The organism is Chitinophaga sp. YIM B06452 (genome assembly GCF_039655965.1).
Taxonomy (GTDB): domain Bacteria; phylum Bacteroidota; class Bacteroidia; order Chitinophagales; family Chitinophagaceae; genus Chitinophaga.
This window is the reverse complement of sequence record NZ_JAWLKY010000002.1, coordinates 460610-575952: the sequence shown is the minus strand read 5'-3', so window position 1 is coordinate 575952 and position 115343 is coordinate 460610. Positions and strand designations below refer to the sequence as shown.

The following is a 115343-nucleotide window of genomic DNA, read 5'->3' as shown; positions in this document are numbered from 1 at the left end:
ACAGCGGCAGGGTGTGGCCAACCGGCGTTCGCTGAATATCCGCGAGGCTGAGGACGAGCTGCGTATTTTCCAGCGACGACTTACCGCGGCGCAGGAGTGGGGCTTGTCCGAAGAAGACATCGATGCCCTCGAACGCAGGATCGCAGAATTGCAAACCCAGATCGCCCAGCTGAAGGGCGAAGCGGCACAGGCGGGAGCCACTGATACCAAAACCGCCAAGGACAAACAAAGCGAAAACATCCGTCAGCGCATCCAGTTGTTCGGCGAGCTGATGAACGCCGGCATCCAGGCTGCGCAGAGCATCGCAGCTGCAGAGGAACAGGCAGTGGCCCGGCAAATCGCTGCGCAGGAACGCAGGGTGGAGCGTGCGCAGGCTATCGCCGACCGCGGCAACGCTAAGATCTTGCAGGAAGAGGAAGAACGCCTGCAAAAACTCAACCAGGAGCGGGAGAAGTTTGCTCGCCAGCAAACAGCCCTAAATGCTATACAAACAGCTTCCGCATCATTGCTAGCAGTCGCGAATGCTGCTGCAGTTGGCGATGGATACTCAGCGGCAGCCCGCGTTATTGCCGTTATTGCTGCACTTGGCGCGGGCTTCGCTGTAGTTAAATCCCTTACCCAAGAATCCACTCCCGGCTTCCGGGATGGTGTAATTGACGTGCGGGGGCCAGGCGGTCCAAAAAGCGATTCTATCCCGGCGCGCCTTTCCCGTGGGGAATCCGTCATGACGGCAGAGGCCACTGCGAAGCACAAGGAAGAGCTGAAAGCCATGAATGAAGGGAAATATATCTCCCGTATCGACGCAGCCAGGATCACGGCGGAAACGCAGGCAATGCTGAATCGCCCTAAAGCCCTCATGCCGATGCCGATCACCACCCCGGTTGTGGTTATCAATCAGGGAAGCTCGGCGGATTACCGCGCGTTGCAAAAAGAGGTTCGTGAACTCAAAGAAGCGTTTCTTTCCCGTCCCACCAGCACATGGTCCATGGACAGGCGCGGTTTTATCGCATCCTATCAAGATGAAATTAAATTTCAAGACAATCTTAAACGGTTATAATGGCGCTGCGCATCTATCTCCGGCATTTCCAGATCTACGACGTTAACAACGCGCCTATCTTTTACGACGGCCCGGGACCGCTCCAGCTGAAAACATACCCCGGCACCGTGTCGCAGACCACCTGGAAGGACTTCACCGCCAACAGCGACCTGGACAAGATCCGGCTTTCCTGGGTAGAGAACAACACCGATGACGGAGGCACCAACGTGCAGGCAGGCATTTCCTCGCAGATACCATTTTACGGCGCCGCCGCCGATTTCATCAAAGAATGGCTGAATGATCACGTGGCCGCGCCGCTGAACGCGGTGGAAGCCATCCTTGAGGATCACGGTTGCGGCAAATTTTCCAGCTTCCTGATAAAAAACGATGGTCTGCGCTACTGTGAGGATGGCCACTGCGAGGTGGAGGTTACGCTGAAGCAGGCCGACAGCCCTTATACCTGCATTCAAAAGACCTTGATCACGGATAACTGGCAGGGCTGGTTCCCGGCAGGGGAGAACCCGCTAAATGCCGGGAAAAAACACCCTCGTTTCGCTTACTGTGACGAGTTTAGGCCTGCCTTCTTCCTTGGACTGCTGTTTTCCTGCATCAGCATGATCGCGCTGCCCATGTATATACTGAGCGTAACCTTGGTGCCGGTGGTTCTAGCCATCATTACAATCGTCTCGGTTGTAGTGCGCAAGCTGAAGAAGCTGCGAGACCAGCTGAAGGATATGACAGGGTGGGGGCCGGTGACCGAAGCCATACGCAAAATGTACCTCAACGCCTCAGGGTGCGGCCGGGAAATGCCCGCCCCGCTGATCCGCGATTATATCGCCAACGTTTGCGATCGCTGCAAGATTCAGTACAGCAAAGAAACGGTTCCTATATTTTTCGACCCTGCCAGCCCGTACTACAACCTTACCTGGTACCAGGCGGAGCTGGAAAAGGGCTTCCGCAAAGACAACGCCGACCAATACTGGATACCTTCTAACGATCCACTGCTGACGCTGGACCTGTTCCTGAACCAGCTGCGGCCCGTGTTCAATGCCAAATGGGAGATCAAGGGACAAACGCTCATCTTCAAACGAAAGGACCAGTTCGATCAGTCAGTAGTGTTCGATTTTACCGGCCCTGACCGCCATAAGCTGGTGGCGCCGATATGTTATGAATGGAACGGAGAAAAGAAACCCGCTTATGCGCGTGCGGGCTACAGCCCGGATGCCACCGACACCGTGGGCAACGACGCCATGGCGCGGTTCAACACGTTCGTTGAGTTCAACAACCCGCTGAACCCTATTCTCGAGGGGGAAATGTCGAAGATTATCAATTTCGCGCCGGCGCGCTTCCGCTTTGATGGTGTGGCCAGCGATTATATAGAGGATGCAGCCAAATCCATGATCGACCTCACCGGTAACCTGCTGGAGCTGATCACGCATAACTTCCGCGACACGTTCCGCGAGCTTAAGAATGGCGTGCTCCTGGTGAAAGATGACAAGGTGATGATGCCGAAGCTCCTGTTGTGGAATGGCGAAAGCTACCGCGATGCGCGGGTGGTTGGCCCCTACGGCTGGCCGAATAATTTCCCGCAAACCAACCGCATCTACAACCTTGAGAATAAAAGCTATCCGCAGGAACACCCGGATGCCATTGGTCGCAGTGACACCTGCGACCCCGTTTGTTTTAAGGAATATTCCACCCTCTGGAACTGGCCGCTGGTGTTTGATGAAATGTTCCTGGGTAACCTTTGGGACCAATTCCATCAGATCGACGATCCCCGGGTAAACCCGCCGATGAATAAGACTTTCACGGTCCAAATGGAGCTGTGTTGCAGTGACATTGAAAAACTCAGTTTGCTGAACGACTCCAGCCAGGTGAGGATTGGTTCCCGTGTGAAGCTGCTGGATAAAGGCTGGTACCCTTACGGTACTATTAAAAGCATCGAATTGAATTACGATCCGACGGTCCGGGAGGGCCGGTACATACAAATAAAAGGCATACAATGATTTTGCATAAAGACTGTCTTCCGATTTCTAAGAAATGGCTGGATAAGCCCTACTGTTCCCCGTTTGTATTCCCGTGGGAGGTGATGCTGACCGCTCATTTCGGTTGTGAACACTTGGCCAGTCAGGTGTTCGACCTGACGGTGGAGCTGGTGGATGATGCTGGCGAGCCCTCCGGCGTCATCACCAGTTATTTCGACATTGTTGTGGGCTTTGACAGCAACAACAAAAACGTATTCGTCGTTCGCCTGCGTGAGTTTCCGCCGACCATGCCGACTAACTTCCGCCTGATGGTCACCATCACCCATAGCGGCAACGTGATCTACAAGGAAGTGACAGAATCGTACGCGTTTGTAAATGATCAGTGTGTTACTGCATATGTGGTGAGCTCCCTGGATTGGGGCAGGATTGTTGCCGGACGGCTGGTGATCAATGGCCAGCATTACCAGGTAGGTGTGGACGGCACGGGCCTGCCAGTAGGCTACACGCTCGGCGTCAACAATGCCCGGCAGGAGACCAGCCTGGCCGCCGCCGCCGGCCTTACCAATGACATCTATGGCCTCGACGTCGCCGAAAACCGGATTGAATTCCAGAACGCAGGCACAATCTGCGCGAAGGGCTCGTGTAGTACGGATACCATCCTCGTTGAAGGTATTTTCGACTGCAAGGCGCCTGACGGCCGGTTTGTTGGCAGCGTATTTATCCAGGACGAAGCAGCTGAATACTCAGAGGTACGCTTCCGTTACTTTGCACGCCTTTATGCTGACCTGATCCCGCTGTCCGGGGAAATCACGCGCACTATCGCGTTGAACAATAAAGTGCAGCGCACGGAGCGGATCAAGCGTTACCAGCTGGCCGGATACGTGCCGATGCCCAGCTGGCAAAAAGAAGAGCTGGAAACAATCCTGATGGGGGCAAAAGTGTTTCTCAATGGCCGGGAGCTTGTATTCACTACCGGCCGCCCCTTTGAAAGCATCGCTGTGACAGGTATGAGCTTCTGGCTGCTTAAGGCAGAGCTGCAGGAAGTGCTGGAGCGAAAAGAATACAGCTGTGAAGTGGTTTGTTTAACCTGCCTGAAGCCGACAGGACTGTCTTTCGAAATTTTACCGGTGCCGTGCTCTCCGCTTACCGGGCTCCAGGCAACTGTAACCTTGCAAGACGACGATACCGTAACGCTGGAGATCACAGGCGCGAATACGGCGGGAGCCTCACACTTCCTGATCGGTTATCGCGTGCAGGGATCTGGATTGCCGTACACCGCCGTTACTCCCAATCCTGTGGCGCTTCCTGTCCTTGTTAGCGGGCTTGCGCCGGCAGTATATGAAGTGCAGGTAACCAAAGTTGCGGCTGCAAGCAGCTGCGCGCCCCAGGTTGTGGTGAGCAATGCTACCAGCCTGAGCGAATTCGATTACCTGGTAGTTCGGTACCTGTGGACGGATGCCGACGGCCGCGATCTGGACACGTTTACCGGCTTCATCAACACGGGAACTGCGTTTGATAATGACTGGGTAGGCTATGGCCAGGGAGATGGAAAGATACCTGCCGGCGCCTCTGATGCAGACGCATACCTGTTTTGGGCTTCAGACAATACCGCATCCGGTGTGGAAGCCGTCATGGCCAACTTTAAAAAGTTCGTTGAAGACAATGCCGGTACAGCTGACGAGATCAACGTGCGCATGAACGCGGTTTGGTGGTCGCAGCGGCTCACCGGGGACGTGCAGGTCCAACTTACCACGTACCTGGGCGGCACCATGGAGAAGGTCGGTTTCGATTTCGTGAATACAGGGGGCGTGCTGGTAGACCAGGTAACGCTGAACGCGAACGTGGCGGCTGTCAGCCAGACAAAAAACATCATCGATTCCACCGATGTCGCGATCATCCGGTATAATAAACTCACCAAAGAAGCCACAATTCAGCTTGTATGAGACTTGTTAGAGTAAAATGGGACCCGATGCCCCGCAGCACGGCTTATCAATACCAATACCGCGAGGTCGGTACGAATGTTTGGTCTGCTATGACCAGCGGGGGCATGCTGGGCATAGATGGTAAGGTTTATGTAGATCTTCTGCTGGAGGTCGGGAAATCCTATGAGTTCCGCGTTCGTAACGTTTGCCCGGGAGAAATTACGGGATGGTCGCTGCAGGGTATCAACGTATACAGCAACGACGGCGCTTGTTTGACACCTACTGGTGTTACCGTGGAGCAGTTGCCTGGTACTTATAACTTCCGCATTTCCTGGGATAATGCCAGCAATGCCACCAGCTGGAATTTCCGTTATCGCCGCCAGGGTGATCTTACCTGGATTTCCAGCGTACAGAATACGCCTGCGATCACGTTGTCGAACCTGATCATTGGGGCGACCTACGAGTACCAGGTACAAACCATCTGTTCCGGCGCTACAGTCAGCGATTGGGGCAATATCGGTACCCTTCAGGTGCGCAGCAGCACCGCCACGCAGGATTGCCCTATCGCCTACGAAGAGGATTGGACAGGAACTATTAATGGCGGGAAGGATAGCGCCAATACGGTCAAACTGAACGGGGAGCTGGAATTTACGGGGTCCGTATTTCCGGAAGAAGACAGCTACACAGAAGCAGGCAGCGTTGGGCAGTGCTGTGCGCCGCTTACGGACATTGTGATCCTCGTGGACAATGCTCAGTTTAAAGGCGAGATCACCATTACTTCCTCGGGCCAGATCATCGTTTATGTTGAGGACTACGTCGCAGCATCGGCGATCGAATATACATTTGCCAACTTTATGTATCAGGGTTCAGCCGGCACTTGCCCGCCACCGGTACCACCCAATCCCGGTGTCACCGGTATCGTTTCTTTCGGCCTTACGGGCTCAAATTTCGCCTCGCCTATCCAGATGGATGTAACCTTCAGTGGACCGACAACACAGGGGATATCCTTCAAATGGGGCGCCTGCGTGCGCAACACATCAGCGCCGCAGTTGCCGGATTATTGTACGGGCTATACAGGGGAGGAGGCGCAGAATGCCACGCAGGCAACTATAGGGATTGGCACCAGCCACTACCAGCAGTTCTCGACCATCCATTTTGCGGGATATTCATACGGGTTATTATTGAAAATTGTGATCTGGGATATTCATGGCATCTCGCCGGCAGAGCTGCAGAAAGCAGTCGGGGAAAATTACGAGTTGATTTTCCTGTAACATTCGTATTTTTGGGTATCAAACCTGTAGAGGGTACGACCCTCTTTCAATCCATCGTAGTAGGTGTCAACTCCGGCCTTGAAGCGGAAATATTTCAACTTCAAAACTTACTATGATGGGACTTTGCCCAACCGAATGCGCGGGTTTTACATTGCAGCCAATCCTCTCAGCAAACTGTAAACCCGGAGAAAGAAAACTCTGGTTAAAACGCCTGGGCTTCTATAAATGTAATATTACCATCCCTGATCCGGCAACCTGTGCCAATCTGCTGGCACTGATGAAGCCCGTGGCCCCTGACACACCGGGCCTTGTTTTCTCCAATGAGCTGCAAGGCGTGGAAATTCAGGATCCGGAGGTTATTCAACGGGAATTATCCGACTCCAAGCCGGAATACGAAGCTGTGGTAAGCCGGACGATTAACTTTAACGACCGCATTGCGGTGAACATCAACCCGGCCGGCGTTGATACACCGTACTACGATTACACCTGGTGGGAAGATATCAACAATCTTTCAAACAGCCTGAACGTGCTTTTCCTTATGACAGACGGCAGTTCGGACTTTATCCGTGTGCCGCGCAAACAGGGTTCCCTGGAAGGACTACCGGCTACCTTCCGCACCGGCCTGTCGTATGAAAAAGTACAGAACGGCTTCATCGTGGAATTCAAAAAGGGCGTGCTGAAATTCTATGGAGATCCGTTGTTCTTCAACAAGCCCAGTATCGCCCTGAACACCTGCCCGGACCTGGCCGGCCTGTATTAACCATAACGGGAGCCACGAGGCTCCCCTTTCCTTTTCATATGGAGCTGAACAAAACAACTGCGGGGGAACTGCTGAACGGAACCGGAACTAATCCGATGAAGGACACGCTGAAGAAGTGGAAAGATGTGTATTTGGAGGTCAGCCTGCACACGAAAGGTGCGCGGCCGCGTTTCAGAAACCCTGCAAAAGATAGTGGGGAATGGATCACGCCGCCACGGTGGTTGGGTGAAGAGTACCAGCGCCTTTTCGACGATTTTTTACTGGCCCGCCATCCGCGTGAGCCTGAGGTAACCCGCGACTGGCGGTATAGCCAGTATCGGTCGTTTACGAAGGCGCCTTTCGGAATGCTGAATGATATTTTGCGCGGGGCCATCTTCCAAGATAGCCAGTATTCGATCGTCCTTCCTGATAAAGAGGACAATGACTACATCTGGGGCAACAACTTCCAGGGAAAAGACCTCATCCAATTCTTTGATGAAGCGGTGGTGCCGGCAGTGAACGAAGATCCCAATGGCCTCGTTGTACGCATTCCTTCAAAACCATGGTACGAACAGGTAGCCAGCCGGCTGGAGGTTGACGTTTTCTTTGTCAACAGCAAAGACATCGTCTATTTTGATTCCAGCGGCCTGGTCTTTAAACGCGGCCAATATGGTTTTTACATCACTGAGGTGGCAATATTTCGGTATGTAAAGGGTAATAATAACCTGTATGAGCTGGAGACGCGCGGTTACTTTTCTCACCGGCTCGGCCATATCCCTGCAACAGTGGCAGGGGGCGTTTGGAACACTGACGGCTATTATGACTCATATTTCGATAAAGCCATCGCTGCAGCGAATGAGTTTATCGCGTCTTTCTCCGCAGAGCAGATGGTGGACAAGGAAGCCAGCCATCCGTTTATTACGCAGCTGGAGCCCGAAGAATGTCCGACATGCCACGGTTTAAAACAAATGCGGCTCACCGACCAGCATACTGGTGACCCTCGTGTGGTTACGTGTGAGAAATGTAAGGGGCGCGGCACGGTCTCCAGAAACCCGGCAGACAGGCTCATGGTAAGCATGGAGGACTGGTCGCAGCTCGGCGACGGTGGCACAAAAATCACCAACCCCGACGTCAGCATTAACAAGTATCATCGGGAGAAGAATGTTCAGGTCATGGATCTGATCCTGCGCGCGCTGAACCTGCTAAACATCGATGCCGCACAGTCGGGCGCTGCAAAGGCCATCGATCTGGAGAAGTTACTGCTCTTTATCGCAATGGTTTCGAACAACGTTTGGGGCCGGCTGATCTTTGAATCTCTCCGTGATATAATCGCGTACCGCAATATCCGCGTGCTTGATCCCACTATCGGGCCTGTGCCGTATATATACGATTTTACATTCATAAAGCCATCGCAATTTCAGGTGAAGACCGCCGCGGACCTGATGCAAGAGCTTACGGATGCGACGAAGGGAAACATCCCCGGGTATATCCGAAAACGACAGGTGACGGATTTTGTAGATAAGCGTTTTGCCGGCGACGATATTTTTCAGCGGAAAACGGCAGTGATCGCCGAACTGGATGATCTCTACGTCTTTACGCCTGATGAACGCCTCACCATGCGTACAACGGGGGAGGTTTCAACGCCTGACTTGGTTTTTTCTCGTAAATTGCCAGGCATTCTGGACGAGCTGGTCCGGGATAATGGAGCAAAATGGTTCTTTTCAGTTAAGATCGATGAACTGAAAAAGATCGTCGACGAAGCCATCAAACCCTTTATTCCAGCGCAACAGCCAGCGTTCCGAAATGAAAACGGCGAGAACGATGACGAAACCTGATAATTTCTTGGAACTGTATGCCTGGTGTGTGGATAACACAATGACCGGGCACACCGATGCGGTGCACGTGCTGCATCTGTACAGGGTAGACAGGTTTGTTCGCGACGATCCGCGGTTTTATCCATCCGGCGTGCGTCTTCTCGACTACCGCGGTAATGAACTCACCGAAACCTTCTACATGCAGCAGTTCCTCTTTTTTGAGATCTACCTGAACTGATCCGCATGGCCAAAAGCAACAAAAAGACGCCCCGTGAGCAGATCACGGAAGATATTATTGAGCACCTGGATTTTATTCAGTCCACGGTGGACGGGTTGGCAACCACATCTGCTTCCGTCCAACATCAGCTTCACGAAATATTGTGGGAGCAAGTGCAGCGATTTGAAATCAAAGACAAACGGTTTATTCCGCGGCAGGATCTGCGCCGCCGGATGATCATCATCGAAGAAAAGTTTGAAAAAATCCTTACTGGCAAGACGTATGCTGATGCTGTACAAAACTACCTCTCCAGCTTCTCCACTATAGAGAAAACGAATATTGCCCTTCAGAAAGATTACAACGAGCTGCAGGTCGATCTCCAGCTGACGACACCTGCTCGGCGCCAGGTGTACAAACAGGCGAAGGCCGCTCTGTACGGCTCAGGCATCGACGCCGGCTTTCGCGAGCCACTCAACCATATGCTTTTGATGCAGGTCACAACGGGCGGAAGCATCAGCGACATGGAAGAGATCCTGCAAAGATGGAACGCCGGAGACCTATCCGCAGGCAGCCGGTCGCCAACAGGCAGGCCTATGCCCAATCTGCAACAATACGCCACGCAGCTGGCGCGCGATACATCATACCAGTTCAATGGAACGGTGAATGAGATCATCGCCCAGGAATTCGGCCTGGACGGCATTATGTATGTCGGTGACATCATTCGCGACAGCCGGCCGCTTTGCGTGCACCTGGTTAACCTCCGGCGCGACGTTGGGAAAGACGAACTCGCAGAGCTGTTAGTTCGCAAAGACTTGCTGCCAGGACGGATTCCGGGCACAACCGTGCAGAATTTCTGTACAAACCGGGGCGGTTTCGCATGCCGCCATATGTCGTTCCCCGTAAGAATAAGGAAGGCGTCAAGCAAATAATATACAGAATGTATATTTTTATATACATTCTGTATATTTGCATAAACCTTCGAGCATGGAGAAGAAAATCAAATTCGCGCCAAGAGATGCAAAAATCATAAAAGAAAACCCGACGCTTTCGCCCTACCAGCTTCTGGAATTGGGTATTTCCAAGCCCGCATTCGAGAAGCTGATGGAACAGCCCACCACTGACATCAACCCGGAAGCAGACACTTCTCTGGAACTTGAAGAAATGCCTGCAACTTCAGCCGTGACTGAAATCCCGGCCGATAAGGAGCCCGTACAGAAAGAAACCTTGGAGGTCGGCTCAGGTGGCTTACCGGTCCTTACTCCGAAACTTACCGGGGAAATGATAGCTGGGCCGGTCCAAAAGGCCGTAAGCCGGCGTTCAAGGCTTGAGCCCGGCCAGGTGATGGTGCAGACGCCGAACGGCATACAAAATCCGATGGGCCGCGAATTCGCTCAAAAGCTCATTAAGCAGGACCCCCGGTATAAAATCATCTAATATGGCAAAACAGAAGAACCTGCCGGATGTTCCGGCAACACAGGTTGTAATTCAAGAGCCGCAACGCCTTTCGCCTGCAGCAGTTGTGCCTGCAGAAGACCCCGCCAAAAATGAATTGGCCTACATCAAGCTGAACTTCGGAGAGGTCCTGGTTTGCCCGCTGGATGCGAATGGAAATGAAGGTCTTCCTTTCAAGGTGAGCCATAGCACCTATGTTGCGTTTTACAGTAATCCGGAAAAATTCACTTTAAAAAAAACTTCTTAAAACATGGCACTTATCAAACTTTCTCCCACCCAGGCGTTAACGCTTATCAAACAGCTGGGGGTGGATGCAGAACTTGTGGCGGAAGAACAGGCTGAAAAAGACCTGAAGTTCGATGACGCGATCACGGCGGTGGATGAATCGCGCTCCCGCATTTTTAAGCCTGGTATCGAAACCGCCCTGAAGGCACAACTTACGACCCAGCTGGCGGGGCAGTTCGGCGGCGCTCTGCGGGCAACGCTTCGCCGCCTTTCAAATGGCCAGTTGAAAACGTCAGATCTGCAGGACCTAAAGGATGATGAAGCAATTCAGAAGTTCCTGGACATTATGGTTTCCTCCAAGGACAGCAGCCTCGACGATATCCGTGCGCAGATGAAGAAGAACGGCGAAGATTGGGAAAAAGAGAAAGCAGGACTTCTCGCCCAGGAAAAGCAAAAATACGACACGCTGGTGTCTTCTATTCGCGAACGCGATGCGGACGCGATATACGAGCGGATAGTAAGCGAAATTCCCCGTACAGGCGGCAATGCAAAAGTGCAGGCTCAGGCATTGAAGGCCTATGTTAGGTCGCTTTATAAAGATCACTACGACGACAACAAAAAAGACATTGAATTGCGTGATCTTAGCAACCCTGAGAAACCGGCATTGAAAGGCAATCTTGCTGTAGTGCTTAAAGACGTCGGTACTGAATGGGCGAAAGAAAGCGGCATCCTGAAAAATGATAATCGCACAGAAGACCCGAATAAAACCCAGGAGCAGCGTGATCAGGGTCAAAAGACCCATACTACGCAGTATGGTGGTGGTAGTTTCCAAAAAGATATGGCGGCGTTTGAAGATCAACTCAACAACGCTGAATAATTTTTTATCCTGAAAGGGTACAAAGCATTATCTTTGTTTTACAAAATGTAGAGGATACGAAACTCTTTAAAAAGTCGTTGTAGGTGATTCCTACGGAGCCTTTAAATCCGTGATCGAAACCAATTCTTTCACTTTTTAAAGGCTTTTTTATGTCTTTTAAACGCGCCCACCAAAGCATCCAGAAATCCCTCTGGATGTATTCCAAATCCGGATATGTCGGTGGCACCTTACAGGCTATTCTTGGTGCTGCTCGGCTCAATAATACGATAACGGCTCAGGATATCGGGAAAGAACCCGGTAAAAAAAGAACGCTCAAAGTCAATTACCTGCCTCCTGTATGTGAGGATGATGGAACCTGTAGCGATAACCCGTGTGACAGCGGCGAAAAGTCTGAACCACTCCAGACGTATTTCACATTGAAACAGTGTACCTCTTCAAAAGTTTTGCAGATCGATATCGACGATATGCGTGATCTTGACAACATCGGTGCAAACGAGTGGGTAATGGGAATGTTGAATCAGCGTTGGGACACAGTGCGCCGAAAGCTTGAGGTTCAGTTAACCGCCATACTGTTAGCGAATCGCGGCGTATTGCCTGACGGTAACGCGAGTAAGCTGATCAACCTCCTTGATATCAGTTCCAATCGTGTGCGTCCCGACGGTATATTCGACCTCGAAAGGGCTTATATTGACGCCCAGCTCAGTACTCCCTACGTTATCGGTAGTGCCCCAGTTTACAACATCAAACGTCTGTTGGCCATTGGCGCGCCAAATGATGATGGACAGGACATTAGCAAGGTCGCGGTTAACAACTGGTTCTATGATAAAAACCTGAACGGTGCCATCGGCAATTCCGCTGAAAACCTTGTAGCGTTTGATCCGCAGCTGATCAAATTCCTTGGGTGGAACTGGAACCTGGGTCGTTTCGCTACTGATAACAAGGACTTGAAGCCGGAAACGATGTTCCAGGAAGGGCCAAACTGGATGTTTTCGACTATTCTCGACCCCGCTACAGGGATTTTATGGGATCTGGACATGCATTTCCTTCCCTGCGGCAAGAAAATCACCTTCCAATTCAAGCTCAACTGGGATCTGTTCACCCTGCCGATGGATGTTTGCGCAATCCAGGGTCTCAACGGCATCATGCACTTCACAACCTGTGCACCGAAACCGGTGGATTGCACCGGCCAGGGTGCTCCCTCCGGCGGCACAATTGCTGCGAAGGATTACGAATACGATCCTGGCTTTGTGTACCCGCTGATCGTGAACGATTTCACCATCAACGGCAACACGTTCAGACCACTTACCACGTTGGCGAGCGACGCCGATATGGTGGCGATGTTCAACCAGTTCGGTGGTGGCGGCTTTACGTTGACTGCCGGGAAGATCACCTATTCTGGCTACTCTGCTATCGCCGGCAAAATTAACGTAACGGCCTACACCTTCACGGAGGTAGTGTAGCGGCCTATCCATAGTGAAAACTCCACACGGGGGAGGGTTCTTTACTCCCCCTTTTAACAAAAAGCCATGGTCAACTGCCTGAACAATATCGTTTCCGTTAAGCACCTGTGTCCCGACGCAATAAATCTACCATCCACATCAGGATACGACATCTGGATGGCGCCGGAGATCAAATACAGAGGCATAGCGGCTATGACGGACGAAAAGTATGTGAGAGGCTTCAACCTTTTGCTGGCGGCACGGGAAGCGGCTCTTTTGGAGGTCCAGGCTGATTTTTTGAAAGCCGTAGCTACCAGCGGATACAGCAGTGACACCGGCACCAGTTTTTATCAAGCCGCGGTACGGGACGCATCGATCATCAACCCTGCAGCAACTGCTGAGCGTGGCATTACCATACACGCTGCAAAGCCCTCACCACTCCGCAAGATCCGCATCCGCCAGGTGCACGTGTTTCCCGTTCAGTCTGTGCCGGCGGCACAGATTAAGATCTGGGATAACGGTGCTTTCACCTTATACAATGCTCAGTTAATCGGCGGCCAGATCAACACATTTGAGATAGACTATGTGGCCACCGGCGATTATGTACGCATTCTCATGGATAACGCTGCTTTCGATACATACGGAAGCGTCATTTCTTGCATGGTTGGTTGTAGCGGAACTATGCCTAACGAATGTGGTTATGTGACGGGCTGGAATGGCACCGGGCAGGTGAAGACAGAAGGTTTCGGTATATCCGCAACTTTTGGCTGTGAATGCGACTTCTCACAGTTGCTCTGCAGCTGGAGCAAAACGTATATCGGTGAAATTGTTTACTGGAAAATGCGTGCGTTGGTACAGGAGGAGCGTGTAAACAGCGACAGGATGAACAATTTTACGATTTACGGTAGGGAAGAGGCTGAGAAGAAGCGGATTGAGTATGAGAACACGTACCGCGAGAAATGGAACGATTTCTTCCAGGTCCTGCCGAAGCTGATGAAGAACGTGAAGGACTCATGTATTGCCTGTAGTCGAACCTCTGTAAAAACAAACGTATGACCCTGCAAGAGTATAACGATAACCTGCGTGACCTTGCGCAAAGAACGGAAACCCGCCTTTCGGAGCGGGTTATTGTCGTTGCTGCTACACGCATGCTCGGTACTATGCAGAACAGAATCTTCCGCGATGGTAAGGATAGCAACGGTGGAAAGATCGGGTCCTATTCAACGACGCCAATTTATGTAACCCGGGATAAGTTCATACAAAAATCCGCCTACAAGGCTGTGGGTAGGGGAGGGGTGGAGAAGAATATCAAAGCCCGGTCTACAAACCTGGTTACGAAGAAAACTTCTACCACGGTGATAAAATCCTCTGGACAGGACCGCAAAAGCATGTACCTGCCTGACGGTTACAAAGAATTCCGCGAGATACAAGGCAGGCCGACCAACGAAGTGAACCTCTTCATGAAAGGAGATCTTCGGCTGTCATTCACGCTACAGGCGAAAGAAACGGAGGTGCTGATCGGCTTCAACAGCGAGCTACAGTCCTTGAAACGCCGCGGGCTGGAGGAGCATTTTAAACTGGAGAGGGGCACGATTTTCCACGCCACCAAAGAGGAGAAAGAAGAATATTCCAGGGAGGTGGTAAACGAGCTTAAAACTGTTCATTCTGAAATCATGAAAGGATTATGACAACAGAGGATCTCACTAAGCTGAAGGACTTCCTGATGGATAAGCTCCGGTTTTTCAACCAGGGTTTTGCTAATGTTTACCTGGACGAGCTGACCGGACTTATCTACCAGGGAGACAGCTTTGAAAAATTCGCCGTCGGAATAAATGATAGCTTCGGCAACTACTTCTACATACGGACGGAGGCCAATATAGACTATTCTGAATCTCGTCCCCAGGTTACCGATTCTTCGGCTTCTGTTGATGAGGCGCTACGTTGCTACCTGGTCGCTGTGGTGGATAAAGCCCAGCCAAAAGAGCTGGTGCAGGCCATACTCAACGCGCTTTTGCAGTATGGCAGCGAAAAGATACGGCCTGTACGCGCTGTGCATCACCGCGAGACGGCTGTGGCCAAAGAACTTGCCAAGATAGGAAGGGAAGAAATCAAGGATGTACTGCAGCGGCTGGGCAGTTGGCAGGTTGTGATCCTTGAATTTTCGCTTTATACGCGGTTTACGGCCAAACCGTTCAATTGTATTCCTTCACCCTGTAATTCCGTATGCTGATGTGCGGCTGTACCCCGATATCTGATCTTGGTTGTTTCTCCAGCTGTGATCCAATCAATACGAAAATACTGGCGAGCGCAACCGGCACCTGGGTGGCGCGGGTTTGTTTCAACGGCGTCTGGCTCAGCCAGAAAATAGAAGCGACCGAAAACGAAAGTATTGTATTGCCGAACAGCTACCCTGAGGATCTGGTGCTTACGCTCATGCTGATAAAACCAGATGGTACACCCTTCGGAGGTGGCCCTTATTCCTTCAAGAACAAAATAGTTATTCCGATATGATCATTTTTCTCGTTCTAACGCTGGTTTTTTGGCTCGCTGTGGCGGGCTTTACACTTATGCTGTGGATAAGCATACAGCCCGGTAATTGGCTCGGCAGCTGGCAAAAACAGCTCAGGAAATGGGATCTCGCTGGAAAGGAACTCCTATACCGGGTGCTCGGCGGTTGTGGGATATGCACTGCTCACGCCATTGCTCAACTATCGTTTCCGGTTTACGTGGCTTTCTTGCTGTTTGCCGACGCTTGGCCGTTGGGTTGGCTGGCCAGTCTGCTGTGGTATGGCGTGTACGTTAGTGTGGCTACGAACCTCAATCTTTTTTTTATCACGAAACTGTTCAAATAGCATGGCGCTGATCGCGGATTGCCAAACCCTTGAGCCTGCGCTGCTGGCAGCCTGCCTTGTTAATCCAGGCAGCGGCGCCGAACCAGGTGGCGTTGCTGGGGGCCAGGCTGTAAGCGCCTGCTTGAGCTATGATCGTGACACCATGATCGAATGCCTCACCGGCGGTGCGGATCTGGAGTGTTGCTTCGTGGCCGGCATCGGAGGGTGTGTTTTGCTTTTTGACGGAGAACCTGTAACAATTTCATAATGGCAGAATGTGCAACAGAATTACGGGTAAAGCTGGGCGAACCAGTAGACAACTGCCCAGCTGCAGGTGAGACGGTGATGTTCATCACACCTACCGGCTATTTGCGTCGCACATGGACAAAGCTGATCCAGTGCATTGTATTGGCAGTTCAGGAGATTGCCGCGCCGAATGATGAGGATGTCATTATAAACAGCGACTGGGCCGGCAGAAACTACTACGATATGCCGGTGATCAAGGATAAACGCTTCCGTCTTTTTCGCAATGGCATTCTACTTAATTCTACCCAATGGCGCCCTTTGACCGGTGGGGGCTGGGAACTCTTAAAACCCGGCGACAAACTCGTTTTAAACCAGGTATTCACAATCGCAAGATACTAATATGAAGAAACTACTCACCTTGCTGCTTCTGGCAGTTTCATTCAACACCTTTGCCCAGGTTTACGACGATTACCCTGGCTTTTTAGGATATGATGGGCTGCGTGCGCTCACCGAGCTGGAGATCCCAGACGATACGACTGCTGCGCAGGCGGCCAATACCAACCAATGCCGGAAGCTGGCAAAGAAAAACGATGTGCTTTACCAGTTTTCTTGCACGCTGGGTAAATGGGTGGCTGTGGCCCCAGTAAGCGTTCTGGATAGTGTGCGCCGCTCCAACGACACGCTATATTTCCGCACGACCTCCGGCGAGCAGATAGCCGTGAAGTTGCAAGGCATTGAAATCGCTGGGGTAAACGGCCTGCAGGATAGTCTGGATGAGAAGTTAAATGCCCCACTATCGACGAACAACAGCCTCAACGCCCTGGTAGTGGTGGACGGACAGAACAAAACTTACATCCGCAGCACCGATAGTCTCCCTTTCATCAAGAACCAGTTCGCAGGCGAGCAGGGGGGGGCAGAAGTTTGGGTGAGCGGGAGAATCCGATCAAAGGGTTCTCTGCAGCGAATCGATGACGGAACGAACCAGGCGAGCTTGATCGATTGGTTAAAGTCGGATGCTTCTACTATACGAGGGCGTATTGGGTACTGGAACAGCGGCGTCTTCGGCTCAACGGACACCTGGGGCGCCCTTAACTTCCTCGGCCCTGCTTTTCTGGCTGGGAAAAAAGACAGTACGGTTGCGTTGGGGACAATTGACGGGGCAACAATTTCCACAAAGCTGGCCATCAGGGGGCAGAATATGTTCCTGCGACGGAGCGGCATGATCGTTGATTTGAACGGTGCGCTGCTCGATTCCCTCACCGGAGTGGCGGTTACTTCACCTTATTTCTTCAATGTTTCAGCTGGAGCTGATAACACCTCGGCTTCCTTTTCTGGAGGTGTTCGAATGCGGCGGCTGAATGCTGATACAATACGATCTCTTAATGGTGCGCCTGTAATTCTTACTGATAAGTTTCGATTAGTGGCCCCCACAAACTCATATCCTTTCGATATCAAACGCGATTTATCCAGCCAGGGATTAGCCCTGGATGCAGGGGGAGGGGTCGCCCGGTATAACTCTTACGATTCAACGAACGCGGTTTGGGGGCGGCACTATTTCGAAAGCACCAAAGGCAGTACGACAAAAGTTTTAGCGATTCTGGACGCAAACACGGACCGAGTTGGGATTGGACCAGGTACGACCCTGCACACTTTCTTCCAGGTACAAGGTGCGATGTCTCTACCTGTTACTACCGTTACCGGGAATACCACCCTTAATGAAACTCACTTTGAGTTGCGGGTCAATAATTCCGGATCGGTAACAATTACCCCACCATCAGCGGCAGGGATAACCGGTCGCATTTATTGTGTTAAAAAGTTATCAGCCGCGTCGAATGATGTGGTGATCACGGGTGTTAAAACGCTCACGCTTTTGGGATCGTCAGTCATTTTTATCAGCAACGGCACCAGCTGGGATATTATAGGTAGTCACGCAGAATCAACAGTTTTATGAGGTTATTTTTCTTTTTTATTTTATTCGCCTTCTCGGCCCAAGCGCAGTACACATCCAACGACATCGCTCTGATCATCGGCTACGGCCAAAGCAACGCTGTAGGGGTCGCGCCGCAAACTTACGGTGGCATTGATCTTGCCCCCTCACCATACAATGTTACCAAGATTGAGAGAGACAACCGTACAGGGGTGTTGTCTTTCTACCACTCACAGCAGTATCAAACCTCTGTCAATGAGCCCACTTATGAGATCAACCGGGTGTCGATTATGCCGATGCTTGGGGAACTGATGGCGCAATATCTCATTTCGGAAGGCGTAGCTGCTGAAGTACTCACGATCTCCGCCGCGGTGAACGGCGCCAGTATTACGGCGATATATAAAAATACCTCCTACTACAACTACATGCTCCGCGCTATCGACAGTGCTAAGGCTTATGCGGATCGCAAAGGGAAGAACCTCCGCTGCGCATATGTGGCGTTCCTTCACGGCGAAAGTGATGCGACCGCCAACTTTGGGTCGTACACCGCATACCTTTCCGGCCTGGCTGACTACCTCAACACGGACATTAAGGCCCGAACGGGACAAACTGAGGACGTACGGCTGATCTTGTCGCAACTCGGGTTCAGTTACTGGTCCGACCTGGCCGGCTCGTATCCGGCGCGCACAATGAATATATGCAACGCAATGATCGCCGGGCTCAGTAACTCAAAGATCCGCATCGCCACCCCGGGTTATATTGCGCCGCTGGATGGGCAAGAATTCTACAGCAAAAACTTCCAGGCCTCACACTACAGTGGACCCGGGCTTCGTCAGATGGCGCCATACTTTCAGGCATGCTGGGGGACGGCTATATGGTCATCCTTCACTTGTACCAGCGCTGTGCTGGCAGGAAATGAAATAACTGTAACCGTTACTCCTCCTAGCGGGGCTGTGTCATTGGATGCCACCCGCATCTGCAAGAATGGGCATTACGGATTCGAGTTTGCCAGCAGCGGGACGCCGGGAGTGTCGATCACGGGCGTTACCGTGCTAAATGGCACTCAGATCAAGGTAACTCTTTCAGGCACCCCGACAGGAACGAACACACTTTATTATGCCTACAGCATGAACTTCCAGGTAGGCGGCCTGCAATACTACAGGCAGAACGGCGCCGTGAAAGATGCTGGAGGAAATTATTTAAACGCTTTTTCTAAAACACTTTGACCTATGGCAACAAAATTCGGCGTAAGCCAAGTATCGAAAGACACGCCTGCATGGACGGTGAACATGACGGCAATTATCGCTGCTGTAGCTCTTTTTGCGCCCGACCTCATCGATTCCCTTCCGGGGCATGTATCGGCGGAAGCCAAGGAGTGGCTGGCATGGGGACTAAAGTTCCTCACCGCAGTGTCTGCTATTATCGCCGTTGTTTCCGGCCGGAAAGATCCTGCCTCTTTTCAATACCTGAATAAAAAGAAATAGCATGACCTGGAGCAACATAAAATTTACGGCCAACGAAGTGATCCGAATTTGCATTCAAGTGGTGCTCGGGGCCGTGTTCATCATCATGATGAAGGCTGACATTAAAATGATAGCCGACGGGCAGGCGGAAATGAAACAGGAGACCAAAGAAGACCGAGAGCGGGATCGTGCTTGGAAAGCCAAGATGGAAGCGGAATACAGCGAAATGAAGGTTCGTCTGGCTATTCTGGAACAAAAGGTCACCAATCTGGAAATTTATAAGCAATGAAAAATAGCTTAACGATATTGGCGGTCCTACTGGTCAGCGGCTGCATGACGCAGAAGAAGTGGGCAGAAGGTTGCGCTGAGCGCTTCCCGGTAAAAGAGAGCACCGTCTATGTTAAGGGTGAAATTCTCTACGATACCACCTACCTGGCACCGGACACGCTGGTATTTTGCGATACAGTAATCGTGAATTGTGATACCGTGAAAGGTAGGGTTACAAAGTACGTGTACAATGAACGGCTGTGCCCGCCACCTGCCATAGTTACCCGGCACCAGCTGGACACCTTAAAGATCACCAAGGTAGATAGTGCCGCGGTGCGGGTTGCTCAGATCGAAGCGAAGGAACAGCGCCAGCGTGCCGACCGGGTAACTGGGGGGCGGGACACCTGGCGCGGCATTGCGATTGTCTGCTTACTGATGATCGGTGCGGCCATTTTCTCAAAAATTAAAGGGTTCATATGACCAAGGAGTTGTTTTTCAAAATGTACTACCGCGATGCCTTGAAGGCTGAGCGTACGAGCGGCCGGCCGGCACTCGCTGTTCTGGCGCAGGCTGCGCTGGAAACAGGCTGGGGCGAACACGCACCTGGTAATATGTTCTTTGGCATCAAAGCCGGGAAAGGGTGGACCGGTAAGCGCCAGCTGATCACTACAACCGAAATTCACAGCACACGAACAGTTCGATACCCTGAAATCATCAGTATTACGCAGCGTCCCGATGGGAAGTTTAAATATCGGGTGAAGGACTGGTTTCGGGCCTACGATAACGCCGAAGAGAGCTTCACAGACCACGGCCTATTTCTCCGGAATAATCCTCGGTACGCTGCAGCTTTCAAAACTACTGATCCGCGCACGTTTGTTGAGGCACTGGGCGCTGCCGGCTACGCGACCGATCCCAACTATGCATCAACCTTGAAAAGTATCATTGGCAGCTTGGAGCAGTACATGCCGAAATAGTTTTTCATAACGTGGAATTTCTGGATTGGCCGGGGTTTTTACCCTGGCTTTTTTGTGGGAATACGGTTTCCCGTAATTTACTACCTGGTGATGGGCATACCTTTGATGTATGAAAAAAACAATCACAAGTTATAGGCTAGATGAGGGGTTACACGAGTTCTATATCGCGGGGCTCATACGGATCCGCACATTTGGCCGGGCATATCTGGCAGAAGCGAGCAGAGAAACGATAACCGAGCAACGACTCCCTGCAGGTCACCCGATAGATGTGAGTTCATTGATCGATATTGAGGAAGAGGTTAAGCGCATCATAAACAAGCATTTCACGCCAGAGCAGAAACACCATCTGATGGGCTGGCTTTCGAATCAATAAAGATATTATATAATGTGAATCATTTGTTTTATGGCCGGCTGTTTCTACAGCTGGCTTTTGTTTATATGGAACAGCCAGGCACGACTACCCGGCTTTCATTTCCTAACTAAAAAATCCACCCGCAAATTAGTTTGTATTCCTAAATAATTTAGTACTATTGCTAAAAATATTAGGATATGAGAGCGATTGATAAGCCTGCAGGGGAGCAGGTAAAGAACCGTATTGTCCGCACCCTTCCCTTCTTTGACACCACCGTAAATGCAGGCTTCCCTAGCCCTGCGCAAGACTATCACGAGAATGAAATTACCCCGGAAGAACTGATTGGTATGACTCCCACTACATTCCTTGTCCGCGTAAGTGGCCCATCTATGGAGGGGGCACATATACCCCATGGTTGTGTAGTAGCGGTTGACCGCAGTGCAAAGCCATCAGCTGGTAGTATCGTGGTAGCGCTTTTGAATGGCGAATTCACCATAAAGCGGCTGGTGAGATCCCATGCCGGGTGGATCTTACATGCAGAAAACCCGTCCTTCACTCCATATGTAGTGAAGGACGAAGATCAGTTCGACGTTTGGGGAGTAGTAAAAGCCATTGTGATTAAGCCATGATCGCGCTAGTGGATTGCAACAATTTCTACGTCAGCTGTGAACGGCTGTTCCAGCCGGACCTCCGCAGTCGGCCGGTAGTGGTGCTGAGCAATAACGACGGGTGCGTAATATCGCGTAGTGAGGAAGCTAAAGCGATAGGTATTGAGATGGGTGCGCCGGCGTTCCTGATGGAAGATTTCCTTACAGCGCACAATGTAGCAGTGCGCTCCAGCAACTACACGCTGTACGGAAGCCTTTCAGACCGGGTTATGAGTGTGCTGCAGGCGCATTGCGGGACGGTGGAGGTCTACAGTATCGACGAGGCCTTCCTTTACTTGGGCGACATGCCCCATCTCAACCAGGAACGTTATGCCGCGGATCTACGCCGGGCGGTTGCAGCAGTTGGCATTCCTGTATCCGTTGGGATAGCGGCAACAAAGACTTTGGCGAAGATGGCAAACCGGTTCGCCAAAAAAACGAAGAAGGAAACCGGTGTGCATGTTTTGGATACTCGGGAAAAGATCCACGAGGTGCTGGAGTATACACAGGTTGCTGATATCTGGGGAGTGGGTCCGCAATATGCGTCCCTGCTTCAACGCCGTGGCTTTAGGACTGCCGCGGCGCTGGCCAACGTGCCGGCGGAATGGGTGCGGAAAAACATGACCACGCAGGGCCTCCGGCTTTGGAATGAACTGCATGGGATGCCCTGTATCGAAATGGAGACCGAGGTGCCAGATAAGAAGAACATCTGCGTCGCGCGGTCGTTTGGCCAGCTGCTGAGCACCCGGGAGGATGTAAAGGAGGCGCTTGCGAATTACACTGCGATCGCCGCGAGAAAATTGCGCAAACAGGGCAGCTGCTGCCGGCGTGTCCAGGTTTTCATCCAGACGGCACAATACCGCCTGCAGGATCGCCAGCTTCGGCATTCCACTACAATGGAATTACCGGTAGCCACCGCCAGCACCGCGGAGTTGTTACACTATGCAGAGGTTGCCGTGCAGCGGATATGGCGCGACGGTTATAATTTCAAAAAGGTAGGCATCCTCCTTTTAGATCTGATCCCTGCCAGCCAGGTTCAAACAGGGCTCTTTGACCAAGTTGACCGCAGCCGCAACGATAAGTTGATGAAGGCCATGGACAGCATTAACCAGGCTGCCGGCGGCAAAGAGCTTGTAAAGTTCGCCGCACAGGGCTATGGCCGGAAATGGAGGCTACGTCAGGAAAGGCTTTCTCCCCGCTACACCACCCGCCTGGATGAGATTCTAACCATCAAAATTTGAGCTATGCACAATCCCCTTTCACTTCTGTTCCCGCAGCTATTGGACAGGCTTGTTGAGCATGGGTATAGGTATTTTGTCCGCCAATCTTTTCCCCGCGGCATAGATCTACCAGCAATAAAGGAAGCTTTCCTGATCACGCCATACTTGGATTTCGGCGAGGCAAACGCCCATTTCCAAGCCATCAGGTTTGATCATCGGAAATATATTTACCCGGTGGATCATCACGAAGAAAAAGCGAAACTTTATGCAGCAGCCGGACAGCCGGAGGGATACCGTGTGTTTGTGGCCTTATTGAAAGGAAAAACCTGGCGCCCGCCGCCGGATCTCGGTCCGCGAATCAAAGCATTCCTTAAAGCGCAGGGAAGGGGCAGCTCTGGCAAGATAGATGCTGTCCTGGGCATTCATTTTGGAGAATTGATCCTGGAAGTACGGGCAGGGGAGGACACATTCAAGGTGCCGTTAAGAGAAATTGACAATGCGTGAAACGGTGACAATAGGTATAACTGTTGTGGATTTACCTATAATGGTTTGCTTTGACCACTTAGGGCCCAGCTTAGGCTGGGGTGTGAATATAGATGGCTTCCGCTATATAAGATTCGCGCCAGATGGGGATGGATGGGTAGCAAGTTTTCACAAGGTGCCCGACTGGATTACAATGGCGGAATTGGCAATCCTAAAAGAAATGTTGATAGGAGCTTTAGAGACTTTGCGGAAATGAAATAACCAGGCAGGAATACCCGGTTAACTTGGTTACTATTTTAGTATTTCACGTCCGATTCCAGGGACTGGAATCATAGTGCAGAAACTTTATGTGTTTTAGTTATATCAAAGAGAACAGGTTCGGTTCCGCTTTCGATTTGGGCTTCATATCGCTGCAAAACTCCGTTTTGCATGAAGAATTCGCCATCACGAAAAACGGAAGCAGGGGCTTGGTATTTGTAAATTTCCCGCTCCGGTAAAAAATGGATTCGGTCGCAATGGACGCTGATATTGACATATTCAACGCCTTCACCTTGAAGGCTCTTAATAAATTGTTCAATTTTCTCCGCCAGCCGCTTTGCAGGATCAGGCTGCGTAGGAGGGGACGGGCCCTTCTTTTTTCCGAATATCATATGCCGGGTTTAGGGTAAAGGGAACCGGCCAAAAAAAAAATGGCGCGGAACTCAACTCATCCGCCGGGGACCCGCGAGAGCTCGGACACGGAATAAGAAGAGCCCACGCCATTAAGACATGGGCCTCGCCTCGTTCTCGTGTCCGGTTATTTCGCGGGTCCCCAGACGAAAACTATGCGATGCCTTTCAATATTTTGAGGCAGCGAAGAAACGAAAATAAATCAAATTCACATAAAACCTATTTAAATAGGGCCTATTAACATATGGCCTATTTAAATAGTATTTTTTTGGCTTTTATATATTTCATTAACAAAAAATAGGTTAATTAATTATCGGTTGTGTAAATTGCTGCCCGAACTATGATCTCAAATGAACAATACTTGGCCGCTTTAGGCTCCCGTCTCAAAAAACTGCGTGAAGACGCGGGGTATAAGAGCGCGGAGAGTTTTGCTGTGGATCATAAGATAAGCCGCACGCAGTATCTTGGTTACGAAAAAGGAAAGGACATGAGAATTACTTCTCTTCGCAAGATCGCTACAATACACAAGCTTACTCCAGAAGATCTTCTGAAAGGGTTGGAGTCTCGTCCTTCCTGAACCTAAAAACGAGCTTTTTCCCCTCCAGCTTCCTTTTTATTTCCTGCCGGCGCCGGCCGCTTTTAACATCGTATACAGACTTCACCATTGCCGTGCTGGTGTGGCTATTCTTTTGGGCGGCTTTCTGCTGGGCTTGAGAGATGGCTTGGTCTATGAACTTATCGACATCCTTGGTGGTCCGGCGGTGTTTTAGGCTGTAGATATCCGCAGTTATACCGAGTTTCTTTTTTACATGGGTGTTCCATCTGCGGGTAACCTGCTCCTCCCGGATTGGTTTTAATTGCCTTTGTGGAGACAAGCCCGTCCCAAAAATGAAAACTGGCTCATTGCCCACAAATGGTTCGCCTAAAGTAACAGCATAGTCAACCAGCTCTCTCCAGAGATGAAGTACCTCTCTGTCGATTTCTTTTTCCACCCAGGTAGGCGCATTCCTTTTGTTTACCAGAACTTTGAAGATTTTCTTTTTGATGTCAACATGATGCAGGCACACGGAAAGCAGTTCTGCAAGCCGGGCACCTGATTTCTCAAAAATGGAGACATATCGCCAGAAATTGTAATGGGTGCCATGAAGTGATTCCATCATACGTTTGTAGTCGTCGTCACTGATTAATTTACGCGGCGTCCGGGCTACTTTTTTCTTTTTGATGCCCTCTGTTGGAATTGAGTCGAAGAGCCGGTATTCGTCCAGGAATGCGAAAAGAATGGAAAGATTTTTTTTGTAATGGTTAAAGTTATTGTTTGACCAAATACCTTTTTTGCTGGTGCCGTTTTTGAATCGTATAACGGTGCCGGCCTTGATCTTTGCCACCCGGTCCAGGATAAGCCGTATCTGAAGACGGGTAACCTTTGAAATTTCCAGCGTGTCGATCTTAAGCGAAACGGCTGCTGCTTTGCAGTACTTCACAACGGATTTTATGTCATCCTTCGTGCTGGGAGAAACGTCGATATTGGCGGCTCCCCATTCCATGGCTTCGACCAAACCTGTATAAGGGGAAATCTCCAGGTCCTGGCTTTCAGGATTGATCATGAAAGTGCCCGCGATGGGGTTGTAGTTGTTTTGGTCCACCCGCCTGAGTTCCTCGGTGATCAATTCGCGGGTCAAATCCTGACGCAACTGAAGCACCTGCAGGTGGTTCATACCCTTGAGGATGACGAGCTTACCCTTTGGAAAGCGTTCGGAGAAGGCGGGATCGTGGAATCGGTACCAGATGTGCCATTGCTTACGTACTGAGGCTTTCTGCGTGTTCCAGTTTTGCGGCTTCACTTGAATTTCAGTGCGCCAGCAGCCATTAAGGAGAATTTTCATCGTAGCGGTTTGGTGTTAACGATCGTGTTAACGGTCAACGAATTTTGCTACGATAATTGAGAGAGTTTTTTGGCTGGAAACCCCGTCTGTAGGGGTCTCCAGCTTAGTGAACCGGATTGGATTCGAACCAATGACCTGCTGCTTAGAAGGCAGCTGCTCTATCCAGCTGAGCTACCGGTCCGGTAACGTATCACAATAAATTTTTCTTTATTGGGAGTGCAAATTTATATAATTTTCCAGCAATTAATCAAATTAATCGCTGACCCAAAGGTAATATAATGGACGTAAAGATTGAAAGCAGCTGGAAGGAAGCGTTGAAAGACGAGTTTCAAAAATCCTATTTCGAACAGATCGTCATGTTCCTCAAACATGAAAAGGCGTTGGGTAAAACCATCTATCCCCAGGGAAGCCAGATCTTTAATGCTTTTGACAAAACCCCCTTCGATAATGTGAGGGTGGTGATCCTTGGCCAGGACCCCTACCATGGCCCCGGGCAGGCCCATGGCCTTTGCTTTTCAGTTCAGAAAGGCGTAAAGCCGCCGCCTTCCCTCGTGAATATCTACAAAGAAATGAATACGGACCTGGGTATTCCCATTGCGCAAACCGGCGATCTTACGCCATGGGCCGAGAGCGGCGTGCTGCTGCTCAATGCCATCCTCACCGTGCGCGACGGGGAGCCGGCCTCGCATAGCAAGATCGGCTGGGAAACCTTCACTGACGCGGTGATACGCACCATTTCAAATAAGAAAGAAGGCGTGGTGTTCATGTTGTGGGGCAAGTTTGCGCAGGACAAGCAGGTGCTGATAGACGGCACTCAGCACCACATCCTGAAAGCGGCCCACCCATCGCCATTCAGTGCAGACAAAGGATTTTTCGGCTGCAAACACTTTTCAAAGGCAAACGAACTGCTGATCCGGCAGGGAAAAGAGCCGGTGAACTGGCAGTTGTGATTTTTTCTTAATATTACGTTTCATTCCCTTAGCGCATGAAATGGCTTAGAAACATTGCTGGTCGGGTTTTTGCAATTTACGGGCTGCTGCTCTTCGTTGCAACGCTGCTGATCGTGCTTATCCCTATCTGGATCATATCCTTCTTCCCTGATCCCCGCAAAACGCGTTATTTCCTGAACATCGGCAGGGTGTGGATGGGCATTTACATGCCACTCATCGGTTGCCCTGTTTTCCGCAAAGGCCTGGAACACTTCAAAAAAGGGCAGCAATACGTAGTGGTTTGCAATCATAATTCATTTATAGACGTGCCCGTTACCACGCCGGGTGTACCGGGCGTGAACAAGACCCTCGCCAAGGCTGAGATGGCTAAAATTCCCCTGTTCGGGATGCTGTACCGCATCGGCGGCATCATGGTGAACCGGAAAGACGATCACAGCCGCCGCCAGAGTTTCGAGCATATGCACAACGCGCTGAAAATGGGTATGCACATGGTGCTTTTCCCTGAAGGCACACGCAACCGCACCGGCATGCCCCTCAAAAAATTCTACGACGGCGCTTTTATTTTAGCGATAGAAGCGCAGACACCCATTATCCCTTCATTGCTCTTCAACACAAAAAAAATACAGGTGCCGGGCAAGTTCCTGTTCGCGCTGCCGCACCGCATCGACTTCCATTTCCTGCCGCCGGTAGACACCAAAGGCCTTACCCGCGCGGATATACCTGCGCTGAAAGAAAAAGTGTTCAACATCATGTGGGATTATTATACGGCCCGTGCAAAAGACGCCATCGTGAATACCACGCCGGACGTAGAACTGGCGTGATGCTTACAGCTGCGTGATCCACCACACATTCCCGAACGGATCCCTTACGCCGGCAGACCGGCCATAATCTTTATTATCCGGCGCACCCTCGGAAGTGGCGCCTGCAGCCATTGCTTTGTTGTACACATCATCAGTATCGGTCACGTACATGAATACACCGCCGGTTTGCGGGGGGAATTGTTCGGTGCTGTTGCCGAACATGACCACGCTGTCGTCTATCCGTAATTCCGCATGCAGGATGCGGCCGTTATCGTCCCGGTACACGGCTGATTCTTCGGCTTCGAAAACATTTTTGAGGAAGGAAATGAATTTGTCCCCGTCCGGCACCAGGAAGTAAGGGCAAAGCGTGGGAGAGCCCGCGGGTTTGTTGGGTGTTGCCATGATTTGTTTTTATTGCAATATTAGGATGGGGAAGGAGGGGGAAATTGGAGAAATGCGACATTTTATACGCGATAACGAATGCCGGTTGTCGAAAAAGTTGCTTTTAAGTGCTTATCGGGAAGAACGCACTTTGGAAGGACGATCTGATGGAGAATGATTTCTCTTTGCTTCCGCCCAGAATTGATTCAATGATGCATTATCAGACATCATCTGCCTCAATCTTTCCATCGGAGATTTGGAAAGCCAGATCTTTAGCTGGATTGCTTTAATATGTGCAGGTGTGTCTGTCATATGTTAAAGCAAGTTACTTTAACTCTCAGTTCAGGGCAAGAAATTTTCATCCTTCCCTATACTCAATCCCCTCCGGCCGGCCGGAGAAATATTGCCGTGGGTGGTACCCGGAGAACTCTTTGAAGTCGTGTATAAAATGGCTCTGGTCGTAGTACCCGCACTCATACGCCAGGCCTGTCAGGTTGTCTTCCACGCGGCCGTATTGTGATACAGCCCGCTGGAAGCGGATAATGCGCGACCAGGTTTTGGCGGTAAAACCCGCATACGTTTTGAAATTGCGTTCGAACTGGCGGGTGCTCAGGCATAGGTCTGCCGCCAGCTCCGTGATGTTTACCATGCCCTGCGCTTTCAGGATGGCCCTGATGGCCTGGTGTGCGGCGGTTTCAACCGGTTTGCGCCGGGCAAGCCGCGCCTGCAGGAAGGCGCTGAGTATCTCCACGCGTTGGTGGTGATACTTTGCCATCATGATCCGCTCTTCCAGCAGCCGTCCTTCTGCGCCGCAAACGGCGGCCAATTCAGGCATCCGGTTGCTGAATGCTTCTGAAGAGATGCCGAACAGCTGCGGCAGCGCGGAAGGATAAAGATAAGCCCCGAAGATGCCGAAGCTGCCATGCGTCAGGAAGCGGCTGTAGCGGCTGGTTTGCGCATGGAGCACCGCGGTCTGGTCGCAACTGCCGTCCAGCTGGGTAAAGCGGCCTTTGTAATGGAAGACCATTTCGGCGCAGCCGTCTGCCAGCGAGCGGTAAACGTACGGCTCCCCGTCCGGTACGTTGTACTCGAACACCCAGAACATGCGCACATACCGGGCAAGAGGGGCGGGAGGCGGAAAGGTGACGTACATGACGAGTGAAATATTCCCTTAAAGTTAGCGATATCACCCGAATTGCCATTTAGCCGCTGAAGCGTTGAAATGGACAAAAAAGCACAAAATGGCCCTCCATCTCATTTACTTAAATAAAAATTTTAGAAAAGTTTTTTACATTAAGTAAAAAATAAGAAAACTTTACGCTTTAGAGAAAATTGTCCGCATATTTGAAATGCATATATTATTTAAGGGGTTTTTTCAGGAAGGCAAAATACCTATCGTTTGGCTTCATCAACCATCAGCTTCAAAAAATCCAGTTTGTATTATTGCTAAAAATCACGTTTTACACTCAAAGAAAACCATGGGAAAGAAAGTAAATCAATCTTCCAGGAGGGCATTCGTCCGTAACTCCCTGGGAGCGCTAGCAGCTTTTACCATTGTACCCCGTCACGTCCTGGGCCGCGGCTACCTGGCCCCATCCGATACGCTGACGAAGGCCGTAGTGGGAACCGGCGGCATGGGCCGCGGTCACTTCGGTTACGCAGGCACCCGCGTTGTCGCCATTTGCGATGTGGACAAAGGTCACATTCAGAAAGGCCTGAATGCGCTCCCCAACGGCGGGAAAGGCGTTAAAACGTTTACCGATTACCGTGAGCTGATCCAGCTGCCGGAAGTGGACATCGTGCATGTGGCCACGCCGCCGCACTGGCACGGCATTATCGCGGCAGACGCTGCGCGCGCCGGGAAAGACATCTGGTGCGAAAAACCAATGACCGCCACGATCGGCGAAGGCAAGCGCCTCGTGGAAGCCGTTCAGCAGCATGGCAGGATCTTCAGGCTCAACACCTGGTTCCGCTTCTCAGACCGCTTTTACGGGATGGGCACCACCGTGGAGCCTATCAAGAAACTGGTAGACAGCGGCCTGCTCGGCTGGCCTCTTAAAGTGACCGTGAGCAAGCACACCGGCTTTGACTGGAAATTTTACTGGGTGGGCAAAACCAACCTCGAACCGCAGGCCGTTCCCAAAGAACTGGACTACGACATGTGGCTGGGCCCCGCACCCTACAAGCCATATAACGCACACCGCGTGCACGGCACGTTCCGCGGTTACTGGGACTACGATGGCGGCGGCCTGGGAGACATGGGCCAGCACTACCTGGACCCCATTCAATACTTCCTCGGGAAAGACAACACCAGTCCCGTGAAAGTAGAAGTGGACGCGCCCCAGCAGCACAGCGACGCCGTGGGCACCTGGCGCAAGATCACCTACACCTATGCAGACGGCTGCCAGATCGTGCTGGATGGTGCGGGCACCGAAACGAAAGCCGCTTATATCGAAGGGCCGAAAGGCAAGCTGTATCCCGGTTTCAAGTCAGACATACCAGACCTTGAAAAGAAACTCGCCGCCTTCCCTGATCCCGCGCCGCAGGTAACGGATTTCGTGGAAGCCGTGAAAAAACGCCAGAAGTTCGCGCTGAACGAAGAGAACGGCCACCGTTCCGCCACCATCGTGAACATGGGTAAAATAGCCCTGCAACTGGGCCGTAACCTCGAATTCGATCCCGTAAAACAGGAGTTCATCAACGACGAAGGCGCCAACAGGCTGATATTCCAGCCTATGCGCGGCCCCTGGACCATCTAGCTTGCATCACCCTGACAATTAAACATGATGAAAAAAATATTGATTGCTGCTGCTTGTTGTTTCCTTCAGCTGGGCGTTATGGCCCAACCGAAGCAGGATAACCGCGCCGCACATACGAAAATAGCAGACCTGCTGCAACAGCAGCCTGCAAAGAACCAGGCCGCACTCCAGGCCAATATGGCGGCTCTCGCGGAGCTGGGGGAAGAAGGCATCACCGGAATGGCGGCCATGCTTTCCGCACCCGGCAAAGGCGACAACTCAGCCATCCAGTACGCACTCTCCGGTTATGCTTTTTATGTAACCCAACCCGGTAAGGAAGACCTGCGCAAAGCCGCAGTGGCTGCCTATTCCAAAGCGCTGGGCCAGGTGCAGGATAAAGAGAACAAAGCTTTCCTGCTGTTGCAGCTCCAGCAGATCGGTACAGACCAGGCGGTGGCTTCCATCATACCTTACCTCACCGACGAGCGCCTGGCAGACCCTGCGGCCCGCACGCTTTCCAAGATCAATTCACCCGCGGCGCAGCAGGCCCTGCTGGCAGCTTTGCCAAAGCTGAGCGGCCGCAACAAACAGATCCTGGTAGAAGCCATCGGCGACGCCGGTGTTCCCGCTGCTACCAGCGCGTTGATACCGTTGGCTACAGGTGCGGATAAGATGCTGGCAAAGACCGCCCTCTACGCCCTCGCGCAGATCGCGGACCCCGCTGCCGGTAAAACGCTGGAGACCGCAGCCCGCGTTGCTGATTACAAATACGACATTACCAATGCCACCGGCTCCTACATCGCCTATGCGCAGAACCTGCTGGCAAAAGGAAATAAAAAAGAAGCGTCCCTCGCCGCGCAGAACATCTGGAACAAAGCGCAGGCGCCGGAACAGGTACATGTGCGCACTGCCGCATTATATATCCTGAACCAGGCAGAAGGGGAGAAAGCGCTGCCCATGCTGCTGGCTGCCGTAAACGATAAACAACCCGAATACCGCGACGCCGCCATGAAATTTGCAAGCGGCTCCCTCGGTACCGTTGCCACCGCGGCATGGATCAAATCCTTATCCAAAGCCACGCCCGACGGCAAAGCCGCGGTGATCACCATGCTGGGGAATAATAAAGTAGAAGCGGCCCTTCCTGCCATTATGCCTTTCCTGAAAAGCAAGGATGCGGCGGTGAAACTGGCCGCCATTACCGCGGCAGGACAGATCGGCGGCGAAAAGTCCGTACCTGCGCTGCTTGGCGTAATGAAAACCGGTAACACTGCTGAAATTACTGCCGTGAAAAGCACGCTGCAAACGATCAAAGGCGATGAGGTAACCGCTCAATCCGGTTCCCTGCTGGCTAATATGCCCGCAGCGGCACAGATAGCGCTCATAGATGTGCTCGCTTCCCGCAAGGCAGACGGCCGTGTGCAGGACGTACTGGCCCTCACCGGATCGTCAGACGCAGGCGTACGCAAAGCCGCCATGGGTGCATTAAAAGATATGGCAACTGCAGGCAACCTGCCCACACTGTACAAACTGCTTTCTTCCGCACAGAACGCTGAAGACATCAAAGCCCTGCAGGCCGCTGTGATAGCTGCCGCGCCGGGCCAGCAGAAAGCAGTGATCGCGCAGATGGAAACGGAAACCCCTGCAGGTCAGGAACGTTATTATGCGATCCTCGCAGGTTTGGGCGGCGCTGATGCGCTGAAAGTGGTGAACAATGCATTCGAAAAAGGCAACGCTTCCCAGAAAGCCGCGGCAGTGGCAGCGCTCAACGACTGGAAAGACGAAGGTGCAACGAATTCGTTGTTGCAGATTGCCCGTAAAGACGCTGCTTACCGCAACACCGCTTTACAGGGATATGTTCGTTTAGCCAAAGCCGTTAGTCAGCCCGAACAACGCCTGCTGATGCTGGGTAATGCCATGGAACTGAATCCTGACGCAGCTTTGAAGAAAAGGATACTCACGCAGGCGGAACAATGTAATACCTTCCCCGCGCTCATATTCGCAGGCAGTTTCCTGGACGATGCAGCCGTGCAGCAGGAGGCAGCGCAGGCAGTGATGAATGTTGCCCTCGCAGATAAGAGCTACAGCGGTGCCACCGTGCGCAGCCTGCTGGAAAAAACATCTTCCGTGCTGAAAGGCCGCGATGCAGACTACCAGCGCGAGGCCATCCGCAAATACCTCGCTGAAATGCCCGCAGGCGAAGGTTTTGTGAGCATGTTCAACGGTAAGGACCTCAGCGGCTGGAAAGGCCTGGTGGCCAATCCTGTTAAACGTGCGCAGATGGACGCCGCCACCCTTGCAAAAGAGCAGGAGAAAGCGGATGCGAAAATGCGCGAAGGATGGAGCATAACCAATGGCGTGCTGACATTCAACGGTCATGGCGACAACCTTTGCACCACCAAAAAATATGGTGATTTTGAAATGTTCGTTGACTGGAAAATAGAGCCCAACGGCGATGCCGGCATTTATCTCCGCGGCACCCCGCAGGTGCAGATCTGGGATACTGCCCGCAGGGATGTTGGTGCCGATGTGGGTTCCGGCGGCCTTTACAACAACAAGACTAACCCAAGCAAGCCCGCCAAGCTGGCGGATAATGCACCGGGCGAATGGAATACTTTCCGCATCATCATGAAAGGCGACCGCGTAACCGTATATCTCAACGGCGAGCAGGTGGTGGATAATGTGGTGCTGGAAAACTACTGGGACCGCAAGTTGCCCATCTTCCCCGAAGAGCAGCTGGAACTGCAGGCCCATGGCACCAAAGTGTACTACCGCAACCTGTACGTACGTGAGTTTCAACGTCCCAAACCTTACGTTCTCAGCGATGAAGAAAAGAAAGAAGGTTACCGCATCCTGTTCGACGGCACCAATATGCACGAATGGACAGGCAACACCAGCGGCTACGTGATCGAAGACGGCGCGATGGTTTGCGAACCCAAAAGCGGCAGTGGCGGAAACATCTACACCAAAGACGAATTTGCTGATTTTATTTACCGTTTTGAATTCCAGCTCACTCCCGGTGCGAACAACGGCCTGGGTATCCGCGCCCCGCTCGGCGGCGACGCGGCTTACAAGGGCATGGAATTGCAGATCCTGGACAACGATGCGGACATCTACAAAAATCTCCAGGTATACCAGTACCATGGTTCGGTGTATGGCGTGATCCCCGCCAAACGCGGCTTCCTGAAGCCCACCGGCGAATGGAACTACGAGCAGGTAACCGTAAAAGGCACTCACATCACCGTAGAGCTGAACGGCACCGTGATCCTCGACGGCGACATCGCGGATGCGCGCGACAATGGTACCCTCGACCACAAGGACCATCCCGGTCTGAAAAACACGACGGGGCATATCGGCTATCTCGGCCATGGTTCCGTAGTGCGTTTTAAGAACATCAGGATCAAAGATTTGTCGAAGAAATAGTATTTCAACAACTTAAGGTAAAAGGCAGGCCATTGCGGTCTGCCTTTTTTATTGCGGACAACGATAGGGGAGATGCGCCTTTTCATACGTCTAATAACCGGAGGATGTGGATTTATATAAACAGGGTTAACCAACAACCAGGTAAATTTATCCACAACATGGAATGTGGAAATATTCTTTGAGCGCTCCTGTAAACCTTTTACAGGTTGGCACGTTATAGGATGTAACCGAATATTGTAACCTAAAGTTTGACCCAAAATATGCCCTCTATGAAGACGGTAACCTTGATTGGTGGTATCACCGGAATTTTAATGGCAGTGATCGCCTACTTTGCCGAATTGAACAGCTGGATGAGCACAGAAGTTGTGCTGACTGTCGGATTTGCCGGATATGTGCTCATTATCACAGCCATTGCGTATTTCCTGCTGGCCTGGCTGTACAAAGGCAGTAAAAAGCTGGACGTGTTGTAAAACAGCGGGATACGCCGTAAAATAATTGCTTTAGACTGACCCGGGATACCTCCGGTAATAAAAAAAGACGCCCCCGGAGGCGTCTTTTTCAGTTTTGTCAGAAATGCAATACTATTTCTTTAGCTTCTCCGCGAAAGCCTTCTTGAATTTCTCCAGCTTCGGCTTCACCACGTAATAACAATATGGTGCTGAACCATTTTGATTATAGTAATTCTGGTGATAGTTCTCCGCCTTGTAAAAAGCCTTGAAAGGGGCGATCTCCGTTACGATCGGCGCGCTGTAGGAGCCTGATTCCTGCAGTTTCTTTTTGTAGAACTCTGCTTCCTTCCGCTGCTCCTCATTGTGGTAGAAAATGACGCCCCGGTACTGGGTACCTACGTCGTTGCCCTGGCGGTTCAGCTGGGTAGGATCGTGGCTGAGCCAGAAAGCTTCCAGCAGGGTGGCAAAGGTGATCTTTGCTGGATCGTAGGTGATCTGCACCACCTCGGCATGGCCGGTATTGCCGGTGCTTACCTCTTCGTAAGTGGGGTTGGGCCGGTCGCCCCCGGAATAGCCGGATTCCACTGTCAATACCCCTTCCAGCTGCTGGAACTGTGCTTCCGTGCACCAGAAGCAGCCGGTGCCGAAGGTTGCCGTTTCGGTCTTTGTGTCTTTTGGAATGCTCATATCCCCTGGTTCTTTACTTGTTTCGTTTTTGGACTGTGCGCAACTGACCAGGCCGGAGCCTGCGAAAAGCGTTGCGAGCAGGTATTTTTTCAGGTTCATCATATGTTTGTTCTGTCTATCAAATTACGATATCCCTGGTGCTTTGGATCAACAAGTTAAGTAACTTTAACATTCTTTTGAGAAAAGGCGGATGATGAACCGCATTTGTCATTCGTACCGGTTTATTGATCAATCGCTTTTGAGCATTTCCGGGAGATGGTCCAACTTTGCGGAACGAAAAAAGGAAAAAAGGTTGCACCGGGCCGGCAGCCGCAAAATTTAAATTGACAAAAGGTGAAATATTTTCCAGAGTCGGCGCTGGTACAGTTGGAGTTTGACAAAGTAAAAACATTACTGCAGGAGCATTGCAAAACGGAGCTGGGCAAGCAAATGGCCGAAGAGCTGCGCCTGCATACACACATCGATTACGTGAGAACCGCGCTGCAACAGGCGCATGAATACAAGCAGCTGGTGCTGATCCAGGTGCATTTTCCGAATGACTACGTGCTGAACCTGAAGCAGGAACTCCGCCTGCTGGACATCCAGGGGGCCGTGCTCACGGGTGAACAGTTCATGCAGATCCGCAAGCTGGCGGAAAGCATGAACAGCATTGTACGATTTTTTGATGCCGACAGGAGAGTGACCTATGCAGCCTTGCATAGCGTCATTGCCAACACATACTACGAAAAGAAGATCGTGGCGCTGATAGACGAAGTGCTGGACGAGGCCGGGCAGGTGAGGGACAACGCCACGCCTGAGCTGGCCAGGCTGCGCATGCAGCTGTTCCGCAAGCGCACCGAACTTAGAAGGGTGTTTGACCGCATCCTTTCCAAATTACAGAAGCAGGGCTACCTGGCGGATATTGAGGAGAGTTTCCTCAATGGCCGCCGGGTAGTGGCCATTTTCGCCGAACAGAAGCGCATGGTGAAGGGCATCCTTCACGGCGAGTCAGATACCCGGCGGACGGCCTTCCTGGAGCCGGAAGAGACCATCCAGCTCAATAACGAAGTATATTCCCTGGAGCGGGACGAGCAGCGCGAGGTATACAGGATACTGCGCGGCCTTACCGCCGACCTGGCGAAACATCACAGCCTGCTGAGCGGTTATCACGACATCCTGGGCATTTATGATTTTATACGGGCAAAAGCCCGCCTGGCCCTGGATATCAACGGCAACTTCCCCATGCTGGTGCCGCATGCGCAGGTGCACCTGGTAGAGGCTTACCATCCCTTGCTGCTGCTGTATAACCGCAAGCAGGGTAAGCCCACCATCCCCATCAGCATGACGCTGGACAAGGAGCAGCACATCCTCGTCATCAGCGGGCCCAATGCCGGGGGGAAAACCGTGACGCTGAAGACCGTAGGGCTCATCCAGCTGATGCTGCAGGCGGGCCTGCTGGTACCCGTGCACCCCACCAGCCAGCTCGGCATCTTCCGGCAGCTGATGATCCACATCGGCGACACGCAGAGCCTTGAATTTGAACTGAGTACCTACAGCTCGCATCTGAAGAACATGAAACACTTCATGGAGAATGCGAACGGCAGGACGCTCTTTTTTATAGACGAGCTGGGCAGCGGCTCAGACCCCAACCTGGGCGGGGCCTTTGCCGAGGTGATCATGGAAGAGCTGGCGCGCAAGCATGCCTTCGGCATCGTGACCACCCACTACCTGAACCTGAAGATCATGGCCGGGAAAGTGAAAGGCATCGTGAACGCTGCCATGGGCTTCGATGAGCAGAACCTGCAGCCTATGTATAAGCTGCTGATCGGCAAGCCGGGCAGTTCCTATACGTTCAGCATCGCGCAGCGCATCGGGCTGGACCAGGGGCTGATCAACCGGGCCAGGAAGCTGGTGGATGAAGGGCATTTCAGGCTGGACAAGCTGCTCAACAAGGCCGAGCAGGACCTTCAGAAGGTGGAAAGCAGGGAAAAAGAGCTGCAGAAACTGCTGAAAGAGAACGAGAAGCTGAAGAAAGAGTACGAAATATTGTCTGATAAAGAACGCGTACAGCAGCAATATACCCTTCAGAAGCTGCAGAACAAGATCAAGGAAGATGACCTGGCGTACCTGAAGGATATGGAGCGCAAGCTGAAGCAGATCGTGATAGAATGGAAACGGACAGAAGACAAGCAGAAGGTGATCAAACAGGCGGAAGCCCTGCTGTTTAACCGCAAAAGCCAGGCAATTAATGAAAAGATAAAGAAGAAGGTGCAGGACAGGTTCGAGGAGGTGAGGGGCGAAGTGAAACCGGGCGACCAGGTGAAGATCCGGACCAATAACCAGGTGGGCAGGGTGAACGAGCTGCGCGGCAAAGTGGCCGTGGTGCAGATCGGCAACATCCCCATCCAGGTGAAGCTGGCGGACCTGGTGCTGGTGCAGGAGCGGCAAAAGGCAGAATAACGTATCTTTACAGCCCTTTTATTGAAAACAGCCCGGGCACAGGGATCATTAACCGTAAAAACACATCCCATGCAACTGACGAAGTTCAATCATATTCCCCTGATAAGCGTGCAGGATTCCGCCTATGCGGAAGAAGGCTCGCAATTCCTCATCCACCTGGCCAATCTCCGTGAGATAGACTGGGAGGGGTTCGACGTTCCGCACCGGCACGATGGTTATACCATAGATATCCTGCTGAAAGGGAGCGTGACCCAGTATATTGACTTCGAGAAGCATACCATTCACGCCCCGGCCATCATCATGCTGGAGCCGGAGCAGATCCACCAGCACGACCGCAGCGCCGATGCTGAAGTGCTGGCCATGTACTTCACGCGTGACTTCCTGGTGACAGAAACCCTCGGGGTGCTCAGCTGCTGGCAGTGCGTATTTAAGGACAATATCCTGCACCTGGAAGAAAACCAGCTCCAGGAAGTGCTTTCCTTCGCGCGCATCCTACTGCACGAGTTCCGCAGCGACAAGCCGCGCAAAGAAGCCGTCCTGCGCCATATCCTGAGCGCGTTCATCATCGCCTGCGGACGGATAGCCCGGCCGGAGACCGGCAGCACGGAGATATACCGTTCCGAAGCCCCCTTCAACGGGCTGGGCATCCAGTTCAAAATACTGGTGGACGAACATTTCAGGGAGAAGGTACAGGTGGCGGAATATGCCGAAATGTTGCACGTTACCCCCGGGCATTTGAACGATACGGTAAAAAACACCATCGGCCGCAGCGCCAAACAGATCATAGACGCCAAGCGGATCATGGAAGCCAAACGCCTGCTGTTCTGGCAAAAGCACTCTGTGAAGCAGATTGCGGGGGAACTGAACTTCGACGACGACGCTTATTTCTCCCGTTTCTTTAAAAAACACACGGGGCAGACGCCGGCGCTGTTCCAAAAAACCATCCGCGAAAAGTACAATTAATACCGCGATTCGGAACGTACAACTTAAGAACAGACTTTATACATTTGCATTGTCAATTGCAACGCATCAATACAGCGAACGATGAAACTTATGTAAACCTAACTGTGACAGCTCTGTTTTGAAGATATAACAGCAATATCGGAAAACAGGAACTACTAGTTACAGCGACATACTGCAAGCCCAGGCAGTATTACAGTCTTCCTTTTTTCACACCATGTTTTGAATAGCCAGGTACAACTATGCCTGAATGTTCTGTAATGTCCATTGCTTTTTGCAAAAAAAAAGCGGTGATCATGCGGCGCGTATAAGGCCGGAAGATGATTGGAACAACTAATGACGAACTTAAAAACATTTGTAAGATATAGCATACCAGGCATCGGTCTGTTAACGGTAATATATTAACACCGGGCCTGCATGTGCCACATAAAACCGGACTCACGTTAAATTCTATAACACAATAACACATGGAACTATCACTCAAAAAAATGATCACACACAAGCCACTCGGTTACTTGTCAGGCGTCCTGATGTTGGCTGTATTCTTATATAGCTGCTCATCTCCCCAGGCAGGTCCTCCCCAACAGGGGCCCCCGCAGTTGCCGGTGATGGTGGTTACATCGGCCCCGGCTACTACTTACCTGGAATTCCCGGCTTCGCTTGAAGGAAAGGTGAATGTAGACGTGCGCCCGCAGGTAGCCGGCTGCCTGGAGAAAATATTTGTAGATGAAGGCGCTTATGTAAAAGCAGGGCAGCCTTTGTTTAAAATCGATCCGAAGGTATATGCCGAACAGCTGAACGGCGCCAGCTCGAACCAGCTTGCAGCACAGGCTAACGTAGAAAAGGCGCAGGTAGAAGTGGACCGCCTGGAGCCCCTGGTTGCCAGCAACGTGGTTTCTGACGTACAGTTAAAGACCGCGAAAGCAAACCTGGAGGTGGCGAAAGCTGCATTGGCCCAGGCTAAAGCAGCTGTAGGCAGCGCCAGGATCAATGTAGGCTATACCCTGGTGACCGCACCGGTAAGCGGCTACATCGGGAGGATCCCTTATAAAGTGGGTGCCCTTGTAAGCAACGTTGACGCCCAGCCTCTTACCGTGCTTTCTGAAGTACGTGAAATGTACGCTTACTTTTCAATGAGCGAAGCGGACTTTATCACCTTCAAGAACAACTTCCCGGGCAAGACGCTGGAAGAGAAGCTGAAGAATGCACCTCCGGTAGAACTGATACTGGCAGACAACAGCACGTTCGAACAGAAAGGGAAAATAGAAACGATAGAAGGGCAGTTCAATAAAACAACCGGCGCTATCAGCTTCCGCGCCACTTTCCCCAATGCCGACGGCGTACTGCGTACGGGCAACACAGGCAAAGTAAGGTTCGCGCAGGAAGTGGCTGCCGCCATTACGATACCGCAGGAAGCTACATTCGAGATACAGGATAAAGTGCTCGTATATACCGTAGCTGACAGCAATAAAGTGGCCAGCAGGCCTATCAGGATCGCCGGTAAAACAGCCAACTTCTATTATGTAGGTGAGGGACTGAAAGCAGGCGAGAAGATCGTTCTGTCCGGTACCGGCAGCTTAAAAGACGGGGCTGTTATTGCACCGCAGCAGGTATCGGCAGACAGTGTGCTTAAGTCAAAACCATTGTAAGTAACAGGCGATGCTTTCATGGTAAAGCATAGCATGCAAAATCGATTTTTACTTACGATCTAAAAGTGAATTCATCATGTTAAGAAGATTTATATTAAGGCCGGTGCTTTCAACGGTAGTGTCCATAATCCTGTTATTATTGGGCATTATCTCCTACTTCGCCCTGCCTGTTACGTTGTTCCCGGACATCGCGCCGCCCAGTGTGACGGTGACGGCCGTTTACCCCGGCGCCAACGCCGAAGTAGTGGCCCGTTCCGTGGCTAACCCGATCGAGGAATCGGTGAACGGGGTGGAGAACATGACCTACATGACCTCCAACTCCAATAACGACGGCAGTATGGTGCTGACGGTCTATTTCAAACAGGGGACCGATCCTGATATCGCTGCCGTGAACGTGCAGAACAGGGTATCCAAAGCCACCAGCCAGTTACCCGCAGAGGTAGTAACAGCCGGTATCAGCACGCAGAAAGTACAGAACGGTTTCATCATGTTCATGGGTTTATATAGTGAAAACCCTAAAGAGTACGATGAAAAGTTCCTGCAGAACTATATCAAGATCAACCTGATCCCCCAGATCCAGCGTGTGCCCGGTGTAGCCCAGGCGCAGATCTTCGGCGCCAAAGACTATTCCATGCGTATCTGGCTGAAGCCTGACCGCCTGGCAGCCAATAACCTCGCGCCGCAGGACGTACTGAACGCCATCAGGGATCAGAACATTGAATCGGCCCCGGGCCGTTTGGGTGAAAACAGCAAGGAAACCTTTGAATTTGTATTGAAATACAAAGGAAAGCTGAGCCTGAACGAAGACTATGAGAATATTGTCATAAAAGCCAACAGCGACGGATCTATGCTTCGCCTGAAAGACGTGGCCCGTATAGAATTCGGGTCGCTCAACTACGGCGCGAACAACCTGCTGGATGGCAAACCGGCAGCTGGTTTTGCCATCATCCAGACAGCCGGCTCCAACGCCAACGAGATCCTTGATAATATCGAGCATCTGCTGGTGGATTTCAGGGCTTCTCTTCCTACCGGCGTGAAGACGGAAGTAATGTACAACGCCAAGGACTTCCTGGACGCCTCCATACACCAGGTTCGTGAAACGCTCGTGATCGCATTTTTGCTGGTGTTCCTCGTGGTGTATATATTCCTGCAGGATTTCCGCTCTACGCTGATCCCGGCTATTGCAGTGCCGGTGGCCATCCTGGGCACTTTCTTCTTCCTGCAGCTGTTTGGTTTCAGTATCAACCTGCTCACCCTGTTCGCTCTCGTACTGGCAATCGGTATCGTGGTGGACGATGCGATAGTGGTGGTGGAAGCCGTGCACGCCAAAATGGAACATACGCGATGGCCGGCCAGGAAAGCTACGCTGAAGTCGATGGATGAAATCTCAGGCGCTGTTATTTCCATTACCCTGGTGATGATGGCGGTGTTTATACCCGTTGGTTTTATGCAGGGTCCCGCAGGCGTGTTCTACAGGCAGTTTGCATTTACGCTGGCTATTGCGATCATGATCTCCGCGGTGAACGCGTTGACCCTGAGCCCCGCGCTGTGCGCCCTGTTCCTGAAAGCGGAAGGAGGCGAGCATGGCGAGAAAACAGGGTTTGGAAGCCGCTTCTTTAATGCCTTTAACGCCAGTTTCCGCTCGATGACGAACCGGTACATCAAGAGCCTTAATTTCCTTATCAAACGTAAGGCAGTCGCCATCGGCCTCCTGGCAGTTGTAACGATCGGGGCCTTTATATTGGCCCAGAGAGCACCTACCGGGTTTATTCCCACAGAAGACCAGAGCTTCGTATTATACGCGCTAAACACGCCTCCGGGCAGTTCCCTGGACAGAACGCATAAGTCTACACAAAAAATAGACGAGGCGCTTCGCCAGATCCCGGCAGTAAAACATACATGGACCGTAGACGGTTTTAACTTCATCAGCAACGCTGCCGCATCTCCTTATGCTGCAGGGTTCGTACGCCTGAAAGACAGGGGTGAAAGAGGTCCCGTAGAGAATATCGACCAGATCACGGGGATGATGTACGGGCCGGCGAGCCAACTGAAAGATGCGAGCGCCTTCTTCTTTACCTTCCCGACAGTACAGGGTTTTGGTAACGTGAGCGGCTTTGAGTTCATGCTGCAGGATAAGCAGGGGCGCCCGCTGGATCAGCTGGGTAACAACGCCTGGGCCTTTATCGGCGCTTTGATGCAAAGGAAAGAGATCGGTGCGGCCTTTACCACCTTCTCCGCCGGCAACCCCCAGTACAGGGTGGAAGTGGATAACTTTAAGGCCAAGCAATTAGGCGTGTCTATTAACGACCTGATGCAGACCCTGCAGATATACTACGGCAGCAGTTACGTTTCGGACTTTAACCGTTTTGGTAAATACTACCGTGTGGTAGCGCAGGCTGACGTACCCTATCGTACCGATATCCATTCGCTCGACGGTATTTATGTGAAGAACAGCCAGAGTGAGATGGTACCGGTGAAATCGATGGTGTCGCTGAAACGCGTATATGGCCCGGAAACGGTGACCCGCAACAACATGTTCAATGCCGTGACCATCAACGGTACGCCCAAGCCGGGTTATAGTACAGGTGATGCCATCAGGGCCATTGAAGAGACAGCCAAAACGGCGTTGCCGGCTGGTTATGGGTATGAATGGACCGGTGCGACCCGCGAAGAGATCAGCGCAGGCGACCAGCAGATTTATATCTTCCTGCTCAGTATCATATTCGTATACTTCCTGCTGGCAGCACAATACGAAAGTTATGTATTGCCGCTCGCAGTTATCCTGACCATCCCGACAGGTATCCTGGGCGTATTCGCGTTCATCGGTTTTGCCGGCCTGGACAATAACATCTACGTACAGATCGGTATGATCATGCTGATAGGTTTGCTGGCAAAGAACGCCATCCTGATCGTGGAATTTGCCGTGCAGCGAAGACGTAACGGCATGGGCCTGGTAGAATCGGCGCTGGCCGGGGCAAGGGCCAGGCTTCGTCCTATCCTGATGACTTCATTCGCCTTTATCGTAGGTCTGATACCCCTGGTATTTGTGCAGAAAGGCTCCGCAGTGGGTAACCATTCCATTGGTTATAGCGCCATCGGCGGTATGTTGACCGGGGTAATATTGGGCATATTTATTATTCCTGTGCTGTATGTGATATTCCAGTTCTTACAGGAAAAAATAACCGGCCGTCCCGGCCTGAGGGTTTATGAAGAAGAGATGGAAATGGAAGAAGCAACTGTATAAGTAAAATCAAGGCATAATATTATGACGCAATATTCAAAATACTTAATAGCTATACTCACGGCAGCTTCGTTCGCCGCCTGCAAGGTCGGAAAAGACTTTCAGCGGCCCGAAGTGGCCGTACCGGCGCAGTTCGGCAATGCCGCGGCAACAGACAGCACCATCGCCAATGCGCAATGGAGGCAGTTTTTCCCCGACCAGGCATTGCAAAACCTGATCACGGAAGCATTGAAAAACAACTTCGACCTGCAGGTGGCCCTCAAGCGGATAGACGCCGCTTCCAGCTACCTCAAACAGGCCAAAGCTCAGCTGTTGCCTTCCGTAACGGCCAATGCCACTGCCAGTAGCACCAATCCTTCCGAGAACAGCCTGAACGGCCTGAGCCTGGGGAGTTTTCTCGGAAGCCACCACATAGAGGATTATAACCTCAGCGTGGGCCTGAGCTGGGAGATCGATATCTGGGGCAAGATCCGCCGGCAGAAAGAATCGGCCCTGGCCACCTACCTGCAAACCTTCGAAGCTGCGAAAGCAGTGCAGACTGGTATCATCGCCAATGTGGCCAACAGCTACTTCAACCTGCTGATGCTGGATGCACAGCTGGAAATAGCCCGCAAGAACGTATCGCTCAGCGACACCATCGTGCAGATGATCAAAATGCAGAAAACAGCCGGCGACGTTACTGAGCTGGCCGTGCAGCAAGCCGTGGCGCAGAAGCAGAACGCAGAGCTGCTGATCCCGCAGCTGGAGCAGGCCGCAGCCATCCAGGAAAACGCCATCCGCATCCTGATGGGACAAATGCCCGGCACCATCGCCCGCGGCGGTACGCTGGAAAATTATCCTATCTGGGACAGCCTGCAAACCGGCATCCCCACGCGCGTGATCGCCAACCGGCCGGACGTGAAAGCCTCCGAGCTGGGCCTCAAAGCCGCCAACGCCAACGTAGGCGCGGCCCAGGGCGCAATGTACCCTGCGCTGAGCCTTACCGCCAACGGTGGTTTGAACGCTTACGAGATCGGCAAATGGTTCTCCATGCCCAACTCCCTGTTCGGCACCGTAGCCGGCAATATCGCCCAGCCTATCTTCCAGCAGCGGCGCCTGAAAACCAACCTGGAAGTAGCCAAAGTTGAGCGCGACCAGGCCGTGATCGAGTTCCGCAGGAGCGTAACAGTGGCCGTACAGGAAGTGTCCAACGCGCTGATCCAGCTGGATAAGCTGCAGGGCCAGCAAAGCATTGCCGGCGCAAGGCTGCAAACCACGCAGCAGGCCGTGAGCAACGCCCGCCTGCTGTTCCGCAGCGGCCTGGCCAACTACCTGGAAGTGATCAACGCCCAGGGCAGCAGCCTCCAGGCAGAGCTTACGCAGGCAGACATCCGGCGCCAGCGCCTTACCGCAATGGTAGACCTCTACCGCTCACTGGGCGGCGGATTCCAATAAAAGGAGAGGAGATACCAGGGCCAGGTGATAGTTGTTAATTTCGGAATCAACAGACAGGTTATACGGAAGAATGCAAGGGCAACTGTCATCTGTCACTGGTTATCTTTCTTCATGAACATCAGGTTGTACCGGCAGACTTAGCGGTGAAACGCGGTCTGCCGGTTTTTTTATTCCTTTGTAACCCTTCACAGTATTGACTTTCAATAGTTTTTTCGCTCTCTGCCGAAAAATAATTTTTTTAAATTCAACCGGATTTATACTTTTGCGCCGGAGGAATGGCAGAGCGGTCGATTGCGGCAGTCTTGAAAACTGTTGACTGTAACAGGTCCGGGGGTTCGAATCCCTCTTCCTCCGCTCTAAATTGCCTGGCGATTGCCGGGCGTTTTTGTTTTTGGGATGTGGTAGTCTTTGCGAAATGATTTTGACTGTAACAGGTCCGGGGGTTCGAATCCCTCTTCCTCCGCTCTAAATTGCCTGGCGATTGCCGGGCGTTTTTGTTTTTGGGATGTGGTAGTCTTTGCGAAATGATTTTGACTGTAACAGGTCCGGGGGGGCGAATCCCTCTTCCTCCGCTCTAAATTGCCTGGCGACTGCCGGGCGTTTTTGTTTCAGGGATGTGGTAGTCTTTGCGAAAATGATTTTGACTGTAACAGGTCCGGGGGTTCGAATCCCTCTTCCTCCGCTCTAAATTGCCTGGCGATTGCCGGGCGTTTTTGTTTTTGGGATGTGGTAGTCTTTGCGAAATTATGTTGACTGTAACAGGTCCGGGGGGGCGAATCCCTCTTCCTCCGCTCTAAATTGCCTGGCGATTGCCGGGCGTTTTTGTTTTTGGGATGTGGTAGTCTTTGCGAAATGATTTTGACTGTAACAGGTCCGGGGGGTCGAATCCCTCTTCCTCCGCTCTAAATTGCCAGGCGACTGCCGGGCGTTTTTGTTTCAGGGATGTGGTAGTCTTTGCGAAAATGATTTTGACTGTAACAGGTCCGGGGGTTCGAATCCCTCTTCCTCCGCTCTAAATTTGCCTGGCGATTGCCGGGCGTTTTTGTTTTAGGGTGCCAAATAACAAATACTACCCAGATTGCCAGTAATACCGCGATCAATATCAGTTCTGTTTGATGTAGCCCGTTCCTGAAGAAGTTGTTCAGCGAATGAACGCCTGCAACAGCCAGCAGGGAAGCCGTTTTATCATACACTTTTCCGATCCCCCAGGTACCAAGGAAGATGATCCCGAAGAAAATAAGATTGCTTGCACTTAAATCAAAGTTCAGGTGCCAGCTAAACCAAAGGATCGCGATCGTGATGATGGAATAGATCTTCGGAAGCGGTTTTAGCTGCTGCTGCAAAAATCCGCGCCAGCCGATCTCTTCCAATAGCCCATATACCAGAACGGTAAATATTAACACAATTGGGAACTGGCTGGTCTGCCAATAATAAACCGAAGCGATCAATGCGGCCGGTAAGATCCAGTATACCGCAAAGGGCAGCATGAAATTTTTATAAATTCCTTTTAAGGAAAGGCCTGATGGAATTTTGAACAGGGCAAAAGCTGCAATAGCACCAATCGTTGGCCCCATGCCGCGTAAGAGGATCTTCAGGTACTCGTTATCTACCTGGTTCAATAAAGTGGTCTTAACCACCAGAAACCTGAAAACTACCGCAATGGCATAGAATAAAATAATTGCCGGGATATTGATCTTTCCTTTCATAATAGTTCTAAGCTAGAAGAAAGAAAGGAGAATAAAATTGACTTTGGGTAAGTTTTACCGTTCCGTAACCCTCTTCCTGATGCGGCTTAAACTCTCTGCCGTTAAGCCCAGGTAGGAAGCAATGACCTTAAGCGGGGTACGTTGAAATATTTCGGGCCGTTCTGTGATGAGCTGAAGATAACGTTCTTCGGGACTTTGTGTCAAAAGACTGATCTGCTCCCGCTGCTTTCTTACATATAAAATTTCAGCAATGGCCTTACCGATCCGCAGCCCGGTTTTGTTTGCAGCGTAGAGCGCGTTTAAATCGGTATAGTGGATCGACCATAGTACGGTATTCTCCAGCGCTTCGGCTTTAATGACAGTAGGTTGCTGGTTCAAAAACGAGAGATAGTCGCTCATAAAGCTGGATTCGTATAACAGGTTGATGCAGATATCCCTGTTGCCGTTCCATACGAATAAACCTGCCGAACCCTTCACAATGATGTTCAGGTATTTTTCAATAGCATTGTACTCCTTAATGACTGCGGATTTAGAAAATTCCCGAACCTGGATTTTTTCTGAAAACCTCTTCCATATCTTCACGTCAGCTTTATAATAAGGCGCAAATACTTTTTCAACATCTTCAGCAGATGGATGATGGTCGAGATACATATCAAATAGGCTATGGGTCGATTAATAATATGAAGGTATAACAATAATTTTACAGGCTTATGATGCCATAATAAGCTGATTCAAACCATTTTAAAGGTATTTCGTCACATTTTGTATGTATTATATGTCATTATACATACATTTACGTAATTAATTCCTCAGATGAAAGGAACAAACCTCGGAGAATTTGAAGAACTGGTAATGCTTACCATCGCTGCGCTGATGGAAGAGGCATACAGCGTAGCTATATGCGACGAACTCTCGGACCACACGGGCCGTTCGGTGAAACTCGGCGTGGTGCATGCGGTGCTCAACCGCCTGGAAGAGAAGGGGCTCGTGAAAAGCGAGCTGGGGGAAGCCACGAAGACCCGCGGCGGGAAACGAAAACGATTCTATCAACTCACGACAGCGGGAAAAGCGGCGCTGGTGCGCGCCAAGTCTATGCGCGACCAGCTGTGGAGCAGGATACCGGCGCTTGCCTGGAAAAAGATATAGCATGAAAGAGGAACGGCAACATCATCCGCCCGCCTGGGCGCAGCGTTTCGTGGAATGGTATTGTAAGTCAGGGCTTGTGGAGGACCTCACCGGCGACCTCCATGAATACTTCGAGCGGAACGTGCGGTCCCTCGGGCCGCGCCGCGCGAAACTGATCTATATTATTGACGCACTCAAGTTCTTCAGAAGTTATACGGTACGGAAACCCACATTCGCCCACCTTTTAATTAACCGGATCATGATCGGAAGCTACGTCAAAACATCGGGACGCAACTTAACGCGCAACAAGCTGTTCTCGTTCATCAATATCATTGGCCTCGCCATCAGCATGTCCGTCGGACTGCTGCTGATCGCGTTCGTGCTGGACCTGCGTTCCTACGACAGGTTCCATGAGCATGGGGAAAGGATCTACCGCATCACCAATGTATTGACTGAAAACCGCCAGCAAAGCGGCAAATTTGCCACTACATCCATAAAGACCGGGAAACTTATCCGGGAGAAAGTGACCGGCGTTGAAGAAGTGGCTATCGTACGCAACGACTTTTCGCAGGATGCGAAGGTGGGCGATAATATCCTCCCGGTCAGGGGGCTCTGGGCTGATCCGTCGCTGTTCAAGGTCTTTACCTTCCCGATGCTGGAAGGCAATCCCGCCACAGCGCTGAAAGACCCTTACTCGATCGTGCTCACGGAAACGGCGGCGAAAAAACTGTTCGGCCACCAGCCCGCGCTGGGCAAGGCTATCCGGTTCGATTCGCTCGATTACCAGGTGACCGGCATCATGAAGGACGTTCCCTTCTTTTCGCATATCAGCTTCGAGGCGCTGGTATCGCTTTCAACGGCTGAGCAGCTTAACAGGAACAATAAGAATTTCGGGGAATGGACCAACATGTCGTCCAGCTATGTGTACCTGCTGCTGCCGGAGAATGCAGACCGGGCTTCGGTCCAGTCGCAGCTTGATGCTATTGCAAGGGAGGAGAACCTTGCCGAAGAAAGTTCCAGGATACAGCTTGGGTTGCTTCCTTTGTATGAGATCGTGGTGGGGGAGAGTTTCCGCAGTTCCGAGGGAGGGCCCGGCTCCATGGGGCCGCATATGCCGCCGGTTGTGCTTTGGATACTCGGCGGGCTGGCGCTGGTTGTGATCCTGTCCGCATGTTTCAACTATACCAACCTTTCAATGGCACGGGCCATGCGGCGTTTTAAGGAAATAGGTCTCCGGAAAGCCATTGGCGCGGGGAAGAGCCAGGTATGGCAACAGTTCCTGGTGGAAGCGGTCATGATCTCCCTGGCGGCCCTTCTGCTTTCATTCTTCATCTTTCTCATATTGCGGCCGCAGCTGATAAACCTGGCGCCGGAAATGCAGCGCACAGTAAAGCTGGAGCTTACGCCGGTTATGGTCATAGCCTTTATCATTTTTTCAGTGACCGTAGGCGTTATTGCCGGTTTTATGCCTGCCATATTCTTTTCGAAGGTCAGCGCGATCAATGCGCTCAGGAATGCATCGCCGGTGAAATTATTCGAACGCATAACGCTCAGGCGCGCACTGGTGGTGGTTCAATACACGCTTACGCTCATCTTCATAACAACCACCTCCATTGGTTATGTGCAGTATAAAAATATTCTTGCATTCGACCTGGGATATAACACGGAAAACATCCTGAACATCAATATGCAGGGAAACAAACCTGATGCGCTGCTCAAGGAACTGGGCGAGATGCCGGAAGTAACCGCGCTATCGCGGTCGGTAATCATCACCAGCGTTGGGAATGCCTGGGGTGGATTTATGAAATACAAAGACTCGCGGGATTCTGCGCTGGTAATGACCAACAACGTAGACGAAAATTATATGCCCCTGCATGAATACCAGCTCATTGCCGGCGGCAATTTTATCGCACGGCCCGCCACAGCCGAAGCCGCTACTGAAGTGATCGTTAACCAGCAGTTCTTAAAAAGGTTTAACATTGGCGGCAACGACCCCGGGAAAGCAATCGGGGAGGAGGTCACATTCAGTAATTTCAGTGTACAGGGGCGCAGGATGACCATTGTCGGCGTAATGAAAGACTTTCACTACGGCAAGGTGGACAATCTCATTGAACCGGTAGCATTCATGCCCTGGACGCCCGGGGACAGGGCAGTCATTAATGTCAAAATAAAAAGCACAGATATGCCGGCGATCCTCGCCAGGATCGAATCCGCATGGAAAAAGCTCGATCGTGTTCATCCTTTCCAGGCTGAATTCTATAACGAATCGATAGAAGACGCATACAGCGAATTCTCCGCGATGATCAAGATCATTGGTTTCCTTTCATTCCTCGCCATTTCTATCGCGTCGATGGGATTGTTCGGGATGGTGGTATTCACTACGGAGACAAGGCTGAAAGAGATCAGTATCAGGAAGGTGATGGGCGCCAGCTCCGGCAACCTTATATACCTGTTGAGCCGCGGTTTCGTGGTGCTGCTGACAATATCCGCGTTCATTGCCCTGCCGGTAACTTATGTATTCTTTGAAAAAGTTGTGCTTGCGAATTTCCCCTATCATACGCCGGTACAGCTCACTGAGCTGTTCGCCGGCCTGCTGGCGATATTACTGATCGCATTCATTATGATCGGTTCGCAGACGCTGAAGGCAGCAAGAACTAACCCGGTGGAGGTGCTGAAGATCGAATAGGAGGACAGCTGTTTCCCTGGCGGACATAAAGTCTTAAAGAGCGCCTCTTTTCCCGGAGGCGCTCTTTGCATAAGTACCCGGCTTTGGCTTTTATTCCATAAATATTTGGATGTGTTTTCAAATAATATTACCTTAGTAACTAAGATATTTAGTCAATAAGATATAAAATGGATAACGAAACCATCAAAAGAATAAGAAAAATTACCCAGCATTATGCATATGCCTCCCTCCAGATGCATGAAGCCGTTGCCCGAAGGGCGGGGCTTTCAGGCACTGACCACAAGTACCTGGGCTTTTTGATAGAAAGGGGGCACATGACTGCAGGGGAACTTTCAAATTTGACCGGCCTTACAACAGGAGCGGTTACGGGTTTAATAGACAGGTTTGAAAAGAAAAAACTGGTAAAAAGGCGGTTTGCCGAAGACGACAGGAGGAAGGTCATCATTGAGCCCAATACCGCTGCAATAATGGCCCTTTTTAAGCCGCTTTACAAAGAATTCCGGAGCAGGTCGGAAAAATTGACCGCTTCATTTTCGGAAAAGGAAATCAAGGTCATTGAAACCTATTTCGTAAAGGCCGTTGAGATAATGGATGAAATGACCGTTAAACTCAATAGTAAATAACCTTAAAACTGAAAGATATGAGTCTCTACATACTTCGTTTCCAGGATATAGACAAAACAAAAGCCAAAGCTGTTGGCGGAAAGGGCGCGAACCTGGGGGAACTTGCCGGGATCGGGGGCATCCGCGTGCCGGATGGTTTTTGCGTTACCACCGAAGCGTACAAAACAATAACCGGGAATAACCAGGAGCTCAACCGCCTGCTGGATGAACTAACCCGGTTGAAGGCCGCGGAGCGGGAAACTATCCGGGAGGTCAGCGCAAAGATCCGAACGGTGATTGAAAACATACCCATTCCCGAAAGTATTGCAGAAGAGATTGCAGCGCATCTGGCAAAACCGGGTGAAAAGGAAGCCTTTGCCGTACGGTCCAGCGCTACGGCGGAAGACCTGCCCGCTGCCTCCTTCGCAGGGCAGCAGGATACTTATCTGAACGTTATCGGGAAGGAATCTATCCTGCAGCATATCAGCAGGTGCTGGGCGTCGCTGTTTACCGGGCGGGCAGTGACCTACCGCCTTCAGAATGGGTTCGATCACCGGAAAGTACAGCTGTCTGTGGTTGTGCAGAAGATGGTGTTCCCGCAGGCCGCAGGAATTTTGTTCACCGCCGATCCCGTCAACGGTAACAGGAAAGTATTGTCCATTGACGCCGGTTTTGGATTGGGAGAAGCCATGGTATCCGGCCTGGTGAGTGCTGATAATTACAAAGTGCGTAATGGCCAGATCATCGATAAGAAAATATCCGCCAAGAAGCTGGCCATTTATGCCCTGAAAGGCGGCGGTACGAGAGAACAGGAAATTGCGCCGGAACTGCAGAACAGACAGGTGTTGACAGACGAACAGATCATACAGCTGGAACAGCTGGGCAGGAAGATCGAAGGGCATTTCGGCCGGCCCCAGGATATTGAATGGTGCCTGGCGGATGATACATTTTATTTTGTCCAGAGCAGGCCCATTACCACTTTATACCCGGTTCCTGAAGCGGGGGACCAGGAGAATCACGTGTACGTATCTGTCGGCCACCAGCAAATGATGACCGATCCTATTAAACCACTGGGAATATCTGTCTGGATGTTGACCGGCGCCCGGCCCATGTTTAAAGTTGGCGGCGGAAGGCTGTTCGTGGACATCACAGCGGGCCTGGCTTCACCCGCCGGCCGGCAGAATTTGCTGGACGTCCTGGGGCACTCCGATCCGCTCATCAAAGACGCGCTTATTACCATCATAGAGCGGGGAGATTTTATAAAATCTGACCCAAATGACCAAAGCCAACCGGGGCCCATTAAAAGCCACAGGGGCATGTCCGCGGCAGATATCCTGGCGGAAGCGGGAGACGATCCGGCGATCGTTGCTGATCTGATCAAAAGCAGCGAGGCATCGTTATCAGCGTTTAAACATGAAATCCAGGCGAAATCAGGCCTGGATGTATTTGATTGTATCCTCGAAGACATGCAGCAACGGAGGCAGCGTTCGTCAGATATGAAAAATTTGAGCGTGATCATGGCCGCCATCCATGCTTCAGCCTGGATCAACGAAAACATGAATGACTGGTTAGGCGAAAAAAATGTGGCAGACACCATTTCGCTGTCTGTACCCAACAACGTTACTTCTGAAATGGGCATGGCGCTGCTGGATGTTGCAGATGTGATCCGTCCTTACCCGGAAATAATTGAATACCTGCAGCAGGTAAAGGATGAGAACTTTTTGGAAGAACTGGCTCAGTTCGAAGGTGGGCAGGAAGTGCGCAATGCTATTGAAGCTTTTCTTGCCAAATATGGAATGCGATGCGCCGGGGAGATCGATATCACCAGGACGCGGTGGAGTGAAAAGCCAGGCATACTGGCGCCTATGATCCTCACTAACATCAAAAACCTTGAACCTGGCGCCAGCAAACGAAAATTTGAACAGGGGCGGCAGGAAGCCCTGAAAAAAGAACAAGATCTATTATCGCGGTTGAAACAATTGCCGGATGGTGAACGAAAAGCCGGGGAGACAAAACAAATGATCGGCCTGGTCCGGAATTTCATCGGCTACCGGGAATACCCGAAATACGACATTGTCAGCCGCTACTTCGTGTATAAACAGGCTTTGCTGAAGGAAGCGGAACGGCTTGTACAAGCCAATGTTCTTCACGAAAAAGAAGATATTTACTATCTCTCTTTTGAAGAATTGCGGGAAGTTGTACGCACCAATAAACTGGATTACGAGTGGATCAGCAAACGAAAAGAGGACTATAAATTATACGAAAAACTAACCCCGCCTCGTGTAATCACCTCTGATGGCGAGAGCATTACAGGCCGGTACAAACGGGAAGATATCCCGGCCGGGGCCTTTGCGGGCCTCGCTGTTTCTTCAGGCATCGTAGAAGGGCGGGCACGGGTGATCCTGGATATAGAAGAGGCCGACCTGGAAGACGGCGATATATTGGTCACCGCCTTTACCGACCCAAGCTGGACGCCTTTGTTTGTATCCATTAAAGGCCTGGTCACTGAAGTGGGCGGACTGATGACCCACGGGGCGGTGATTGCACGGGAATACGGCCTGCCGGCGGTGGTGGGAGTGGAGAATGCCACCAAACTGATCAAAGACGGGCAGCGGATCCGGGTGAACGGAACGGACGGGTACGTGGAAATCCTGTAAATTGAAGTATTTTTTAACCATATGCCGGAATACAGTCCCATCATCAGCAACATCCTGCAGCTCGTCCGGCTGGACCAGCGTGAGATTGAATTGATCACCTCCCGTCTTGTTTCCACGAAGCTCCGGAAAAAGGAATTCCTGCTGCGGGAAGGAGAAGTGTGCAAGTACAAGAATTACGTCGTGAAAGGGTGTATCGTGATGTACTATATCGATGAAGAAGGCCGTGAGAGGGTGGTGCAACTTGCAGACCGGGATCATTGGGCAAACGACCTGTACAGCTATTTCACCGGCAATCCGGGAAACTTTTTCCTGCAGGCGCTGGAAGATGCCGAGGTCCTTCAATTATCGGGGCCGGACCTGGATGAGATATTTGCAGCGGTTCCCAAAATGGAACGGTTCTTCAGGATCAGGTACCAGAATTCCCTGGTAGTGCAGCAGCACAGGATCATCCAGAACCAGTTTGAAACAGCCGAACAGAAATACCTGGATTTCCGGGAAAAATACCCTGACCTTGAGCAGCGCATTCCCCTGAAATACATCGCGTCGTACCTTGGTATCACCCAGCAGTTCCTGAGTGTATTACGGGCAAATTTTGCCCGTCCCTGATTTTTTAATGTAGATTAAAAATCGCTGTCCGCAATGTTCTTTCCTTTGAAGTACAAAAATCAGAGACATGAAAAACGTACTCACGGGAACATTGCTTTTCCTGGCAGCCTGCAACAACCCGGCTAAGGAAAAATTATCCGCCAATGCGGAAAGGTTAAAAGCGGTGATGGAAGAAACAGACCGCACCTGGAGCTTCAAACCATTGATCGGTATGCTGGCGGAAGACGTCAGGTTTAAATCCACAATACCCGGTGGAACGCCCATCAGCGGGGAGTTCCGGGGCAAAGAAGCGGTTAGCCGCTACTTCAACGTGATATTGCAGGACGTTGCGGTATTTAAGCAGCAGGTGCCTATGGAGTTCATCGACGCGGGCAACCGCGTGATCATCCTGGGCGACGATGCCTATACTTTGAAGAAAACCGGGGAAACCTACAGGAGCCCTTATGCCTCGGTGTTTACATTTGAGGACGGGCTGATCAGCGATATCCTGATCATCCAGGATCTGTCAGGTATCTGGAATGCTTACAGGAAGGATCTTTAACGGTGAAACGTTTTATTTCGCAGCCTTTTCCTGGCGTTCCTGCTCATCTATCCTGAACGAAACTTTACAGATAAGGCCATACGTCGTTATCTTCCCGTCTTTCACATGCACTTTGATATCCTTCACAAACACGGAATCGATGTTGTGAATGGTTTTGGAAACTTCCGTTACTGCATTGTGCAGTGCATCTTCAATGCTTTTCTCGGAAGACGCGATGATCTCAATTACTTTAACTACCGCCATGATTCAGGTATTTTTGATGGGTGAAGAATAGGTTTCCTTCAATCCCGCCAAAAACAAGCCAAAACATGCTGCTGTTTTTAAGTTTTATATAAATGAGCGGCCTATATTTTAAGAAAAAATTGCATTGCGCGGGAATGTGGAGTTGCAACGACAGATTATTGCTTGGTGGCCGTGCTTTATATGCACACCGTTAGTGTTGTTGAAGCCGTCATTACCCTCTGAAAGCCCCGGGTGTGGTCTGCTCGTTTTTCCGGAAGAATTTAACGAAATGGGAAGGGTCTTCGAACCCCAGGCACCAGGCAATATCTGAAATGCTCCAGTCCGTATGTTTCAGCAGCGCCCGCGCTTCGAGGGTGATGCGTTCTGCCAGCAGGCGGGTGGTGGTTTTGCCGGTGGTCTCTTTCAGTATTTTGTTGAGGTGGTTGAAATGGATGTTCAGCTGGGCCGCAAATTCCCCGGGGGTGCGGAGTTTCACGCGCTGCATGGTGGATTCGATGGGAAACTGCCGTTCCAGCAGCTCCAGGAACAGCCCGGTGATCCTGGCCGCGGCATGGGTACCGGTGGATTCCAGCGGGGTAATGATGGCGGGGCGCAGCTTCAGCGCGGTATGGATCAGCTCCATTACGAGGTTGCGCAGCACGTCGTATTTAAAAACATAATCGGACGCGATCTCCTGCATCATTTTTTTATAGATATCCCGCACCTGGTTGAATTCATCGTCTGTGAGCGACAGCACCGGGATGCCGCCGGGCTGGAAAAGGGGATAGGCTTTGAAGTTGCCGTATCCTTTAAAAAAATCATCGGTAAATACACAGAACTCCCCGACCAGGTTTCGCGTAACGGGCGTCCAGTTGTAAGGCACCTGGGGATTGGCGAAGAGGAGCATGTTGTGCTCCACTTCAAGGGTTTTATCGGCATAATGCACGCTGTTGCTGCCTGAAATGAGGCTGATCTTGTAATAGTCCTTGCGGCTGTAAGGAACAGGGGCTTTGGGGTCGGTAATGAAATCCGACAATGAGAAAACATTGAACTGGCCTATTTTACCAATGATCTCGCTGGGCAAAATACCCAGCGAGGTCTTGTAGAATTCCGTCAGAGAAAGCGTCTTTTCCATCAGATATTTTTAAATGCCCTGGCCGCCGGATACTTCTATCCGCTGCGCATTGATCCAGCGGGCTTCTTCCGTGCAGAGGAAAGCCACTACGCCGCCGATATCGTCCGGCAGGCCTACACGGCCGAGGGCTGTGATGCCGGCGATCTGCCTGTTGACCTCCTCGTTGTCTCTCACCGTGCCGCCGCCGAAATCTGTTTCGATCGCGCCGGGCGCCACGGTGTTGGACCGGATGCCGCGCGCGCCCAGCTCTTTTGCCTGGTAGCGGGTCACCACTTCCATCGCGCCTTTCATAGCTGCGTAAGCGGCATAGCCGGGATAGGAGAACCTGGACAGCCCGGAGGAAATATTCACGATGCCGCCACCGTCAGCCAGCAACTGCAGGGCCTTTTGCGTAAAGAAATATACGCCTTTAAAATGGATGTTGACCAAAGTATCGAAATCTTCTTCCGCCGTGTTTTCAAAAGAGGCATATACACCAATGCCCGCATTATTCACGAGGAAGTCGATCTTTTGCGCACCAAAGGTTTTGGGCAGTTCTTTTTCAAGCTGCGCGAAAAATGCGCCGAAGCTTTTCACATCGCCTGTGTTCAGCTGGAGGGCCAGCGCTTTTTGGCCAAGCTGCTCAATTTCAGCTACGGTCTGCAAGGCTTCTTCTTTTTTGCTGTTGTACGTGAGCACTACGTTCAGCCCTTTGCGGGCAATGGCGATGGCCATGTTCTTCCCGAGGCCGCGGCTGCCGCCTGTTACCAGGGCAATTTTTGATGTTTGTGACATGATTCCTTTTTTTTGACAAAGGTAAAACCGCGCCAGGGGCGGAAGTTGGTCTGTTTACGGGTATTTATGGTAAAATTCAAATAATGGGGCGGGAAGGTCATATTCCCCAAAACTTTTAGGGCGGCTGCCTCAAAATGTCCGCTCTTTTTTATACGGAGGACTAACGGCGGCAAATTCAATCATTGCTTTATTATCTTTACGCCGCTTTGAACCATCACTTTTATTCATGTCTGCAACAGGCTCGCCGCGAGGCAAACTGATACTGGCGGGGATCACCTTCGCATTTTTATGGGCTTCTGCGTCAGCTGCCACCAAAGTGGGACTGAGCGCGGTGCAGCCGATGGTGCTTTTCGTACCGCGTTTTTTCCTGGCGGCGGTTATCATGCTGCTCATTTCGCATGCCGGGATGAAAAAGAGCCTCCCGCAAGGCAAAGAATGGGGGAGGCTGGCGGTATACGGGTTGTTTAATATCTCTCTTTACCTGGGCATTTATGTAGTCGGTATGACGGGCACTTCCGCCGGTCTTGGCTCGCTGGCTACCGCCACCAATCCCGTGTTCATCAGCCTGCTGAGCGCCGTTTGGCTCCGCAAGCCGTTGAAGCCGCTTACCATCCTGAGCCTCCTGCTTTGCATGGCTGGCATCGGCGTGGCGGCATGGCCGTTGCTGGCAGACAGTTATGCTACGCCCATCGGCCTGAGCCTGGTGCTGGTCAGCATGATCGCTTATTCCGTCGGGGCGATCTATTTTTCCGCCAGCAACCTCGGCAGCCTGCACATTTTCACGGTCAATGGCTGGCAAACCTTGTTCGGCGGGCTTTTCCTGCTGCCGGTGATGATCTGGCAATATGATCCCGCGCTGAATTCGTTCAACCTCACCTGGCTGCTTTCAACCCTCTGGCTTATAGGGCCGGTATCGATGGTGGCGGTTTTGTTGTGGCTGTTCCTGCTGAAAGACAATCCCGTGAAAGCATCTTTCTGGCTTTTCCTTTGCCCGGTATTCGGTTTCGGCATATCAGCGGTCCTCATGCATGAGCCGCTTAGCTTTTTCACGCTGGCCGGTGTTGTGCTGGTGATAGGCGGGCTTTGCCTGGTGCAGATGCGAAGGCTGAAACAACAGTAGCAGCAAGGGTTTCACCGGTGTGTAAAATTGCCGTAATTTTGTGTTGTTCGAGCTTATATACCCTTAAAACCCCTGTTATGAAAAGAGTGGTCGTGGCTGTAGCAGCCGTAACCCTGTTGGCATCTGCACTGATTATTTCCTGCTCTAAAGACAGCGACCCCTGCATCAAATGCACAGCCGTATGCAATGGCGTTTCCAGTAGTGAAATGCGCGATTGCGGCGAGGATACCCGGGAGCAGGAAGCTGCTTTCAGGGCCGCGAATCCCGGTTGTACGGTCAATTGCCAGCCGGAATAAATTAGCGCGCCTTTAACAGGAGAGGCTTCTTTGTTCCCGGTTTTATAACCTGTCCGGGCCGGGCGATCCCGGGGAACTGCTTTCCACCATCACCTACGAATTCATTGAAAACGGCGGTGGAACAACGCTTTCGGCTAAGGAAGAGCTGCACTATGAAACAACGGAAGAACAATTCAACGAAGCAGCGGAGGGCTGGGATTATGCGCTCCAGGCTGTAAAAGATATCGCTGAAAAGCTGTGAAAAAGCCGTCTCGGTTATGATGGGACGGCTTTTTTATTTTACATTTCCTGCATATTCTCCACGCCCTGGTTCTTCATGTTCTTGCGCTTAAACAGCGACATATCCATTTTTCCGAACCGGTAGGCGAAATTCAAACGCAGCACCTGCGGGTTGTTCAGCCGGTAATAATCCTGCGTAAAGCCCGGCCCTTTGGAATACTGGTCCGTTTTGCGGCTGCGGAATATATCGTTTACACTGAGCGTAAGCGATGCCGCCTGCTCTTTCCCGAAAGTTTTTTTCACCGCTGCATCCACGCCACAGAATGGCCTGATATATCCCTGCGATGCGCTCTGTGCCTGGTTGGGCGGGCCGAAGCCCTGGTTGGTATTTACAGGCAGGTTGGTTTTACCCTGGTAGTCGGCAGACAATTGAATGGTGAAGTTCTGCGGCAGTTTGAAATTGTTGTTCACCTTCGCAAATACGCTCCATAAAGGATCTGCCGCGCCTTCCGCGTTGATCTTCGAGCGGTAGAGGTTCACGTTCGTGGTGAGGTCCCACCAGCGGGCGAGGGCGTTTACAGATGTAAGCTCCAGCCCATAGGTCTCCGCATGGTCTGCATTGATGAAGGTGTTGATGTACGCTTCTTCACCGGTAACGGGGTGCGTTCCTTTCGTGAGGTAGCGGGTGATGAGATGGTTGGTGCGTTTGTAATAGGCGGATGCGAGGAAAGTATGATTGCCCTGGAAGGTCTTGCTGTATGCGAATTCCGTGATATTGGTGAACTCGGGCACCAGGTCCGGGTTGCCGCGGGTGATGTTCAGGTTGTCCGTAAAATCGGTATAAGGCGAAAGCTGGAAAAAGCTGGGCCGGTTGATCCTGCGGCTAACGCTGAGCTGCAATTCCTGGTCTTTATTGAGCTTGCGGCTCAGGGCCAGGGAGGGAAATAAGCTAAGCGGGTAGTCGTTGTCGAATTGTTCGCCCGTATTGGTCAGTTTGCCGGTGTATCCTGAGCTTTCGGCCCTCAGGCCTGCCTTGTAATTGAAAAGCCGTTTAACCGCCCCGGAAAGCGTGATATAGCCCGCGTATACATGGTTGGTAGTGGCGTAGTTCATGGAAGCGGAATGTACCGGCTCAAATTCACTGCCGGGGTAGCGGATGAAATTTTCATTGTCGTTCGTTACGTCGGCCAGCTGTGCGCGGAGACCGGCTTCCAGTTTGGTGGTGGCTGAAAGCGGCGAAACGTAATCCGTTTGCACGATCAGCAGCTTGTTATCTGCTCCCAGGATATTCTTTTGCTGGAAATCGCTGCCATGGCCATTTCGGTCGGTAGTGATCAGTCCGTCGCCGCTTACGTTGCGGGTGCTCCAGGTAACGTCTGCTGTCCACTCGCGGCCGGGTTTGGGGAAGTTGTGTTTTATGCCCAGCTGCAGCGTGGTGCCGTCTATCGTCCGGCCGGAGGAGTAGCACCGGTTGCTGTAAATGCTTTGCGTGCCGGTTTGCAGCAGGCTGTCTGTTTGTATATAAATAACCTCCCCGGGCCTGAACCTGCCGTGCATTTGGATGGCGGAAAGAGAGAACGTTGTTCTGTTGGATGCAAAATAGTCCACGCCCAGCTTGCCGAAAATGAAGCCGCCTTTGGTCTTGTTCTCATTCTGCTGGAAAATGTTCACCCGCGGCTCGCCGGACAGGTAACGGCTGGTAGTGCCCGTGGTGCGGTTCCTTGCCTGGTTGGTCATGAGCGTGGCAGACAGGTTGAATTTCCCTTCCCTGAGATTAAAATTGCCGCCGCCGTTGTAGCCGCCCCGGCTGTCTGCACCCGCCATAATATTGCCATTGTAGCCTTTCTGCCGGTTCTTTTTCAGCACGATGTTGATGATGCCCGCATCGCTGGAAGCATCGTATTTCGCGGAGGGATTGGTGATCACTTCCACGCTGGCGATCTCGGCCGCAGGCACCTGGTCCGGCGAGAGGGTAGTGGGGCGGCCGTCTATGTACAATTGCGGAGTGGAGTTGCGGAGCTTCACATTGCCGTCTATATCCACCTGCACGGAAGGTACGTTGCGCATCACGTCTGCCGCGGTGCCGCCGGCGGATACAAGATTCTTATCAACATTGAAGGTCTTTTTATCGAAGTCCATCTGTATGAGCGGGCGGGCGGCGGTAACGGTCACCGTTTGCAGCTGCTTTTCCACCGGGCTGAGTTTGATATTGCCAAGGTCTTTATCAAAAGCGCTCATATCCGGCATCCTGCCGGGAGCGCCGCCAGCAGGCCTTGCTGGAGCATTGCCCCCGGGTTTGCCCCCCTGCGGCATGTTGATGAACGTAATGTCCTGCTCATGCCCGCTGAACCCGGCAATTGAGATCTTCAGCCGCAACCTGCCCATAACAGGCAATTCCGCAAGGCTGAACTCGCCATTGCCTGCCGTAACAGCGCCTTTCACCAGCACCTCGCGGCTTTTGCGGGAAACGGAATCATATTTTTGTTGCAGGAAATATACGGACGCATCAGCCAGCGGCTTACCCTGCGCATCCGTTACTTTACCATATAAGTGGCCGATATTGGCGGGCCTGCCGGGCATTTGCGCGGAGGCGTGTAGCATGGTGACCAGGGTCAGGATCACGATCAGTACTGTTTGTTTCATACATTAGGTTTTCAGCGAAGCTATCCCAATGCGGAAAGCAGGCAGGGCAGGTGTAGACCATCCCCGCGATCTGCGCGACAAAACGGATGTATCCTGCCACTTCATGTTTTTGATACGGGTCCTTTCTTTTTTAGACGGCGGGCGGTTACGTCTGCACAATTGCCGGTGTAGTCGTGCCATTTAGCCGGTTTGTATACGGAACCCCTGCGCAACGGCGGTTATAAGCCATATGGGCCGTATCTTTATTGCCATGAAAACAACTTCCCGGTCAGTATATATCAACATCGCGCTGCACGTGCTCGTCTGGAGCGCGATGATACTGATGCCTTACGTGGTATCGACCGCCGCCAGCGGCTACAGCATCGGTTCCATTCCCGGGGTGTTCTTTTCGCTTTCGGGGTTTATTCACATGGCCATCTTTTACACCAACGCTTATTTCCTGGTGCCGAAGCTGTTCAACCGGCGTTTCTGGTGGCTGTATTTTATTTCCGCTTTCCTGCTTGCAGGGCTTTCCATCCCGCTTAAATGGCAGATACTGGCTAACTGGTTCCCTGGCGGGCTGAAGGATTTTACATTGTACCGGTTCATATTTGCGCCATCGTTCGCCGCGCTGGTGATCAGTTTCCTGTTCCGCATCCTGGCAGACAGGATCAGCCATGAAAAAGAACAGAAGGAACGCCGCACGGAACAGATGGCCGCGGAGCTGAAATTCCTGCGTTCACAGGTAAGCCCGCATTTCCTTTTCAACGTACTTACCAACCTGGTATCGCTGGCCCGCAAGAAGTCGGACCAGATGGAACCCGCGCTCATACGGCTTTCCGGGCTTATGCGGTATATGCTGTATGATACGCAGCAGCAGAAAGTGGCGCTGCAAAAGGAGATCGAATATCTCAACAGCTACGTGGAACTGCAAAAGCTGCGTTTCGGCAACGATGTGAAAATTGAATATGAAACAGATATCCGCGAAGTGGCTTATGACATAGAACCCATGCTGCTCATCCCTTTTGTTGAAAATGCCTTCAAGCACGGCACCGGCTCCGCGGAAACGCCCTGGATCAGCATCCGGCTCACGGTAAATGAAGGTGTGATGGTGCTGGAAGTGAAGAACCGGTTTGAAGAACAGGCGAGCAAAGACGATAGCTCAGGCATCGGCCTGCACAATGCAAAGGCGCGGCTGAACATGCTGTACAAAGGCAAGCACAGGCTGGAAATAAACGACCGCAACAAGGTATTTCATGTAACTTTAACGCTGTACCTCACATGATACGCTGTATTGTAATAGACGATGAACAACTGGTCCGCGAGCTGCTGGAAGACAACATCCGGCAGATACCGTTCCTGCAACTGGTAAAAACCTGCCGGAGCGCCATGGAAGCCGTAGAGGCACTGCAATCCGGCCAGGTGGACCTTATGTTCCTGGACATCCAGATGCCCGGCCTGAGCGGCCTGCAATTCCTGCAATCGCTGCAAAACCCGCCGCTTACGATACTCGTTACGGCGTATGAAAAATATGCGCTGGAAGGTTACAGCCTGCAGGTGGTGGATTACCTGCTGAAACCCTTCAGTTTCGAGCGTTTCCTGAAAGCCTGCAACCGTGCGGACGAGCTGCTGAAGCTGCGGCAGAAACCAACGGTTGCGCCGGCACAGGACTTCTTCGTGAACGTGGAATACACGCAGGTGAAAATAACCGTATCGGATATTGAATACGTCGAGGGCCTGAAAGATTACATCAAGATACATCTCACTTCTTCCCCTAAACCCGTGCTCACGCGCATGACCATGAAAGCGATGGAAGAGAAGCTGCCGGCGGGCGCTTTCATACGTACTCATAAATCCTACCTGGTGGCCGCTTCCAAGATCACGATGATCAAACGCGACCTGGTGTATATTGGTAAAACGGAGATACCCGTGAGCGAGTCTTACAAGGAAAACGTGACGCGCTTAAGCAACAGCTGACCATTTCGTCTACACAATTACCCAGTGCGTCTACATGCCGGGAATGCAGTCCTGCATTGGTTTAGTTTTGTATCAGCATCAAGATTATTCACTGCAAAAACTAACGATCATGGGACTCGCATTCATTATTTTCTTACGCATACTGTTTGCCGCCTGCATGGTATTTATCATCGGGTATGTGTTCGGAGGCTTCTCCAAACGGCCTGTGCTGGCCAGGATCACCAAAGTAGCAGCCATCCTGGCGATCGTATTATTCATTGGCATGAACGTGGCGATGATGCGCTTCGCTTTCCCCCGCCATAACGGCCATTACGGCGGCTGGCGCTGCGATGAAAGGGAGTGGAGAAACGACCGCCGTATGCACGATAACAGGCATCAGCCCGTGCAGGAGCCTGCGCCTGTAGCGCCCGCCACGCCGCAACCGGCACCGGATACGCCTTTGCAGCAGTAGAGCGGTATTGATTAAATGTGCAAGCCTGCCGTGCGGGAGCTACCCGGTGCGGCAGGCTTTTTATTTGGATATCTTATTGGAGGCCGGTACAGGGCGCCATTTCGTCAATAAAGAATATACCATCATAGTATTTATTCCATGGGGCTTCAAATTCAGTATTGATATATGTTTTCATGGAAAAGGGCGCTTCATTTTCCAACCGGCTGAAATCAAGGAACGAAAAAGGGTGCCCGCGCTGGTGCAACCAGTTTTCAATGCTCTTTCTCGGTGGCTTTGTGACTTTCTCACCCGGCCTGGTTAGCTGCAGTTTTCCCTCCCCTGCATAAGACGTAAAGCCCAGGATGTACGCCTGTGCGTTCAATGCGGTATCCTGCGTAAAGTAATATCCCATGCTGTTATACTGGTTGTGATGCGTTGCCGCTGCATTCCCTTTTTCAATATGCATGTTGTGCGCCCAGACAATGATCTTTTCACCGGCATACTTAGTCGCTGCCAGCCATTTTAAGTTCTCCGCCATTTGCAGGTCATGCAGGGGATAGTCTTTGCCGGTTTTTGAATAGATGCTGTCGAACTTATAATAAATGTCCATCTTATAAAAGGCCAGCTGGCTTTCCATCAGTTTTCCGTAGAAGGAGTTCCTGGCGCTATCGGGCAGTTGCTTTAAAATAAGCGCTGTATAATGAATGAGGCTGTCCATCTTCCCCCGCTGGGCGCCTCCGGTTATGCGCGGGGCGGCTCTGAGATATTTGAGATAGTCGCCGTAGGCAGTACTTTTCGTGAACGGGATCTGCGATGAATCTAAATAGGAGCGGATCGCTGCTGCCAGGTGTTTCAGGCCGTAACCGCTGTACCCCCTGTTGTCGAAACCGGTTAGCTTCAGCTCCCGGCCGCCCGCGCAGTCCCTGGCGTATTGCTGCACCGGCTGCCATTCATTGCACTGCGTCCAAATGGGGTATATGGACAGGTAGATTAAGCTGTCGATGGAAATTTTACCTGCTTTGTAGGCGTCCCAGCCATGGTTCAGTGCAAAAAAATCCGCTTCATAAGCCAATACGTTAAACCCCATTTTTTCATGCAGGAACCTGATCAGCCGGGCTTTTGCCCGGAAAGCCGTGGCGTCTCCATGGTACAGCTCGCCGAGCATAACGATCCTTTTGTTGCCAATGGCGCCGGCCAAAGGGGCGAGATCGGCATAGCCGGTATCATGCATATCAATGCTCCTGACGGGCACGGCATTTTTTGCCACATATTCCTGGACCTGGCCGAAGGCAACCAGTCCGCATTCCGGGTTAAGCAGCAGCATGAGCGACAGGAGGATGCGGGACGCATGGATCATAGGGGGTGAGATTTATGAAACGAATGTAAGCACAATGGATATTGTTTGCAATACGCATCCACACAAAAAAGCCCGGCCGCTACACGCAACCGGGCTATGGGAAAATCATTTCAAAAACCTCAGCTGATCCCCAGCAGCTCCACTTCAAAAATAAGCGTGCTATTGGGGCCGATCTGGGCGCTTACCTGGCGGTCGCCATACCCAAGGTCTGCCGGGATGAAAAAGCGCCATTTGCTGCCCTGCGGCATCAGCTGCAGCCCTTCCGTCCAGCCCTTGATCACCATGTTCAGCGGGAAGGTAGCGGGCTGGCCGCGTTTCACCGAGCTGTCGAACACCGTGCCGTCTATCAGCGTGCCATGGTAGTGGCAGGTTACTTTACTCGTGGCGGAAGGTTTGGGGCCGGTACCTTCCGTGATCACCTCGTATTGCAGGCCGCTCGGCAGGGCCGTTATCCCCGGTTTCTGTTTGTTCGCTTCCAGGAAGTCCTGGCCGGCTTTCAGGTTAGCCGCTGCTTTTTCATTCTTCATCTGGAAGAGTTTGTCCGCTATGCCCATATGTTCTTTTTTGCAAAAGTAGGAAATCCCCGCGCGTAAAGATCACCCGGATTTAACAGCAGCACCGGCCACCATTCCGGAATTATTGTTATTTTGGCCGGGTAGCTACTCAAAACCTGGCAATCAATATGGACTCAAGAAGGGAATTTCTTCGCAAAGCCGCGCTGCTTACGGGCGCCGGCGGCCTCGCCACCATGCTGCCGGATACTATCCGCCGCGCCATGGCTATCAACCCTGCCCCGGGCAGCACTTACCTCGATGCGGAGCATGTCGTGTTCCTCATGCAGGAGAACCGCTCTTTTGATCATTGTTTCGGTATGCTCAAAGGCGTGCGCGGCTTTAACGATCCCCGCGCGCTGAAAACGGAAGGCGCGCCTAATGTCTTTTTTCAGAAAAATGAAAAAGGGGAATATTACACGCCTTTCCGGATGGACATCAAAGACACCAAGGCCACGTGGATGAGCGCCCTGCCGCATTCCTGGAGCGACCAGGTGGATGCCCGCAACAACGGGAAATATGACCGCTGGCTGGACGTCAAACGCTCCGGCCATCCTGAATACCGCGGGATGCCCCTCACCATGGGCTATTACAACCGGGAAGACATCCCGTTCTATTACGCGCTGGCAGATGCTTTCACCGTGTGCGACCAGCACTTCTGCTCTTCGCTCACCGGCACCACGCCCAACCGGCTTTACTTCTGGACCGGCACTATCCGCGAAGAGCAGCATCCCAACGTAAAGGCCAACGTCTGGAACTCCGATGTGGACTACGGCAAATGGGCAAAATGGAAAACCTTTCCCGAGATACTGGAACAGCACAACGTCAGCTGGAAGATCTATCAGAACGAGATTAGCGTGGGCGTAGGGTTTGAGGGAGAAGAGGACTCCTGGCTGGCCAATTTCACGGACAACCCGATAGAATGGTTCACCCAATACCACGTGGAATATCATGAGCCGCACCTGGCCTGGCTCCGGAAAGTGAAGGAGGATGGGCCTGCCCAGCTCGCCGGTCTTGAAAAAGAACTGACCGGCATGGAGAAAGAATCCAAAGCATATGCAGACCAGGAAAAAAAGATCGCCAGGCAGAAAAGAGTGCTGCAATACGCGCTGGATACGTTAAAGCGCGTGGAAGAAAAACCTTTCAACACACTGCCTGCCACTGAGCAGCAACTGCATAAAAAAGCCTTCACCACCAATGCCGGCGATCCGGATTATCATTCACTTTCGCGCCTGCAATACAAAGACGGGGAAACGGAGCGGGAAGTGCAGCTGCCGAAAGGCGACATCCTGCACCAGTTCCGGGTAGACGTAAAAAGCGGTCAATTGCCTGCCGTGTCGTGGATCGTGGCGCCGGAGAACTTTTCGGACCATCCCGGCGCGCCCTGGTACGGGGCCTGGTACCTGAGTGAAGTGATGGACATCCTCACGCAGAACCCTGAAGTATGGAAAAAGACCATCTTCATTCTCACCTATGATGAGAACGACGGCTATTTTGATCACGTGCCGCCCTTTACCGCGCCCGCAGCGGGAGCGGGGAAAGTGTCCGCCGGGATAGACGCTTCGCTGGAATGGGTGCATAAAGACGCACAGGCGCCCGGCAAAGGCATGCGGGAAGGCGCCATCGGCCTGGGTTACCGCGTGCCGCTGGTAGTGGCCTCGCCCTGGAGCCGTGGCGGGTTCGTGAATTCACAGGTGTTCGATCACACTTCCAACCTGCAATTCCTTGAGCATTTCTTCAGTCACAAGCTGAAAACAAAAGTGCAGACGGATAACATTTCCAGCTGGCGGCGCGCCGTTTGCGGCGATCTGACCTCTATCTTCAGGCCATGGAACGGCGAAAAGATCAACACGCCGGCTTCGCTGGAAAAGGAACATTTCATTGAGACCATTTACAACGCGAAGTTCAAATCCGCGCCTTCCAACTTCAAACCTGTAACCGGCAATATTACCGATGCCGCGGAATACATGCCTGAGCAGGAAAAGGGTATCCGCCCGGCCTGCGCCATTCCGTATGAACTGAACGCGCACATCCTCCCGGGGAAAGACGGCACGCTGCACCTCACGCTCGAAGCGCGCAATAAATTATTCAAAGCCCGGAGCGCGGGCGCACCCTTTTCTGTATACGGCGCGAAGATGGAAAACCGTTCCTACGCTGTTACCGCAGGCGATACGCTTACGGATGAATGGACGGGAGAGGAGCTGAGCGTATACGGGCCCAACGGGTTCTTCAGGGCGTTCAAGGGCGTCAGCGGGAAGGTTCCGCCTGTAGAGATAAAGGGTGATTATAATGCCAAGGGTGATTTTGTGCTGACGATCGGCAGCCGGGAGAAAAAACCGGTGAAAGTGGAGGTATCGCATGCTCATGCCCGCGGAACGAAGAAACTGTCTGTGCAGGGAAATTATACGGAAACATTCAGTCTTTCCGCTACCCGCGGCTGGTACGACATTACCCTGGAGCTGCCGGAATATGATGCGGAATACCGCTTTGCCGGGCATGTTGAAACAGGCAAGGCCAGCTTTAGCGATCCCGTGATGGGACGGGTGGCAGGACATAAATAATGAGAAGGGCCGGCGCATTGCCGGCCCTTTTTTATAATAAGATCACCTGTATTTCCAGTTCCTGTCCTTCTTCTCCGCGATCTGCTCCACCGCCTGCGCCAGCCGTTTCTCGCGTGTGGCGTCGGTTTTGGCTTCGCTGATCCATTCGGAATATTCTTTTTTATGGGAATAGCTCCAACTGTCCCAGACCGCCTGTGCGGCTTTGTTTTTCTTTAGTGCGGCAGTCAGTTCCTTCGGAACCACCAGCTCCTTTTTGACGGTGGGCTCTTTTTTCACTTTGATGCCCTGCTTGTTCAGCTTGTCCGCCTCTTTGAGGTAAGCGATCAGCACCTTATCCGGCGGAAGGTCTTCCAGTGAAGTGATCTTCCCCAGGCTGCCCATGGCTTCCTTATTTTCGAGGGCAATGATGCCTTGTTTGTCTTCCAGCAGGCTGCCTTTCCAGAAACCGAAAGAGCAGTGCTGCTTGAAAGCCGCCATATTGCACAGGTTATCCCCATGCGTCATAAAATGCGGGAAGCTCCATTTCATAGCTTCGGTGGCATGCGGGCAGGCCTTATGCACGAGGTTGCGGAGGTGCTCCAGGATAGGCTGCGCAAAGGGGGCAGCCCTGGCGATATAGGCGTCTATGGGATCCATACCCTAATTTAAGGAAAATCCCTATCTTGTAGCAGGCCATATCGTACGCCCCATGTGCATAACAAGATTTCCATCCGTATTTATACGCTAATATTCGGGAAGTTCTACCTGGTACTAATCGTCCTTGTAACTGTAAATTGCATTCACTCACATAAAACCTCAAACTGTTATGAAAAGATCAAACCTCGTGCCCTGGCTGATCGTCCTGCTGCTGCTGGCGGTCTTCATATACCGGGAGCTGAACCGTAAAATTCCCGTAAACGGGGAAAGGGTGAAGGAGCACGTGATCAGCATGAAAGAAGCCGAAGGCTACACCAAAGCCTTTGCCGAAGCCAAAGTTGCTCTCAGCCGCCAGTTGCAGAACCCCGCTTACCTGGACAGCAACTTCAACATGCCCCAATGCGAACTCTTTAACAGGGACGCTATCGCCGCCATCCTCAACAAGCCCGGCGCCACCGGCCTCCGCGTGTATCTTGGGCTCAACCCGAAAAAGGAAGTTTGTTTCGTACTGGTTCCGGTAACGGATAAAGGAAAAGACATCACCGAACGCCTCGCCATGGACTACAACACCTGGATACCCGGCATTTCATCGGCCAGGGCAGGTTATCCGGACGATGCCGAAGCCATTGAAAGAGGCCAGCGCTGCCCGCACATGTGCGACGTGGAAAGCCCCTTAACGAATCCCTAGATCTGATCACCTGGAGTAACCGGTTGCCGAGATGAACCACACTATCGCTTCCATTTTATCTTTTTCCATCGTCATTCCACTCATCATGGGGCTGGTACGACTGAGCAGGATACGCATCAGCTATCAGCCCTTCATGATATTCCTCCTGCTGGCATTCACCTCCGAGCTGGTAGGCTTCGTCAGCGTGAAGCTGATCCGCAGCAATTACGTTTCCACCAATATCTACACCCTCGTGGAGGCCGTCGTGATCGCGTACATCTTTTACGCCTGGGGCTTTTTCAGGGAGCATAAGATATTGTACTGGACGGTGCTGGCGCTTTATGGGGTGGTCTGGACGCTGGAAAACCTCGTGTATGGCGACCTTGAGAACCAGATCTGCTCTTACTTCATTTTCCTTTATTCGCTCACGACCGTATTGCTTTCCATCAACGAGATCAACTATCTCATTGCCGAACGGGGCAACCTGTTCAGGAACGCGAAGTTCCTGATCTGCATCGGGTTCATCATCATCTGCGTATACAGCCTGATCACGGAAGGCACCCAGCTGATAGATCCGGACAACGCCCCGCTGTCCAATAAGATCTTCACTTTTTATGTTTATATCAATGCATTCGTTAATATTGTTTATGCAGTGGCTGTATATTTCATGCCCGAAAGGGATGACATCTACTTTTCGAAACGGTTCAATGCATAACGTAACCCCATGGAGAACAGGATCCTTTATATCACCATATTCCTCTCTTCGCTGCTGGCGGTGATCATCAGCTTTTTTATCGCCTCCATCATCCGCTACCACCGCCGTTTTATACGCCTGCAGCGGGAGCGCATCACGGCGGAGATCCGGTCGCTGGAAAACGAGCGGAAGCGCATAGCCACCGACCTCCACGATTCCCTCGGGCCCCTGCTGTCCAGCGTAAAGCTCAACATCACCAGCGTGGAAGTGAGCGACGAGCGCGACCGCCAGGTGATCAGTAAATCCACGAAGTATATAGACGAGATCATTACCAGCATGCGGCAGATATCGCACAACCTGCTGCCTAATACACTGGAGCGGAAAGGCCTGCTGGAAGCCATCCGCGAGTTCAGCGGCCACCTCGGGCAGGAAGCGCTGCTGGAGGTACACGTATACGCCATGAACCCTATCACACCCAATGCCGAGCAGGACATCCACATTTTCCGCATCGTGCAGGAGATCATCCACAACACACTCAAACATGCCGGCGCCTCCCGGCTGGACATTGGGTTCAACCAGGACGCTGAAGAGCTGCTGGTGCTGATCAAAGACAACGGCAAGGGCTTCAACGTGCAAAAAGCCACCCGCGATTCCCGCGGGCTGGGGCTCAAAAGCCTGGAGATCAGGACGGACATCATGCACGGCACCATCAACATCCGCTCCACGCCCGGCGAGGGTACCCATTATTACATCCGCATTCCCCGGCGCTGATATTTTACTTCCATCCCGCACATCCGCCGCGATACATCCTCTCCCCGGGATAAATAATTTGTATATTGTGCAGGCAACCATATTTTTCTCGACCCTAAGCAATTCTCTTTCATGAAATACGATATCAGGCTGGTAGTGGCGGACGACCACGAGATCTTCCTGGACGGGCTGGCGCTCATGCTTTCCCGGCAGGAACACATCACCCTGGTAGGCCAGGCTTCCGACGGGCGCGAGCTGGTGGAACTGGTGAACGCTGAAAAGCCCGATGTGGTGATGACCGACATCAAGATGCCGCGCATGGACGGCATCGCCGCAACCCGCCTGCTGGTGCAGCAAAACCCCGACGTGCGCGTGATCGCCCTTTCCATGTTCGACGAAGAAGACCAGATCGTGGAAATGCTCGAAGCCGGGGCAAAAGGATACCTGCTCAAGAATGCGGACAAACAGGAGATACTGGACGCCATCACCAGCGTATACGAAGACCGTGTGTATTACTGCAAAAGCACTTCCGCCAAGCTGGCAGGCATGATCGCGAAAAGCAAATTCAATCCCTACAAGCAAAAAGAAGTTATTACTTTCACGGACCGCGAGCAGGAAATTATCAAGCTCATATGCCAGCAGTTTACCGCCCAGCAGATCGGCGAGCGCATATTTCTCAGCAAGCGCACGGTGGAGGGCTACCGCACCCGGATACTGGAAAAGATGAACGTCCGCAACACCGCAGGGGTGGTGATGTACGCCCTGAAAAACAACCTGGTCAAAGAAGAAGACATCCTGTAAAAATAAAGACACAACTAAAATCTGCTATGAGATCATCATTCATTTTACTGGCCCTGCTGGCCTCCGGCGCCGCCTTTGCGCAAGACGCGGTTACCTACCAGCGCCCGCCGGCTGTAATCGAGGAGCTGTTGCTGGCCAAACCCACACCCGGCGTTAGTGTCGGGAGAAACGGCGAATGGCTGTTGCTGGCCGAACGCATTTCCTTTCCCGGCGTGGAAGAGCTGGCCGAGCCCGAGCTGCGCATTGCCGGCCTCCGCCTGAACCCGCGTAACTTCAGCACTACACGCGGCACTTACAGCAACAACCTGAAGCTGCAGCACATCAAAACCAAGGAGATCTTCCCCGTAACCGGCCTGCCCGGCGACCTGCGGTCCAATAACCCGCAATGGAGCCCTGACGGAAAGAAGGTGGCTTTGCTGCACTACGGCCAGCAGCGTGTAGACCTTTACGTTATAAACGTGGAAACGAAAGCTGCCGGAAAAATAAATACCGCTGCCCTCAACGCCACGTCTGGACCGGCTTTCGCCTGGGTAGACAATAACACGCTCATTTACAAAACAGTACCCGCGGGCGCCGGTGCTCTTCCTGCCGCGCCCGCCGCGCCCAAAGGCCCGGTGGTACAGGAAAGTAAAGGCAGGGCAGCCGCTTCGCGCACTTACCAGGATTTGATAAAATCCCCGTACGACGAAGCTCTGTTCACCTACATGACCACTTCTCAGTTCGTGCTCAACAACGGGCAGGGAGAAAAGAACCTGGGCTCGCCGGCCGTGATCAGCGGTTTCAGCGTGTCGCCAGACAAACAATACCTGCTGGTGCGGAAAGTGGAAATGCCGTATTCCTATCTTGTGCCCATGTATGGCTTCCCGCACAGCTGGCTGGTGCTGGATATGGAGGGCCGTGAAGTGAAGAACCTTGCAAAAAATCCTTCTTCTGAAGGCGCACCCATCGGCTTCGACGACGTGATGGACGTGCCCCGCGACTTCTCCTGGAAGGCGGACGAGCCGCACACCGTTATTTTCGCCAAACCGCTGGATGGCGGCCTCGGCAAACAAAAAGCCGAATACCGCGACGCCGTATATGCCACCGATGTAACAGGCAACGCTGCGCCGAAAGAGCTCTTCCGCACCAAACGCCGCTTCGATAACGTAACCTGGGGCAATAAAGAAGTAGCCCTCGTGCACGAATCCATGTTTGCGGACAGGAAAGAACGCTACAGCATCTACAATCAAACCACCGGCAAGCTCGATTCGCTGTTCGAAAAAAGCAGCAACGATGCGTACAGCGACATTGGCACGCCTTTCACCATCCGCAACCAGTACGACAGGCCGGTGCTGTTCATCCAAAAGAACGGCGAGCTGCTCATGCGCTCCCAGGGCGCATCCCCGGAGGGAGACATGCCCTTTGTGCAGAGCTACAACCTGAAAACCGGCAAAGGCAGCATCCTCTGGCGCTGCCCGGCCAACACTTATGAATACGTAGTGGAAGCCCTGGACCCGGAGAAGCTGATCATGCTCACCTCCCGTGAAAGCCAGACCGAAGTGCCCAATTACTATATCCGCGACCTCCGCAAACGCTCGCTCACAGGCACGCCCGTTACGGATTTCAGCAATCCGTACAAAGCGATGGAAGGCGTTTCCAAACAAAAGATCTCTTACAAAAGGGAAGACGGCATCAACCTCACCGGCGACCTGTACCTGCCCAAAGGTTACGATCCCAAAAAGGACGGTCCGCTGCCGGTATTCGTCTGGGCCTATCCCCGTGAATATAAATCCGCCGCAGATGCAGCACAGGTAAGGGGTTCGCGCTATACCTTCACCCGTGTGGGTTATGGCAGCCCCATCTTCTGGGTCACTCGCGGCTACGCCATTCTCGACAATGCCGAAATGCCCATCGTAGGCGAAGGTAACAGCCAGCCGAATGATAAATTCATTCCCCAGCTCTACCTCAACGCCCACGCCGCTATCCAGGCGCTGGCCAAAATGGGCGTCGGAGACAGCAACCGCGTGGCAGTAGGCGGCCATAGCTATGGCGCATTTATGACGGCTAACCTGCTCGCACATACGAAATTGTTCAAAGCCGGCATCGCGCGCAGCGGCGCTTATAACAGAACGCTCACGCCCTTTGGCTTCCAGGCGGAAGAACGTACTTACTGGGAAGCGCCCGAAGTATACTTCAATATGAGCCCTTTCAGCTTTGCCGATAAGATCAAAACGCCGCTGCTGATGATCCACGGTGAACTGGATAACAATTCCGGCACATTCCCCATCCAGAGCGAACGGCTGTACAACGCCATCAAAGGGCACGGCGGCACCGTGCGTTACGTGCAGCTGCCGTTTGAAAGCCATGGTTATTCCGCCCGGGAAAACCTGCTGCACATGCTCTGGGAACAATCGCAGTGGCTGGATACCTATGTGAAAGGCGCGCAATAACGACTTTTTAAACTTTTCCTGATAGACAGTTGCCTGATATCCCGGCAACTGTCTTTTTTTTCAGTTGTTTCAAAGGTTTTGGACGGTATTATCGTCCAATCAATCAGAATAACAACCAAAGTATGCGGCATGCATTGATCTTTACCTTGCTTTTACTGACCTGCGCTCAGTTAACATTCGCGCAGAACCTTGTGCTGAAAGGAGTGTTGAAGGATAAAGGAGACAGCACGGCGCTGAGGAACGCCACCATCAGGCTGAGCTCCCCGGAAGACGCCGCATTTAAGAAACAGGCTATTACCGACAGGGACGGGGCTTTCGAGATCACCGGCCTCTCAGCGAAACCTTATATTGTCACCATTACCTACGTGGGTTACGGGGAATTGACCCGTGCGATCATGCTGCAGGCCGAAACGCAGAACCTGGGCGTCATTATGATGCCCAAGAGCAGCCGCGACCTGAAAGAAGTGGTGATCAAAGGCCAGGTGCCGCCCAGCCAGCAAAAAGGCGATACCCTGCAATACAATGCGGACGCCTATAAAGTGAATCCTGACGCCAGCGGGGAAGACCTTATCAAGAAGATGCCCGGCATTACCGTAGAAAACGGTACCGTGAAGGCGGGCGGCGAGGAAGTGAAGAAAGTAACGGTAGACGGGAAGGACTTTTTCGGCGACGATGCCGCTATGGCATTGAAGAACCTCCCGGCAGACGCCATTTCCAAAATAGAAGTGTTCGACCGCCAGAGCGACCAGGCACGTTTCACCGGCTTCGACGACGGCAACGCCGTGAAAGCCATCAACATCGTGACCCGCGCTGAAATGCGCAACGCCCACTTCGGGAAGGTGTATGCAGGCTATGGTACGGATCAGCGTTATTCCGCGGGCGGCAGCGTAAACTTCTTCAAAGACAACAAACGCATTACCATCCTGGGCATGGCCAATAACGTGAACCAGCAGAACTTCTCCTCGCAGGACCTGCTGGGCGTGCAGAGCGCGGCTTCAGGCCGCGGCGGCCGTGGCGGCGGTGGGCCCAGGGGTGGCGGCGGCCGTGGTGGCGGCGGCGGCAACTTCGGCGGCGGTGGCGGAAGCAACTTCCTGACCGGCGGCCAGAGCGGGCTGAACAAGACCAACTCCATCGGTATCAACTTCAACGATAACTGGGGCAAAAAGGTGACCTTCAGCGGCAGTTATTTCTTCAATAACTCCAACAGCAGCAATACGGAGATCACCCGCACGCAAACGCAGTTCCAGAAAGGCATCCAGCTGGAGAACGATACCTCTCTCAGCGGCAGCCATAACTACAACCACCGCTTCAATGTGCGCCTGGAATACAACATAGACTCCAACAACGCGATCATATTCGAGCCGAACATCAGCTTCCAGCAAAACGACCGGTTCTCCAACTCCATGGGTAATACGTTTATGGCAGATACGCTGCTGAGCAGGAACCTGAGCGGCAGCACCAGCGACAATTCAGGCTATAACCTCAACGGCAACCTTACCTTCCGGCATGCGTTCGCCAAAAGAGGCCGCACCATTACCCTGGGCCTGAGCGCCAGGACCAACGACCGCAGCGGCGAATCGTTCACCAACAGCGACCTGGTATACCCCGGCAACCCGCAGGACAATGATTCCCTGCGCCAGCGCGTAAGGCCCCTCAGCGACGGGCAGAACTACGGCGTGAACGTCGCCTATACCGAGCCCATCGGCAAATCCGGCCAGCTGCAGGTGAACTATAACCCGAACTGGTCTACCAACAACTCCGACCGCCGGGCATATCAGTACGACTACACAGGCAAGGATTACAACATCCTGGACCCCGAGCAGTCCAACATGTTCAGCAACCGCTACAACACGCAATCCGCCGGCCTCAGCTACCGCCTGGGCAACCGCGACAGGATGCTGATGGTGGGTGTGAACTACCAGTACGCGGAAATGGAGACCAAAAGGGAATACCCGACAAAGAACTACGCCACACAGAGCTACCAGAACATACTGCCCAATGCCATGCTGATGTACAAGCTGGGCGAATACAGCCGCATCCGCGTGTTCTACCGCGCCAGCACTAATCAGCCCGGCATAGACCAGTTGCAGGACGTGTACATTTACTCCGGCCTCACCAACGTATCTATCGGTAATCCCAACCTGAACCCGCAGTTCGGGCACAGCGTGATGGGCCGTTACAATTACACCAACACACAGAACGGGCAGAACCTGTTTGCCAACGTGAACGTACAAACGAACAGCAATTACATCGCCAACGCCATTTATACGCCCACCAGCGGCAAAGATTCCCTGCTTACCCCCGTCGATACGCTGAAAGTGGGCGGCAGGCTTTCCAAGCCGATCAATATGGACGGGTATTTCAGCGGGAGGACCAGCCTTACCTGGGCCATGCCGGTGAAGTTCATCAAATCGAACCTGAACGTGAACGCAAGCGTGGGTTACAGCAAGATCCCCGGCGTTACCAACTCGCTGGCAGGCTTTACGCACAACTACAACTATAACCTGGGCGCCGGCCTGAGCAGCAATATCAGCGAGTATATCGATTTTAACCTGTCGTACAACGCCATGTTCAACGTGGTGAACAACACCATCCAGCCCGAAAACAACAGTAACTATTCCACCCATAATGCCAGCGCCAGCGTGAACCTGCTGTCCAAAAGCGGGTTTGTGCTGCAGAACGAGATCAACTATACCTTTACCAAGGGGCTGGGAGCGGGTTTCGACCAGCGTTTCGTGCTGTGGAATGCCAGCGTGGGCAAAAAATTCCTGAAAGAGCAGCGCGGAGAGCTCCGCCTGTCTGTATTCGACCTCCTGAAACAGAACCGCAGCATCAACCGTACCGTGAACGGGCTGGACATTGTGGATGAGCAGAACTCCGTGCTTACCCAATATTTTATGCTTACTTTTACTTACCGGCTAAAGAACTTCGGGAAGCTGAAAATGCCTGAAGGCGGTGGAGAGCAGCGCCGCTGGAACCGCGAAGGCAGGGGAGACGGCCCCCCGGGCGGAATGGGCCCCGGTGGAATGGGCGCTCCGGGCGGTATGCGCCGCGACTTCTAATGCCGTTTTAACATCTATATGCAAGCAGCTTGACGGATATCATAGCACATCTGAAACAGGGCAGTGAAGCCGCCTTTAAGGAACTGGTGGCTCAGTGGAAGGGGATGGTGTACAACACCGCCCTCGGCATCCTGCAAAATGAAGCGGATGCCGAAGATGTGTCGCAGGAAGTGTTCATGCAGGTGTTTGAATCCATCGGGACCTTTAAAGGAGAATCACAGATATCCACCTGGCTGTACCGCATCACGGTCACCAAATGCCTTGATTTCCTGCGGAAAAAGACGCGGAAGAAGCGCTGGGGGAAAGTATACAGCCTGTTTGGGGCACAGAATGAACTGGTGATCGACCCCCCTGAATTTCACCACCCCGGGGTGGAGCTGGCCAATAAAGAAAGGGCTCAGCTGCTCTTCAAAGCCATTGCCCGCCTGCCAGACAGCCAGAAGGCCGCTTTCGTGCTCAACAAGCTGGAAGGCCTGAGTTCCAAGGAGATAGCCGGGATCATGGACGCCTCCGTGTCTGCCGTGGAAGGGCTGCTGCACCGCGCCAAGCAGAACCTCCGGGACCAGCTGGAAGATTATTACAGAAATCAGGATTAAATACAAGTATTCAGCATAATTATCGTCTAAATTAAATACAGCGATTATGAAAGCGAGACGTGACATAGAACAGGAAATAAACAGGACGCTCGGCAGCCTCGACGGAGTGCAGCGGGCGGAGCCGGGGGATTTCTTTTTTACCCGTCTCCAGGCCCGCCTGGCGCGCATGCGCGAAGAACCGACGGACGCATGGGAACGCTTCATCGGCATCATCAGCCGCCCTTCCGTTGCATTTTCAGCACTGGCGCTGATCCTGGCCGTAAATGGCGTGATGTTCGCCCTGAACCTGCCCACCACCGGGCGCCAGGAGCAGGCAGCCCTGCAGCAGGCATTTGCAGATGAGGAATACCAGTTCGGTATCGCCAATTTTTATGAGTTAGAAAAACCGGAACAATAATGAAGGAAGCATTCGCGCGGAATAAAGTACTGGGCGTATTGGTGATCATCCTCTTGCTGACGAACCTCCTCCTGCTTTTTTTCTTTGTCTGGAACAAACCCGATGACGCCAGGAGCAGCAACCGGGGCAGAGGCGGGGAAGTAATGCAGCTGCTGGAAAAGCAGGTAGGCTTCAGCAAACAACAGCTGGACCAGTATAAACAACTCAAAGACCAGCACTGGGAGCGTTTGAAACCTTCCTTCGGGGAGCTGCGCACCGCCAGGGATAATTTCTATAAACTCCTGAACGAAAATTCCGTGCCCGATTCGGTGCTAATGGCAGCAGCGGATTCCATTGGCGCCAAACAGGTGGTGATAGACCTGCAAACCTACCGTCACTTCCGCGAAGTGCGCGGCCTGTGCACGCCGGAGCAGTTGCCGCATTTCGACTCAGTAGTGCAGCATGTGATGAAGAAGATGAACAACTTCAGGAAAAGTCCCCCGAGGGAAGACAGCCTGAAACGATGATCATGAGCATTTAAAAATATAATACCTCCAAAACCCTTAAACAATCACAACATGAAGAAACAGATCCTGTTTGTGCTGGCATTTCTGCTGGCGGTGAACGTAGCTGCCTTTGCCCAGCAGGGCGGCGGGAACGGCGGTCAGCGCCGCACCGTGGAAGAACGTGTGAAAGCCACGCTGGAACGCCTTACCACCGAGCTGCAGCTGAACAAAGACCAGGTTGCCAGGCTGGACACCGTGTTCACCAACTCGTTCAAAGACATGCAGAAAAAGCGTGAAGAGGCCCAGGCAGGCGGCGGCCGCATGGACCGTGAAGCGTTCCAGAAAATGAGCGCCGAAAGGGACGAGAAAGTGAAAGGCATTCTCACTGAAGAACAATTCAAGAAGTACAAGGAACAGATGGAAGCAATGCGCCAGCGCGGTGGCAACCGCGGCGGTGGCGGCGGAAGCAACTAAGGTTCCCGTTAAAGACCGTGGCCGTATTATACTGCAAATAACGAAGAAGAATGCACGCAGTATAGTACGGCTTTTTTGTGCCCCGAAATGTCGTAATTTGCCGGCGATATGTTGCAATTCCTCAAAGACCACTGGCAGTCCATCGGCCTCATTATCCTCTACGGCCTCACTTTCCTGGTAGCTATCAAAGCACTGCTCGAAACACGGTCTACCGGCAAAACGCTCGCATATCTCCTCCTGCTGTTCTTCCTTCCCGGTATAGGCGTGGCCGTTTACCTCCTCATCGGTGTAAACCGCAGGATCAACCGCATCTACAGCCGCAAATGGATGAGCAATGTGCGCCTCAGCGAACGCCTGCAGGAATACCTGCGCCAAGAAAACCGGCAAACACTGCTGGAGCATCCTGACCTGGTGACCAACAAAAGCAGCATCGCAAAGCTGCTGTTCCGCGATTCGCTGTCGCCCATTACGCCGGATAACGAAGCCATTCTCCTGGTGAACGGTGACGAAAAATTCCCTTATTTACTCGATGCGCTCCGCTCCGCCAAACATCACATCCACCTGGAATATTACATCTTTGAAGAAGACACCATCGGTACGGAAGTGATGGAGGTGCTGAAACAAAAAGCGAAAGAAGGGGTGGAAGTGCGTTTCATCTACGACGATTTCGGCAGCTCCGACATCAACCGCCGCTTCCTGCGACAGATGCGGGCCGCGGGGGTGGAAGTGTATCCTTTTTACCGTGTGCGCCTGCTGGCCAACCGGCTGAATTACCGCAACCACCGCAAGATCGTGGTGGTAGACGGGCATACCGGTTTCGTGGGCGGCATCAACGTGGCAGACCGTTATGTAAACGACCCGAAATACCGCACCAAACATCCTGAATGGCCCTTCTGGCGGGACACGCACCTTTGCATCAAAGGGCAGGGCGTGCATACTTTGCAGTTCCTGTTCATGGGCGACTGGAACTTTTGCGCCGATGCAGACCTGCCTATTACGCAGGATTTTTTCCCGGACATTCCCGTTACCGGTAAAGACCTGGTGCAGATCGCAGCCAGCGGACCGGATTCAGAACGTTCTTCCATCATGCTGAGTTACCTGGCGGCTATCAACCAGGCACAACGGTCTGTATACATCACTACGCCTTATTTCATTCCCAATGAGCCTATCCTGAATGCTTTACAGCAGGCGGCGCTTTCAGGGGTGGACGTGCGGCTGCTGGTGCCGGGTGTGAGCGACAGCCGGGTGGTGAACAAGGCGGCGGAATCTTTTTATGAAGACCTGCTGGCTACCGGCGTACGGATATTCCGCTACAACAGGGGATTCGTGCATGCCAAAACCATGGTGGTAGACGATAACCTGACGGTGGTGGGCACAGCGAATATGGACATCCGCAGCTTTGATTTCAATTTCGAGGTGAATGCATTTGTGTATAGTAAAGAGGCGAACTGGAAGATGACGGAGGTCTTTTTGCAGGATTGCCTGTACAGCAATGAGCTGTTGCTGGAAGACTGGCGGTCGCGCGGGCGGTGGAAGCGGCTGGGGGAGGCGGTTGTGAGGCTGTTCAGCCCCCTGCTTTAGGCTTGGGAATGCCGAAAAAGGTTGCTGGTGGCCAGTTTCCTGTTCCGGTTCCCGGGGGGAAGGAATTTTTTGGCAGGCAGGCCGAAAAAATAGATCGATATATTTCGATATTTCAAAAAAGTACCTATATTTGCATCATGATCATAGACGAAGCGATGATAGTGAAGGCGGCGAACGCACTTTCAGATAAACACCGGATGGCTATACTTATGCAGATAGCCAGGCAGGAGTGTAGTATCTGTTGCGGCGCCATCCAGGATCTCACCTGCCTGTCACAACCCACCGTTTCGCATCATATCAAGATATTGGTAGACAGCGGGGTGCTGATCAGCTCCAAAGAGGGGCGCAACGTGAACCTGACTATCAACCGGGAGATGATGAAACAGTTATCTATGTTCTTCCTTCAGCTCAGCTGATTTTTTTTGCCTTAAAATATCGAAATTTTTAAATAAATCAATACAAGTATCACACACACAATTCAAACACAAACAATGAGCACCTTGAAAGATAAAGTAGCGGTCGTAACCGGCGGCAACAGCGGGATAGGCCTCGCCACCGCTGAGGAATTCATTGCCAGGGGAGCGAAAGTGGTGATCACCGGGCGCAACCGCGATGCTGTAGAAGCGGCTGCCTCCGCGCTGGGAAGCGGTACACTGGGCGTGACCGCAAACCAGGCGAGCATCACAGACTCCGAGAAACTGGTAAACACGGTGAAGGAACGATATGGTAAAGTTGACGTGCTGTTCGTCAACGCCGGCATCGGCAACTTTGCATCTGTGAACGACGTAACCGAAGAGCAATTTGACGAAACGATGAATGTGAATTTCAAAGGCGCATTCTTCACCATTCAAAAGTTCCTGCCGCTGCTGAACGACGGGGCTTCCATTATTCTTTTATCATCCGTGAATGCTTTCACCGGTATGCCCGGCGCAAGCGTTTACTCTGCCAGCAAAGCTGCGCTCAACTCACTGGGCCGTACGTTGAGCCGTGAGCTGGCATCCCGCGGTATCCGTGTGAACACGGTGAACCCCGGGCCGATCAAAACGCCCATCCTGGCCAAAGCCGGGCTGGACGAACAGGGCGTGTCTTCCTTCCAGCAAAAATCCGCGGAGCGGGTACCGCTTAATCGCATCGGTGAATCCGCAGAGGTTGCAAAACTGACAGCATTCCTTGCTTCCAGTGATGCATCCTTTATCACCGGTGCGGAATATACCATTGATGGAGGGTTGACCGTACACCAATTATTGGGTTAAAAAGTAAGACTGCATATTTTCATCATTATCCGTTGTAACCCGATGCGTTAAAAACAAATTGACACTAAGCATCGCCGGGGCGGTTTCGCACCGCTCCGGCATTTTTAAAAAGCGTTCATTAAAATTTAACCAAATGCCTAACTTTAAGCTGTAAAACCATGCTATATGACTGTAAAGGAACCGTCTTCGTTATACACCGTGCGGTTTAATGACTGCGATCCGTTCGGGCATCTGAACAATGCGTCTTATATCAACTATTTTATGAACGCCAGGGAAGACCACCTGGCGGAGAGTTACAACCTTCACCTGAAGGATTATGCCGCGAAGGGATTGGGATGGGTGGTCACCCAGCACCAGATCTCCTACATCAAACCCGCTATGGTGGCGGAAAAAGTGCATATCCATTCACGCGTGCTGGATTTTTCAAATCATCACATCCTCCTGGAAATGTGGATGACGGACGAACACAAAAAGAAAGTGAAATCCTTTCTCTGGTCCAGGTTCACGCACATCGACCTGAAAACGGGCAAAAGGGCGGAACATGATGAAACGCTGATGAAACTCCTGGAAGAGGTCCGGGTGGAACATAATGGCGTAGATACGTTTGACCAAAGGGTAGGAGCCGTGCTTCAATCATTTTAACCCCTCAAGATACTTTAGTAAACAGTTGTAGGTAACAGCCGCCGGGGTAATCTTACTCCGGCTTTTTTTTATTCTGAAAATCAATGATTTGAGTTTTATTTCCAAAATCATTTGGCTATTTCACGTTTTTCTCTACCTTTGCATTAACCAAATGGTTAAACATTTCAGTTAAACTATGCAAACGACCAATACCACCGAACAACAGATCATAGAAGCGGCCAGGAAAATATTCATGCAGAGAGGGCTCAGCGGCGCCCGCATGCAGGATATCGCGGATGAGGCGGGTATCAACAAGGCCATGCTGCATTATTATTACCGCAGCAAGGAAAAACTTTTCGAGATCGTGTTTGGCGAAGCGGTGCAGATGCTCCTCGGCAGGGTCAACGCCATTTTCGCCGGGGATATGCCGTGGAAAGAGAAGATCGTGGCGGCGGTAGACAACTACATCACTTCCATCAGCGAAAATCCTTACCTGCCGCTGTTCGTGCTTCATGAGATCAACCAGAACCCGGACAGGATGGTGCAGCAATTCCTTCATGGCCCGCTTTTCCCAAACCTCCGCGCTTTTATGCTGGAACTGGCCATGGAAGCGGAAAAAGGGAATATCCGGAAGGTAGATCCGCTGCAGCTCATGATCAGCATTATTTCCATGTGCGTGTTTCCTTTTGCCGCCAAACCCTTGCTCACCGGCGTGTTCCAGATGGATCCCGCCCGGTTCAAAACCTTCATTGAAGAAAGAAAAAAATTCGTCAGCAGCTTCGTGCTTCATGCATTGGAGCCCTGATATTTTTTTGTCCCGGAATTAACCAAATAGTTAAATAAAAGAGTTAATTATGAGATCGTTCCTCCCGCTGCTTTTGCTCATGGCCTGTCTGCAGGCTTCCGCGCAGCAGCCTTTTACGCTGGATTCAGCCTGGGCCGCCGCCCGGCGCCATTACCCGCTGCTGAAGCAGCAGGAAGTGACAGACCAGGTGACCGCCCTGCAACTCCGCAACATCAGGACAAATTACCTGCCGCAGGTAGAGCTTAATGGTAAGGCTACTTACCAGTCCGATGTGGTGACCATCCCCATCAAGCTGCCGAATGTAAACATTCCCACGCTGCCCAAAGACCAGTACAACATGACGCTGGACGTGAAGCAGGCGATATACGATGGCGGCGCAACCAGCAGCCAGCGCGGGTTGCAGCTGGCGCAGCAGCAGGCGGAAAAACAAAAAGTGGAAGTGGAAATGCATAAGCTCCGCCAGCAGGTGATGCAGGTATTCTTCAACGCCCTTATCTGGAACGAGCACATTGCCGCCCGCAAACAAATGATGGAGGAAGTGAAACAACGCATGGAGCGCCTCCAGGCCGGGGTAGACAATGGCACCGTGCTGGCCAGCCAGGTAGACATTTTAAAAGCAGAGCTGCTGAAGGCGCAGCAGCAACTCGATGAAGCTACTACCGGCAAAGCCACCACCCTCAGCATCCTGGGGCTGCTAACGGGGAAGGATACACGTGAAATGGAAAGCATCGAGCTGCCGCAGCCCGCCGGCAACGCTGATCAAAATATTCAACGCCCGGAACTGGGCCTCTACAGCCTGCAAACAGACGTGCTCCGCCGGCAATCAAAGCTCACCGGCACAAAGGCCCTCCCGAAAGTGAGCGCCTTCGCGCAGGGCGGCTACGGCCGGCCAGGCCTGAACATGCTTGACAACCGTTTCGACTTCTATTACATCGGCGGCCTCCGCCTGCAATGGACGCTCTGGAACTGGCGCCAGACCCGCACCGAGCGAGACATCCTGCGGGTGCAGGAACAATCCCTGCAATCGCAGTCCGAGACCTTTACACTGCAAACGAAATCGCAACTGCTGCAGCAATCGGGCGAGATCAGCAGTCTTGCTTCGGCCATGGAAAAAGACAAGGAGATCGTAGCGCTGCGCACGAAAGTGAAAGACGTATCCGCCGCGCAGCTGGACAATGGTGTGCTCACCGTGCACGATTACCTCAGCGACCTGTTCGCCGAAACGCAGGCCCTGATCACCCAAAAGACCCACGAGATACAGTGGGTATATGCAACTATCAATTACCAGGTTATTAAAGGATATTAAACATGAAAAGCATCACTAACATACAGCCTTCCGGCCATCCTTTTAAAAGGCATTCTGCGCAGGCAAAAACGGCCAGGATAAATAACACACAGTCCGGCGAGCTACGGGTGTTCTTAACGGCCATCGCCATTTCCCTCGGCCTTACCGCCTGTACCGACAACAACGACGTGGCGGACGCCTACGGAAATTTTGAATCCACCGAAGTGATCGTATCCGCCGAAGCCACCGGCCGGCTGCTGAGCTTTGATGTGGAAGAAGGCGCTGTGCTGGCCGCTAACACACTGGTGGGAGGGATCGATTCCATCCAGCTGAAATTGCGGAAGGACCAGCTGGGGGCCAATATCAAAGCAGTGCTCAGCAAAACGCCGGATGTTTCCCCGCAGCTCGCTGTGATCAGCCAGCAGATCGCCACGCAGCAGAAAGAAAGAACGCGCATCGAGAACCTGCTGAAAGCCAATGCCGCCACACCCAAACAGCTGGATGATATCAACGCGGCGATCGCGGTGCTGGAGAAACAGTACGCATCCACCGCTTCCTCGCTCAGCACCCAGGTGACGGGCATTTCCAGCGAAACGCAGCCTTTGCAGGTGCAGGTGGAACAGGTGAAGGAGCAGCTCGCGCAATCGCGTGTAGTCAACCCCGTTGGCGGCACCGTGCTCGTGAAATACGTGGAGAAAGGGGAAGTGGTGAGCTATGGAAAACCGCTGTACAAGATCGCGGACCTGCAAACCATGTACCTCCGTGCCTACATCAGCGAAAACCAGCTTTCACGCATCAAAACAGGCCAGCAGGTGACCGTACAGCTGGACCAGCCGGACGGCACGCTCAAAAGCCTGCCCGGCACCGTGAGCTGGATCGCGTCGGAAGCGGAGTTTACCCCCAAAACCATCCAGACGCGCGAAGAAAGGGTGCATCTCGTGTATGCCCTGAAAGTGCGGGTACAGAACGACGGCAGCCTGAAGATCGGCATGCCGGGAGAAATGAGGATCGCTAAATAATCGCGTATGCAACCCATCGTAGTAGAACATATCCATAAAAGTTTCGGGGACCTGAAGGCCCTGCACGACATCTCGTTCACCGTGGATGAAGGAGAGCTGTTCGGCCTCATTGGTCCTGACGGTGCAGGCAAATCCACCCTCTTCCGCATACTCACTACTTTGCTGCTGGCTGATAAAGGGAACGCGCAGGTGAATGGGATGGATGTAGTGAAGCATTACCGCACCATCCGCCGCGAAGTGGGGTATATGCCCGGGCGTTTTTCCCTGTACCAGGACCTTACCATTGAAGAGAACCTGAACTTCTTCGCCACTATTTTCAACACCACCGTGGAGGAGAACTATGATCTCATCAAAGATATTTACGAGCAGATAGCGCCCTTCGCCAAACGACCGGCAGGTAAGCTTTCCGGCGGCATGAAGCAGAAGCTAGCCCTGTGCTGCGCGCTCGTGCACAAACCGAAAGTGCTGTTCCTCGACGAGCCCACCACCGGTGTGGACCCCGTATCCAGGAAAGAATTCTGGGACATGCTGCAACGCCTTAAAACAAAAGGCATTCCCATTCTCGTATCCACGCCTTATATGGACGAAGCCATTCTCTGCGACCGTGTGGCCCTGATGCAGAAAGGTGCCATCATGCAGATCAACACCCCGGCCAATATCGTGAAGAGTTTCGGCATGCCCGTGTGGGCCATGAAAGCAAACAACATGTTCCGCCTTATCCACGACCTGCGGGCCTTTGAAGGCGTGAACAGCTGTTATGCCTTTGGCGAATACCTGCATGTGACCCTTCACACGGACCTGGACAGTATAAAGGCTTACCTCGCGCCGCTGGGGCACGAAGGATTGGAGATCAAACCGGCGAGGCCGGGCATTGAAGACGCATTTATGCAGCTGATGCAGGAACAAAACGAATTGACATGAACACGCACGCGATCGTCACAAAAGACCTGACCAAACGTTTCGGCGATTTTATTGCCACCAACGCCATCACTTTCGAAGTAGGGCAGGGAGAGATATTTGGTTTCCTGGGCGCGAACGGAGCAGGCAAAACCACCGCAATGCGTATGCTCTGCGGCCTGTTGCGCCCCAGCAGCGGCGAAGCGACAGTAGCCGGGTACGACCTCTACACGCAGACCGAACAGATCAAAAAACGTATCGGGTACATGAGCCAGAAGTTTTCGTTGTACGAGGACCTCACCGTGAAAGAGAATATCCGCTTCTATGGCGGCATTTACGGCCTGAGTAATCAACAGATCAAACAAAAAACGCAGGAGCTGCTGGCGCGCCTGCAAATGGAAAAAGAAGAGCGACAGCTGGTCAGTTCCCTGCCGCTGGGCTGGAAACAAAAACTGTCATTCTCCATCGCCGTGCTGCACGACCCGTCTATCGTATTCCTGGACGAGCCTACCGGCGGCGTGGACCCTATCACCCGCCGCCAGTTCTGGGACCTGATCTATGAATCGGCGGACAAGGGCGTGACCATTTTCGTGACCACCCACTACATGGATGAAGCCGAATACTGCAACCGCATTTCGATCATGGTGGATGGAAAGATAAAAGCGCTGGACACGCCGGCCGGACTAAAGAAGCAGTATAACGCGGATTCCATGAACGAGGTATTCCTGCAACTCGCAAGAGCCAAATCTTAACACATGCAACAGTTCTTCGTATTCGTCAGGAAAGAATGTTACCACATCTTCCGCGATAAGCGCACCCTGCTGATCCTTTTCGGGATGCCGCTGGTGCTCATCATCCTGTTCGGCTTCGCCATTACCAACGAGATACATCATGTACAGATAGCCGTGCTGGACGAGAGCCGCGACAGCTACAGCCAACGCCTGGTGCAGAAAATGACGGCTTCCCGCTACTTCACCGTCAACCGCTACCTTGCCAGTCATAAAGAAATAGAACCCGTATTCCGGCAGGGTGATGTGAAGCTGGTGGTGGTGATCCCCAACAAATTCGGGCATGCCTTTCACCACGACAGGAAAGCCGCCGTGCAGCTGCTCACAGACGCCAGCGACCCGAATACCGCCACTACGCTCATCAACTATGCCAACGCCATGATCATGCAATACCAGCAGGAACTGACAGGTGAGATCAAGCTGCCGCTTACCATCACCGCCGATGTGCAGATGGTGTACAATCCTTCGCTGAAAGGCGTGTTCCTGTTCGTTCCCGGCGTGATGACGCTGATATTGATGCTGGTATCCGCGATGATGACCTCCATCACCATCACCCGGGAAAAAGAACTGGGCACCATGGAGATCCTGCTGGTTTCCCCGCTGAAGCCGGTGATGATCATTGCGGGGAAAGTGGTGCCTTACATTATACTGTCGTTCATCATAGCGCTGATCATTCTCGCCATGGGCACCTGGGTATTTGCCATGCCCGTGAAAGGCAGCCTGCTGCTGCTTTTGCTGGAATGTGTGCTGTTTGGCCTCACGGCGCTGTCGCTGGGCATACTCATCTCCAGCATTACCAACTCACAGCAAACCGCCATGATGATATCGCTGATGGGGCTCATGTTGCCTACCATCCTGCTGTCTGGCTTTGTGTTCCCGCTGGAGAGCATGCCGCAGCCTCTGCAAATATTGGCTAATATCATCCCGGCAAAATGGTTCAATATCATCCTGAAAGACGTGATGCTGAAAGGGGCGGGGCTGCGCCATGTATGGCTGCCTACGTTGATCCTCAGCGGCATGACCGTTTTTTTCCTGGCTGTAAGTATCCGTAAATTTAAAACCCGCTTAAGCTGATGCGTACCATCTTTTTCATATTGCAAAAGGAATTTTTGCAGATCTTCCGCAACAGGAGCATGCTGCCCATCATCTTTGCTGTGCCGGTCGTGCAGCTGCTGGTGCTGGCCTTTGCAGCGAATTACGAGATAAAGAATCTCAGCATCGATATCGTAGACCAGGACGGCGGCACCTGGAGCCGCCAGTTGCGCGACAAACTGACCGCTTCAGGGTATTTCTCGCTTTATAACCAATCCGCCAGTTCCGCGCAGGCGTATGAAGACCTGGAAACCGGCAAGGCAGACCTCATCCTCACCATTCCGCGCCACTTTGAGCGGGACCTGGTGCGGGACAACGAAGTGCGTGTGCAATTGCTCGTAAACGCCATCAACGGCAGTAAAGCCGGCCTGGCAGCAGGTTATGCAGGTAGCATTCTCAGCGATTTCAACCGCCGCATCCGCCTGGACTGGCTGGCGCTGGACGAAGACGATGCCCCGGCGCATTTTGATATCAGTTACCGTTACTGGTACAACCCCGACATGAATTATAAGTTCTTCATGGTGCCGGGCATATTGGTGGTACTGGTGACGATGATCGGCGCTTTCCTCTCCGGCATGAACATCGTGAAGGAAAAAGAGATGGGTACCATAGAGCAGTTGAATGTAACGCCGATCAAAAAGATCCATTTCATCACCGGCAAGCTGCTGCCGTTCTGGATCATTGCATTGTTCGAGCTGGTGTTCGGGCTGGCGGTGGGGAAGCTGGTGTTCAACCTGCCGGTGGTGGGCAACATCGGCTGGGTGTTCCTGTTCGCGGCGGTGTACCTGCTGGTGATGCTGGGGCTGGGCCTGCTGATATCCACCTTTACAGAGACGCAGCAGCAGAGCATGTTCATCACCTGGTTCTTCCTCATCATTTTCATTCTCATGAGCGGGTTGTTCACACCGATAGAAAGCATGCCGCTCTGGGCGCAGAAGATCACCTTGCTCAACCCCGTAGCCTATTTCGTGAAGGTGATCAGGATGGTGATGCTGAAAGGCAGCGGATGGGCGGATATAAATTATTATTTAGGTGTAATGCTGGCCTTCGCAGTGGCGTTGAACGGCATTGCGGTATGGAACTACCGTAAAACGGTATAGTAAACAGTTGTAGGTAAACAGATGCCGGGGTATTCGTGCCCCGGCTTTTTCATTGGCTTATATGTTTGAGTGAACGTATATTTGTCTGCAACTTTTGCATGAGATGCCTGTTATAATAAGAAGCCCCGGCAGGTAGGAGCTGCCAGGGCGTAAAAATCCGGAATCTCACGCTTGTCCGGTTCAGCGGCTCCCGAGAGCTCACAGGAATCCAAGTCTTATTCCCGGACCGATTGTCAGATCACCGGACAGCATCTGCACTTGAAACGGTATACGCCACCGCTGGGGTGGTAAACCCTCACACCACGGATGGTGCGAAAAGGAGTATAAACGTAACCATTCCTGCATTTGCATGGGCAACCATTGAATCTTGCTGAGGGACTCATGGTATTCATGATTAATGGTTATACAATTCTACTTCGCGGTGTAGCTAACCGGCTTAAGTCTAAACAAAAGCGGGCCTGGCGGCGAAGCCAGCGCAAACAAAAAACCCGGCCTTTTTTTAAGACCGGGTTTTTAATTTTTAATGACGTAAAATCATTAGGACTTGAACTATTGATCATGCGCCATGAATCCCTCAACTCTTCAAAGTTGAGTATCTTTTTTCAAAAAATCAAAAACTCCGGCTTATTTATTTTGCCAGTTTTTTGCAAGAATGTATAAGAACTTCACAGCCTTAATTTGCTAAGACCACATATGAATTTGTTCACAATAAAATTCTCCTGATCACTTTTTGCAATGCAAAAAATAACCAGGTACCTGCGAGCTATAAGCTCACCGGCTAGCGGGAAAATTGGTGCTGATTCTTTGGAATTGCCGGCAGGACGCCGGTTGATGACCAGTCATGAACGTGGACTTTCATCTTCTATGGGTTATGTAACCCGGTTGGTTATTTGTATAGTCCTTTCGAGGATAAGCGAATTTATTTCAAAGGAGGGAAGGTGAAAAATTTTAAAACAAAAATTTATTAGCTGTTATCAAACCGCTTTATAATAAAAAGCACTTGCCAAAAAAAATGGTTGAATGGAGAATGAAATTTTTCTCACATCACCCCATCTGCCCCGCCAGTTTGCCGATCATTTTCAATCCATCTTCCACCTGTTTGCTCCAGGGAGTGGCGTAGCTGATGCGCAGGCAGTTGTTGTAACGGTCTTGCAGGGAGAAGATGCGCCCGGGGGCAAAGCTCACTTTGCGGCGGAGCGCCTGTTCATACAATTCGATAGTGTTCACGGATTGGTTCAGTTCCAGCCAGAGCACGTAACCACCCTGCGGGCGTGATACGCAGGTGTCTTCAGGGAAATAATCCGCGATGGCCTGCTGGTAGCGCAGGCACTGGGTGTGCAGCATCTTGCGGAGATTGCGCATGTGGTGCTCGTAGCGCCCGTTTTCCAGGAAATGCGCGATGGCCGCCTGTGGCAGCGTGGCGCTGGATACGCTGTGGTTGAGCTTGAGGCGCAGCACACGCTCTTTGTATTTACCGGGGATGGTCCAGCCAACGCGGTAGCCGGGCGCAAGGGATTTTGAAAAAGAATTGCAGAGCAGCACGTTGCCGTTGCGGTCGTATTGCTTGCAGCTGGAAGGGCGGAGCTTGCCGAAATAGATATCCGCGTAGATGTCGTCTTCAATGAGCGGGATGTCGTATTTGTTGACGATCTTCACTAGTTCGCGCTTGTTCTTGTCTGGCATGCAGGAACCGATGGGGTTGCTGAAGTTGGTCACGAACACGCAGGCTTTTATTTTGAACTTGGGAATGGCTTTGTCGAGGTATTCGAGGTCTACCCCGCAGACGGGATTGGTGGGCACTTCCAGCACTTTCAGGCCAAGGCTTTCCGCGAGCTGATAGGTACCGCAGTAGGCGGGACTTTCCAGGGCAATAACATCGCCGGGCTGCGTGGTTGCTGAAAGGCAAAGGGTGAGCGCGTCCATGCAGCCGGTGGTGGTCACAATATCGTGCTCGGTGATGCTGCCGCCCCATTGAAGGCTTTGCCGGGCGATCTGGCGGCGAAGGTTCAGGTTGCCCTGGAGATTTTCGTAGTTGAGCCCGCCGCCGGTGTTGCGCATGGCTGCCAGCATGCTTTTGCTGAGCTTGGCAGAGGGCAGGAGGGCTTCGGTGGGCGCAGCCACGGAGAAACGGAGGATGTCTTCACCGGCATGATGGCTGAACACTTCGGTGATCATTTCGCTTACATTCACTTCAGTGGCCTTTTTTACGGGCCTGCAGATGCTGGGCATTTCCGGCAGGCGGCGCGGGCTGAAGCACACGTAATACCCCGATTTGGGCCGCGGTTCAATGAATCCCTTGCTTTCAAGGTGATAATACGCCTGGAATACCGTGCTCATGCTGATACCCTGCTCTTTGCTGAGGGAACGCACGGAAGGGAGCTTGTCCCCGATGCGGATCACTTCCTTTTCGATCATCGCCTGGATGCGGTCTGCCACCTGCATATATAATGTATCCATGTTGCCGGGTTTGTACTGATATGGTCAAATTTACGAAAATGGAATCTGTTTCTTTTATATTTTATATTTTCATGCCCCGGTAAACCCAAAAAAGAACTTATGAACAATTTACCATTCAGCGTAGCCCAACGGCTGCAAACGCAGCATCTTTCACTGGAAGAAATGACCGCTGGCGTGCCGGACGAAAAGTTAAGGCAGGAAATAACACCCGGCAAATGGACCGTGCTGGACAATCTCGCGCACCTGGCGGCGCTCCAGGATGTTTTTAAAGGCCGCATAGAGCGTGTGCTGGAGGAAGATGAACCCACGTTTCCGCCTTATAAATGGGAGGAAGACGCGCTGTTTGCCCAATACAGGCAGCTGCCCGTTAAAGAACTGATCGCGGTGTATAACGACGACCGGGCGGATTTTATCCGTTACGTGAATACCCTTGCACCTGAGTCGTTCGGCCGCTGCGGCAGGCACCTGGTGTATGGCCGCTTTTCCGTGGCAGACCTGGTTGAAATGATGATCCTGCATGAAAGCCATCACCTGTTCACCGTATTTAAATTACTGCATATCACACCGAAATGATCTCCCTTCCCATCACAGATCACCGGCACTTCAACTTCGCGGAATGCCTGCTGTTCCTCAACCGCAGCACCCGCGAATGCCTGCATACCGTGCGGGACGGCGCCGTGTATAAACTCCTGGCCCCCGAAGGCAGTCCCGTGCTGGTGCGCATCCGGGAAGACGCAGGGAAACCCGCATTGGCAGCTGATGTGCTGTATGGCGACATAACACCGGAAGGCGAGGATTACATCCGTAGTTTCGTCAACAAATGGCTGCACCTCGACGGGGATATGACGCCCTTTTATACCTTTTCTTCCAAAGATGCACTGCTCGGCCCGCTCACCCGCGACTACAAAGGTTTACGGCTCATCGGCATACCGGACCTGTTTGAGGCCATCACCTGGACCATCACCGGCCAGCAGATCAACCTGGCGTTTGCGTATACACTGAAACAGCGCCTGGTGCAGGCTTTTGGTTATGTGATGGAAGAAGATGGGCATTCATATCACCTCTATCCCCATCCCGCTGTGATCGCTTCCATCAGGCCGGAAGAGCTGACCGCGATGCAGTTTTCCAAGACCAAGGCCGAAGGCATTATCCGCATTGCGAAGCTGATGTCAACGGGGGAGCTGAGTGAAGAGAAGATCAAAGCATTGTCTTTCGAAGCGGCAAGGGATACGCTCGTGGCTATCAAAGGCATTGGCCCCTGGAGCGCGAACTACGTGCTGATGAAATTTGCACAGCACCCGCAGGCCCTGCCCCTGGAAGACGCCGGGTTGCACAATGCGCTGAAAGCCCGGCTGAATATGCCCGCCAAGCCCACGCTGGCCGAAGTAAAACGTCTTACCCAACACTGGCAACAACACGCAGCATATGCAACCTTCTACTGCTGGCGCTCACTCTATCATGGATGAGCAGCTGATATACATCAACAGCCCGGTGGGGCGTATAGCCATCCACGGTACTGCGGATCACATCACCGCCGTGCTGTTCGAAGACGAGGCGCAACAACATGTTGCAACACCTGGTGCGGCGCCCCTGTTATATACAGCCGCGCAGCAGCTGGAAGAATATTTTTCCAAAACAAGAAAAACGTTTGATTTCCCCATGCAGCAGCCCGGCACGGATTTCCAGCAGCGTGTATGGCAACAGCTCACCACCATTCCTTTTGGTGAAACCATTACCTATTTAGCACTGGCTAAACGCGTAGGCAATGTAAAAAGCATCAGGGCGGTAGGTACCACCAACGGGAAGAACGCATTGGCGATAGTGGTACCATGCCACCGTGTAATCGGCAGCGGTGGCGTGCTCACAGGGTATGCGGGCGGGTTGTGGCGCAAACAATGGCTCCTTGATCATGAAAAAGGAGGGCTGCTTTTTTGAATGACGAACCGCATTCGTCATGGATCATTATTTTTGATCACCCCATCTGATATGGTCAAAATTTACAAAACTGAATCTGTTTTTTCTTACAGATTTGTTTGAATTTTGGGTCGTCAATTCACAACCTCCGAAACCACCGTATCATGAATGCAACATTCCGCGAGGACCTCTTACAGTTGAACGACCTCTTACAGCAGACAGCCAGCTACGCCGGAGATTTTCTCAGCCGAATCAACGAACTGCCCGTGAGCAGGCAGCTGCCCGCTTTTGCGCCGGCCGCGCTGCCGGAAAAGGGAATGGGGGCTGCCGCCGCGCTGGAATTGTTCGACAACCGTTTCGGGGATTACCTTACTGCCAACGCAGGCCCGCGCTACTTCGGGTTTGTGACCGGGGGCGTTACGCCGGCAGCGCTGGCAGGCGATTGGCTGGCAGGTACGGTGGACATGAATCCCGGAGACCGGGCGGATGTCTCTTTCCAGGTTGAAACCGAGACCCTTGGCCTGTTGCGCCAGCTTTTTTCTCTTCCCGATAATTTCCTCGGCTGCTTCGTAAGCGGCGCCACCATGAGCAATTTCACCGGGCTCGCCGCCGCAAGGCAATGGCTGGGCCTGCAACAGGGTGTGAACGTGGCCGAGCTGGGAGCAGGCGCCATCAAAGATGTGAAAATACTTGCGGCAACGCCGCATTCAAGCATCAGCAAAGCCTTATCTATGCTCGGCCTGGGGCGCAATGCCCTCGTACTGCTGCCCACCCTGCCCGGCAGGGAAGCGGTGGACATCAATGCCCTCAAAGCGTGGATCAGCGAACATCCCGGCCAGCCTTTCATCTTTAGTGCCAGCGCAGGCACCGTGAACACGGTAGACTTCGACGACATCGCCGCGCTGGCCGAACTTAAAAAAGAACACACATTCTGGTTGCATGTAGATGCGGCCTTTGGTGGGTTTGCCGCCGTAAGTCCGCGCTACAGGCACCTGTTGCACGGATGGGAACAGGCAGACAGCATTACCATCGACGCACATAAATGGCTGAACGTCCCTTACGATTCAGCAATGATATTCACGCGGCATCCCCAATTGCAGTTAGCCGTATTCCAGAATGCAGGCGCCGCCTACCTGGGCGACCCTGCGGCCAATTTCAACTTTATCAACTACGCGCCTGAAAACAGCCGCCGCCTGCGTTCACTGCCCGCATGGTTTTCCCTGAAAGCCTACGGCGCCGAAGGTTACCGCGACCTGGTGGAGCAAAACATCCACCTGGCGCAGCAATTGGGCGAAGCCATTTCGCGGAGCAGCCGCTTTAAACTACTGGCGCCCGTGCGGATGTGCGTAGTGTGCTTCACACTGGAAACCGAAGAACGAAACCGGGCCAGCCATGTGGCGCTTTTCCTGCAAAAGCTCGTCAAGCGCGGGGTGGTGAACATGACGCCGACCACGTACAAAGGCACTCCCGGCGTACGTGCCGCATTGGTCAACTGGCGCACCACCGAACAGGACATAGATAAAGTCATCGCCGAACTAGAAACCGTGGCAGCCGAAATCTCAGACCTGTCTGCCATTATTGAAAATAATTGATTTAGAGGTTGATATTAGTAGCGGCGATGGGTTTCTACCCATTGCACGTTTTTCTATTCATTAACACACACACGGATTATGCAATACGACCTGAAAGAGCTCATTTCATTCGAAGAAATGAAAGCGCAGTATTTCCTGTTACAACAACTGAACCCGCGGCTGCTGCAAGACGATTACGAAACCATGCTGCCTGATATGATCCGCAACGGCTACCGCCAGGTGGTGGTGCTGGAAAACGGTTCGCCCATCGGCATGAGCGGCTTCTGGATCAACACCAAATTTTATTGCGGGAAGTACATCGAGATGGACAACGTGGTCACAGATGCCGGGCACCGCAACAAAGGTATCGGTAAGATACTCTGCGACTGGATCACCCAAAAAGGCCGCGCAGAAGGCTGCCGGCACATCCTGCTCGATGCTTACGTGAGTAACCGCGATGCACACAGATTCTATTTCAGGGAAGGGTTTTTTATCGAAGGGTTTCACATGAACAAAAAGATCGCAGATTAAACGGGACATCATGAAAAAGCAAAATACAAATGCCTACCTGGCATTGGTGATAGTGAGCATATTCTGGGGAACCACTTACCTGGCCGCCAGGATAGGCGTACAGCACATGCACGGCATGATGCTGGCGGGACTGCGGCAAACCAGCGCAGGCGTGATCCTCACCGCATTTTTCCTGCTGAGAGGCTACAAATTGCCCGAAGTGCCGGTGCTGAGCCGCCTCTTCGTTATCGGCGTGATCATGCTCTGCGGCAGCAACGGTCTTATGACCTGGGCCATGCAGTACATCCCCAGCGGGCTGGGGGCCATTATTGCCGCCACAGTGCCCATCTGGGTCACTATTTTCAGCTTCTTTTTAGTACAGCGCACCAAAATATCCTGGCAGCTGGTTGCCGGTATGATCATCGGCCTGCTGGGCATCGGCGGCATTTTTTACGACAACCTGGCCCACCTGATGGAGCCGGAGTACCGCTTCGGCGTACTGCTGATCACCGCCGCCTGCGTGTTCTGGGCGCTGGGTTCCGTGCTCACGGCCAAGTGGGCGCTGGGCATCAATTACCTGTACGGGGCCGGCTACCAGATGCTGTTCAGCGGCATTGTGATGCTGGTCATCTCCGCGCTGATGGGCCAACACCTGAATATCGGTAACTTTACCGGGGAGCTGTGGGGCAGCCTGCTGTACCTCGTGTTCATCGGCTCGCTGCTGAGCTATTCCGCTTACGTGTTCGCGCTCAACAACCTGCCGCCTTCGCTGGTATCCGTATACGCCTACATCAATCCCATCGTGGCTGTGATACTCGGCTGGCTGATACTTAGCGAAAAGCTCAACTGGGTGATGGGCCTGAGCTGTTTGGTGACGCTGCTGGGCGTGTATATTGTGAACAGAGCATTTAACAAGCATAAAAGTTATGAACGCAGTAAATGAACCCAGGGTGCTGAGCTGGCATCCTGCCTACCAGAAAGACTTCGAGCAGCTCAACAAGACCTGGATCGAAAAGTACTTCGTGCTTGAGCCGGTGGATATTGATGTGCTGGAACATCCGGAGGAGCATATCATTGCGCCCGGCGGGGACATTATATTTGTGGCCGTTGGGAAACGTATAGCCGGTACCGTTGCCTACCGCCCGCTGGATGCCGAGACCGTTGAAATGACGAAGATGGGCGTGGATGAAGAATTCCAGGGCCGCCGGCTCGGCTGGCTGCTTGGCAAGACCATCATGGAACGCGCTGCTGCGGCGGGTTATAAAAAGATGGTGCTTTTCTCCAACCGCAAGCTGGCGCCCGCCATCACCATGTATCACAAGCTGGGCTTCGTGGAAGCCGAACTGGAAAAAGGCGGTTACACACGCTGCGACATCAAAATGACGATAGACCTGCAAGAGCCCCCGCTGGCCGGTTTGAGCCGGCAATTGAACGAGGTGGTGCATGCCACCGTGGAAAAGCTGCTGCGCTACAACAACGAAGAAGCCGGCATCCGTCCTGCTGCGGACAAGTGGAGCCGCAAGGAAGTGCTGGGGCACCTGATAGATTCAGCCATGAACAATTATCCCCGCTTCATCCGCGGCCAGCAGGCAGATTACCTGGAAGTGCCCGGCTACAACCAGGATTTCTGGGTAGACGTGCGGCGTTACCAGGAAGAGGATTGGGAAGAACTGGTGCAGATATGGAAAATGCTGAACCTGCACATCGTGCGGGTGCTGCCCCTTATCCCGGAAGAAGCGCTGGGTCACATCCTGGCCGTGGGGCCCAATGCGCCGGTCACGCTGCGGTACATCGCCGAAGATTACCTTCGCCATTTACAACATCACCTCACACAAATATTTCCTGTTCATGCAAATTATTAAAGCCACTACCGATCATTTACCGCAACTGGCGGTCCTTTTCGACCTCTACCGCCAGCATTACGAGCAGCAGCCGGACGTGGAAGGAGCCGAGCAATACCTGGCCGAGCGGCTGGTTCAGAACGAAAGCGTGATCTACGTGGCGGAAGAAGGAGGGGAGCTGGTGGGTTTCACGCAGCTGTACCCCGTGTTCTCTTCCATTGGCATGAAAAAAGCCTGGATACTGAACGACCTGTACGTGGCGGAAAACCATCGCCGGAAAGGCGCCGCCCGCGGCCTCCTGGAAGCTTCGCGGGAGCTGGGTAAGGCCACTGATGCGCGTTACCTCATGCTGCAGACGCACATTACCAATACCAAAGCCCGCGCGCTCTATGAATCCAACGGCTGGAAGCTGGACGACGAATTCTACTATTATTATCTCTCCATTTAACCATAGCTATACAGTGAACCCGTGGGGCGCATATTGCGCCCCTTTTTTATATCATGATAGTATTTTAGCCTTTATTGCAAATAGCCGAGTAGCAGCCGGGGATCGGCCAGGGCCGTGCTTGGAGAGGCCCAGGATAGGTGCAGTTGACGTGGACCTGGTCTGGACTTGATGCAGGGTAAAATAGCATCAAAGGATATGCTTTTCATAACATCCAGGCCGCTCTCAAAATGAATTTTGCCGGCCCCGGCACTTTCCCGTACCGCCGTTTTGACGTTTCTTTGCTGCATGGAAACGCAACAGAACCCTTGGCAGATATTGGAATCGACAGTTCCATACGATAACCGCTGGATCAGGCTTACGGAGCACCAGGTGATCAATCCTTCCGGCGGGCGCGGCATTTATGGCATTGTGCATTTCAAGAACCTTGCTATTGGCGTGGTGGCATTGGATGAACAGCATAACATTTATCTCGTGGGCCAGTACCGCCTGGCGATAGACGCCTTCAGCTGGGAAATTCCCGAAGGCGGCGGCCCGCTGGGCACAGATCCGCTGGAATCCGCCCGGCGCGAGCTACTGGAAGAAACCGGGCTTACCGCCCGCCGCTGGCAACCCATCGTGCATATGCACCTCAGCAATTCCGTGAGCGACGAAGCCGGGATCGTATACCTGGCGCAGGACCTGCAGCAGGGTGAGGCAGAACCCGAAGAAACAGAACAGCTGCTGGTGAAGAAGATCCCCTTTATGGAAGCCTACCAAATGGCGAAAGAACACCTGATCACGGATTCCCTTTCCCTGGCCGCGATCCAAAAGATCAGGCTCATGATGCTGGAAGGGGAGCTTTGATGCGTTATCTTTGCCGCGATGAACAACAGATTTAAACCGTCGCCGCCCAAGCCGAAGCAGTCCAGCCTGATCATTGGCCGGCAGCCCATACTGGAAGCCATGAAGGCCGGGAAGGCCATCGAACGCATATTTCTCCTCAAAAGCGCCACCGGCGACATCATTCCACAGCTCCGCCAGCTGGCCACCGAGCAACGTATTCCCGTGAACCTTGTGCCCATGGAGAAGCTGAACAGCCTCACCCAGGCCAATCACCAGGGCGTTGTGGCCGTTACCGCCAAAGTGGCCTACCTGGACCTCCAGGACGTGATCTCCCATGTGGTGGATAAAGGCGAGACCCCGCTTTTCCTCATCCTCGACGGCATCACGGACGTCCGCAACATCGGCGCCATTGCCCGCAGCGCAGTTTGCTGCGGCGCGCAGGCCATCATTATACCAGACAAAGGCATTGCCGCCCTCAACGAAGAAGCCATCAAATCCTCTGCAGGCGCGCTCGAAAAGATCGCCATCTGCCGGGTGAACAGCCTGCTGAAGGCCATAGACACCCTGCACCTGAATGGCATCAAGATTATGGCCAGCGAAATGGAAGCCCCGCGCCAGCTGTTCGACCTGCCCTGGCTGGAGCCTGTGGCGGTGATCATGGGTTCTGAAGACAAAGGTGTGTATCCCGCCCTGCTGAAAGCCGCGGATGAGCAGTTCCACATCCCGATGCAGAACAGTTTTGAGTCTTTCAACGTGAGTGTAGCCGCGGGCATCATCCTTTATGAAGCGATGAAGCAGCGGATGAAGGTGGGAGGGTGAAATTTCCTTACTTTAGCTTATGCTGAAATTCATTGAATGCCCGCGCGACGCGATGCAGGGATGGCCCCGCCAGATCCCCACGGATGAAAAGATCAACTACCTGAACGCCCTGCTGGACGTGGGGTTCGATACGCTGGACTTTGGCAGTTTTGTATCGCCCAAAGTAATGCCCCAGATGGCAGATACCGCTGAAGTGCTGAAAGGGCTGAAACCTTCCGCTACCAAGTTGCTGGCGATCATTGCCAACGTGCGTGGGGCGGAGGAAGCGGTGACGCACGATGCCATTTCTTACCTGGGCTTCCCTTTTTCCATTTCAGAAACCTTCCAGCTGCGTAATACCAATAAAACCATCGCCGAGGCCATGGAGCAGGTGCAAACCATCCAGGAGCTGTGCATCAAGAACAACAAGCAGCTGGTGATCTATATTTCCATGGGTTTTGGCAATCCCTATGGTGACCCTTACAGTACGGATACTGTGCTGTACTGGGCCAACAGCTTTGCGGAACTGAATATCCCCATCATTTCGCTGGCTGACACGGTGGGAGTGGCCGAGCCGAAAGGCATTGCGAAGCTCTTTTCTCACCTGGTGCCGGAGTTCCCGGAAATAGAGTTTGGCGCGCATTTCCATTCCACCCCGCAGCTGTGGGAAGAAAAGATAGCGGCGGCGTATGACAACGGGTGCCTCCGGTTCGACAGCGCGCTGCGCGGCATCGGCGGCTGCCCTATGGCGCAGGACGACCTGGTGGGGAATATTGCCACGGAGAACCTCATTTATTTCTGCCAGCAACGTAATATCCCCGTGCCGCTGAACCTGGAGCGGTTTGCAACAGCGGGGGCTTTGGCGGATAAAGTATTCGGGCATTGATACATCTTTATATTTCAATGTGACCGGCGAAACAAAATACTTTGCACCGCAATGGGCTATCGATGGAAATAAGCAGTAATATTCAAAGCTATTCGTTTCCGAATGCGCTTTGACGGAATTGTTTCATTTTTTTTCAAAGCGGCGGGTAAAATAAAATGCTTTGCGCCGGATTGTTCTTCATCCTTCAAATCACTCCTGAATTCAATACTTTTGCAGCATGAACTTTCGCCTGACCTTCCCGGTGGCTCCGCTGGAGCCTTCGCTGCAATATTCAGACAAGATCCTGCTGTCCGGCTCCTGCTTTGCAGAAGAGATCGGCGCCAGGCTGCTGCAACACAAGTTCAACGTACAGGTCAACCCCAACGGCATCCTCTTCAATCCCCTCAGCATTGCGCAAAGCATGCAGAGCTATATGGACGGCCGCCGCTACACGGACACAGACCTCTTCCTGCATGAAGACATCTGGCACAGCTGGGACCATCATTCCCGCTACTCCGGCACCCGGCAGCACGAAGTGCTGGACCAGATCAACCAGTCGCAGGCGGAAGCTTCCAGGCGGCTGAAAGAGGCAGACTGGCTCGTGATCACGCTTGGCTCCGCCTACGTGTACGTGCTCAAGGAAAACAGCCGCATCGTCGGCAACTGCCATAAAGTGCCCGAAGCCGCGTTCTACAAAAGACTGCTGAGCGCAGACGAGATCATTGCTGCGCTGGATAACATGATGCACCGGCTTTTCTTTTCCAACTCCAAAGTGAACATCCTTTTTACCGTGAGCCCCGTGCGCTATGCGAGAGACGGCGTGGTGGAGAACAACCTCAGCAAAGCTATCCTGCTGCAGGCCGTGCATCACCTGGTGAACAAGTTCAGCCGCCTGTATTATTTCCCGGCGTACGAGCTGGTGATAGACGACCTGCGCGACTACCGCTTTTTCAAAGAAGACCTTGTGCATCCTAATGAGCTGGCTATCCAGTATGTATGGGAAAATTTCGTCAACGCATGTATGAGCCCCGCCACGCAACAGCTGGAAAAGCAGGTGCAGGACCTGCTGCGCGCACGGCAGCACCGGCCGTTCAATGCAGACAGCCCCCAGCACAAACAGTTCCTCGAAGCCTATGCCCGCAAAACTGAAGCCCTGAAAGAACAGCACCCTTACCTGGACCTTGGGGAGGAGTTGGCGTATTTCCGCGCCGGATAAGGCCATTCCAGCTAATATAATACCACGAAAGGCGAATTATTAGCAATGAAATACTGAAAATGCGTCTTAGCTTTAGTACATCAGTTACTATGAGCAGTGAACCGTCATCTTACAGCACGTTCTGGAAAACAGGGGACATGGGATCTTTCAAATGCCTCATGAAGGAATTTGGCCCCGCGCTCCACTATTTTGCCGACAGCATGGTAGGCAACCGCCAGGAAGCCGAAGAGATCGTGTCCGACGTGTTCATTAAGATCTGGCAACAGCGCGAAAACCTGCCTTCTCCCGACAATATCAAGTTCTACCTTTTCAAAGCCGTTAAAAATACCGCCCTCAATTACCTGAAAAGCAAGGACCGCCGGGCTTCCAATCATTCCGCCTGGGAAGTGCAGGTAAGCCGGCTGCCGGGGCAGAGCCCTGAACAGATACTGATCAGCAAGGAAGAAGTGACCTCCATTCAATCCGTGATCCGCAGCCTCCCGCCCCGCTGCCGCCAGATATTCATCCTCGTGAAGGAAGACGGCCTTACCTACGAACAGGTATCGCAACTGCTGGATATTTCAAAGGCCACGGTCAACGTCCAGATGACCCTCGCCATGAAAAAGATATGGGAAGCACTTAATACTGCGCTTAAAGTTTCCCATTCCTGAATTTTTTTTTGCCCGCCTTAATTGTTTTATTGTTTCCTGTTGTCTTACTATTATTAACAGCGTAATGCGCAAATAAATGACCAATCGACTAAGGGAATTATTGACCCTTTACTGGTGCAATGAGATTTCGGGGGAAGAAAAAGCCGAGCTGGAGCAGCTGTTGCTGAAGCACCCGGATGCGTGGCTGAAGTCCGGTTTAATGGACCAGCTTTCCTTTTCGAAGCAGCCTTTCATGGACGAAGCTGCCACGGAGGAATGGGCTGATAAGGTGGCCCGTGAGGCCGGGATAATGGAAAGCGTGCCGGCTGAAACGGAACAGGAAACGCCGCGGAAGCGCCGGCCGCTCCGCAGGGCAATGCTTGCCTCCGCTTTTCTCGTGGCTGCCGCCGGGCTGTTTTTTGTATACACACAATGGATAGCCGCGCCGGGCGGGTATAAGGTGGCAACAACGGATGCGGGAATGAAAACGCGTATCCGGCTGTCTGACGGCACGATGGTGTGGCTCAATGCCGGCAGTTCTTTAAAATACCCGCCAAAATTCGGCAAACATACCCGGGAAGTGTTCCTGGAAGGCGAAGCCTACTTTGACGTACGGCAGCAGGTGAACCAGCCTTTCATCATTCATACCGAAAAAACGGATATCAGGGTGCTGGGCACCGCGTTCAACGTCCGTTCTTACGGGGATGAAGATTTCCAGGAAACAGCGCTGATCTCCGGCGCCGTGGAAATATCGGTGAAACAGGCGGACAAGCTCAGCCGCGTGGTGCTGAAACCGAACCAGAAATTAGTGGTCCGCGATGCAAAACATACAGCAACCAAGATCGAAAAAGCAACCATCATCCATCAGTCGGCGGATATGATCATAGAACGTAAAGCCCTGTCTGCCATCCTTTCGCCAGACAGCGGGCAGGTGGCTGAAACAGCCTGGCTCAGCAACAATTTTGTTTTCCAGAATGAAACGCTGGAATCCATGGCCCGCAGGCTTGAGCGCTGGTACGGCATTACGATCGATATCCGGGACCCGCAACTGTCCGGCTTAAGATTTACCGGGCGCGCGGATAATCTGCCGCTTGAAAAACTATTAGCGATCCTGCAGGAAATTAAACCGTTCAATTATTCCATCGAAGATGGCACCGTCATCATAAAATAACCTTCTTTATGCATTATGTGAATAAAATAAGGGGCGCTCCCCTAAGGGGAATGTTATGTCCATACTATATGCATTCCCGTCTGTAGATCCACGCTTTATTGAATATTTAATCTGAATCCACACGATTATGAAAAAATCTATCACCCAATCACTGCGCCGGCTGCCTGTGCAAGCAGGGAAGATCATCCAGCTGATCAAATTCACCGCGGTGCTGCTGCTGCTCTTCCTCAGGGTATCCGCCGCGGGGTATTCCCAGACAACACTCTCCGTTTCGTTCGTGCAAACCGAAGTGGAAAAAGCATTCCAGTTCCTCGAAAAGAAAACGGGGTATGTTTTTTATTACAGCAATACCGAAGTGGAAAAGCTCCCCAGGCTGAACCTCCGGCTGACAGACGCGTCGTTCCGGCAGGTGCTGGATTCCATTGCTGTGATGACCGGCCTGCATTACACCGTTATCGACAACAAGATGGTGGTATTCAAAAAGAACGCCGCGCAAACCCGCGCGCAAAAGGTGAGCGGGAAAATATCCGATGAAAAGGGAGCGCCGCTGCCCAACATCACCATACAGGTGAAAGGCACCGGCATTGGTACTTTGACGGACGCTGAAGGCGCCTTTTCGCTGGAAGTACCTGCCGGTGCGGTTCTTGTGGTATCGGGTATTGGTTACATCAGGCAGGAGATAGCCGTGGAAGGCCGCGCTTCCTTCAATATTGTGATGAAAGAAGATGTAGCCGGATTGAATGAAGTAGTGGTGGTAGGATACGGTTCACAGGAAAAACATAAGCTCACCAGCGCCGTGGCTACCGTAAGCGGCGCGGAGCTGAACAAACGCGTGGCCACTAACCCCGTCAGCCTGCTGCAGGGCCAGCTGCCCGGCCTGCAGGTCACCCAGGGATCGGGAGAGCCCGGCAACGAAGGGCTGGTGCTGCGTATCAGGGGTTTGAGCACTTTCAGCGGCGCAGGCAACGACCCGCTCGTGATCGTGGACGGCCTGCCCGGCAGCCTGAGCGTGCTGAACCCGAACGACATCGAATCCGTTTCGGTGCTGAAAGATGCCGCCTCCGCCGCGATTTACGGCTCCAGGGGCGCCAACGGCGTGATCGTGGTGAAAACCAGGAAAGGAAAAGGAACCGGCTTCACCCTGCAATACGGCTACAACCTCGGCATCTCCAAAGCCACCAAGCTCCCGGATGTGATCACGAATTCAGCGGAATACATGGAGTTGTCTAACGAAGCCCGCGCCAATTCCGGCCTTGCGCCATTGTATACCCAGCAGCAGATAGACCTTTACCGGAATGCGACGGACCGCGTGAAATACCCGAACTACAACTGGCTGAACGACCTGTTCCGCACCGCTTACACGCAGAACCATTACCTGAATATGAGCGGCGGCAAGGAGAACACGCATTACAGCCTTGGCCTCGGCATCAACCTGCAGCCCGGTGTGATGATCGGGTTCGATTATAAAAAATATACCATGGACCTCGGCCTTAGTTCCCGCGTGCATAAAAGGGTAACGCTGGGCACCAATATCCAGATGCGGTATGGCGACCGCCATTATCCCCCGCAGGGCGCAGGCGACATGTTCCTTTCCACCCTGGCCCAATCCCCGCTGTACCCGCCGCGTTCGCCGGATGGCAGGTGGATCAAAAAGGCCTATTCCAATGAGCTGGGCAACAAGAACACCGTGGCCCTCGTGGGCGAAAATGTAAGCACGCGCTCGGTGGATTATTATGCCCAGGGCAACCTTTCCGTGGATATTGATATTACCAACGACCTGAAATGGGAGAACAGGGGAGGGATGAACTACAACTCCGTAAAGGTGAACGACTTCAGGCCCGTGGTGCCCACATTTTATTACAACGACATGAGCCCTGCAGGCCTGCTGGACGTGGGTACGCCAGGGCTCACCATCAACAACCGCGGGAATGTTTATACTGTTTTCTACAGCCAGTTTACCTACCGGAAAAAATTCGGCGTTCATAGCATCAACGCGCTGGCGGGTTACCAGCAGGAACATAATGAAAATGACGAACTGAATGCCAACCGTACCCAGTTTCCCACCAACCTGCTGCGGGAGCTGAATGCCGGTCCTACCGAAGGCCAGTCCAACAGCGGCACTTCCAGCGAATGGGCCATCCGTTCTTTATACGGGAATGTGAACTACGATTACAAAGACAAATACCTGTTCGGCGCCAGCCTGCGCTACGACGGTACTTCCAGGCTGCCTTCAGACACACGCTGGGGATTGTTCTATTCTTTCTCCGGCGCATGGCGCGTATCGGAGGAAGCTTTCCTGAAAGATGTTTCCTGGCTGAACGACCTGAAGCTCCGCGCTTCCTGGGGCGAGCTGGGTAACCAGAATATCGGCACCTATCCATACCAGTCCACGCTGGATGGCCGTCCTTATGTATTCGGCGGCGCCGTTGCCAACGGCTTTGCGGGCAGCTCGCTGGTGGATCCTAACCTCACCTGGGAAAGCACCCGTGTGCTGGACTTCGGGATCAACCTGACCGTTTTCGCCCAGCGGTTAAGCATCACGGCGGACTGGTTCAATAAATATACCTACGACATTCTCCGCGAGTCGCAGGTGCCGCTCTGGCTGGGACTGAACGCGCCCATCATCAACGATGGCGCGGTGCGCAACAAAGGATTTGAGTTCAATGTCACCTACAACGACCGCATCGGTAAAGATTTCAGCTACAACCTGGGCGCCAATTTCCAGGCTTACAAAAATACCCTGGAGAAATTCGGGAAAAAGGAGATCGGCGGCAGGACCATCCGGGAAGAAGGTCTTGAGCTGGACGGTTATTACATCTATCAATGGGACGGCATCTTCCAGAGTGCGGACGAGATACTTAAATCTCCCAAACAGCCTGTGGCCGCCACACCCGGGGACCTGAAGATCAAAGATGTGAATAACGACGGCAAGGTAGACGACCAGGACCGCGCTTTCGTGAAAGGGAAATACCCCTCGTTCCAATATTCGTTCAACCTCGGCCTTAACTGGAAAGCGTTTGACCTGAGCGCGCAATTCTACGGCTCCCAGGGCCAAAAGGTGTACGTGAACGGGTGGGGGATAGAGCCGTTCAGGCAGGGCTCCGTGCCCACTACAGACTGGCGCAACCGCTGGACGCCGACCAACCCGACCAACACCATGCCGAAGATATACGTAGCGGACGGTTACGCGCCGGTACAGAACTACGCATCCACTTACTTCCTGAAAGACGCGTCGTTCCTCCGCCTTCGCAACCTGCAGCTCGGTTACACCATGCCTGTTTCCCTGATCGGCAGGCTCAGCATGAAATCGCTCCGCGTATATGCCGCTGCAGACAATGTGTTTACCGTCAGCAAGTTTCCCGGGCTCGATCCTGAACGGACCAACGACGGCAATTATGTGACCTACCCACAAACAAGAACATTCACTTTGGGCGCGATGGTCCAGTTTTGATCATCATCCTGTTAAATGATTTGCATATGAAACAGTATCGGAAATACCTCATCATACTGCCCTGCATTGCAGCCCTGCTGCTGGGCGCCTGTAAAAAAGGACTGCTGGATGTAATGCCACCGGATAAACTATCTTCCTCCGTTTTCTGGAAAACAGAAGCCGATGCGGACCTTGCGCTCACCGGTTTATATAACTACCTGTACCAAAGCGGCGGCGGCTACGCTACGTCTATGTACGAGATCTTTGCCTGGGACAATTTCAGCGACGATTCCTACGGCCAGTACAATTACGGCGGCGGGCAGAGCGCGCTTTCCTCCGGCATCACCCCTCAGTCCGGCGATTTCGTGTACAACTATTACGCGAATTCCTATAAAGCCATTGCTGCCATCAATTCTTTTCTTGCCAACGTGGAAAAAGTACTTTCCGGCGATAAGCTCGCCCGTTACAAGGGAGAGGCCTATTTTCTCCGGGCTTTCAATTATTTCTGGCTGGCGCAACTATATGGCAATACCGTTCTTTTCCTGGAAGATCCTTTCCAGGTGGAATATACCGCCGTCAAAGCAAAGTCTCCCAGGGCCGATGTGCTGAAGCAGGTGGAAACCGACCTGGACGCGGCCATTGCATCGCTGCCCGACGTGGCGTATGGCGACGGGCATGCTACCAAAGCCACCGCACAGGGTTACAAAGTGCGGGTGTTGCTCTTCCAGAAAAAATACGCCGAAGCCGCCGCGCTGGCGAAACAGATCATGACAGGCAACAAACACAGCCTGTATGCCAACTATGCCGGCAACTTTTATAAACCCGACCAGAATAACAGCAAAGAGATCATGTTCTCCGTAAAATTCCAACGCCCGAACGTGCTGCACCAGGACGTGGCCGTGGCCGTACAGCTGCATCGGTGGAAGGGGGAGCTGGGCACGCAGGACCTGATCAACGAATACGAAGCCGCGGATGGCAAAGACACCGCCTCGTCTGCCGTGTACGTAAAAGGCCGCCCTTATGAGAACAGGGACCCCCGTATGCGGATGACCTTTTTCTTCCCCGGCGACACCAAAGCCCAGGGCTGGCCGTTCACCGGCGCGCTGTCAGTCGCCACGCCCGGGAAGGACAGCTGGATCGTTGGTTTTTACGCCGTGAAAAAATGGCTGGACCCTTCGCTGGTAGACCCGGATTACGGCACCATAGACGACAACGACTTTGTATTGCTCCGCTATGCGGACGTATTGCTCATGTTCGCCGAAGCGCAGAACGAAGCTGCCGGGCCCGATGCGGATGTCTATGCAGCGGTGAATCTCGTAAGAGCCAGGAGCAATATGCCCGGCCTCCCCGCGGGTCTGGGCAAAGACGCCATGCGCAGCCGCATACGGCATGAAAGAAGAGTGGAATTTGCCCTGGAAGGGCTTCGGTATTTCGACCTGAGAAGATGGGGCATCGCCGGCCAGAAGCTGAACGGGTTTGTGCAAAATCCCCTTCAGCCCACCATCAAAACAAAATACGAAGCGCATTACGATATGTGGCCCATCCCGCAGACAGAGATAGACCGCAATGCGCCCGCGCTGATCCAGAACCCTGATTATTGATCATATTCCACTTCAAACAAAAATGGGCTGCTCCTGTAAACAGGGCAGCCCTTTCTTCATGAACACAATTGTAGGGTAAAAAGTCGTCATTGCGAGGAGCCGCGGAAAATTCTATGCGGCAGGAAGCGCGACGAAGCAATCTCTTCCATAGCTTGAAGTACGTCAATTCAACGAAGGAGATTGCTTCGTCGCCCCTCCCGCACAAACCCCGCGCTGCTCCCCGCAATGACGATCTTTTCGTGCGATGACAGCTCTTTGCGCTTATACTTCAGGTTCTTCCGCGTAGCCGTCTTTCGTTTTTTTCTCCTTGATAAACACCATGCCGATCACCATACAGATAATGGCGATGGTCACCGGGTAGAACAGGCCCGCGAGGTGATTGCCCGTGCGTTGCACCATCAGCGTGGCAATAGCGGGCAAAAGGCCGCCGAATACGCCGTTGCCGATATGGTAAGGCAGGCTCATAGACGTGTAGCGGATGCGGGTGGGGAACAATTCCACCAGGAAAGCCGCGATGGGGCCGTATACCATGGTCACGAATATCACCTGGATGAACACGAGGAATATCAGCCAGATCATAGCCGTATTGCCTACCTTGATCTCCTTGTGCTGCGTGGTTTTGCCGGCTTTGGTGACCGTTACGTCGCGCACCACGGTACTGTCTGCATACGTGCGCACCTTGGCGGAGCTTTCAACCATTTTGCCGTCCGCATCGGGCGTCACATTGCCTTCCACGCGGTACATGGCGGAGATTTCCTGCTTGGAGGAAAGGTCTACCGTTTTATCCATCGCGTTGTAAATAGGGAAGTAGCTGATAGCGGCGATGAACATGCCTGCCATCATGATCTTTTTACGCCCTATCCGGTCAGACAGGCCGCCGAAATAAATAAAGAACGGCGTGCCGAAAAGCAGTGCCACGGCGATAATGATATTGCTCTGCACGAAATCTATCTTCATCGTGTTCTGCAGGAAAGACAGCGCATAAAACTGCCCGGTGTACCATACCACACCCTGGCCCATGGCTGCGCCGAAGAGCGCCAGCAGCACCAGTTTGAGGTTTTCCTTATTACCGAAACTTTCCTTCAGCGGGTTCTTCGAGGTTTTGCCTTCCGATTTCAGCTTGCTGAACAGCGGCGACTCATGCAGCTTGATGCGGATGTAATAGCTCATCATTACCAGGAAAACGCTCAGCCAGAAAGGAATGCGCCATCCCCATTCGTTGAATTTCTCAGGGCTCATAGACAGGCGCGTGGCCAGTATCACGCCCAGGGATACGAACAGGCCCAGCGTGGCGGTGGTTTGGATGAAGCTGGTATAATACCCTCTTTTGTTTGCCGGCGCATGCTCGGCCACATAAGTGGCGGCGCCGCCATATTCCCCGCCCAGGGCCAGGCCCTGCGCAAGGCGCAGTATCAGCACCAGTATCGGCGCCAGTATGCCAATGGTGGCGTAACTGGGTATGAGGCCGATGGCGAAGGTGGAGCCGCCCATGATGAGGAGGGTAAGCAGGAAAGTGTATTTCCGGCCTACCATGTCGCCCAGGCGGCCAAACACGATGGCGCCAAAGGGACGCACGATGAAACCCACGGCAAATGTGGCCAGGGTGGCAACGTAAGCAAGGGTAGGGTTGCTGTCAGGGAAAAATTTTTCGGACAGTATCAGTGAAAGACTGCCGAAGATGTAAAAGTCGTACCATTCTATCAGGGTTCCCGCAGACGAGGCGAATATTACCTGCCAGATATTCTGCTTTGCAGACGTTGAGCTCATAATGTGAAATTGTTATCCGGAAAAGATAGAGAATAACTTTAATAAATAAAACAAGTTTCCTTCCCCGTTAATATTTGAATTACAGAATCCTTTATCTTTATTCACATACCAGAGAACGGGTAACCAATGCGCCGGATCATTATCATCGTTGTACTTGCAGGGCTGTATCCCTATTTTTCATTCGCCCAGCGCCCGGGCGTGGGGCTCACGCTGAGCGGAGGCGGGGCCAAGGGGCTGGCGCATATCGGCATTTTGCAGGCCATAGACAGTGCCGGGCTGAAGATCGATTATGTGACCGGCACCAGCATGGGCAGCATCGTAGGCGCCCTCTACGCCATCGGCTACTCCGGCGATACCATCGAGGCCATGGCCCGCAAGCTGGACTGGAACCAGCTTTTCTCCAACCAGCCTGTGCTGACGGACATCAGTTACGAAGAAAAAGCGGAGTACAACCGCTACATGATAGAGATACCTTTCGAGTACGGCAAGCCCAAACTCACGTCTGGCGTGATCTCCGGCGAACAATTGTGGCTGGAGCTGGCCAAGATGTGTTGGCCGGTGCGGGATGTGAAGGACTTTTCAAAGTTCAATATCCCCTTCAAATGCATCGCTACAGACGTGGCCACGGGCGAGATCGTGACGCTGGATAGCGGCGAAGTGGTTTCGTGTATGCGTGCCAGTATGGCCATCCCCTCCGTGTTCACCGCCGTGAAGATCGGCCAGCGCAAGCTGGTGGACGGCGGGGTGGTGCGCAATTTCCCGACCATTACCGCGAGGGAAATGGGTGCGGACATCATCATCGGCAGCAACGTAAGCGGCGGCCTGCGCACGGCAGACGAGCTGCAGACGCCCATTGACATACTTTACCAGCTGGGGTTCTATAAAGACGCGCAGGATTTTAAAGAAGCCCGTAAAATAACCGACATCTACATCCACCACGAGCTGAAGAACTACAGCGCGGCCAGTTTCGGCAGCATCGATTCCATCCTGGAAGAAGGGCGGCAGCGCGGGCGGGAGATGTACCCCGTGTTCAAACACCTGGCCGATTCGCTGAACGCGCTCTACCCCGAAGCGCGGCCGCAGCTGAACCGCCTGCCCCTGGTGCCGGATATCGAGATCACGGACATCGCCGTCAAAGGCTTGGTGCATTCCGACGAGAAGTTCTTTCGCGGCAGGCTGGGCCTGCAGCCCGGCGGCTGCTACACGCCTGACATGATCCGGGAGGCGATCCTGAACGTGTACGGCACGCGCTTTTACAAGCAGATCACCTACCACATGAACCCGCTGGGGTACGGCAGAAGCCAGCTGGAAATAGACGCGGAGGAAACGCCGCTCACCTATGTAAAGCTGGGCCTGCATTACAATACCTTCACCAACGTGAGCGCCATTGTGAACATTACCCAAAGGAACTTCGTGGTGCCCAACAGCCGCGCCTTCGTGACTGTGGCCGTGAGCGAGAACCCGCGGTTGCGGGCGGAGTATTTCAAATACCTGGGCCGCAAGCGCCGCATGGGTTTCGGGCTGGGAGCGTATTATGAGAACAACCCGCTGAACTATTACGAGAATTATAAAAAGATCCAGGAATACCGCAGCAAATATGCTAACGTGGATGTACATATGCAGTTTATGCTGAACCGCATCATGGCCATCGGGGTAGGCACGCGCTGGGAGTACATCCGCGTGAAACCCAAGCTCTCGCCCTTCGTGGAGCTGGACGGGAACAACAAACAATACCAGTCGTTCTTTTACTACGGCCTCAACACCATCGACCGCAAGCTGTACCCCACCCGCGGCGCGCTGATATCGCTCGAAGGCGGCGTGGTATACGGCCAGAACCCTGACCTGCGGCTGAAAATGAACGGGGAAACCCTCCGCCTGGACAGCCTGGGCTTTAACTTCAACGACTACCAGCGCGTGCTGCTGAAAATGAACTACTATTTCCCGCTGGGGCGCAAAAGCACGCTGAATCTGAATGGCTATGCCGGTTTTAACTTCAATTACGACCTGGAACTGCTGAACGATTTTATGATCGGCGGCGTAACGGATTTCAGCCGCAACCAGATCCCGTTTGTAGGGTTGTACGACGGCGAGATCAATACCTCCAGCGTGGGGGCCGTGCAGCTGGGCTGGCAATACGAGGCCATCCGCAACCTGTTCATCATCCCGCGGGTGAACGCGGCGGTGTACGATCTCAACGGCAAAGCGGAACCGAAATACCGGTATGTAACGGGCTACGGCATCACCGCAGGCTACAGCACGCGCCTGGGGCCCATGGAGGCCACGCTCATGTACAGCGACCAGGCGAAGTATCTAAAGGCTTATGTGAACCTGGGATTCCATTTTTAGTGCATCCTGTCGCCGCGCACCGGCAACTGCTGTATCATGTCCGCTTCGAACTTCAGCCATTCCGCCCAGCGGAGTTTTACTTTTTCTTCAGGGAGATATTCATTCGCGAGGTCTATGAACAGGCGGTAGTGGCCGGCTTCGGAGATCATGAAGCGCCGGTAGAACTCGCGCAGGTATTCATCTTCCAGCCCTTCGCTCAGCAGGCGGAACCGCTCGCAGCTGCGCGCTTCGATGAGCGCGAATATCAGCAGCCGGTCCAGCAGCACATCCGCGGGTGCGCCGCCTTTCTGCTGGAAGTTCATCAGGTTGTTCACATACTCATCTTTCCGCTGTTTGCCCAGCGCGAAGCCGCGTTTTTTCATTTCGGCGAGCACCTGCCTGAAGTGGCCCCATTCTTCGGTGACGATGGGCGCCAGCTCTTCCACCAGCCGCTGTTTATCGGGGTACCGCTGTATGAGCGAGATGCAGGAGGTGGCGGCTTTTTGCTCGCAGAATGCGTGGTCCGTCAGCACTTCCTCCAGTGAAATGGCCGCCAGGTTTACCCATCGCGGGTCTGTGGGTAATTTCAGGCCGAGTATCGAAACTTTACTGCTCATACAGTGTTGGATATTGATGGGCGAAGTTACAGAGAAGATACTTAGTTTTGAACTATGCAAAAGGAAGACTTTCTACAGTCGGCCCTCGGCAAACGCCGGGAGCAGCACGCCTTCCGCCAGCTGCGGCTGAGCGGGCAGCGCACGGATTTCTGTTCCAACGATTACCTGGGACTTGCCCGCAGCGAGAAAGTGCAGGAGAACGCGCATGCCATCGTGAAGCAGCTGAGCCAGGTGCATGGCTCCGGCGGTTCGCGCCTGCTGGCGGGCAATTACGAGCTGATCGAAGAGGCCGAGCAGCTGGTGGCCGAGTTTCACCAGGCGCCCGCGGGCCTCATCTTCAATTCCGGTTACGATGCCAACCTGGGCCTGTTTTCCTGCGTGCCGCAAAAAGGCGATGTGATCGTGTACGACCAGCTCATCCACGCCAGCATCCGCGACGGCATCCGGCTGAGCGCCGCACAGGCGTATTCTTTCCAGCACAACGACCTGGCGGACCTGCAAAAGAAGCTCGCCAATGCAGAAGGGCGGATATTCGTGGCCGTGGAGTCCGTGTATTCGATGGACGGCGATATGGCCCCCCTGGAGGCCATTTGCGACCTCTGCGACCAGCACAGGGCTTACCTGGTGGTAGACGAGGCACATGCCACCGGCGTGATAGGCGGGCGGGGAGAAGGGCTGGTGCAGCACCTGGGGCTTGCGGAGCGCTGTTTTGCCCGGGTGCATACCTTCGGCAAGGCCGTGGGCTGCCATGGGGCCATCGTGCTGGGAAGCCTTTTCCTGCGGGAATACCTGGTCAATTTCTGCCGCCCTTTCATATACACCACCGCGTTACCGCCGCAGGCCGTGGCGGTAATATTGAGCGCCTACGCGGCCTTCCCGGACATGCACGCGGAAAGGAAACACCTGGAGCATCTTATAAAGTTGTTCCGCGGGCGCCTGGGTGGCAACAGCCATACGCCCATACAGGTAGTGATGGCGCCGGGCAACGAAAGGGCGCGGCAATTGGCAGCACAATTGCAGGAAGAAGGATTGGACGTGCGGGCCATCCTGCACCCCACCGTGCCGAAAGGGCAGGAGCGCTTAAGGGTTGTGCTTCACAGCTTTAATTCAGTTGAAGAAGTGGAACAACTCGCTGCGATTGTATTGTCATATTCCTGAAAAGGCGTATATTAACAATGAATTTCCTTACCTTCTAAAGATATTTTTTATGGAGATGAACCCAGTCTGGAGAAAAGTATTAGAAGAAGTCGGATTTGTATCCTGGTACCGGTCGCTTTCCGATGAGTTTCAAACTACACAGCCCTTTGCGGACCATAGTATCACGGAAGCGCAGGATATGATCATGGAGTTCGGTTTCAAGAAAACGCACTACGATCCCAAGACTTCTTTCTACCAGGTAGAAGGCGTAGACGATACGCGCATTGTAAAAGGTTTGGGCGCCGGCGTGAGCATTTCCCTGAAAGATGGCAGCGTGGAAGTGGTGGTAGCTTTTGACCTCGACAACGACACGCGCGTAGGCGGCACGTTTTCCCTGCTGCCGGGCATGCTGGGAGACCCCGCGCCTATCAGTAAACCCGTATTCACCAACTACAAAGAACTGTACGCACTGCTGAAAAAGATCTTCCAGAAGTACGATGACATCGGCAACAAGGTCA

General features: G+C 52.7%; 108 protein-coding genes and 2 tRNA genes (2 of these 110 running past the window's edge). 92 read left to right on the top strand and 18 right to left on the bottom strand.

Annotated elements, in window-relative coordinates; genetic code table 11:
- The 28 genes from R3I13_RS11980 to R3I13_RS11845 all read left to right on the top strand — a co-directional run.
- Nucleotides 1-1057, top strand: the final stretch of a protein-coding gene (locus tag R3I13_RS11980; RefSeq protein WP_346318192.1) for a hypothetical protein. 2072 nt of this gene lie to the left of the window's left edge; 1057 of the gene's 3129 nt are visible here — the last part of the coding sequence; the start codon falls outside the window, past its left edge; its stop codon occupies nucleotides 1055-1057.
- Complete coding sequence (locus R3I13_RS11975) at nucleotides 1057-3042, top strand: hypothetical protein (protein ID WP_346318191.1); 1986 nt, start codon at nucleotides 1057-1059, stop codon at nucleotides 3040-3042. Before R3I13_RS11980 ends, R3I13_RS11975 begins: the two co-directional genes overlap by 1 nt.
- A gap of 113 nt (nucleotides 3043-3155) precedes the next feature.
- Nucleotides 3156-4964 (top strand): hypothetical protein, encoded by a 1809-nt coding sequence (locus R3I13_RS11970; protein ID WP_346318190.1) that lies wholly within the window; start codon nucleotides 3156-3158, stop codon nucleotides 4962-4964.
- On the top strand, nucleotides 4961-6214 hold the full coding sequence (locus tag R3I13_RS11965) for a hypothetical protein (protein ID WP_346318189.1): 1254 nt from the start codon (nucleotides 4961-4963) through the stop codon (nucleotides 6212-6214). The genes R3I13_RS11970 and R3I13_RS11965 overlap by 4 nt, the downstream gene beginning before the upstream one ends.
- A 277-nt stretch (nucleotides 6215-6491) precedes the next feature.
- Complete coding sequence (locus R3I13_RS11960) at nucleotides 6492-6974, top strand: hypothetical protein (protein WP_346318188.1); 483 nt, start codon at nucleotides 6492-6494, stop codon at nucleotides 6972-6974.
- 38 nt (nucleotides 6975-7012) lie between these two features.
- Nucleotides 7013-8788 carry a hypothetical protein gene (locus tag R3I13_RS11955; RefSeq protein ID WP_346318187.1) on the top strand — a complete coding sequence of 592 codons (1776 nt, stop codon included), beginning with the start codon at nucleotides 7013-7015 and terminating at the stop codon, nucleotides 8786-8788.
- Complete coding sequence (locus R3I13_RS11950) at nucleotides 8775-9005, top strand: hypothetical protein (protein ID WP_346318186.1); 231 nt, start codon at nucleotides 8775-8777, stop codon at nucleotides 9003-9005. The genes R3I13_RS11955 and R3I13_RS11950 overlap by 14 nt, the downstream gene beginning before the upstream one ends.
- Nucleotides 9006-9010: 5 nt before the next feature.
- Nucleotides 9011-9913: a hypothetical protein gene (locus R3I13_RS11945; RefSeq protein ID WP_346318185.1), complete on the top strand. Its 903-nt coding sequence runs from the start codon at nucleotides 9011-9013 to the stop codon at nucleotides 9911-9913.
- A 55-nt stretch (nucleotides 9914-9968) separates the two neighbouring features.
- Nucleotides 9969-10418 (top strand): hypothetical protein, encoded by a 450-nt coding sequence (locus R3I13_RS11940; RefSeq protein ID WP_346318184.1) that lies wholly within the window; start codon nucleotides 9969-9971, stop codon nucleotides 10416-10418.
- A 1-nt stretch (nucleotide 10419) separates the two neighbouring features.
- Complete coding sequence (locus tag R3I13_RS11935) at nucleotides 10420-10683, top strand: hypothetical protein (protein ID WP_346318183.1); 264 nt, start codon at nucleotides 10420-10422, stop codon at nucleotides 10681-10683.
- A gap of 3 nt (nucleotides 10684-10686) precedes the next feature.
- On the top strand, nucleotides 10687-11538 hold the full coding sequence (locus R3I13_RS11930) for a hypothetical protein (protein ID WP_346318182.1): 852 nt from the start codon (nucleotides 10687-10689) through the stop codon (nucleotides 11536-11538).
- Nucleotides 11539-11687: 149 nt separating this feature from the next.
- A complete protein-coding gene (locus R3I13_RS11925; protein ID WP_346318181.1) occupies nucleotides 11688-12998 on the top strand; it encodes a hypothetical protein in 1311 nt (436 codons plus the stop codon).
- Between the two features lie 66 nt (nucleotides 12999-13064).
- A complete protein-coding gene (locus R3I13_RS11920; protein WP_346318180.1) occupies nucleotides 13065-14033 on the top strand; it encodes a hypothetical protein in 969 nt (322 codons plus the stop codon).
- Nucleotides 14030-14665, top strand: coding sequence for a hypothetical protein (locus R3I13_RS11915; RefSeq protein WP_346318179.1), 636 nt, complete (start codon nucleotides 14030-14032; stop codon nucleotides 14663-14665). The genes R3I13_RS11920 and R3I13_RS11915 overlap by 4 nt, the downstream gene beginning before the upstream one ends.
- Nucleotides 14662-15207 carry a hypothetical protein gene (locus R3I13_RS11910; protein ID WP_346318178.1) on the top strand — a complete coding sequence of 182 codons (546 nt, stop codon included), beginning with the start codon at nucleotides 14662-14664 and terminating at the stop codon, nucleotides 15205-15207. Before R3I13_RS11915 ends, R3I13_RS11910 begins: the two co-directional genes overlap by 4 nt.
- A 277-nt stretch (nucleotides 15208-15484) precedes the next feature.
- Nucleotides 15485-15829, top strand: a complete 345-nt coding sequence (locus R3I13_RS11905; protein ID WP_346318177.1) for a hypothetical protein — start codon at nucleotides 15485-15487, stop codon at nucleotides 15827-15829.
- A 1-nt stretch (nucleotide 15830) separates the two neighbouring features.
- Nucleotides 15831-16076, top strand: a complete 246-nt coding sequence (locus R3I13_RS11900) for a hypothetical protein (RefSeq protein WP_346318176.1) — start codon at nucleotides 15831-15833, stop codon at nucleotides 16074-16076.
- Nucleotides 16076-16453, top strand: coding sequence for a hypothetical protein (locus R3I13_RS11895; RefSeq protein ID WP_346318175.1), 378 nt, complete (start codon nucleotides 16076-16078; stop codon nucleotides 16451-16453). Before R3I13_RS11900 ends, R3I13_RS11895 begins: the two co-directional genes overlap by 1 nt.
- Before the next feature lies 1 nt (nucleotide 16454).
- Complete coding sequence (locus R3I13_RS11890) at nucleotides 16455-18005, top strand: hypothetical protein (RefSeq protein WP_346318174.1); 1551 nt, start codon at nucleotides 16455-16457, stop codon at nucleotides 18003-18005.
- Complete coding sequence (locus R3I13_RS11885) at nucleotides 18002-19207, top strand: sialate O-acetylesterase (protein ID WP_346318173.1); 1206 nt, start codon at nucleotides 18002-18004, stop codon at nucleotides 19205-19207. The genes R3I13_RS11890 and R3I13_RS11885 overlap by 4 nt, the downstream gene beginning before the upstream one ends.
- 3 nt (nucleotides 19208-19210) lie before the next feature.
- The gene (locus R3I13_RS11880) at nucleotides 19211-19465 is read left to right on the top strand and encodes a hypothetical protein (RefSeq protein ID WP_346318172.1); all 255 of its coding nucleotides are present in this window, start codon (nucleotides 19211-19213) and stop codon (nucleotides 19463-19465) included.
- A gap of 1 nt (nucleotide 19466) precedes the next feature.
- Nucleotides 19467-19733, top strand: a complete 267-nt coding sequence (locus R3I13_RS11875; protein ID WP_346318171.1) for a hypothetical protein — start codon at nucleotides 19467-19469, stop codon at nucleotides 19731-19733.
- On the top strand, nucleotides 19730-20191 hold the full coding sequence (locus R3I13_RS11870) for a hypothetical protein (RefSeq protein WP_346318170.1): 462 nt from the start codon (nucleotides 19730-19732) through the stop codon (nucleotides 20189-20191). The genes R3I13_RS11875 and R3I13_RS11870 overlap by 4 nt, the downstream gene beginning before the upstream one ends.
- Nucleotides 20188-20685 carry a glucosaminidase domain-containing protein gene (locus tag R3I13_RS11865; protein WP_346318169.1) on the top strand — a complete coding sequence of 166 codons (498 nt, stop codon included), beginning with the start codon at nucleotides 20188-20190 and terminating at the stop codon, nucleotides 20683-20685. The genes R3I13_RS11870 and R3I13_RS11865 overlap by 4 nt, the downstream gene beginning before the upstream one ends.
- 109 nt (nucleotides 20686-20794) lie before the next feature.
- A complete protein-coding gene (locus tag R3I13_RS11860) occupies nucleotides 20795-21058 on the top strand; it encodes a hypothetical protein (RefSeq protein WP_346318168.1) in 264 nt (87 codons plus the stop codon).
- Nucleotides 21059-21234: 176 nt separating this feature from the next.
- Nucleotides 21235-21666: a translesion error-prone DNA polymerase V autoproteolytic subunit gene (gene umuD / locus R3I13_RS11855; protein WP_346318167.1), complete on the top strand. Its 432-nt coding sequence runs from the start codon at nucleotides 21235-21237 to the stop codon at nucleotides 21664-21666.
- Nucleotides 21663-22925, top strand: a complete 1263-nt coding sequence (locus R3I13_RS11850) for a Y-family DNA polymerase (protein ID WP_346318166.1) — start codon at nucleotides 21663-21665, stop codon at nucleotides 22923-22925. Before umuD ends, R3I13_RS11850 begins: the two co-directional genes overlap by 4 nt.
- Before the next feature lie 3 nt (nucleotides 22926-22928).
- Nucleotides 22929-23408 carry a hypothetical protein gene (locus tag R3I13_RS11845; protein WP_346318165.1) on the top strand — a complete coding sequence of 160 codons (480 nt, stop codon included), beginning with the start codon at nucleotides 22929-22931 and terminating at the stop codon, nucleotides 23406-23408.
- A 308-nt stretch (nucleotides 23409-23716) separates the two neighbouring features.
- Here the strand turns inward: R3I13_RS11845 and R3I13_RS11840 are convergent, their stop codons facing one another.
- On the bottom strand, nucleotides 23717-24037 hold the full coding sequence (locus R3I13_RS11840) for a hypothetical protein (protein ID WP_346318164.1): 321 nt from the start codon (nucleotides 24035-24037) through the stop codon (nucleotides 23717-23719).
- Between the two features lie 359 nt (nucleotides 24038-24396).
- Here R3I13_RS11840 and R3I13_RS11835 point away from each other — a divergent pair, with 359 nt between their 5' ends.
- Complete coding sequence (locus R3I13_RS11835; protein ID WP_346318163.1) at nucleotides 24397-24633, top strand: helix-turn-helix domain-containing protein; 237 nt, start codon at nucleotides 24397-24399, stop codon at nucleotides 24631-24633.
- Here the strand turns inward: R3I13_RS11835 and R3I13_RS11830 are convergent.
- Both R3I13_RS11830 and R3I13_RS11825 read right to left on the bottom strand, forming a co-directional pair.
- Nucleotides 24587-25939 (bottom strand): hypothetical protein, encoded by a 1353-nt coding sequence (locus tag R3I13_RS11830; RefSeq protein ID WP_346318162.1) that lies wholly within the window; start codon nucleotides 25937-25939, stop codon nucleotides 24587-24589. The two genes, R3I13_RS11835 and R3I13_RS11830, sit on opposite strands and share 47 nt — an antisense overlap.
- A gap of 107 nt (nucleotides 25940-26046) precedes the next feature.
- Nucleotides 26047-26120, bottom strand: a tRNA-Arg gene (locus R3I13_RS11825).
- Nucleotides 26121-26217: 97 nt separating this feature from the next.
- Here R3I13_RS11825 and ung point away from each other — a divergent pair.
- Entirely contained in the window at nucleotides 26218-26889 is a 672-nt protein-coding gene (ung, locus tag R3I13_RS11820) for a uracil-DNA glycosylase (protein ID WP_346318161.1), read from the top strand.
- A 35-nt stretch (nucleotides 26890-26924) separates the two neighbouring features.
- Entirely contained in the window at nucleotides 26925-27710 is a 786-nt protein-coding gene (locus tag R3I13_RS11815; protein ID WP_346318160.1) for a 1-acyl-sn-glycerol-3-phosphate acyltransferase, read from the top strand.
- Between the two features lie 3 nt (nucleotides 27711-27713).
- Here R3I13_RS11815 and R3I13_RS11810 read toward each other — a convergent pair whose 3' ends face one another.
- Entirely contained in the window at nucleotides 27714-28091 is a 378-nt protein-coding gene (locus R3I13_RS11810; protein ID WP_346318159.1) for a VOC family protein, read from the bottom strand.
- 337 nt (nucleotides 28092-28428) lie between these two features.
- Nucleotides 28429-29223 carry a helix-turn-helix domain-containing protein gene (locus R3I13_RS11805; protein ID WP_346318158.1) on the bottom strand — a complete coding sequence of 265 codons (795 nt, stop codon included), beginning with the start codon at nucleotides 29221-29223 and terminating at the stop codon, nucleotides 28429-28431.
- 325 nt (nucleotides 29224-29548) lie between these two features.
- Here R3I13_RS11805 and R3I13_RS11800 point away from each other — a divergent pair, with 325 nt between their 5' ends.
- The 3 genes from R3I13_RS11800 (at nucleotide 29549) to R3I13_RS11790 (ending at nucleotide 34698) form a co-directional block, all read left to right on the top strand.
- Nucleotides 29549-30829, top strand: coding sequence for a Gfo/Idh/MocA family oxidoreductase (locus R3I13_RS11800; RefSeq protein ID WP_346318157.1), 1281 nt, complete (start codon nucleotides 29549-29551; stop codon nucleotides 30827-30829).
- Nucleotides 30830-30853: 24 nt separating this feature from the next.
- Nucleotides 30854-34228: a DUF1080 domain-containing protein gene (locus R3I13_RS11795; RefSeq protein ID WP_346318156.1), complete on the top strand. Its 3375-nt coding sequence runs from the start codon at nucleotides 30854-30856 to the stop codon at nucleotides 34226-34228.
- Between the two features lie 269 nt (nucleotides 34229-34497).
- Entirely contained in the window at nucleotides 34498-34698 is a 201-nt protein-coding gene (locus tag R3I13_RS11790) for a hypothetical protein (RefSeq protein ID WP_346318155.1), read from the top strand.
- A gap of 111 nt (nucleotides 34699-34809) precedes the next feature.
- On the opposite strand, the gene msrA is transcribed toward R3I13_RS11790, so the two are convergent.
- Nucleotides 34810-35364 (bottom strand): peptide-methionine (S)-S-oxide reductase MsrA, encoded by a 555-nt coding sequence (gene msrA, locus R3I13_RS11785; protein WP_346319150.1) that lies wholly within the window; start codon nucleotides 35362-35364, stop codon nucleotides 34810-34812.
- Nucleotides 35365-35697: 333 nt separating this feature from the next.
- Here msrA and R3I13_RS11780 point away from each other — a divergent pair, with 333 nt between their 5' ends.
- From R3I13_RS11780 to R3I13_RS11755, 6 genes are all read left to right on the top strand, one after another.
- Entirely contained in the window at nucleotides 35698-37803 is a 2106-nt protein-coding gene (locus R3I13_RS11780; RefSeq protein ID WP_346318154.1) for a MutS2/Smr-associated SH3 domain-containing protein, read from the top strand.
- Between the two features lie 69 nt (nucleotides 37804-37872).
- Nucleotides 37873-38766: a helix-turn-helix domain-containing protein gene (locus R3I13_RS11775; protein ID WP_346318153.1), complete on the top strand. Its 894-nt coding sequence runs from the start codon at nucleotides 37873-37875 to the stop codon at nucleotides 38764-38766.
- Between the two features lie 464 nt (nucleotides 38767-39230).
- Entirely contained in the window at nucleotides 39231-40412 is a 1182-nt protein-coding gene (locus tag R3I13_RS11770; RefSeq protein WP_346318152.1) for an efflux RND transporter periplasmic adaptor subunit, read from the top strand.
- A gap of 76 nt (nucleotides 40413-40488) precedes the next feature.
- Nucleotides 40489-43656, top strand: a complete 3168-nt coding sequence (locus R3I13_RS11765) for an efflux RND transporter permease subunit (RefSeq protein WP_346318151.1) — start codon at nucleotides 40489-40491, stop codon at nucleotides 43654-43656.
- A gap of 21 nt (nucleotides 43657-43677) precedes the next feature.
- Nucleotides 43678-45087 carry an efflux transporter outer membrane subunit gene (locus R3I13_RS11760; protein WP_346318150.1) on the top strand — a complete coding sequence of 470 codons (1410 nt, stop codon included), beginning with the start codon at nucleotides 43678-43680 and terminating at the stop codon, nucleotides 45085-45087.
- Between the two features lie 269 nt (nucleotides 45088-45356).
- A tRNA-Ser gene (locus R3I13_RS11755) sits at nucleotides 45357-45441 on the top strand.
- Between the two features lie 548 nt (nucleotides 45442-45989).
- On the opposite strand, the gene R3I13_RS11750 is transcribed toward R3I13_RS11755, so the two are convergent.
- Nucleotides 45990-46793, bottom strand: a complete 804-nt coding sequence (locus R3I13_RS11750) for a CPBP family intramembrane glutamic endopeptidase (RefSeq protein ID WP_346318149.1) — start codon at nucleotides 46791-46793, stop codon at nucleotides 45990-45992.
- 54 nt (nucleotides 46794-46847) lie between these two features.
- Entirely contained in the window at nucleotides 46848-47444 is a 597-nt protein-coding gene (locus R3I13_RS11745; protein ID WP_346318148.1) for a Crp/Fnr family transcriptional regulator, read from the bottom strand.
- Between the two features lie 162 nt (nucleotides 47445-47606).
- Between R3I13_RS11745 and R3I13_RS11740 the strand changes: the two genes are divergently transcribed.
- The 6 genes from R3I13_RS11740 (at nucleotide 47607) to R3I13_RS11715 (ending at nucleotide 55010) form a co-directional block, all read left to right on the top strand.
- On the top strand, nucleotides 47607-47939 hold the full coding sequence (locus tag R3I13_RS11740) for a helix-turn-helix transcriptional regulator (RefSeq protein ID WP_346318147.1): 333 nt from the start codon (nucleotides 47607-47609) through the stop codon (nucleotides 47937-47939).
- Nucleotide 47940: 1 nt separating this feature from the next.
- A complete protein-coding gene (locus R3I13_RS11735) occupies nucleotides 47941-50604 on the top strand; it encodes an ABC transporter permease (RefSeq protein WP_346318146.1) in 2664 nt (887 codons plus the stop codon).
- Between the two features lie 167 nt (nucleotides 50605-50771).
- A complete protein-coding gene (locus R3I13_RS11730) occupies nucleotides 50772-51227 on the top strand; it encodes a MarR family transcriptional regulator (RefSeq protein WP_346318145.1) in 456 nt (151 codons plus the stop codon).
- A 17-nt stretch (nucleotides 51228-51244) separates the two neighbouring features.
- The gene (gene ppsA, locus R3I13_RS11725) at nucleotides 51245-53863 is read left to right on the top strand and encodes a phosphoenolpyruvate synthase (RefSeq protein ID WP_346318144.1); all 2619 of its coding nucleotides are present in this window, start codon (nucleotides 51245-51247) and stop codon (nucleotides 53861-53863) included.
- Nucleotides 53864-53884: 21 nt separating this feature from the next.
- The gene (locus tag R3I13_RS11720) at nucleotides 53885-54469 is read left to right on the top strand and encodes a Crp/Fnr family transcriptional regulator (RefSeq protein WP_346318143.1); all 585 of its coding nucleotides are present in this window, start codon (nucleotides 53885-53887) and stop codon (nucleotides 54467-54469) included.
- A gap of 67 nt (nucleotides 54470-54536) precedes the next feature.
- The gene (locus R3I13_RS11715) at nucleotides 54537-55010 is read left to right on the top strand and encodes a nuclear transport factor 2 family protein (protein ID WP_346318142.1); all 474 of its coding nucleotides are present in this window, start codon (nucleotides 54537-54539) and stop codon (nucleotides 55008-55010) included.
- 12 nt (nucleotides 55011-55022) lie between these two features.
- On the opposite strand, the gene R3I13_RS11710 is transcribed toward R3I13_RS11715, so the two are convergent.
- The 3 genes from R3I13_RS11710 to R3I13_RS11700 form a co-directional block, all read right to left on the bottom strand.
- A complete protein-coding gene (locus R3I13_RS11710) occupies nucleotides 55023-55253 on the bottom strand; it encodes a dodecin family protein (protein WP_346318141.1) in 231 nt (76 codons plus the stop codon).
- A 211-nt stretch (nucleotides 55254-55464) separates the two neighbouring features.
- Nucleotides 55465-56367 (bottom strand): helix-turn-helix transcriptional regulator, encoded by a 903-nt coding sequence (locus R3I13_RS11705; RefSeq protein WP_346318140.1) that lies wholly within the window; start codon nucleotides 56365-56367, stop codon nucleotides 55465-55467.
- 9 nt (nucleotides 56368-56376) lie between these two features.
- A complete protein-coding gene (locus R3I13_RS11700) occupies nucleotides 56377-57141 on the bottom strand; it encodes an SDR family oxidoreductase (RefSeq protein WP_346318139.1) in 765 nt (254 codons plus the stop codon).
- A 226-nt stretch (nucleotides 57142-57367) separates the two neighbouring features.
- Between R3I13_RS11700 and R3I13_RS11695 the strand changes: the two genes are divergently transcribed.
- Together R3I13_RS11695 and R3I13_RS11690 are read left to right on the top strand one after the other, a co-directional pair.
- Nucleotides 57368-58261, top strand: a complete 894-nt coding sequence (locus R3I13_RS11695; protein WP_346318138.1) for a DMT family transporter — start codon at nucleotides 57368-57370, stop codon at nucleotides 58259-58261.
- Between the two features lie 77 nt (nucleotides 58262-58338).
- Nucleotides 58339-58557: a hypothetical protein gene (locus R3I13_RS11690; protein ID WP_346318137.1), complete on the top strand. Its 219-nt coding sequence runs from the start codon at nucleotides 58339-58341 to the stop codon at nucleotides 58555-58557.
- A 279-nt stretch (nucleotides 58558-58836) separates the two neighbouring features.
- Here R3I13_RS11690 and R3I13_RS11685 read toward each other — a convergent pair whose 3' ends face one another.
- Nucleotides 58837-61419, bottom strand: a complete 2583-nt coding sequence (locus R3I13_RS11685; protein WP_346318136.1) for a TonB-dependent receptor — start codon at nucleotides 61417-61419, stop codon at nucleotides 58837-58839.
- A gap of 250 nt (nucleotides 61420-61669) precedes the next feature.
- Here R3I13_RS11685 and R3I13_RS11680 point away from each other — a divergent pair, with 250 nt between their 5' ends.
- The 3 genes from R3I13_RS11680 to R3I13_RS11670 all read left to right on the top strand — a co-directional run bounded on the left by R3I13_RS11680 (nucleotide 61670) and on the right by R3I13_RS11670 (nucleotide 63826).
- Nucleotides 61670-62683, top strand: coding sequence for a histidine kinase (locus R3I13_RS11680; protein WP_346318135.1), 1014 nt, complete (start codon nucleotides 61670-61672; stop codon nucleotides 62681-62683).
- A complete protein-coding gene (locus R3I13_RS11675) occupies nucleotides 62680-63375 on the top strand; it encodes a LytTR family DNA-binding domain-containing protein (protein WP_346318134.1) in 696 nt (231 codons plus the stop codon). Before R3I13_RS11680 ends, R3I13_RS11675 begins: the two co-directional genes overlap by 4 nt.
- A 109-nt stretch (nucleotides 63376-63484) precedes the next feature.
- Nucleotides 63485-63826: a hypothetical protein gene (locus tag R3I13_RS11670; protein WP_346318133.1), complete on the top strand. Its 342-nt coding sequence runs from the start codon at nucleotides 63485-63487 to the stop codon at nucleotides 63824-63826.
- Between the two features lie 73 nt (nucleotides 63827-63899).
- Here the strand turns inward: R3I13_RS11670 and R3I13_RS11665 are convergent, their stop codons facing one another.
- Together R3I13_RS11665 and R3I13_RS11660 are read right to left on the bottom strand one after the other, a co-directional pair.
- The gene (locus R3I13_RS11665) at nucleotides 63900-65162 is read right to left on the bottom strand and encodes an erythromycin esterase family protein (protein ID WP_346318132.1); all 1263 of its coding nucleotides are present in this window, start codon (nucleotides 65160-65162) and stop codon (nucleotides 63900-63902) included.
- 119 nt (nucleotides 65163-65281) lie between these two features.
- Nucleotides 65282-65716: an FKBP-type peptidyl-prolyl cis-trans isomerase gene (locus tag R3I13_RS11660; RefSeq protein ID WP_346318131.1), complete on the bottom strand. Its 435-nt coding sequence runs from the start codon at nucleotides 65714-65716 to the stop codon at nucleotides 65282-65284.
- A gap of 128 nt (nucleotides 65717-65844) precedes the next feature.
- On the opposite strand from R3I13_RS11660, the gene R3I13_RS11655 reads away from it, so the two are divergent.
- Nucleotides 65845-68274, top strand: coding sequence for a phospholipase C, phosphocholine-specific (locus R3I13_RS11655; protein WP_346318130.1), 2430 nt, complete (start codon nucleotides 65845-65847; stop codon nucleotides 68272-68274).
- 42 nt (nucleotides 68275-68316) lie between these two features.
- On the opposite strand, the gene R3I13_RS11650 is transcribed toward R3I13_RS11655, so the two are convergent.
- Nucleotides 68317-68910: a YdeI/OmpD-associated family protein gene (locus R3I13_RS11650; RefSeq protein WP_346318129.1), complete on the bottom strand. Its 594-nt coding sequence runs from the start codon at nucleotides 68908-68910 to the stop codon at nucleotides 68317-68319.
- Nucleotides 68911-69079: 169 nt separating this feature from the next.
- Here R3I13_RS11650 and R3I13_RS11645 point away from each other — a divergent pair, with 169 nt between their 5' ends.
- The 21 genes from R3I13_RS11645 to R3I13_RS11545 all read left to right on the top strand — a co-directional run bounded on the left by R3I13_RS11645 (nucleotide 69080) and on the right by R3I13_RS11545 (nucleotide 89706).
- Nucleotides 69080-69598: a hypothetical protein gene (locus tag R3I13_RS11645; protein ID WP_346318128.1), complete on the top strand. Its 519-nt coding sequence runs from the start codon at nucleotides 69080-69082 to the stop codon at nucleotides 69596-69598.
- A 31-nt stretch (nucleotides 69599-69629) separates the two neighbouring features.
- Entirely contained in the window at nucleotides 69630-70292 is a 663-nt protein-coding gene (locus tag R3I13_RS11640) for a hypothetical protein (RefSeq protein ID WP_346318127.1), read from the top strand.
- Between the two features lie 9 nt (nucleotides 70293-70301).
- Complete coding sequence (locus R3I13_RS11635) at nucleotides 70302-71042, top strand: ATP-binding protein (RefSeq protein WP_346318126.1); 741 nt, start codon at nucleotides 70302-70304, stop codon at nucleotides 71040-71042.
- Between the two features lie 111 nt (nucleotides 71043-71153).
- A complete protein-coding gene (locus R3I13_RS11630; protein WP_346318125.1) occupies nucleotides 71154-71822 on the top strand; it encodes a response regulator transcription factor in 669 nt (222 codons plus the stop codon).
- A 26-nt stretch (nucleotides 71823-71848) separates the two neighbouring features.
- Nucleotides 71849-74251 (top strand): prolyl oligopeptidase family serine peptidase, encoded by a 2403-nt coding sequence (locus R3I13_RS11625; RefSeq protein ID WP_346318124.1) that lies wholly within the window; start codon nucleotides 71849-71851, stop codon nucleotides 74249-74251.
- A 122-nt stretch (nucleotides 74252-74373) separates the two neighbouring features.
- A complete protein-coding gene (locus tag R3I13_RS11620) occupies nucleotides 74374-77313 on the top strand; it encodes an outer membrane beta-barrel protein (protein ID WP_346318123.1) in 2940 nt (979 codons plus the stop codon).
- 29 nt (nucleotides 77314-77342) lie between these two features.
- Nucleotides 77343-77909 carry an RNA polymerase sigma factor gene (locus R3I13_RS11615; protein ID WP_346318122.1) on the top strand — a complete coding sequence of 189 codons (567 nt, stop codon included), beginning with the start codon at nucleotides 77343-77345 and terminating at the stop codon, nucleotides 77907-77909.
- A gap of 46 nt (nucleotides 77910-77955) precedes the next feature.
- The gene (locus tag R3I13_RS11610) at nucleotides 77956-78306 is read left to right on the top strand and encodes a hypothetical protein (protein WP_346318121.1); all 351 of its coding nucleotides are present in this window, start codon (nucleotides 77956-77958) and stop codon (nucleotides 78304-78306) included.
- The gene (locus R3I13_RS11605; protein ID WP_346318120.1) at nucleotides 78306-78812 is read left to right on the top strand and encodes a hypothetical protein; all 507 of its coding nucleotides are present in this window, start codon (nucleotides 78306-78308) and stop codon (nucleotides 78810-78812) included. The genes R3I13_RS11610 and R3I13_RS11605 overlap by 1 nt, the downstream gene beginning before the upstream one ends.
- Before the next feature lie 51 nt (nucleotides 78813-78863).
- On the top strand, nucleotides 78864-79265 hold the full coding sequence (locus tag R3I13_RS11600) for a hypothetical protein (protein WP_346318119.1): 402 nt from the start codon (nucleotides 78864-78866) through the stop codon (nucleotides 79263-79265).
- Nucleotides 79266-79373: 108 nt separating this feature from the next.
- Nucleotides 79374-80846, top strand: coding sequence for a cardiolipin synthase (gene cls, locus R3I13_RS11595; RefSeq protein WP_346318118.1), 1473 nt, complete (start codon nucleotides 79374-79376; stop codon nucleotides 80844-80846).
- A gap of 137 nt (nucleotides 80847-80983) precedes the next feature.
- A complete protein-coding gene (locus R3I13_RS11590; RefSeq protein WP_346318117.1) occupies nucleotides 80984-81262 on the top strand; it encodes a metalloregulator ArsR/SmtB family transcription factor in 279 nt (92 codons plus the stop codon).
- Between the two features lie 75 nt (nucleotides 81263-81337).
- On the top strand, nucleotides 81338-82099 hold the full coding sequence (locus R3I13_RS11585; RefSeq protein ID WP_346318116.1) for a glucose 1-dehydrogenase: 762 nt from the start codon (nucleotides 81338-81340) through the stop codon (nucleotides 82097-82099).
- Nucleotides 82100-82264: 165 nt separating this feature from the next.
- Nucleotides 82265-82741, top strand: a complete 477-nt coding sequence (locus tag R3I13_RS11580) for an acyl-CoA thioesterase (protein WP_346318115.1) — start codon at nucleotides 82265-82267, stop codon at nucleotides 82739-82741.
- A gap of 175 nt (nucleotides 82742-82916) precedes the next feature.
- Nucleotides 82917-83525, top strand: a complete 609-nt coding sequence (locus R3I13_RS11575; RefSeq protein ID WP_346318114.1) for a TetR family transcriptional regulator — start codon at nucleotides 82917-82919, stop codon at nucleotides 83523-83525.
- 49 nt (nucleotides 83526-83574) lie between these two features.
- The gene (locus R3I13_RS11570) at nucleotides 83575-84831 is read left to right on the top strand and encodes a TolC family protein (protein ID WP_346318113.1); all 1257 of its coding nucleotides are present in this window, start codon (nucleotides 83575-83577) and stop codon (nucleotides 84829-84831) included.
- Nucleotides 84832-84833: 2 nt separating this feature from the next.
- A complete protein-coding gene (locus R3I13_RS11565; RefSeq protein WP_346318112.1) occupies nucleotides 84834-85829 on the top strand; it encodes an HlyD family efflux transporter periplasmic adaptor subunit in 996 nt (331 codons plus the stop codon).
- Nucleotides 85830-85835: 6 nt separating this feature from the next.
- Nucleotides 85836-86750 (top strand): ABC transporter ATP-binding protein, encoded by a 915-nt coding sequence (locus R3I13_RS11560; protein WP_346318111.1) that lies wholly within the window; start codon nucleotides 85836-85838, stop codon nucleotides 86748-86750.
- Nucleotides 86747-87478, top strand: coding sequence for an ABC transporter ATP-binding protein (locus R3I13_RS11555; RefSeq protein WP_346318110.1), 732 nt, complete (start codon nucleotides 86747-86749; stop codon nucleotides 87476-87478). Before R3I13_RS11560 ends, R3I13_RS11555 begins: the two co-directional genes overlap by 4 nt.
- A gap of 3 nt (nucleotides 87479-87481) precedes the next feature.
- Nucleotides 87482-88588, top strand: coding sequence for an ABC transporter permease (locus R3I13_RS11550; protein WP_346318109.1), 1107 nt, complete (start codon nucleotides 87482-87484; stop codon nucleotides 88586-88588).
- Nucleotides 88588-89706 (top strand): ABC transporter permease, encoded by a 1119-nt coding sequence (locus R3I13_RS11545; protein ID WP_346318108.1) that lies wholly within the window; start codon nucleotides 88588-88590, stop codon nucleotides 89704-89706. The genes R3I13_RS11550 and R3I13_RS11545 overlap by 1 nt, the downstream gene beginning before the upstream one ends.
- Nucleotides 89707-90750: 1044 nt before the next feature.
- Here the strand turns inward: R3I13_RS11545 and R3I13_RS11540 are convergent.
- Entirely contained in the window at nucleotides 90751-92163 is a 1413-nt protein-coding gene (locus R3I13_RS11540) for a PLP-dependent aminotransferase family protein (protein WP_346318107.1), read from the bottom strand.
- A 99-nt stretch (nucleotides 92164-92262) separates the two neighbouring features.
- Between R3I13_RS11540 and R3I13_RS11535 the strand changes: the two genes are divergently transcribed.
- The 16 genes from R3I13_RS11535 to R3I13_RS11460 all read left to right on the top strand — a co-directional run bounded on the left by R3I13_RS11535 (nucleotide 92263) and on the right by R3I13_RS11460 (nucleotide 108979).
- Nucleotides 92263-92736 carry a DinB family protein gene (locus R3I13_RS11535; RefSeq protein WP_346318106.1) on the top strand — a complete coding sequence of 158 codons (474 nt, stop codon included), beginning with the start codon at nucleotides 92263-92265 and terminating at the stop codon, nucleotides 92734-92736.
- Nucleotides 92733-93629: a hypothetical protein gene (locus tag R3I13_RS11530; protein WP_346318105.1), complete on the top strand. Its 897-nt coding sequence runs from the start codon at nucleotides 92733-92735 to the stop codon at nucleotides 93627-93629. The genes R3I13_RS11535 and R3I13_RS11530 overlap by 4 nt, the downstream gene beginning before the upstream one ends.
- Nucleotides 93589-94098 carry a methylated-DNA--[protein]-cysteine S-methyltransferase gene (locus R3I13_RS11525; protein WP_346318104.1) on the top strand — a complete coding sequence of 170 codons (510 nt, stop codon included), beginning with the start codon at nucleotides 93589-93591 and terminating at the stop codon, nucleotides 94096-94098. Before R3I13_RS11530 ends, R3I13_RS11525 begins: the two co-directional genes overlap by 41 nt.
- Before the next feature lie 143 nt (nucleotides 94099-94241).
- Entirely contained in the window at nucleotides 94242-95669 is a 1428-nt protein-coding gene (locus R3I13_RS11520; RefSeq protein WP_346318103.1) for a pyridoxal-dependent decarboxylase, read from the top strand.
- Between the two features lie 78 nt (nucleotides 95670-95747).
- Entirely contained in the window at nucleotides 95748-96179 is a 432-nt protein-coding gene (locus tag R3I13_RS11515; protein ID WP_346318102.1) for a GNAT family N-acetyltransferase, read from the top strand.
- A gap of 10 nt (nucleotides 96180-96189) precedes the next feature.
- On the top strand, nucleotides 96190-97101 hold the full coding sequence (locus R3I13_RS11510; protein ID WP_346318101.1) for an EamA family transporter: 912 nt from the start codon (nucleotides 96190-96192) through the stop codon (nucleotides 97099-97101).
- The gene (locus R3I13_RS11505; RefSeq protein WP_346318100.1) at nucleotides 97085-98020 is read left to right on the top strand and encodes a GNAT family N-acetyltransferase; all 936 of its coding nucleotides are present in this window, start codon (nucleotides 97085-97087) and stop codon (nucleotides 98018-98020) included. The genes R3I13_RS11510 and R3I13_RS11505 overlap by 17 nt, the downstream gene beginning before the upstream one ends.
- Nucleotides 98007-98447 carry a GNAT family N-acetyltransferase gene (locus tag R3I13_RS11500; protein ID WP_346318099.1) on the top strand — a complete coding sequence of 147 codons (441 nt, stop codon included), beginning with the start codon at nucleotides 98007-98009 and terminating at the stop codon, nucleotides 98445-98447. The genes R3I13_RS11505 and R3I13_RS11500 overlap by 14 nt, the downstream gene beginning before the upstream one ends.
- Nucleotides 98448-98732: 285 nt before the next feature.
- Nucleotides 98733-99290, top strand: a complete 558-nt coding sequence (locus R3I13_RS11495; RefSeq protein WP_346318098.1) for an NUDIX hydrolase — start codon at nucleotides 98733-98735, stop codon at nucleotides 99288-99290.
- An 18-nt stretch (nucleotides 99291-99308) separates the two neighbouring features.
- On the top strand, nucleotides 99309-100088 hold the full coding sequence (rlmB, locus tag R3I13_RS11490) for a 23S rRNA (guanosine(2251)-2'-O)-methyltransferase RlmB (protein ID WP_346318097.1): 780 nt from the start codon (nucleotides 99309-99311) through the stop codon (nucleotides 100086-100088).
- Between the two features lie 19 nt (nucleotides 100089-100107).
- Nucleotides 100108-100953, top strand: a complete 846-nt coding sequence (locus tag R3I13_RS11485; RefSeq protein WP_346318096.1) for a hydroxymethylglutaryl-CoA lyase — start codon at nucleotides 100108-100110, stop codon at nucleotides 100951-100953.
- A gap of 217 nt (nucleotides 100954-101170) precedes the next feature.
- Nucleotides 101171-102148, top strand: coding sequence for a GSCFA domain-containing protein (locus R3I13_RS11480; protein ID WP_346318095.1), 978 nt, complete (start codon nucleotides 101171-101173; stop codon nucleotides 102146-102148).
- Nucleotides 102149-102285: 137 nt separating this feature from the next.
- Nucleotides 102286-102798: an RNA polymerase sigma-70 factor gene (locus tag R3I13_RS11475; protein ID WP_346318094.1), complete on the top strand. Its 513-nt coding sequence runs from the start codon at nucleotides 102286-102288 to the stop codon at nucleotides 102796-102798.
- Nucleotides 102799-102874: 76 nt separating this feature from the next.
- The gene (locus R3I13_RS11470) at nucleotides 102875-103948 is read left to right on the top strand and encodes a FecR domain-containing protein (protein WP_346318093.1); all 1074 of its coding nucleotides are present in this window, start codon (nucleotides 102875-102877) and stop codon (nucleotides 103946-103948) included.
- Nucleotides 103949-104075: 127 nt separating this feature from the next.
- A complete protein-coding gene (locus tag R3I13_RS11465; RefSeq protein WP_346318092.1) occupies nucleotides 104076-107399 on the top strand; it encodes a TonB-dependent receptor in 3324 nt (1107 codons plus the stop codon).
- A gap of 26 nt (nucleotides 107400-107425) precedes the next feature.
- Nucleotides 107426-108979, top strand: coding sequence for a RagB/SusD family nutrient uptake outer membrane protein (locus R3I13_RS11460; RefSeq protein ID WP_346318091.1), 1554 nt, complete (start codon nucleotides 107426-107428; stop codon nucleotides 108977-108979).
- A 261-nt stretch (nucleotides 108980-109240) separates the two neighbouring features.
- Here the strand turns inward: R3I13_RS11460 and R3I13_RS11455 are convergent, their stop codons facing one another.
- The gene (locus R3I13_RS11455; protein WP_346318090.1) at nucleotides 109241-110746 is read right to left on the bottom strand and encodes an MFS transporter; all 1506 of its coding nucleotides are present in this window, start codon (nucleotides 110744-110746) and stop codon (nucleotides 109241-109243) included.
- Between the two features lie 126 nt (nucleotides 110747-110872).
- Here R3I13_RS11455 and R3I13_RS11450 point away from each other — a divergent pair, with 126 nt between their 5' ends.
- A complete protein-coding gene (locus R3I13_RS11450) occupies nucleotides 110873-113092 on the top strand; it encodes a patatin-like phospholipase family protein (RefSeq protein ID WP_346318089.1) in 2220 nt (739 codons plus the stop codon).
- Here the strand turns inward: R3I13_RS11450 and R3I13_RS11445 are convergent.
- Nucleotides 113089-113688: a tRNA-(ms[2]io[6]A)-hydroxylase gene (locus R3I13_RS11445; RefSeq protein ID WP_346318088.1), complete on the bottom strand. Its 600-nt coding sequence runs from the start codon at nucleotides 113686-113688 to the stop codon at nucleotides 113089-113091. The genes R3I13_RS11450 and R3I13_RS11445 overlap by 4 nt on opposite strands.
- 54 nt (nucleotides 113689-113742) lie before the next feature.
- On the opposite strand from R3I13_RS11445, the gene R3I13_RS11440 reads away from it, so the two are divergent.
- Nucleotides 113743-114846, top strand: a complete 1104-nt coding sequence (locus R3I13_RS11440; protein ID WP_346318087.1) for an 8-amino-7-oxononanoate synthase — start codon at nucleotides 113743-113745, stop codon at nucleotides 114844-114846.
- Nucleotides 114847-114895: 49 nt separating this feature from the next.
- On the top strand, nucleotides 114896-115343 hold the 5' portion of the coding sequence (locus R3I13_RS11435) for a hypothetical protein (protein WP_346318086.1). 35 nt of this gene lie beyond the right edge of the window; the window shows 448 of its 483 coding nt (coding positions 1-448); the start codon lies at nucleotides 114896-114898; the stop codon falls past the right edge of the window.

What these genes read in the sequence shown, in the direction of transcription:
- R3I13_RS11975 (WP_346318191.1), top strand. Translation starts at nt 1,057, where the DNA reads ATGGCGCTGCGCATCTATCTCCGGCATTTCCAGATCTACGACGTTAAC.
- R3I13_RS11965 (WP_346318189.1), top strand. Translation starts at nt 4,961, where the DNA reads ATGAGACTTGTTAGAGTAAAATGGGACCCGATGCCCCGCAGCACGGCT.
- R3I13_RS11960 (WP_346318188.1), top strand. Translation starts at nt 6,492, where the DNA reads ATGAAGCCCGTGGCCCCTGACACACCGGGCCTTGTTTTCTCCAATGAG.
- R3I13_RS11955 (WP_346318187.1), top strand. Translation starts at nt 7,013, where the DNA reads ATGGAGCTGAACAAAACAACTGCGGGGGAACTGCTGAACGGAACCGGA.
- R3I13_RS11950 (WP_346318186.1), top strand. Translation starts at nt 8,775, where the DNA reads ATGACGAAACCTGATAATTTCTTGGAACTGTATGCCTGGTGTGTGGAT.
- R3I13_RS11945 (WP_346318185.1), top strand. Translation starts at nt 9,011, where the DNA reads ATGGCCAAAAGCAACAAAAAGACGCCCCGTGAGCAGATCACGGAAGAT.
- R3I13_RS11940 (WP_346318184.1), top strand. Translation starts at nt 9,969, where the DNA reads ATGGAGAAGAAAATCAAATTCGCGCCAAGAGATGCAAAAATCATAAAA.
- R3I13_RS11935 (WP_346318183.1), top strand. Translation starts at nt 10,420, where the DNA reads ATGGCAAAACAGAAGAACCTGCCGGATGTTCCGGCAACACAGGTTGTA.
- R3I13_RS11930 (WP_346318182.1), top strand. Translation starts at nt 10,687, where the DNA reads ATGGCACTTATCAAACTTTCTCCCACCCAGGCGTTAACGCTTATCAAA.
- R3I13_RS11925 (WP_346318181.1), top strand. Translation starts at nt 11,688, where the DNA reads ATGTCTTTTAAACGCGCCCACCAAAGCATCCAGAAATCCCTCTGGATG.
- R3I13_RS11920 (WP_346318180.1), top strand. Translation starts at nt 13,065, where the DNA reads ATGGTCAACTGCCTGAACAATATCGTTTCCGTTAAGCACCTGTGTCCC.
- R3I13_RS11915 (WP_346318179.1), top strand. Translation starts at nt 14,030, where the DNA reads ATGACCCTGCAAGAGTATAACGATAACCTGCGTGACCTTGCGCAAAGA.
- R3I13_RS11910 (WP_346318178.1), top strand. Translation starts at nt 14,662, where the DNA reads ATGACAACAGAGGATCTCACTAAGCTGAAGGACTTCCTGATGGATAAG.
- R3I13_RS11905 (WP_346318177.1), top strand. Translation starts at nt 15,485, where the DNA reads ATGATCATTTTTCTCGTTCTAACGCTGGTTTTTTGGCTCGCTGTGGCG.
- R3I13_RS11900 (WP_346318176.1), top strand. Translation starts at nt 15,831, where the DNA reads ATGGCGCTGATCGCGGATTGCCAAACCCTTGAGCCTGCGCTGCTGGCA.
- R3I13_RS11895 (WP_346318175.1), top strand. Translation starts at nt 16,076, where the DNA reads ATGGCAGAATGTGCAACAGAATTACGGGTAAAGCTGGGCGAACCAGTA.
- R3I13_RS11890 (WP_346318174.1), top strand. Translation starts at nt 16,455, where the DNA reads ATGAAGAAACTACTCACCTTGCTGCTTCTGGCAGTTTCATTCAACACC.
- R3I13_RS11885 (WP_346318173.1), top strand. Translation starts at nt 18,002, where the DNA reads ATGAGGTTATTTTTCTTTTTTATTTTATTCGCCTTCTCGGCCCAAGCG.
- R3I13_RS11880 (WP_346318172.1), top strand. Translation starts at nt 19,211, where the DNA reads ATGGCAACAAAATTCGGCGTAAGCCAAGTATCGAAAGACACGCCTGCA.
- R3I13_RS11875 (WP_346318171.1), top strand. Translation starts at nt 19,467, where the DNA reads ATGACCTGGAGCAACATAAAATTTACGGCCAACGAAGTGATCCGAATT.
- R3I13_RS11870 (WP_346318170.1), top strand. Translation starts at nt 19,730, where the DNA reads ATGAAAAATAGCTTAACGATATTGGCGGTCCTACTGGTCAGCGGCTGC.
- R3I13_RS11865 (WP_346318169.1), top strand. Translation starts at nt 20,188, where the DNA reads ATGACCAAGGAGTTGTTTTTCAAAATGTACTACCGCGATGCCTTGAAG.
- R3I13_RS11860 (WP_346318168.1), top strand. Translation starts at nt 20,795, where the DNA reads ATGAAAAAAACAATCACAAGTTATAGGCTAGATGAGGGGTTACACGAG.
- umuD (WP_346318167.1), top strand. Translation starts at nt 21,235, where the DNA reads ATGAGAGCGATTGATAAGCCTGCAGGGGAGCAGGTAAAGAACCGTATT.
- R3I13_RS11850 (WP_346318166.1), top strand. Translation starts at nt 21,663, where the DNA reads ATGATCGCGCTAGTGGATTGCAACAATTTCTACGTCAGCTGTGAACGG.
- R3I13_RS11845 (WP_346318165.1), top strand. Translation starts at nt 22,929, where the DNA reads ATGCACAATCCCCTTTCACTTCTGTTCCCGCAGCTATTGGACAGGCTT.
- R3I13_RS11840 (WP_346318164.1), bottom strand. Translation starts at nt 24,037, where the DNA reads ATGATATTCGGAAAAAAGAAGGGCCCGTCCCCTCCTACGCAGCCTGAT.
- R3I13_RS11835 (WP_346318163.1), top strand. Translation starts at nt 24,397, where the DNA reads ATGATCTCAAATGAACAATACTTGGCCGCTTTAGGCTCCCGTCTCAAA.
- R3I13_RS11830 (WP_346318162.1), bottom strand. Translation starts at nt 25,939, where the DNA reads ATGAAAATTCTCCTTAATGGCTGCTGGCGCACTGAAATTCAAGTGAAG.
- ung (WP_346318161.1), top strand. Translation starts at nt 26,218, where the DNA reads ATGGACGTAAAGATTGAAAGCAGCTGGAAGGAAGCGTTGAAAGACGAG.
- R3I13_RS11815 (WP_346318160.1), top strand. Translation starts at nt 26,925, where the DNA reads ATGAAATGGCTTAGAAACATTGCTGGTCGGGTTTTTGCAATTTACGGG.
- R3I13_RS11810 (WP_346318159.1), bottom strand. Translation starts at nt 28,091, where the DNA reads ATGGCAACACCCAACAAACCCGCGGGCTCTCCCACGCTTTGCCCTTAC.
- R3I13_RS11805 (WP_346318158.1), bottom strand. Translation starts at nt 29,223, where the DNA reads ATGTACGTCACCTTTCCGCCTCCCGCCCCTCTTGCCCGGTATGTGCGC.
- R3I13_RS11800 (WP_346318157.1), top strand. Translation starts at nt 29,549, where the DNA reads ATGGGAAAGAAAGTAAATCAATCTTCCAGGAGGGCATTCGTCCGTAAC.
- R3I13_RS11795 (WP_346318156.1), top strand. Translation starts at nt 30,854, where the DNA reads ATGATGAAAAAAATATTGATTGCTGCTGCTTGTTGTTTCCTTCAGCTG.
- R3I13_RS11790 (WP_346318155.1), top strand. Translation starts at nt 34,498, where the DNA reads ATGAAGACGGTAACCTTGATTGGTGGTATCACCGGAATTTTAATGGCA.
- msrA (WP_346319150.1), bottom strand. Translation starts at nt 35,364, where the DNA reads ATGAGCATTCCAAAAGACACAAAGACCGAAACGGCAACCTTCGGCACC.
- R3I13_RS11775 (WP_346318153.1), top strand. Translation starts at nt 37,873, where the DNA reads ATGCAACTGACGAAGTTCAATCATATTCCCCTGATAAGCGTGCAGGAT.
- R3I13_RS11770 (WP_346318152.1), top strand. Translation starts at nt 39,231, where the DNA reads ATGGAACTATCACTCAAAAAAATGATCACACACAAGCCACTCGGTTAC.
- R3I13_RS11765 (WP_346318151.1), top strand. Translation starts at nt 40,489, where the DNA reads ATGTTAAGAAGATTTATATTAAGGCCGGTGCTTTCAACGGTAGTGTCC.
- R3I13_RS11760 (WP_346318150.1), top strand. Translation starts at nt 43,678, where the DNA reads ATGACGCAATATTCAAAATACTTAATAGCTATACTCACGGCAGCTTCG.
- R3I13_RS11750 (WP_346318149.1), bottom strand. Translation starts at nt 46,793, where the DNA reads ATGAAAGGAAAGATCAATATCCCGGCAATTATTTTATTCTATGCCATT.
- R3I13_RS11745 (WP_346318148.1), bottom strand. Translation starts at nt 47,444, where the DNA reads ATGTATCTCGACCATCATCCATCTGCTGAAGATGTTGAAAAAGTATTT.
- R3I13_RS11740 (WP_346318147.1), top strand. Translation starts at nt 47,607, where the DNA reads ATGAAAGGAACAAACCTCGGAGAATTTGAAGAACTGGTAATGCTTACC.
- R3I13_RS11735 (WP_346318146.1), top strand. Translation starts at nt 47,941, where the DNA reads ATGAAAGAGGAACGGCAACATCATCCGCCCGCCTGGGCGCAGCGTTTC.
- R3I13_RS11730 (WP_346318145.1), top strand. Translation starts at nt 50,772, where the DNA reads ATGGATAACGAAACCATCAAAAGAATAAGAAAAATTACCCAGCATTAT.
- ppsA (WP_346318144.1), top strand. Translation starts at nt 51,245, where the DNA reads ATGAGTCTCTACATACTTCGTTTCCAGGATATAGACAAAACAAAAGCC.
- R3I13_RS11720 (WP_346318143.1), top strand. Translation starts at nt 53,885, where the DNA reads ATGCCGGAATACAGTCCCATCATCAGCAACATCCTGCAGCTCGTCCGG.
- R3I13_RS11715 (WP_346318142.1), top strand. Translation starts at nt 54,537, where the DNA reads ATGAAAAACGTACTCACGGGAACATTGCTTTTCCTGGCAGCCTGCAAC.
- R3I13_RS11710 (WP_346318141.1), bottom strand. Translation starts at nt 55,253, where the DNA reads ATGGCGGTAGTTAAAGTAATTGAGATCATCGCGTCTTCCGAGAAAAGC.
- R3I13_RS11705 (WP_346318140.1), bottom strand. Translation starts at nt 56,367, where the DNA reads ATGGAAAAGACGCTTTCTCTGACGGAATTCTACAAGACCTCGCTGGGT.
- R3I13_RS11700 (WP_346318139.1), bottom strand. Translation starts at nt 57,141, where the DNA reads ATGTCACAAACATCAAAAATTGCCCTGGTAACAGGCGGCAGCCGCGGC.
- R3I13_RS11695 (WP_346318138.1), top strand. Translation starts at nt 57,368, where the DNA reads ATGTCTGCAACAGGCTCGCCGCGAGGCAAACTGATACTGGCGGGGATC.
- R3I13_RS11690 (WP_346318137.1), top strand. Translation starts at nt 58,339, where the DNA reads ATGAAAAGAGTGGTCGTGGCTGTAGCAGCCGTAACCCTGTTGGCATCT.
- R3I13_RS11685 (WP_346318136.1), bottom strand. Translation starts at nt 61,419, where the DNA reads ATGAAACAAACAGTACTGATCGTGATCCTGACCCTGGTCACCATGCTA.
- R3I13_RS11680 (WP_346318135.1), top strand. Translation starts at nt 61,670, where the DNA reads ATGAAAACAACTTCCCGGTCAGTATATATCAACATCGCGCTGCACGTG.
- R3I13_RS11675 (WP_346318134.1), top strand. Translation starts at nt 62,680, where the DNA reads ATGATACGCTGTATTGTAATAGACGATGAACAACTGGTCCGCGAGCTG.
- R3I13_RS11670 (WP_346318133.1), top strand. Translation starts at nt 63,485, where the DNA reads ATGGGACTCGCATTCATTATTTTCTTACGCATACTGTTTGCCGCCTGC.
- R3I13_RS11665 (WP_346318132.1), bottom strand. Translation starts at nt 65,162, where the DNA reads ATGATCCATGCGTCCCGCATCCTCCTGTCGCTCATGCTGCTGCTTAAC.
- R3I13_RS11660 (WP_346318131.1), bottom strand. Translation starts at nt 65,716, where the DNA reads ATGGGCATAGCGGACAAACTCTTCCAGATGAAGAATGAAAAAGCAGCG.
- R3I13_RS11655 (WP_346318130.1), top strand. Translation starts at nt 65,845, where the DNA reads ATGGACTCAAGAAGGGAATTTCTTCGCAAAGCCGCGCTGCTTACGGGC.
- R3I13_RS11650 (WP_346318129.1), bottom strand. Translation starts at nt 68,910, where the DNA reads ATGGATCCCATAGACGCCTATATCGCCAGGGCTGCCCCCTTTGCGCAG.
- R3I13_RS11645 (WP_346318128.1), top strand. Translation starts at nt 69,080, where the DNA reads ATGAAAAGATCAAACCTCGTGCCCTGGCTGATCGTCCTGCTGCTGCTG.
- R3I13_RS11640 (WP_346318127.1), top strand. Translation starts at nt 69,630, where the DNA reads ATGAACCACACTATCGCTTCCATTTTATCTTTTTCCATCGTCATTCCA.
- R3I13_RS11635 (WP_346318126.1), top strand. Translation starts at nt 70,302, where the DNA reads ATGGAGAACAGGATCCTTTATATCACCATATTCCTCTCTTCGCTGCTG.
- R3I13_RS11630 (WP_346318125.1), top strand. Translation starts at nt 71,154, where the DNA reads ATGAAATACGATATCAGGCTGGTAGTGGCGGACGACCACGAGATCTTC.
- R3I13_RS11625 (WP_346318124.1), top strand. Translation starts at nt 71,849, where the DNA reads ATGAGATCATCATTCATTTTACTGGCCCTGCTGGCCTCCGGCGCCGCC.
- R3I13_RS11620 (WP_346318123.1), top strand. Translation starts at nt 74,374, where the DNA reads ATGCGGCATGCATTGATCTTTACCTTGCTTTTACTGACCTGCGCTCAG.
- R3I13_RS11610 (WP_346318121.1), top strand. Translation starts at nt 77,956, where the DNA reads ATGAAAGCGAGACGTGACATAGAACAGGAAATAAACAGGACGCTCGGC.
- R3I13_RS11605 (WP_346318120.1), top strand. Translation starts at nt 78,306, where the DNA reads ATGAAGGAAGCATTCGCGCGGAATAAAGTACTGGGCGTATTGGTGATC.
- R3I13_RS11600 (WP_346318119.1), top strand. Translation starts at nt 78,864, where the DNA reads ATGAAGAAACAGATCCTGTTTGTGCTGGCATTTCTGCTGGCGGTGAAC.
- cls (WP_346318118.1), top strand. Translation starts at nt 79,374, where the DNA reads ATGTTGCAATTCCTCAAAGACCACTGGCAGTCCATCGGCCTCATTATC.
- R3I13_RS11590 (WP_346318117.1), top strand. Translation starts at nt 80,984, where the DNA reads ATGATCATAGACGAAGCGATGATAGTGAAGGCGGCGAACGCACTTTCA.
- R3I13_RS11585 (WP_346318116.1), top strand. Translation starts at nt 81,338, where the DNA reads ATGAGCACCTTGAAAGATAAAGTAGCGGTCGTAACCGGCGGCAACAGC.
- R3I13_RS11580 (WP_346318115.1), top strand. Translation starts at nt 82,265, where the DNA reads ATGACTGTAAAGGAACCGTCTTCGTTATACACCGTGCGGTTTAATGAC.
- R3I13_RS11575 (WP_346318114.1), top strand. Translation starts at nt 82,917, where the DNA reads ATGCAAACGACCAATACCACCGAACAACAGATCATAGAAGCGGCCAGG.
- R3I13_RS11570 (WP_346318113.1), top strand. Translation starts at nt 83,575, where the DNA reads ATGAGATCGTTCCTCCCGCTGCTTTTGCTCATGGCCTGTCTGCAGGCT.
- R3I13_RS11565 (WP_346318112.1), top strand. Translation starts at nt 84,834, where the DNA reads ATGAAAAGCATCACTAACATACAGCCTTCCGGCCATCCTTTTAAAAGG.
- R3I13_RS11560 (WP_346318111.1), top strand. Translation starts at nt 85,836, where the DNA reads ATGCAACCCATCGTAGTAGAACATATCCATAAAAGTTTCGGGGACCTG.
- R3I13_RS11555 (WP_346318110.1), top strand. Translation starts at nt 86,747, where the DNA reads ATGAACACGCACGCGATCGTCACAAAAGACCTGACCAAACGTTTCGGC.
- R3I13_RS11550 (WP_346318109.1), top strand. Translation starts at nt 87,482, where the DNA reads ATGCAACAGTTCTTCGTATTCGTCAGGAAAGAATGTTACCACATCTTC.
- R3I13_RS11545 (WP_346318108.1), top strand. Translation starts at nt 88,588, where the DNA reads ATGCGTACCATCTTTTTCATATTGCAAAAGGAATTTTTGCAGATCTTC.
- R3I13_RS11540 (WP_346318107.1), bottom strand. Translation starts at nt 92,163, where the DNA reads ATGGATACATTATATATGCAGGTGGCAGACCGCATCCAGGCGATGATC.
- R3I13_RS11535 (WP_346318106.1), top strand. Translation starts at nt 92,263, where the DNA reads ATGAACAATTTACCATTCAGCGTAGCCCAACGGCTGCAAACGCAGCAT.
- R3I13_RS11530 (WP_346318105.1), top strand. Translation starts at nt 92,733, where the DNA reads ATGATCTCCCTTCCCATCACAGATCACCGGCACTTCAACTTCGCGGAA.
- R3I13_RS11525 (WP_346318104.1), top strand. Translation starts at nt 93,589, where the DNA reads ATGCAACCTTCTACTGCTGGCGCTCACTCTATCATGGATGAGCAGCTG.
- R3I13_RS11520 (WP_346318103.1), top strand. Translation starts at nt 94,242, where the DNA reads ATGAATGCAACATTCCGCGAGGACCTCTTACAGTTGAACGACCTCTTA.
- R3I13_RS11515 (WP_346318102.1), top strand. Translation starts at nt 95,748, where the DNA reads ATGCAATACGACCTGAAAGAGCTCATTTCATTCGAAGAAATGAAAGCG.
- R3I13_RS11510 (WP_346318101.1), top strand. Translation starts at nt 96,190, where the DNA reads ATGAAAAAGCAAAATACAAATGCCTACCTGGCATTGGTGATAGTGAGC.
- R3I13_RS11505 (WP_346318100.1), top strand. Translation starts at nt 97,085, where the DNA reads ATGAACGCAGTAAATGAACCCAGGGTGCTGAGCTGGCATCCTGCCTAC.
- R3I13_RS11500 (WP_346318099.1), top strand. Translation starts at nt 98,007, where the DNA reads ATGCAAATTATTAAAGCCACTACCGATCATTTACCGCAACTGGCGGTC.
- R3I13_RS11495 (WP_346318098.1), top strand. Translation starts at nt 98,733, where the DNA reads ATGGAAACGCAACAGAACCCTTGGCAGATATTGGAATCGACAGTTCCA.
- rlmB (WP_346318097.1), top strand. Translation starts at nt 99,309, where the DNA reads ATGAACAACAGATTTAAACCGTCGCCGCCCAAGCCGAAGCAGTCCAGC.
- R3I13_RS11485 (WP_346318096.1), top strand. Translation starts at nt 100,108, where the DNA reads ATGCTGAAATTCATTGAATGCCCGCGCGACGCGATGCAGGGATGGCCC.
- R3I13_RS11480 (WP_346318095.1), top strand. Translation starts at nt 101,171, where the DNA reads ATGAACTTTCGCCTGACCTTCCCGGTGGCTCCGCTGGAGCCTTCGCTG.
- R3I13_RS11475 (WP_346318094.1), top strand. Translation starts at nt 102,286, where the DNA reads ATGGGATCTTTCAAATGCCTCATGAAGGAATTTGGCCCCGCGCTCCAC.
- R3I13_RS11470 (WP_346318093.1), top strand. Translation starts at nt 102,875, where the DNA reads ATGACCAATCGACTAAGGGAATTATTGACCCTTTACTGGTGCAATGAG.
- R3I13_RS11465 (WP_346318092.1), top strand. Translation starts at nt 104,076, where the DNA reads ATGAAAAAATCTATCACCCAATCACTGCGCCGGCTGCCTGTGCAAGCA.
- R3I13_RS11460 (WP_346318091.1), top strand. Translation starts at nt 107,426, where the DNA reads ATGAAACAGTATCGGAAATACCTCATCATACTGCCCTGCATTGCAGCC.
- R3I13_RS11455 (WP_346318090.1), bottom strand. Translation starts at nt 110,746, where the DNA reads ATGAGCTCAACGTCTGCAAAGCAGAATATCTGGCAGGTAATATTCGCC.
- R3I13_RS11450 (WP_346318089.1), top strand. Translation starts at nt 110,873, where the DNA reads ATGCGCCGGATCATTATCATCGTTGTACTTGCAGGGCTGTATCCCTAT.
- R3I13_RS11445 (WP_346318088.1), bottom strand. Translation starts at nt 113,688, where the DNA reads ATGAGCAGTAAAGTTTCGATACTCGGCCTGAAATTACCCACAGACCCG.
- R3I13_RS11440 (WP_346318087.1), top strand. Translation starts at nt 113,743, where the DNA reads ATGCAAAAGGAAGACTTTCTACAGTCGGCCCTCGGCAAACGCCGGGAG.